At 55.6% G+C, this 115,343-nt stretch carries 103 protein-coding genes, 6 tRNA genes and 1 other RNA gene (1 of these 110 only partly in view); 71 read left to right on the forward strand and 39 right to left on the reverse strand.

The genetic code is table 11. From position 1 onward, the window contains the following. Positions 1-963: the 5' portion of a beta-barrel assembly-enhancing protease gene (bepA, locus tag PU624_RS08975; RefSeq protein WP_283547336.1), read on the reverse strand. Its footprint begins 501 nt before the window's first position; 963 of the gene's 1,464 nt are visible here — the first part of the coding sequence; its start codon is at positions 961-963; the stop codon falls past the left edge of the window. Between the two features lie 754 nt (positions 964-1,717). Here bepA and PU624_RS08980 point away from each other — a divergent pair. The 9 genes from PU624_RS08980 (at position 1,718) to PU624_RS09020 (ending at position 10,354) form a co-directional block, all read left to right on the forward strand. Continuing rightward, on the forward strand, positions 1,718-2,323 hold the full coding sequence (locus PU624_RS08980) for a DsrE family protein (RefSeq protein ID WP_283547337.1): 606 nt from the start codon (positions 1,718-1,720) through the stop codon (positions 2,321-2,323). A gap of 31 nt (positions 2,324-2,354) precedes the next feature. Further along, entirely contained in the window at positions 2,355-2,963 is a 609-nt protein-coding gene (locus PU624_RS08985; RefSeq protein ID WP_033733500.1) for a DsrE family protein, read from the forward strand. A 125-nt stretch (positions 2,964-3,088) separates the two neighbouring features. Continuing rightward, the gene (locus PU624_RS08990) at positions 3,089-4,111 is read left to right on the forward strand and encodes a LacI family DNA-binding transcriptional regulator (protein ID WP_283547338.1); all 1,023 of its coding nucleotides are present in this window, start codon (positions 3,089-3,091) and stop codon (positions 4,109-4,111) included. Next, positions 4,095-5,117, forward strand: coding sequence for an ABC transporter substrate-binding protein (locus PU624_RS08995; RefSeq protein ID WP_283547339.1), 1,023 nt, complete (start codon positions 4,095-4,097; stop codon positions 5,115-5,117). The genes PU624_RS08990 and PU624_RS08995 overlap by 17 nt, the downstream gene beginning before the upstream one ends. After that, positions 5,117-5,995 (forward strand): ABC transporter permease, encoded by an 879-nt coding sequence (locus PU624_RS09000; protein WP_283547340.1) that lies wholly within the window; start codon positions 5,117-5,119, stop codon positions 5,993-5,995. The genes PU624_RS08995 and PU624_RS09000 overlap by 1 nt, the downstream gene beginning before the upstream one ends. Next, positions 5,992-6,807, forward strand: a complete 816-nt coding sequence (locus PU624_RS09005) for an ABC transporter permease (RefSeq protein WP_266307848.1) — start codon at positions 5,992-5,994, stop codon at positions 6,805-6,807. The genes PU624_RS09000 and PU624_RS09005 overlap by 4 nt, the downstream gene beginning before the upstream one ends. Next, positions 6,804-7,787, forward strand: coding sequence for an ABC transporter ATP-binding protein (locus PU624_RS09010; RefSeq protein WP_283547341.1), 984 nt, complete (start codon positions 6,804-6,806; stop codon positions 7,785-7,787). Before PU624_RS09005 ends, PU624_RS09010 begins: the two co-directional genes overlap by 4 nt. 10 nt (positions 7,788-7,797) lie before the next feature. Beyond that, positions 7,798-8,628, forward strand: a complete 831-nt coding sequence (locus PU624_RS09015; RefSeq protein ID WP_283547342.1) for a phosphodiesterase — start codon at positions 7,798-7,800, stop codon at positions 8,626-8,628. A gap of 160 nt (positions 8,629-8,788) precedes the next feature. Then, on the forward strand, positions 8,789-10,354 hold the full coding sequence (locus tag PU624_RS09020; RefSeq protein ID WP_283547343.1) for a sensor domain-containing diguanylate cyclase: 1,566 nt from the start codon (positions 8,789-8,791) through the stop codon (positions 10,352-10,354). A gap of 97 nt (positions 10,355-10,451) precedes the next feature. On the opposite strand, the gene bcp is transcribed toward PU624_RS09020, so the two are convergent. Then, positions 10,452-10,919 carry a thioredoxin-dependent thiol peroxidase gene (gene bcp / locus PU624_RS09025; RefSeq protein ID WP_090958780.1) on the reverse strand — a complete coding sequence of 156 codons (468 nt, stop codon included), beginning with the start codon at positions 10,917-10,919 and terminating at the stop codon, positions 10,452-10,454. A gap of 151 nt (positions 10,920-11,070) precedes the next feature. Then, complete coding sequence (locus PU624_RS09030) at positions 11,071-11,652, reverse strand: glycine cleavage system transcriptional repressor (RefSeq protein WP_283547344.1); 582 nt, start codon at positions 11,650-11,652, stop codon at positions 11,071-11,073. 143 nt (positions 11,653-11,795) lie between these two features. Here PU624_RS09030 and dapA point away from each other — a divergent pair, with 143 nt between their 5' ends. From dapA to ypfH, 6 genes are all read left to right on the forward strand, one after another. Further along, positions 11,796-12,674 carry a 4-hydroxy-tetrahydrodipicolinate synthase gene (dapA, locus tag PU624_RS09035; protein WP_010260008.1) on the forward strand — a complete coding sequence of 293 codons (879 nt, stop codon included), beginning with the start codon at positions 11,796-11,798 and terminating at the stop codon, positions 12,672-12,674. 14 nt (positions 12,675-12,688) lie between these two features. Then, a complete protein-coding gene (bamC, locus tag PU624_RS09040; protein ID WP_283547345.1) occupies positions 12,689-13,720 on the forward strand; it encodes an outer membrane protein assembly factor BamC in 1,032 nt (343 codons plus the stop codon). A 145-nt stretch (positions 13,721-13,865) separates the two neighbouring features. Beyond that, positions 13,866-14,579, forward strand: a complete 714-nt coding sequence (purC, locus tag PU624_RS09045) for a phosphoribosylaminoimidazolesuccinocarboxamide synthase (RefSeq protein ID WP_283547346.1) — start codon at positions 13,866-13,868, stop codon at positions 14,577-14,579. A gap of 141 nt (positions 14,580-14,720) precedes the next feature. Beyond that, positions 14,721-15,587, forward strand: coding sequence for a KPN_02809 family neutral zinc metallopeptidase (ypfJ, locus tag PU624_RS09050; protein WP_283547347.1), 867 nt, complete (start codon positions 14,721-14,723; stop codon positions 15,585-15,587). A gap of 17 nt (positions 15,588-15,604) precedes the next feature. Beyond that, the gene (locus PU624_RS09055) at positions 15,605-17,560 is read left to right on the forward strand and encodes a tRNA(Met) cytidine acetyltransferase TmcA (protein ID WP_283547348.1); all 1,956 of its coding nucleotides are present in this window, start codon (positions 15,605-15,607) and stop codon (positions 17,558-17,560) included. Between the two features lie 73 nt (positions 17,561-17,633). After that, entirely contained in the window at positions 17,634-18,314 is a 681-nt protein-coding gene (gene ypfH, locus PU624_RS09060) for an esterase (RefSeq protein ID WP_283547349.1), read from the forward strand. Positions 18,315-18,345: 31 nt separating this feature from the next. Here ypfH and PU624_RS09065 read toward each other — a convergent pair whose 3' ends face one another. The 3 genes from PU624_RS09065 to PU624_RS09075 are packed head-to-tail and all read right to left on the reverse strand — an operon-like array spanning position 18,346 to position 20,054. Next, on the reverse strand, positions 18,346-18,534 hold the full coding sequence (locus PU624_RS09065) for a YpfN family protein (protein WP_003848800.1): 189 nt from the start codon (positions 18,532-18,534) through the stop codon (positions 18,346-18,348). Between the two features lie 22 nt (positions 18,535-18,556). Further along, positions 18,557-19,684, reverse strand: a complete 1,128-nt coding sequence (gene dapE / locus PU624_RS09070; protein WP_283547350.1) for a succinyl-diaminopimelate desuccinylase — start codon at positions 19,682-19,684, stop codon at positions 18,557-18,559. 1 nt (position 19,685) lies between these two features. Continuing rightward, positions 19,686-20,054: an ArsC family reductase gene (locus PU624_RS09075; RefSeq protein ID WP_283547351.1), complete on the reverse strand. Its 369-nt coding sequence runs from the start codon at positions 20,052-20,054 to the stop codon at positions 19,686-19,688. Positions 20,055-20,480: 426 nt separating this feature from the next. Here PU624_RS09075 and PU624_RS22305 point away from each other — a divergent pair, with 426 nt between their 5' ends. Beyond that, on the forward strand, positions 20,481-20,528 hold the full coding sequence (locus PU624_RS22305; RefSeq protein ID WP_488262409.1) for a hypothetical protein: 48 nt from the start codon (positions 20,481-20,483) through the stop codon (positions 20,526-20,528). A gap of 99 nt (positions 20,529-20,627) precedes the next feature. Here PU624_RS22305 and acrD read toward each other — a convergent pair whose 3' ends face one another. The 3 genes from acrD to narQ form a co-directional block, all read right to left on the reverse strand. Next, positions 20,628-23,744, reverse strand: coding sequence for a multidrug efflux RND transporter permease AcrD (gene acrD, locus PU624_RS09080; protein ID WP_283547352.1), 3,117 nt, complete (start codon positions 23,742-23,744; stop codon positions 20,628-20,630). A 168-nt stretch (positions 23,745-23,912) separates the two neighbouring features. After that, positions 23,913-24,542 carry a response regulator gene (locus PU624_RS09085; RefSeq protein WP_283547353.1) on the reverse strand — a complete coding sequence of 210 codons (630 nt, stop codon included), beginning with the start codon at positions 24,540-24,542 and terminating at the stop codon, positions 23,913-23,915. 124 nt (positions 24,543-24,666) lie between these two features. Next, complete coding sequence (gene narQ, locus PU624_RS09090; protein WP_283547354.1) at positions 24,667-26,355, reverse strand: nitrate/nitrite two-component system sensor histidine kinase NarQ; 1,689 nt, start codon at positions 26,353-26,355, stop codon at positions 24,667-24,669. Positions 26,356-26,607: 252 nt separating this feature from the next. Between narQ and PU624_RS09095 the strand changes: the two genes are divergently transcribed. The 4 genes from PU624_RS09095 (at position 26,608) to PU624_RS09110 (ending at position 30,637) form a co-directional block, all read left to right on the forward strand. After that, on the forward strand, positions 26,608-26,880 hold the full coding sequence (locus PU624_RS09095) for a YdgH/BhsA/McbA family protein (protein ID WP_136196800.1): 273 nt from the start codon (positions 26,608-26,610) through the stop codon (positions 26,878-26,880). Positions 26,881-27,160: 280 nt separating this feature from the next. Further along, entirely contained in the window at positions 27,161-28,657 is a 1,497-nt protein-coding gene (gene ansP, locus PU624_RS09100) for an L-asparagine permease (RefSeq protein WP_283547355.1), read from the forward strand. A 142-nt stretch (positions 28,658-28,799) separates the two neighbouring features. Beyond that, positions 28,800-29,378, forward strand: coding sequence for a GDP-mannose pyrophosphatase NudK (gene nudK / locus PU624_RS09105; RefSeq protein WP_283547356.1), 579 nt, complete (start codon positions 28,800-28,802; stop codon positions 29,376-29,378). Between the two features lie 185 nt (positions 29,379-29,563). Further along, a complete protein-coding gene (locus tag PU624_RS09110) occupies positions 29,564-30,637 on the forward strand; it encodes a DUF1176 domain-containing protein (protein ID WP_283547357.1) in 1,074 nt (357 codons plus the stop codon). Here PU624_RS09110 and ampH read toward each other — a convergent pair. The 5 genes from ampH to amiA all read right to left on the reverse strand — a co-directional run bounded on the left by ampH (position 30,634) and on the right by amiA (position 37,275). After that, on the reverse strand, positions 30,634-31,797 hold the full coding sequence (gene ampH / locus PU624_RS09115) for a D-alanyl-D-alanine-carboxypeptidase/endopeptidase AmpH (protein WP_283547358.1): 1,164 nt from the start codon (positions 31,795-31,797) through the stop codon (positions 30,634-30,636). The genes PU624_RS09110 and ampH overlap by 4 nt on opposite strands. 261 nt (positions 31,798-32,058) lie before the next feature. Beyond that, positions 32,059-34,059, reverse strand: coding sequence for a transketolase (gene tkt, locus PU624_RS09120; protein WP_283547359.1), 2,001 nt, complete (start codon positions 34,057-34,059; stop codon positions 32,059-32,061). 58 nt (positions 34,060-34,117) lie between these two features. Then, positions 34,118-35,068, reverse strand: a complete 951-nt coding sequence (tal, locus tag PU624_RS09125) for a transaldolase (protein ID WP_283547360.1) — start codon at positions 35,066-35,068, stop codon at positions 34,118-34,120. Between the two features lie 346 nt (positions 35,069-35,414). Then, positions 35,415-36,329, reverse strand: coding sequence for an oxygen-dependent coproporphyrinogen oxidase (hemF, locus tag PU624_RS09130; protein ID WP_283547361.1), 915 nt, complete (start codon positions 36,327-36,329; stop codon positions 35,415-35,417). Positions 36,330-36,429: 100 nt separating this feature from the next. Continuing rightward, entirely contained in the window at positions 36,430-37,275 is an 846-nt protein-coding gene (amiA, locus tag PU624_RS09135) for an N-acetylmuramoyl-L-alanine amidase AmiA (RefSeq protein WP_283547362.1), read from the reverse strand. Positions 37,276-37,482: 207 nt separating this feature from the next. On the opposite strand from amiA, the gene PU624_RS09140 reads away from it, so the two are divergent. From PU624_RS09140 to PU624_RS09185, 10 genes are all read left to right on the forward strand, one after another. After that, complete coding sequence (locus tag PU624_RS09140; protein ID WP_003848834.1) at positions 37,483-37,908, forward strand: GNAT family acetyltransferase; 426 nt, start codon at positions 37,483-37,485, stop codon at positions 37,906-37,908. Further along, entirely contained in the window at positions 37,898-38,365 is a 468-nt protein-coding gene (locus PU624_RS09145; protein ID WP_283547363.1) for a DUF2919 family protein, read from the forward strand. Before PU624_RS09140 ends, PU624_RS09145 begins: the two co-directional genes overlap by 11 nt. A gap of 65 nt (positions 38,366-38,430) precedes the next feature. Continuing rightward, complete coding sequence (locus PU624_RS09150) at positions 38,431-39,048, forward strand: RpoE-regulated lipoprotein (RefSeq protein ID WP_283547364.1); 618 nt, start codon at positions 38,431-38,433, stop codon at positions 39,046-39,048. Between the two features lie 268 nt (positions 39,049-39,316). Further along, a complete protein-coding gene (locus tag PU624_RS09155; RefSeq protein ID WP_502921584.1) occupies positions 39,317-40,318 on the forward strand; it encodes a sulfate ABC transporter substrate-binding protein in 1,002 nt (333 codons plus the stop codon). Continuing rightward, positions 40,318-41,151, forward strand: coding sequence for a sulfate/thiosulfate ABC transporter permease CysT (gene cysT / locus PU624_RS09160; protein WP_283547366.1), 834 nt, complete (start codon positions 40,318-40,320; stop codon positions 41,149-41,151). The genes PU624_RS09155 and cysT overlap by 1 nt, the downstream gene beginning before the upstream one ends. Further along, complete coding sequence (gene cysW / locus PU624_RS09165) at positions 41,151-42,026, forward strand: sulfate/thiosulfate ABC transporter permease CysW (RefSeq protein ID WP_283547367.1); 876 nt, start codon at positions 41,151-41,153, stop codon at positions 42,024-42,026. The genes cysT and cysW overlap by 1 nt, the downstream gene beginning before the upstream one ends. Next, entirely contained in the window at positions 42,016-43,104 is a 1,089-nt protein-coding gene (gene cysA / locus PU624_RS09170) for a sulfate/thiosulfate ABC transporter ATP-binding protein CysA (RefSeq protein WP_283547368.1), read from the forward strand. The genes cysW and cysA overlap by 11 nt, the downstream gene beginning before the upstream one ends. Positions 43,105-43,188: 84 nt before the next feature. After that, positions 43,189-44,073, forward strand: coding sequence for a cysteine synthase CysM (cysM, locus tag PU624_RS09175; RefSeq protein WP_283547369.1), 885 nt, complete (start codon positions 43,189-43,191; stop codon positions 44,071-44,073). Between the two features lie 169 nt (positions 44,074-44,242). After that, entirely contained in the window at positions 44,243-44,923 is a 681-nt protein-coding gene (locus tag PU624_RS09180) for a response regulator transcription factor (protein ID WP_283547370.1), read from the forward strand. Next, complete coding sequence (locus PU624_RS09185) at positions 44,920-46,260, forward strand: ATP-binding protein (RefSeq protein WP_283547371.1); 1,341 nt, start codon at positions 44,920-44,922, stop codon at positions 46,258-46,260. Before PU624_RS09180 ends, PU624_RS09185 begins: the two co-directional genes overlap by 4 nt. 61 nt (positions 46,261-46,321) lie before the next feature. On the opposite strand, the gene crr is transcribed toward PU624_RS09185, so the two are convergent. The 6 genes from crr to cysZ all read right to left on the reverse strand — a co-directional run bounded on the left by crr (position 46,322) and on the right by cysZ (position 51,276). Further along, the gene (gene crr, locus PU624_RS09190; protein WP_090958889.1) at positions 46,322-46,822 is read right to left on the reverse strand and encodes a PTS glucose transporter subunit IIA; all 501 of its coding nucleotides are present in this window, start codon (positions 46,820-46,822) and stop codon (positions 46,322-46,324) included. Between the two features lie 42 nt (positions 46,823-46,864). Then, a complete protein-coding gene (gene ptsI / locus PU624_RS09195) occupies positions 46,865-48,592 on the reverse strand; it encodes a phosphoenolpyruvate-protein phosphotransferase PtsI (RefSeq protein ID WP_283547372.1) in 1,728 nt (575 codons plus the stop codon). A gap of 161 nt (positions 48,593-48,753) precedes the next feature. After that, entirely contained in the window at positions 48,754-49,011 is a 258-nt protein-coding gene (gene ptsH / locus PU624_RS09200) for a phosphocarrier protein Hpr (protein WP_003848868.1), read from the reverse strand. A gap of 172 nt (positions 49,012-49,183) precedes the next feature. After that, complete coding sequence (locus tag PU624_RS09205) at positions 49,184-49,378, reverse strand: hypothetical protein (RefSeq protein WP_283547373.1); 195 nt, start codon at positions 49,376-49,378, stop codon at positions 49,184-49,186. Positions 49,379-49,398: 20 nt separating this feature from the next. Beyond that, on the reverse strand, positions 49,399-50,367 hold the full coding sequence (cysK, locus tag PU624_RS09210) for a cysteine synthase A (RefSeq protein ID WP_033733457.1): 969 nt from the start codon (positions 50,365-50,367) through the stop codon (positions 49,399-49,401). A 141-nt stretch (positions 50,368-50,508) separates the two neighbouring features. Continuing rightward, positions 50,509-51,276, reverse strand: coding sequence for a sulfate transporter CysZ (gene cysZ, locus PU624_RS09215; protein ID WP_283547374.1), 768 nt, complete (start codon positions 51,274-51,276; stop codon positions 50,509-50,511). 218 nt (positions 51,277-51,494) lie between these two features. Here cysZ and zipA point away from each other — a divergent pair, with 218 nt between their 5' ends. The 3 genes from zipA to PU624_RS09230 all read left to right on the forward strand — a co-directional run bounded on the left by zipA (position 51,495) and on the right by PU624_RS09230 (position 54,813). Then, positions 51,495-52,499, forward strand: a complete 1,005-nt coding sequence (gene zipA, locus PU624_RS09220; protein ID WP_283547375.1) for a cell division protein ZipA — start codon at positions 51,495-51,497, stop codon at positions 52,497-52,499. Positions 52,500-52,574: 75 nt separating this feature from the next. Beyond that, entirely contained in the window at positions 52,575-54,593 is a 2,019-nt protein-coding gene (gene ligA / locus PU624_RS09225) for an NAD-dependent DNA ligase LigA (RefSeq protein ID WP_283547376.1), read from the forward strand. Position 54,594: 1 nt separating this feature from the next. Continuing rightward, positions 54,595-54,813 carry a DUF3820 family protein gene (locus PU624_RS09230; protein ID WP_283547377.1) on the forward strand — a complete coding sequence of 73 codons (219 nt, stop codon included), beginning with the start codon at positions 54,595-54,597 and terminating at the stop codon, positions 54,811-54,813. A gap of 27 nt (positions 54,814-54,840) precedes the next feature. Here the strand turns inward: PU624_RS09230 and PU624_RS09235 are convergent, their stop codons facing one another. Next, complete coding sequence (locus PU624_RS09235; RefSeq protein WP_283547378.1) at positions 54,841-55,851, reverse strand: bile acid:sodium symporter family protein; 1,011 nt, start codon at positions 55,849-55,851, stop codon at positions 54,841-54,843. 95 nt (positions 55,852-55,946) lie between these two features. Between PU624_RS09235 and PU624_RS09240 the strand changes: the two genes are divergently transcribed. Further along, entirely contained in the window at positions 55,947-56,867 is a 921-nt protein-coding gene (locus PU624_RS09240) for a LysR family transcriptional regulator (protein ID WP_283547379.1), read from the forward strand. Here the strand turns inward: PU624_RS09240 and PU624_RS09245 are convergent. From PU624_RS09245 to PU624_RS09270, 6 genes are all read right to left on the reverse strand, one after another. Further along, positions 56,864-57,205: a FlxA-like family protein gene (locus tag PU624_RS09245; RefSeq protein ID WP_283547960.1), complete on the reverse strand. Its 342-nt coding sequence runs from the start codon at positions 57,203-57,205 to the stop codon at positions 56,864-56,866. The two genes, PU624_RS09240 and PU624_RS09245, sit on opposite strands and share 4 nt — an antisense overlap. A gap of 448 nt (positions 57,206-57,653) precedes the next feature. After that, positions 57,654-57,787, reverse strand: a non-coding RNA gene (locus PU624_RS09250) — RtT sRNA. 43 nt (positions 57,788-57,830) lie between these two features. Next, a tRNA-Lys gene (locus PU624_RS09255) sits at positions 57,831-57,906 on the reverse strand. A 4-nt stretch (positions 57,907-57,910) separates the two neighbouring features. Continuing rightward, positions 57,911-57,986, reverse strand: a tRNA-Val gene (locus PU624_RS09260). A 36-nt stretch (positions 57,987-58,022) separates the two neighbouring features. Beyond that, positions 58,023-58,098, reverse strand: a tRNA-Val gene (locus PU624_RS09265). Positions 58,099-58,139: 41 nt separating this feature from the next. Continuing rightward, positions 58,140-58,215, reverse strand: a tRNA-Val gene (locus tag PU624_RS09270). Between the two features lie 272 nt (positions 58,216-58,487). On the opposite strand from PU624_RS09270, the gene gltX reads away from it, so the two are divergent. Further along, a complete protein-coding gene (gene gltX / locus PU624_RS09275) occupies positions 58,488-59,903 on the forward strand; it encodes a glutamate--tRNA ligase (RefSeq protein ID WP_283547380.1) in 1,416 nt (471 codons plus the stop codon). Between the two features lie 35 nt (positions 59,904-59,938). Here the strand turns inward: gltX and PU624_RS09280 are convergent, their stop codons facing one another. Beyond that, positions 59,939-60,292, reverse strand: coding sequence for a YfeC-like transcriptional regulator (locus PU624_RS09280; protein ID WP_283547381.1), 354 nt, complete (start codon positions 60,290-60,292; stop codon positions 59,939-59,941). Between the two features lie 111 nt (positions 60,293-60,403). Continuing rightward, a complete protein-coding gene (locus tag PU624_RS09285; protein ID WP_283547382.1) occupies positions 60,404-61,192 on the reverse strand; it encodes a formate/nitrite transporter family protein in 789 nt (262 codons plus the stop codon). 361 nt (positions 61,193-61,553) lie between these two features. On the opposite strand from PU624_RS09285, the gene PU624_RS09290 reads away from it, so the two are divergent. Both PU624_RS09290 and PU624_RS09295 read left to right on the forward strand, forming a co-directional pair. After that, a tRNA-Ala gene (locus PU624_RS09290) sits at positions 61,554-61,629 on the forward strand. A gap of 44 nt (positions 61,630-61,673) precedes the next feature. Then, positions 61,674-61,749: transfer RNA gene (locus PU624_RS09295), tRNA-Ala, on the forward strand. 329 nt (positions 61,750-62,078) lie between these two features. Here PU624_RS09295 and PU624_RS09300 read toward each other — a convergent pair. Then, entirely contained in the window at positions 62,079-63,269 is a 1,191-nt protein-coding gene (locus PU624_RS09300) for a NupC/NupG family nucleoside CNT transporter (RefSeq protein WP_283547383.1), read from the reverse strand. 369 nt (positions 63,270-63,638) lie between these two features. On the opposite strand from PU624_RS09300, the gene PU624_RS09305 reads away from it, so the two are divergent. Then, a complete protein-coding gene (locus PU624_RS09305) occupies positions 63,639-64,880 on the forward strand; it encodes an Nramp family divalent metal transporter (protein WP_090958949.1) in 1,242 nt (413 codons plus the stop codon). Between the two features lie 139 nt (positions 64,881-65,019). Here PU624_RS09305 and PU624_RS09310 read toward each other — a convergent pair whose 3' ends face one another. Both PU624_RS09310 and mgrA read right to left on the reverse strand, forming a co-directional pair. Continuing rightward, complete coding sequence (locus PU624_RS09310) at positions 65,020-65,445, reverse strand: DUF2502 domain-containing protein (RefSeq protein WP_283547384.1); 426 nt, start codon at positions 65,443-65,445, stop codon at positions 65,020-65,022. A 172-nt stretch (positions 65,446-65,617) separates the two neighbouring features. Beyond that, positions 65,618-66,607, reverse strand: a complete 990-nt coding sequence (gene mgrA, locus PU624_RS09315; RefSeq protein WP_283547385.1) for an L-glyceraldehyde 3-phosphate reductase — start codon at positions 66,605-66,607, stop codon at positions 65,618-65,620. A gap of 219 nt (positions 66,608-66,826) precedes the next feature. Between mgrA and ipdC the strand changes: the two genes are divergently transcribed. Both ipdC and glk read left to right on the forward strand, forming a co-directional pair. Beyond that, on the forward strand, positions 66,827-68,479 hold the full coding sequence (gene ipdC / locus PU624_RS09320; protein ID WP_283547386.1) for an indolepyruvate decarboxylase: 1,653 nt from the start codon (positions 66,827-66,829) through the stop codon (positions 68,477-68,479). 160 nt (positions 68,480-68,639) lie between these two features. After that, positions 68,640-69,605 carry a glucokinase gene (gene glk / locus PU624_RS09325; RefSeq protein ID WP_283547387.1) on the forward strand — a complete coding sequence of 322 codons (966 nt, stop codon included), beginning with the start codon at positions 68,640-68,642 and terminating at the stop codon, positions 69,603-69,605. 154 nt (positions 69,606-69,759) lie between these two features. Here the strand turns inward: glk and PU624_RS09330 are convergent, their stop codons facing one another. Both PU624_RS09330 and PU624_RS09335 read right to left on the reverse strand, forming a co-directional pair. Then, positions 69,760-70,488: a LytR/AlgR family response regulator transcription factor gene (locus PU624_RS09330; RefSeq protein ID WP_283547388.1), complete on the reverse strand. Its 729-nt coding sequence runs from the start codon at positions 70,486-70,488 to the stop codon at positions 69,760-69,762. Then, on the reverse strand, positions 70,485-72,155 hold the full coding sequence (locus PU624_RS09335; protein WP_283547961.1) for a sensor histidine kinase: 1,671 nt from the start codon (positions 72,153-72,155) through the stop codon (positions 70,485-70,487). Before PU624_RS09335 ends, PU624_RS09330 begins: the two co-directional genes overlap by 4 nt. Positions 72,156-72,432: 277 nt before the next feature. Between PU624_RS09335 and PU624_RS09340 the strand changes: the two genes are divergently transcribed. Continuing rightward, a complete protein-coding gene (locus tag PU624_RS09340) occupies positions 72,433-72,957 on the forward strand; it encodes a GNAT family N-acetyltransferase (protein ID WP_283547962.1) in 525 nt (174 codons plus the stop codon). Between the two features lie 117 nt (positions 72,958-73,074). Next, on the forward strand, positions 73,075-74,304 hold the full coding sequence (alaC, locus tag PU624_RS09345; RefSeq protein WP_283547389.1) for an alanine transaminase: 1,230 nt from the start codon (positions 73,075-73,077) through the stop codon (positions 74,302-74,304). 51 nt (positions 74,305-74,355) lie between these two features. Here the strand turns inward: alaC and ypdK are convergent, their stop codons facing one another. The 3 genes from ypdK to PU624_RS09360 form a co-directional block, all read right to left on the reverse strand. Beyond that, a complete protein-coding gene (gene ypdK, locus PU624_RS09350) occupies positions 74,356-74,430 on the reverse strand; it encodes a membrane protein YpdK (RefSeq protein WP_099257831.1) in 75 nt (24 codons plus the stop codon). Positions 74,431-74,633: 203 nt separating this feature from the next. Then, positions 74,634-75,662: an HlyD family secretion protein gene (locus tag PU624_RS09355; RefSeq protein WP_283547390.1), complete on the reverse strand. Its 1,029-nt coding sequence runs from the start codon at positions 75,660-75,662 to the stop codon at positions 74,634-74,636. A gap of 2 nt (positions 75,663-75,664) precedes the next feature. Then, positions 75,665-77,263, reverse strand: a complete 1,599-nt coding sequence (locus PU624_RS09360; protein WP_283547391.1) for an MFS transporter — start codon at positions 77,261-77,263, stop codon at positions 75,665-75,667. 149 nt (positions 77,264-77,412) lie between these two features. On the opposite strand from PU624_RS09360, the gene PU624_RS09365 reads away from it, so the two are divergent. The 5 genes from PU624_RS09365 to PU624_RS09385 all read left to right on the forward strand — a co-directional run bounded on the left by PU624_RS09365 (position 77,413) and on the right by PU624_RS09385 (position 81,415). After that, positions 77,413-78,198: an IclR family transcriptional regulator gene (locus PU624_RS09365; RefSeq protein ID WP_283547392.1), complete on the forward strand. Its 786-nt coding sequence runs from the start codon at positions 77,413-77,415 to the stop codon at positions 78,196-78,198. Positions 78,199-78,205: 7 nt separating this feature from the next. Further along, positions 78,206-78,658: a universal stress protein gene (locus PU624_RS09370; protein WP_013358635.1), complete on the forward strand. Its 453-nt coding sequence runs from the start codon at positions 78,206-78,208 to the stop codon at positions 78,656-78,658. A 9-nt stretch (positions 78,659-78,667) separates the two neighbouring features. Further along, a complete protein-coding gene (locus tag PU624_RS09375; protein ID WP_283547393.1) occupies positions 78,668-79,474 on the forward strand; it encodes a hypothetical protein in 807 nt (268 codons plus the stop codon). A gap of 271 nt (positions 79,475-79,745) precedes the next feature. Continuing rightward, positions 79,746-80,027: a lipoprotein gene (locus PU624_RS09380; protein WP_283547394.1), complete on the forward strand. Its 282-nt coding sequence runs from the start codon at positions 79,746-79,748 to the stop codon at positions 80,025-80,027. Positions 80,028-80,539: 512 nt separating this feature from the next. After that, a complete protein-coding gene (locus tag PU624_RS09385) occupies positions 80,540-81,415 on the forward strand; it encodes an SMP-30/gluconolactonase/LRE family protein (RefSeq protein WP_283547395.1) in 876 nt (291 codons plus the stop codon). A 48-nt stretch (positions 81,416-81,463) separates the two neighbouring features. On the opposite strand, the gene PU624_RS09390 is transcribed toward PU624_RS09385, so the two are convergent. Next, a complete protein-coding gene (locus tag PU624_RS09390; protein WP_283547396.1) occupies positions 81,464-82,690 on the reverse strand; it encodes an L-lactate MFS transporter in 1,227 nt (408 codons plus the stop codon). Between the two features lie 286 nt (positions 82,691-82,976). On the opposite strand from PU624_RS09390, the gene PU624_RS09395 reads away from it, so the two are divergent. Beyond that, positions 82,977-83,210, forward strand: coding sequence for a hypothetical protein (locus tag PU624_RS09395; protein WP_090958994.1), 234 nt, complete (start codon positions 82,977-82,979; stop codon positions 83,208-83,210). Positions 83,211-83,245: 35 nt separating this feature from the next. Here the strand turns inward: PU624_RS09395 and PU624_RS09400 are convergent, their stop codons facing one another. Continuing rightward, the gene (locus tag PU624_RS09400; protein ID WP_283547397.1) at positions 83,246-84,145 is read right to left on the reverse strand and encodes a DMT family transporter; all 900 of its coding nucleotides are present in this window, start codon (positions 84,143-84,145) and stop codon (positions 83,246-83,248) included. A gap of 177 nt (positions 84,146-84,322) precedes the next feature. Here PU624_RS09400 and PU624_RS09405 point away from each other — a divergent pair, with 177 nt between their 5' ends. The 23 genes from PU624_RS09405 to tssE all read left to right on the forward strand — a co-directional run bounded on the left by PU624_RS09405 (position 84,323) and on the right by tssE (position 114,906). After that, entirely contained in the window at positions 84,323-85,192 is an 870-nt protein-coding gene (locus PU624_RS09405; protein ID WP_283547398.1) for a helix-turn-helix domain-containing protein, read from the forward strand. 566 nt (positions 85,193-85,758) lie between these two features. Further along, positions 85,759-86,259 carry a type VI secretion system contractile sheath small subunit gene (gene tssB, locus PU624_RS09410; protein WP_283547399.1) on the forward strand — a complete coding sequence of 167 codons (501 nt, stop codon included), beginning with the start codon at positions 85,759-85,761 and terminating at the stop codon, positions 86,257-86,259. 33 nt (positions 86,260-86,292) lie between these two features. Continuing rightward, positions 86,293-87,840 carry a type VI secretion system contractile sheath large subunit gene (tssC, locus tag PU624_RS09415; protein WP_283547400.1) on the forward strand — a complete coding sequence of 516 codons (1,548 nt, stop codon included), beginning with the start codon at positions 86,293-86,295 and terminating at the stop codon, positions 87,838-87,840. Between the two features lie 18 nt (positions 87,841-87,858). Continuing rightward, positions 87,859-89,196, forward strand: coding sequence for a type VI secretion system baseplate subunit TssK (gene tssK, locus PU624_RS09420; protein ID WP_283547401.1), 1,338 nt, complete (start codon positions 87,859-87,861; stop codon positions 89,194-89,196). After that, on the forward strand, positions 89,193-89,846 hold the full coding sequence (tssL, locus tag PU624_RS09425; protein WP_283547402.1) for a type VI secretion system protein TssL, short form: 654 nt from the start codon (positions 89,193-89,195) through the stop codon (positions 89,844-89,846). The genes tssK and tssL overlap by 4 nt, the downstream gene beginning before the upstream one ends. A 3-nt stretch (positions 89,847-89,849) precedes the next feature. Beyond that, positions 89,850-91,562, forward strand: a complete 1,713-nt coding sequence (locus PU624_RS09430; RefSeq protein ID WP_283547403.1) for an OmpA family protein — start codon at positions 89,850-89,852, stop codon at positions 91,560-91,562. Between the two features lie 17 nt (positions 91,563-91,579). Further along, positions 91,580-92,071, forward strand: coding sequence for a type VI secretion system effector Hcp (gene hcp, locus PU624_RS09435; RefSeq protein ID WP_050862713.1), 492 nt, complete (start codon positions 91,580-91,582; stop codon positions 92,069-92,071). Positions 92,072-92,240: 169 nt separating this feature from the next. After that, positions 92,241-94,880 carry a type VI secretion system ATPase TssH gene (tssH, locus tag PU624_RS09440; protein ID WP_283547404.1) on the forward strand — a complete coding sequence of 880 codons (2,640 nt, stop codon included), beginning with the start codon at positions 92,241-92,243 and terminating at the stop codon, positions 94,878-94,880. Continuing rightward, entirely contained in the window at positions 94,873-95,427 is a 555-nt protein-coding gene (locus PU624_RS09445) for a type IV secretion protein Rhs (RefSeq protein WP_283547405.1), read from the forward strand. The genes tssH and PU624_RS09445 overlap by 8 nt, the downstream gene beginning before the upstream one ends. Further along, positions 95,421-95,888, forward strand: coding sequence for a putative T6SS immunity periplasmic lipoprotein (locus PU624_RS09450; protein ID WP_283547406.1), 468 nt, complete (start codon positions 95,421-95,423; stop codon positions 95,886-95,888). The genes PU624_RS09445 and PU624_RS09450 overlap by 7 nt, the downstream gene beginning before the upstream one ends. A gap of 371 nt (positions 95,889-96,259) precedes the next feature. Next, positions 96,260-98,773 (forward strand): type VI secretion system Vgr family protein, encoded by a 2,514-nt coding sequence (locus tag PU624_RS09455; protein WP_283547407.1) that lies wholly within the window; start codon positions 96,260-96,262, stop codon positions 98,771-98,773. Between the two features lie 43 nt (positions 98,774-98,816). Continuing rightward, a complete protein-coding gene (locus tag PU624_RS09460; protein ID WP_283547408.1) occupies positions 98,817-101,036 on the forward strand; it encodes a hypothetical protein in 2,220 nt (739 codons plus the stop codon). Between the two features lie 2 nt (positions 101,037-101,038). Then, positions 101,039-101,887, forward strand: coding sequence for a formylglycine-generating enzyme family protein (locus PU624_RS09465; protein WP_283547409.1), 849 nt, complete (start codon positions 101,039-101,041; stop codon positions 101,885-101,887). Between the two features lie 208 nt (positions 101,888-102,095). Beyond that, positions 102,096-103,079, forward strand: coding sequence for a hypothetical protein (locus tag PU624_RS09470; protein WP_283547410.1), 984 nt, complete (start codon positions 102,096-102,098; stop codon positions 103,077-103,079). A 281-nt stretch (positions 103,080-103,360) separates the two neighbouring features. Continuing rightward, complete coding sequence (locus PU624_RS09475) at positions 103,361-104,212, forward strand: formylglycine-generating enzyme family protein (protein ID WP_283547411.1); 852 nt, start codon at positions 103,361-103,363, stop codon at positions 104,210-104,212. Between the two features lie 458 nt (positions 104,213-104,670). Beyond that, positions 104,671-104,937, forward strand: a complete 267-nt coding sequence (locus PU624_RS09480) for a PAAR domain-containing protein (protein ID WP_283547412.1) — start codon at positions 104,671-104,673, stop codon at positions 104,935-104,937. 3 nt (positions 104,938-104,940) lie between these two features. Continuing rightward, the gene (locus PU624_RS09485; RefSeq protein WP_283547413.1) at positions 104,941-106,101 is read left to right on the forward strand and encodes a KPHS_23130 family T6SS system protein; all 1,161 of its coding nucleotides are present in this window, start codon (positions 104,941-104,943) and stop codon (positions 106,099-106,101) included. Next, the gene (locus PU624_RS09490) at positions 106,088-109,507 is read left to right on the forward strand and encodes an ImcF-related family protein (protein ID WP_283547414.1); all 3,420 of its coding nucleotides are present in this window, start codon (positions 106,088-106,090) and stop codon (positions 109,505-109,507) included. Before PU624_RS09485 ends, PU624_RS09490 begins: the two co-directional genes overlap by 14 nt. Continuing rightward, the gene (tssA, locus tag PU624_RS09495; RefSeq protein ID WP_283547415.1) at positions 109,507-111,102 is read left to right on the forward strand and encodes a type VI secretion system protein TssA; all 1,596 of its coding nucleotides are present in this window, start codon (positions 109,507-109,509) and stop codon (positions 111,100-111,102) included. Before PU624_RS09490 ends, tssA begins: the two co-directional genes overlap by 1 nt. A 20-nt stretch (positions 111,103-111,122) precedes the next feature. Then, on the forward strand, positions 111,123-112,886 hold the full coding sequence (gene tssF / locus PU624_RS09500) for a type VI secretion system baseplate subunit TssF (protein ID WP_283547416.1): 1,764 nt from the start codon (positions 111,123-111,125) through the stop codon (positions 112,884-112,886). Further along, entirely contained in the window at positions 112,841-113,944 is a 1,104-nt protein-coding gene (gene tssG / locus PU624_RS09505; protein WP_283547417.1) for a type VI secretion system baseplate subunit TssG, read from the forward strand. The genes tssF and tssG overlap by 46 nt, the downstream gene beginning before the upstream one ends. Continuing rightward, entirely contained in the window at positions 113,925-114,461 is a 537-nt protein-coding gene (tssJ, locus tag PU624_RS09510; protein ID WP_283547418.1) for a type VI secretion system lipoprotein TssJ, read from the forward strand. The genes tssG and tssJ overlap by 20 nt, the downstream gene beginning before the upstream one ends. A 1-nt stretch (position 114,462) precedes the next feature. Then, complete coding sequence (tssE, locus tag PU624_RS09515) at positions 114,463-114,906, forward strand: type VI secretion system baseplate subunit TssE (RefSeq protein ID WP_502921579.1); 444 nt, start codon at positions 114,463-114,465, stop codon at positions 114,904-114,906. The last annotated feature ends 437 nt before the right edge of the window (positions 114,907-115,343 follow it).

Here is a 115,343-nt window from a genome sequence, read left to right on the forward strand (position 1 = left end):
CTGCAAAAACTGTATGGCTTTGCCATATTGTGACGCCAGCTGCTCACGGGAATTGCCGCTGGCATACTGACTCAGCAGTTCATCGGTAAGCTGATTACGCCCGGTGGAGTACATACCCAGCGATCGGACTTTGGCGAAATAGAAGTCCTGAGTGGATTGCACCACCACCGGCCGCATCTGGTTGGCGCGGTTGCGGGCATCCGCCAGACGGCTGTCGGGCAGGGGATGCGTCAGCAGGATTTCAGGCGGTTTCGAGAAGAAGCGGCTCTGATCGGCCAGCTTCTGCAGAAAGTTTGGCATCGCCTGAGGGTCGAACCCTGAGCGCTGCAGCACCTGAATCCCGATGCGGTCGGCTTCCTGCTCATTGCCCTGGGTAAAGCTGATAATCCCCTGCTGCGTACCGGCCAGGGTGCCAGTCAGTGCGGCCATGCCGGCCTGCGGACTCGCCATCGCCAGCAGAATAGAGCCGAGCGCACCGACCCAGGTCAGCGGCGCATTGCGCTTCTGATCTTCCATGGCGCGCGCCAGATGGCGCTGGGTGACGTGTGAGATTTCATGCGCCATGACGGAGGCCAGCTGGCTTTCATTATCCGTAAAGCGGAACAGCGCCGAGTGCAGCACCACGTTGCCACCAAAAAAGGCAAAAGCGTTAAGCTCATCGTTCTGGATCAGATAGAAGTGGAAGGGTGTTTTCACCGAGTCGGCGTGCGACACCAGCCGCTGTCCCAGCTGATTAATGTACTGATTGAGCAGCGGATCGTTGATCAGCGGCGCACTGGCGCGCAGCTGGCGCACATAGAAGTCGCCCATCTGCAGTTCCTGATTAATCGACAGCGTCGAACCGGCCGTGGTGCCAATATCGGGAAGTGAATCACTGACATCAGCCCTGGCAGGTGTCAGCGTGGTGAAAATGAGCGTCGGAAGGAGCGCGGCGATCAGCGTTTTCTTTAACCGGTTCAACATGCCTTAATCCTGTAGAGAGGCCCTGAAAATGGACAGGTGCGCAGCGGGAATGTTCCATTTTTCGCAGATAACGACGGTTCGTGACTATCTTAACCAGAGCACCAAAAGAAAGAAATGTCGTTTTCTGCCAGACGCCCGGCGCGATTTGTGCAAGATTGCCGATTATGAAGAAAAAAATTGAACATCCTGCCAGCTTAAACGGCGGTTAAACGACTGAAGGCTGGCGCGTTGTCGCCGGGGTCGCAGGCACTTAAGTTGCCGCTTAGCTCTCTATTGCGGTAGTGCTCCAGCGGTTTAAAGCAGAATATGCTGTCTGACACCCGACGCAGTTCACGTTATTTTTATAAAGTTATGTAAATTCACTCAAAAAAACTGAATATGGCATGACTTTTTCCAGGTCTACTCTGAAAAAACTCCGCGCGCTAAGCCGTGAAACGTCTCTCCGTCATCGATAATGTAAATCGTCCCTGCTGCTTTACGCTTCCTGATTCCAGATTAGCCTGGCTGCTATTTATTCCGGTTACGTTCATACCCAAAGCCAGCAGGCGAAATAGCCAGGTCCATTCCCGGTAAGACTCTTTTTACCGCATGATGAAAATTTTCGATTAATTCCTGACATGAATAATTTCAGCGGTTATCAGCCGTGCGTTGACCCGGATTTACAGAAGCGAGAATTATACCGGCCCTGTGGTATAGATAGCCGACCTGATTCAGTCCTGAATCTGCCAGACATTATTTGCCGGAGAGAAGTGTTATGCGTTCAGTTGTTTCATACGCGTTAATCGCCATTATTGGCGGCGTCGTTGGCGCGGCTGTCACACAGAGTGGCGATATTTACGACAAAGTGACACGTCATTTTGCCACCGAGCCACAGGAAGCCCCAGGATTCTGGAGTACACCGGCGATTGAAGGGTACGGAAAAATTCATTACGAGCCTGATGCCGCGTTTAAACCGGTCGCGGGCCTGAGCAACAAAATTGTTTTCCAGATCACCCGAAGCGATGGCGCGATGACCGCACCGAATCTGGGACTGGAGCGTGTGGCACGCGTGGTGAATTTATATATCGCCTCTGGCGTTCCGGCCGACCAGCTGAAGTTTGTGGTGTCAGTCACCGGTGACGCGACCCCAGCCATGCTGGATAACGCCCATTTTAAAAAGTTTTATGGCATCGAAAATCCAAACCTGAAGCTGATTAATGAGCTGAATCAGGCGGGAGTGAAAGTCTCGGTCTGCGATCAGTCTGTGGCATTCCATCACTATCCAAATAACTGGATTGATAAATCCGTTATCCATGCGCTTTCAAGTCCGACCACCGTATCCACCCTGCAAAATCAGGGCTACGCGTGGCTGGCAATGTAATTGATGTTTTAAACGACCGGGAGAAGAATTAATGCGTCCAGCAGCTTTAGTAGTGATGGCAGCCGTAGCCGGCTTTATCGGGGGCAATGTTTTACAGTTGCCGGAATTATTCGATAAGGTCAGCGGCAAAATGGCAGATAATAAATCCGAGCCTGCTGATTTCTGGAGTACACCAGCAATCGAAGGCTACGGCAAAATACATTATGTCGATACGCCTGCATTTAAACCCGGCACGACAGCGGGTCTGAGTAATAAAATTGTTTTCCAGATTAACCACAATGACGGCGATATTCGTAAGCCGAATCTGGGTCTGGAGCGCGTAGCGCGTGTCACCAACCTCTATTATGCGGCGGGTGTGCCACTCGACCAGCTGAAATTTGTGGTGTCAATTAACGGCGACGCCGTTTCATCCGCCCTGAATAATGACCAGTTCAGCAAAGCCTACGGCGTCGATAACCCGAACCTGAAGCTGATCAGCGAGCTGAAAAAAGCGGGCGTTCAGGTCACTATCTGCGATCAGTCTGTGGCGTTTCATCAGCTCGATCGCAACTGGATCGACCCGATGGTTACCCACACCATCTCCAGCGGCACCACCGTTGCCACCCTGGAAAACAGCGGTTACGCCTTCCTGATGCTTTAATTCCCCCACAGCGGCGTCACTGCCGCTGTCACCTGCCCGTCAAATTGCTGTGATACGCCTGTCATATAACGTCGCTAGTTTACGTCGCAATGAGATCGATCTCATTCACGATAAACGAGGCTGTCATGACCGATTTAATCAGCGTAGCCAGACTGGCAGGGGTCTCCCGCGCAACCGCTGCGCGCGCCTTTTCTGATCCTCACCTGCTGAAACCTGGCACGCTGCAGAAGGTGCTTGCCGCCTCTGAACAGATGGGCTTTCGCCCGAATCATATTGCCCGTCAGCTTCGCACCCAACACTCCACGACGCTTGGCGTTCTGCTGCCTTCACTGCTTAATCCGGTTTTTGCCCTGCAGCTGCAGGCGATGGAGCAGCAGGCCCGGCAGGCAGGCTATGCGCTGCTGGTCGCGACCAGCGATTATCAGCCTGAGCGGGAAGCGGCCATCGTCGAACATATGCTGCTTCAGCGTGTCGCCGGTCTGGTTCTGACGGTAGCAGACGCCGACAGCAGTGCGCTGCTGCCGACGCTGGCAGCGGCGAAGATGCCTTTTGTGCTGACCCACAACGTGCCGCAAGAGCATGAATGGCCCGCGCTGTGCGTGGACAATCGCAAAGCGATGGCGGAAGCGACCGCCCATCTCATCGCTCTCGGCCACCGCCACATTGTTATGGCCGCTGGCCCGATGCAGCAATCTGACCGTGCGCGTCTGCGCTATCTCGGCTACTGCCAGGCCATGCAACAGGCGGGTCTCCAGCCGCAGGCGATGATTGAGATGCCCAGCCATATCCACTCCGATTTCAGACCGCTGCTGCCGCTGATGAATGCCCCTTCGCCGCTGACGGCGGTGATTTGCAGTAACGATCTGCTGGCTATCAGCCTGCTGGGTGCCGCTGCGCGCGCTGGGATCAGCGTGCCGCATCAGCTCTCCGTGATCGGTTTCGACGGCATCGAACTGGGCGAACAGCTTTCACCGTCACTGGCGAGCGTGGTGCAGCCGATTGCGCTGATGGGCACGCGCGCCATTGATCTGCTTCTGAATCCGGGCGGCAAAACCCATTTGCTGGCCCATCACTTACGGCTCGGGGAGAGTATCGCCCCGGCATTTCATGGTTCTATTTCAGGGAAACATCATGTCACTCACCGTTAATCTCAAACAGATCGCCAGCGCTGCACTGCTGGCCGGATGCACGCTCACCAGTTCGTGGGCGCAGGCGGCGGAAAATGCGATCTGCTACAACTGTCCGCCAGAGTGGGCCGACTGGGCCACGCAGCTCCAGGCGATCGAAAAAGCCACCGGCATTCATGTGCCGCAGGACAATAAAAATTCCGGACAGGCGCTGGCGCAGCTGGTCGCCGAAAAAAACAATCCGGTCGCCGACGTGGTCTATTACGGCGTCAGCTTCGGCATTCAGGCCGTCAGCGCCGACGTGGTCAGCGCTTACAAACCGGCTAACTGGGATCAGATCCCGGCAGGCATGAAGGATCCAGCGGGCAAGTGGGTGGCACTGCACTCCGGCACCACGGGCTTTATGGTCAATGTGGATGCACTGGGTGGCGCACCGGTGCCGCGATCCTGGGATGATCTGCTGAAGCCGGAATATAAAGGCATGGTGGGCTATCTCGATCCGGCCAGCGCCTTTGTGGGCTATGTCGCGGCGGTCGCGGTGAATCAGGCCAAAGGCGGCAGCCTGCATGACTTCACCCCGGCGATTAACTGGTTCAAAGCGCTGCAACGTAACCAGCCGATTGTGCCTAAGCAGACCGCCTATGCGCGGCTGATTTCCGGCGAGATCCCGATTCTGATCGACTACGACTTCAACGCCTATCGTGCCCGCTACAAAGATCACGCCAACGTCGAGTTTGTGATCCCGAGCGAGGGAACGGTCACGGTGCCGTACGTCATCAGCCTGGTGAAGAACGCGCCGCATCCGGCCAACGGTAAGAAAGTGATTGATTTCGTGCTGTCAGATGCCGGTCAGGCGATCTGGGCCAATGCCTGGCTGCGTCCGGTCCGGGCTGGCGCGATGTCAGCCGAAGCGAAAAAATATTTCCTGCCTGACAGCGATTATGCACGCGCCCACACGGTCGATTATCAGCAGATGGCCGATGCGCAGAAGGGCTTCTCCGCGCGTTATCTGAGTGAGATTCGCTGATGTCGATCTCAGCCATCACTCCCTCTGCCGCTGGCGGGCCGGTTCGCCACCGGCTCCGGCCGCTGGGGGCAAACTGGCCGTGGATGCTGCTGCCTGCGCTGCTCTTCTTCGCGGCCTTCTGGCTGCTGCCATTTGCCCGCCTGTTGCAGATGGGGATGACAGAGGATCGCACCACGCACCACAGCGGCTACTGGACGGTGATCAGCCAGCCACAGTATCTGCAAAGCCTGCTGAATACCGTGCTGCTCTCGGCGGCGGTGACGCTGGTGACGCTGCTGATTGCTGCGGTAGTGGGCTGCTTTCTGGCGCGGAAGCGCTTTCCCGGACGAGGCACGCTGCTGGCGCTGCTGACCTTTCCGCTGGCCTTTCCGGGTGTGGTGGTGGGATTTCTGATGGTGATGCTGGCGGGGCGTCAGGGGGTGCTGGCACAACTCAGCCTCAGCCTGTTTCATGAGCGCTGGGTCTTCGCCTATTCACTCAGCGGCTTATTTATTGGCTATCTCTACTTTTCGCTGCCGCGGGCTATCGTGACGCTGGTGGCGGCCAGTGAGAAGCTCGATCGATCGCTGGAAGAGGCGGCCCGTTCACTGGGGGCCAGCCAGTGGCGCATCATCATGGACGTCATCATACCGGGGCTGAAACCGGCGCTGCTCTCCTGCGGCGCGCTCTGTTTCGCCACCAGCATGGGCGCGTTTGGCACCGCCTTTACGCTTGGCACCGAACTCGCCGTGTTGCCGCTGACCATTTACGGCGAGTTCACCAATTACGCCAACTTTGCCACCGCGGCGGCACTCTCGGTGGTGATGGGGGCGGTGGCCTGGCTGGCGCTGATGCTGGCTAACGGGCTTGCTGCACGCCGGAAGGAGCGATCATCATGAAGCGCCGGGGTCTGTTCTGGCTGCAGGTGGCGATCACCAGCCTCACTGCACTGTTTATGATCGTGCCGGTTGTGCTCTCAATGCTGGCGGGCGTGACGCAGAACTACTTCGCGGGCCTGCGCAGCGGGCTGACGCTGAAGTGGGTGGAGCAGGTGTGGCAGATGTATGCCGACACCTTCTGGCTGTCGCTGCTGATCGCCCTGAGTTGTCTGGCGGTCACGGTCATCGCTGGTGTGCCCGCCGCCTGGGGCTTACTGAAGTCACCGTCACGCTGGGCCTCACGCATTGAAGAGTGCCTGATGCTGCCGGTGGCGTTGCCGGGCCTCGCCACCGCGCTGGGTATCATTCTGCTTTATGGTCAGTTCAGCGCGTTGCGCGACAGCTGGCTCTTCATCCTGATCGGTCATGTGCTCTTTACGCTGCCGTTTATGATCCGGCCGGTGCTGTCGGTGATGCAGGCGATAGATCTGCCGCGTCTTGAAGAGGCCGCCGCCAGCCTGGGCGCGGGCTTCTGGCGTCGCTTCTTTACGGTGGTCGTCCCGAACTGCCGCAACGGTATTCTGGCAGGCGCATTTATGGTCATCACCCTGTCGGTGGGGGAATTCAACATTACCTGGATGCTGCACACGCCACTGACCAAAACCCTGCCGGTCGGGCTGGCCGACAGCTACACCTCGATGCGGCTGGAAGTCGGATCCGCCTACACCCTGATTTTTATCATGATGATTTTACCGCTGCTGCTGTTGCTCAACGCCTGTAATCACTGGCTGGAACGGCAAACGTCGCGGCAGCAGAAAGAGGAAACCGTATGAAAGAGGCCGTCAATGTGACGCTGCGCCAATGCTCGCGTCGCTTCAATCAGCAGGTCGCGCTGCATCCGCTCGATCTGCGGGTTCACGCCGGAGAAACGCTGGTGCTGCTGGGACCGTCGGGCTGCGGCAAAACCACGCTGCTGCGCATCATCAGCGGTCTGGAAAGCAGTGATGCGCCAGGTGAGATCTGGTTTGATCAGCGGAACGTCACCGCGCTGCCGATTGAGAAACGTAATGTCGGCATGGTGTTCCAGAACTACGCCTTGTTCCCGACGCTCAACGTGGCGCAGAACGTCGCCTATGGCCTGAAGGTGCAGGGCGTGCCGCGTGCCGAGCGTGAGGCGCGGGTCGCAGAGATGCTGGCGCTGGTGGATCTGACCCATCTGGCACATCGCGCGATTGATAAGTTGTCCGGCGGGCAGAAGCAGCGGGTGGCGCTGGCTCGTGCGCTGGCCGCCCGGCCTAAAGTGCTGCTGTTTGATGAGCCGCTGGCGGCGCTTGATGCCAGACTACGCGATCGACTGCGACTGGAGATCGGCGCGCTGCTCAAGCGGCTGGCGATCACCGCCGTTTACGTCACGCACGATCAACAGGAGGCGATGGCGCTGGGCGATCGCATCGCGGTGATGGAGCAGGGCCGTCTGGTGCAGCTCGATACGCCGCAGGGCATCTATCAGCGGCCGGCTTCGCGTTTTGTGGCTGATTTTGTCGGCGCTATTAACTGCATCGCGCACGATCCCACGGGTCAGCCCCTGCGTTTTTGCCGCCCGGAAGATGTGCTGCTCGCCGACGACACGCGCTATCCGCAGCGCGGCGTGGTGGTCGGCAGCACGTTTCTCGGCGCCTCACAGCGCTTACTGATCGATATCGGGCTGGATAGCCCCATTCAGGTCGAGCGTCATGCGCGCGAAATCTGGCAGGCGGGGCAGCGCATCAGCTGGTCGCTGACCAGTCAGGCCGCGCTGGAATTCAGTTGCTAAGGAGTCTGTTGTGTCAGTTCAACCCACAGTGATCGCCCAAATCAGCGATCTGCATATCAAGGCCAATGGCCGCCTCTCGTACAAACAGGTCGATACCCATGCGGCGTTGCTGCAGGTAATCGACACGCTTAACACGCTGCAGCCACGACCCGATGCGGTGGTGATTACCGGCGACCTGGTCGATTTTGGCAGGCCGGAAGAGTATCAGACGCTGCGCGAAGCCCTGCAGCACCTGGAGCTGCCGTTTTATCTGATGGCTGGCAATCACGACGACCGCGAGGCGCTGCGTGCGGCCTTCCCGGATCACGCCTATCTGCAGTCGGGACCGACCCTGAACTGGCCGCTGAGCGTGGGCGGCGTCAGGCTGCTGGCGCTGGACTCCAGCGTGCCGCAACAGCCGTGGGGCGAGCTGGACGAGCACCAGCTGCAATGGCTGGATCAGGCACTGAGCGCGGCTGCCGAAGTGCCCACGCTGGTGATGCTGCATCATCCTCCTTTTGCCTGTGGCATTGCGCATATGGATCGGCAACGGCTGCGTCAGCCGGAGGCCCTTGAGGCGATCGTTGCCCGCCATCCGCAGGTCGAGCGGGTGTTGTGTGGTCATCTGCATCGCAGCCTGCAGACCCGCTTTGCCGGAACCCTGGCCTGCGTCGCACCGGGCGTGTCACATCAGGTGGCGCTGGATCTGGATCCCGAGGGACCGGCTCACTTTATTCTGGAACCGCCCGGCTTTCTGCTGCACTGCTGGCAACCGGGGCAGGGAATGGTCACGCATCAGTGTGCGATTGGTCATTTTTCTGGCCCCTGGCCCTTTTACGACAGCCAGGGATTAATCGATTAGTGCCAGCCAAATCTGTATTAAACGGGGTGAAATTTGTCTTAATGCTGCTCAAAAATGCTGACACAGTGTAGACTTAAGCCCGGATATCAGGGCCTCTGGCACACATAAAAATATAATCAGGCATTTACGACATGACATTCATCTCCGGGGCGGCGACGCCATGCTAAAGCTCTTTCGGCCCAAGGCCGATTTGCGCAATCTGATCGCCCTGCTGGTGATTGTCAGCATTGTTATCACGCTCGCGAATACGCTCTATGCCACCTGGCGGGTTCAGCGCCAGGTGCTGATCGATTCCACACTGGAGGCGAACCGGGCCTATGCCGCCAAGCTCGCCTCAACCAGTGAAATTTTCTTCCAGCTGGCGCAGTCGCAACTGCACTACAGCGCGAATCAGCTCAGCCGTGACTTTGGTAATGCGGGGCTGCTGGAAAGCGAAGTTAATCGCCTGCGCGAGCAGACCACCAGTTTCAACTCAGTCGCAATAGTGGATGCGCAGGGCGTGATCAAAGCGATCTCGCCTGAATCCCTGACGCTGAAAGGGATGCACCTCACCAGCGACGCCTCGCGGGAGGCGCTGACGCTACGACAGCCCATCATCAGTAAACCCACGCTTTCTGCCGCCAATAATCTGCTGGTGTTTGTCTCCTGGCCAGTCTGGAACCCCGAGGGGGATTACCTGGGCTACATCGGCGGCACGATCTATCTGAAGAAAAAAAGCATTCTGAATGCGCTGCTGGGTGAGCAGTTCTACCGGGATGGCACCACGATCTATGTGCTCGACAGCAATAATGAGGTGCTATATCACCAGAATCGTCAGCTGATTGGCAAAACGCTGCCTGCCATCGTCAGTCCGCGTGATGACCAGACCAATGGCTCGCTGATGATGGCCGGTCCGGGTAACACGACACAGCTGGCAGGCTTTGCGGTGGTGCCGACCACCGGCTGGACGGTAGTGGCGCTGAAGCCGATTAAAATCACGCTGGATCCGCTGTCGGGTCTGTTAATGAAGGTCCTGAAAAACTCGGTGCCGTTCGCGCTGCTGACCCTGCTGGTTGCTGTGGTACTGGCGCGGCTGATTGCCCGGCCACTCTTCCAGCTGGCCCGTAAAGCCAGCCGGATGGATGCGCAGGGCGTTTCAAAAGAGATCGGTGGCATCACCGCCTGGTATTTTGAGGCGGCGCAGGTTAAGCGCGCGCTGCTCACCGGGATTGGTCTGGTGCAGGACAAAATCGGCCGCCTTAGCTCGGAGGCGCAGACCGATCCGCTGACCCAGTTACTGAATCGCCGCGGGCTTAATGCCGTGCTGGAGTACTACCGCACGGTGCGCCAGCCTTTCTCGGTGCTGGCACTGGATATCGATCACTTCAAAAACGTTAACGACAGCTGGGGCCACGACGTGGGCGACCGGGTGATTCAGCAGGTGGCGAGCACGCTGCGTGCCAGCGCCCGTCAGTCTGACGTCGTCTGTCGCAATGGCGGAGAGGAATTTCTGATGCTGTTGCCGGGAACGCCACTGGATGAGGCGCAGATTATTGCGGAGCGCGTGCGGCTTGGCATTGCCGAAGCCTGGCTCACCGACGTGGGGCGAATCACCCTCTCTATCGGCGTCGCGGCCTGGAACGGGTCACAGGATGCCGGACTGGAAAGCAGCTTAAAACAGGCAGATGCGGCGCTTTATGAGGCGAAAAATGCCGGACGTAACTGCGTTATCGTGGCTGCACCTTAATCGCATAAACCTGGAAGGTTTTGCAACGGCAGGGTGAAACGGGCGGGGAAGGGAAAGTAAGCAGGGCGCGGCGATCGGGCTACCGCGCCCTTCAACATCAGGCTGACTTAATGTAATCCAGCACCATGTCGTGGTGATTCGAGGTCTTAAAGTTATCAAACACTTTTTCGATCTTGCCCTCAGCATCCACCAGGAAGCTGATGCGATGAATGCCGTCATAGGTTTTCCCCATAAACGTTTTTTCACCCCAGACGCCAAACGCCTGGCAGACTTCATGATTTTCATCTGACAGCAGCGTAAAGTTCAGCAGCTCTTTTTCGACAAACTTTGACAGCTTTTCCGGTTTGTCGGTGCTGATACCCAGCACTTCCACACCCGCTTTCTTCAACTCATCCATGTTGTCACGCAGACCGCACGCCTGCACGGTGCAGCCTGGTGTCATCGCCTTCGGGTAGAAGTACACCAGAACGCGCTGTCCCTGGAAGTCGGTCAGATTCACGTGTTCGCCGTCCTGGTCTGGCAGGCTAAATGCGGGTGCAGTATCTCCGGCTTTCAGTGGATTCATCACATCTCTCCATTTTCTTATTCAGGCTGTGGGTAATACACCATCCGGCCAGAAACGGCCAGAGGCAGGATTACCATCAGGGGGTATTTCACCACATAGCCGCGCACTCGCCAGTTATGTGGAGAAATAACTCCGGTTTATGGACCAAAGCTTAGCGTACTGCGCTGACAGATTCGCTGCTGTCGGCATCTGACACACTGTAGAGACGCAGCGTCCCCTGGGCATTCAGCTCCTGACACAGCGTATTAAACGCCTGCTCAAACGTGGTGCCACTGGTTCGCGTCGGACTGTGGGCCGTCATTTGAATATAGAGCGTTGGCGGCAAATCGTGTTGCGCAGGTGTGATGCGCGACACCAGTTCGGCCACATTCATCTGATGCTTATCAATCAGATCGGTGAAGCGCTCAATAATATGGGGCGAATCGGCGACTTCAACCTGAATGAACGCCGTGTCCGGCATGGGCGGACGGAGCCGGGCGTTGGTGCGCTTCATCACGATCAGCAGTTCCAGCTCTGCGCCTTTCAGCGGCAGGGTGGATTCAATCAGTGTAATCGCGTTCCAGCTGCCCGACAGCAGCATGATAAAGGTGAACTCATCCCCGAGCATGGCAAGACGGCTATCTTCAATATTGCAACCGCAGCTGCTGACGTGTCGGGTAATGGTGTTGACGATACCCGGACGGTCAACACCGAGCGCGGTGATCACCAGATGATGGGGCTGAGATTGCGGCAAAATGGCTTTTCCTCTGCTTTCGCTAATAACCATAAGGTAAACATAAAAAAAACTGCTGACAAGCGCGGGAATGGCGTGGCTTGCTTGCTTTTCCCTAAGTGTAAAACGTACCATGAAGCACTTGTTTGTCGAGGGGATCGCCAATGTTTACGGGAAGTATTGTTGCACTCGTTACGCCAATGGATGACAGCGGTAATGTCTGCCGGTCGAGTCTGAAAAAACTGATTGATTATCACGTCGCCAGCGGCACCGCGGCGATCGTTTCCGTCGGCACCACAGGCGAATCTGCAACCCTGAGCCATGAAGAACATGGTGATGTGGTGATGCTGACCCTGGAACTGGCCGATGGCCGTATTCCGGTGATTGCCGGAACCGGTGCAAATGCCACCGCTGAAGGCATCTCTCTGACGAAGCGTTTTGAAAATTCCGGCGTGGTCGGTTGCCTGACCGTGACGCCTTATTACAATCGTCCGACGCAGGAAGGGCTGTTCCAGCACTTTAAAGCGATTGCGAATAGCACCAGCCTGCCACAGATGCTGTATAACGTTCCCTCGCGTACCGGTTGTGACATGCTGCCGGAAACCGTTGCCCGCCTGGCCGAAATCAAAAATATTATCGGAATCAAAGAGGCAACCGGGAACTTATCGCGGGTTAGTCAGATCCAAGAGCTGGTTAATGAAGATTTCATTCTGGTGAGTGGCGATGACGCGACTGCGCTGGACTTTATGCAACTGGGCGGTAAAGGCGTCATTTCGGTGACCGCAAACGTCGCTGCGCGCGAAATGGTCGAACTGTGTCAACTTGCACAGCAGGGCAATTTCGTCGAGGCACGCCGCCTGAATCAGCGTCTGATGCACCTGCACCAGACGCTTTTCTGTGAACCCAATCCTATCCCGGTGAAATGGGCTGCGAAACAGCTAGGATTAATCGCTAACGACACGCTGCGTCTGCCAATGACGCCACTGACTGCAGCCGGCCAGCCGAAAGTGGAGCAGGCGCTGGTGAAAGCGGGTTTGCGATAATTTAGGGAGTTTGAATGAATTACTCAGTAAAGCGGTCAACAGTAGCCACAGTGGTGGGGCTTTCTACCCTGATGCTGTTGTCGGCCTGTTCAAGCGATCAGCGTTACAAGCGCCAGGTCAGCGGTGATGAATCTTATCTTGAAGCCAGTCAGTTAAGTGAACTGAAAGCGCCTGCCGGAATGATCCTGCCGGTACAGCGTGGTGATTACGACGTGCCGCGCATCACCAGCCAGGCACCGACCGGCAAGCAGCTCGACATCCGTCCGCCAGCCCAGCCGCTGGCGCTGATGAACGGCACCCGCGCACAGTTCAGCAACAACACTGGCGCACTGATGATTGACAGCAACCGCGGTTCAGTCTGGCCACGCGTCGTCAGCGTCGTGCAGGCCAACAAATTCCCGATTGCTTCACGTAATGACGCCGGCCAGCAGCTGACAACCGACTGGGTGCAGTGGAACCGTGCTGATGAAGATCAGCAGTATCGTGGCCGCTACCAGATCAGCGTGCAGTCGCAGAGCTATCAGCAGCAGCTCACCGTGCGTCTGCTGGAGCTGCAGCAGGATGGTAAAACCATTACCTCACCTGTACAGATCCAGCGTTATACCGCGCAGATGCTGAATGAACTCAGCACCGGTCTGGACAAGATTGATACCGCCAGTGAAAACGCGGCGGCGGGTCGTGTGAGTGGAGCCATTGATGTGCAGAGCGGTGCAGATGACACCGGCCTGCCCATGCTGATCCTGCGCACGCCATACAACGTGGCATGGCAGCGTCTGCCTGATGCGATGAAACGCGTCGGGATGGACGTGACCGATACCACCCGCTCTACCGGCAGCATGAAGGTGACCTACAAGTCACTGAGCAGCAGCGACTGGGATTCAGTGGGTGCGAAAGATCCGGAATTAGAAAACGGTGATTACAAAGTGCAGGTCGGTGATCTCGACAACCGCACCAGTCTGCAGTTCATCGACCCGAAAGGGCATGTGCTGACCCAGTCGCAGAACGATGCGCTGGTGGCCGTGTTCCAGGCGGCGCTGAACAAATAAAGTTGCCTCAGGCCGGAGATTCTCCGGCCTTTTTATTTTGTTTTTGGCATAATAGCGCGCGGCGAAGTAAACGATTGCGTCAAGGCAATCGCCGCAGCGGCACTGGCCGCTGAACACCCGTTATTTCAAGTCTGGAGTGAACAAGATGCAAAAGCGAGCTGAGTTGTATCGCGGTAAAGCGAAAACCGTATACAGCACCGATAACCCGGAGCTGCTGATACTCGAATTCCGCAACGATACGTCAGCAGGTGATGGCGCCCGAATCGAGCAGTTTGATCGCAAGGGAATGGTTAACAACAAGTTCAACCACTTCATCATGACCAAATTGCAGGAAGCGGGTATCCCGACCCAGATGGAAGCGCTGCTGTCCGATACCGAAGCGCTGGTGAAGAAGCTGGAGATGGTGCCGGTAGAGTGCGTGGTTCGTAACCGCGCCGCAGGCTCGCTGGTAAAACGTCTGGGTGTGGAAGAGGGCATGGTGCTTAATCCACCGCTGTTTGATCTTTTCCTGAAAGATGATGCAAAGCATGACCCGATGGTCAACGAATCCTACTGCGAAACCTTTGGCTGGGTCAGCAAGCAGAACCTGGCGCGGATGCAGGAACTGACCTTTAAAGCCAACGACGTGCTGAGCAAACTGTTCGACGATGCCGGGCTGATTCTGGTCGACTTCAAACTGGAGTTTGGTCTGTTTAACGGTGAAGTCACGCTGGGCGATGAGTTTTCGCCAGACGGTGCGCGCCTGTGGGACAAAGAGACGATGGATAAAATGGACAAAGACCGTTTCCGTCAGAGCCTTGGCGGCGTGGTCGAAGCCTATGAAGCCGTAGCACAGCGACTGGGCGTGAAACTCGACTGAGTTTGCCTTTAGCGCACAAAGAACGCAGAAAGAAAGAGGAGAGCCCCGGCTCTCCTTTTTTCATTTTGGTCTAAAGCTGGTGATTGCTCCCTCACACAACTAAAATCATGCCATCTGAAAAAATGACTGAGGGAATACAGCATGCGCTGGCAAGGGCGTCGCGAAAGCGACAATGTAGAGGACCGTCGCGACCAGTCGTCCGGTTTAGGTGGCGGAGGCCGTCAGATTCGTCTGCCGCGCGGTAAAGGCGGTATCGTTCTGCTGATCGTGGTCGCTGTCGCAGGTTATTACGGTTACGACCTGACCGCACTGCTGACGGGGGGCGAAGTTGCACCGACCAGCCAGCAGCAACAGCGTAGTGTCAGCGTTAATGATGACGAGGCCGCCAAATTCACGAAGGTGATCCTGGCGACTACGGAAGATACCTGGGGCAAACTGTTCAAGCAGATGAACAAGCAGTATGTTGCGCCGAAGCTGGTGATGTATCGCGGCGCAACCCGCACCGGCTGCGGGACCGGACAGTCTGTGATGGGGCCGTTCTACTGTCCTGCCGACCAGACCGTTTATATCGACCTCTCTTTCTATGACGAGATGAAAACCAAACTCGGCGCAGGCGGTGACTTCGCCCAGGGCTATGTCGTCGCGCATGAAGTGGGCCACCATGTTCAGAAACTGCTGGGCATTGAGCCGAAAGTGCGTGAAATGCAGCAGGGCGCCAGCCAGACGCAGGTCAACCAGCTTTCCGTGAAAATGGAACTGCAGGCGGACTGTTTTGCTGGTGTATGGGGACACTACATGCAGCAGGAGAACATCCTCGAAGCGGGCGATCTGCAGGAAGCGCTGAATGCCGCTGAGGCCATTGGTGATGACCGCCTGCAGCAGAAAGGTCAGGGCCGCGTGGTGCCGGACAGCTTTACCCACGGGACTTCTGAGCAGCGCTACACCTGGTTCAAGCGCGGATTTGATGGTGGCGATCCAGGACAGTGCAACACCTTCGCCAGCAACTGATGATCCCGGAGCCGTTTATGCAACAGGCCGGTGTGCGTCGTCTGGCAGTCATCAGCGGCGACCCGGCCTGGTGCTTAGATCGGGCTGCGGAGTGGCGTGAAACGTTCATCGGCGACTGGATTGAACTGAGTCCGGCGCCGTTCTTCTCTGCATCCGCTGAAAAGTCAGTTCTGCACAAACAGCCAGGCGCGGTTCGCACGCTGCTTGGCCGTGAATTTCGTCATGCGCTATTCGATGCCCGTCAGGGTTTTCATGCCGAAGCTTTCGCGGCGCTGGCCGGTACGCTGACCGCCGGTAGCTGGCTGTTGCTGCTGGTGCCGCCCTGGGAACAGTGGTCGCAACAGCCTGACACCGACAGCCTGCGCTGGGCGGACGTCGCGGAACCCATCCCAACCCCGCATTTTGTTCGCCACCTGCAACAGCTGATTCTGGCAGATGACCAGGTGCTGCTGGCGCGGCAGCATCAGCCATGCCGTTTGCCGGCGCAGCCGGACTGGCCGCAGTGGCACTGTCAGGCACCGCAACAGCAACAGGCAATTCTTGATCAGCTGATGACGCTGCCATCGGGTGTCGCCGTGCTGACCGCCGCCCGTGGACGGGGTAAATCGGCGCTGGCGGGGATGCTGGCCCGGCAGCATGGCCATTGTCTGGTCACCGCGCCAGCCAAAGCCTCAACAGAGGTGCTGGCCACCTTTGCCGGGGAGCACTTTCACTTTATGGCACCCGATGCGCTGCTGGCGCTGGAGACGCCGCCACCGGCGGACTGGCTGATTGTGGATGAAGCCGCGGCGATCCCGGCTCCGCTGCTGCAGGCGCTGGTCAGCCGGTATCCCCGCGTGCTGCTCACCACCACCGTGCAGGGCTACGAAGGCAGCGGGCGCGGGTTTATCCTTAAATTCTGCGCCGGGCTTACCGGGGTTCACTATTTCACGCTGGATGAGCCGCTGCGCTGGTCGCGTTTCGATCCGCTGGAGCAGTGGCTGAATCAGGCGCTATTGTTTGACGATGCCACCGCTGCTGCACCTGACGCCCCGGTGATGCCACAGCGGGTTGAACGTCACGATTTCAGCACGCTTGAGGCCGCTTACCGTCTGCTCACCAGCGCGCACTACCGCACTTCGCCGCTTGACCTGCGCCGCCTGCTGGATGCGCCGGGTATGGAACTGTGGCGGGCGGGCGAGGCGCCTGCGTTACAGGGCGCGCTCTGGCTGGTGGAGGAGGGCGGACTTGAACCTGACCTGGCGCAGGCGGTCTGGGCGGGCACCCGACGACCGCGCGGGAATCTGGTGGCACAGTCACTGGCAGCCCATGCCGGTCTGGCTGAGGCGGCAACCCTGCGCTCGCTGCGGATCAGCCGCATTGCCGTGGCGGCTGAGAGCCGTCGCCGGGGAACCGGCCAGCAGCTTGTGGCCGCGGCGGCCAGGGCGGCAGCCGATCACGACTATCTCTCTGTCAGCTTCGGCTACACTGAATCACTCTGGTCGTTCTGGCGCGCCTGTGGTTTTACCCTGGTGCGGATGGGTAGTCAGCGCGAAGCCAGCAGCGGCTGTTATGCGGCGATGGCTATCCTGCCCTGTTCTGCTGCGGGCAGGGCACTGGCGCGCCGGGCGGCAGACCAGCTGGCGCGCGACTGGCCGCGGTTGCGCCAGCACATTGCTCTGGACCTGCAGTTTGAAGAGGCCATGGATGACGGACTGACCGCGCAGGATCGCCATCTGGCGGCTGGTTTTGCCTGGGCGCAGCGCCCACTGGAGGCGAGCCTGCCGGTGCTGCAGCGTCTGGTTGAGGCCAGCGTCACGCCCGACCCGTTACTGGCCGCTGCGGTTGCCGCACCCGATGCGCTAAGCGAGCTGGCCCGGCAGGCGGGTGTGAGCGGACGCAAAGCGCTAATCGCTAAGCTGCGTCAGCAGGCGGCTTCACTCCTCGAAAGCCTGGGTGTGACGGCGGAGTCGCTGCACTGGCCATTGAAATAATTCGACCATCTGGCTCAAATTATCCTCATATCATTTTGTTCCACGCAGCGTAGAGTGAACACAGGAGGTCAACATGACACTGAAATATGTAATCGTTCAACAGCCTGCTACCACAGCACAGCTGTTTCTGCTCTACCACGGCGTTGGCGATAACCCGGATTCAATGGGTGAGATTGGCAACTGGTTTGCGAAAACGTTTCCCGACGCACTGGTCGTGTCCGTCGGCTCGCCTGGCGCGGTTCGTCAGTGGTTTGGCGAAACCGACCTTCACGATCAGACTATCCAGCAGCGGGTTGATGCGGCGATGCCGCAGTTTGTTGAGTCTGTGCGTCACTGGCAAAAAAAGAGCGGCGTGCGCCCGGAAGCGACAGCCCTGGTCGGCTTTTCGCAGGGCGGCAGTATGGTGCTGGAAGCGGTCAAAGCGTACCCGAATCTGGCGGGCCGTGCGGTGGTGTTTAATGGCCGGTTTATTACCCTGCCTGAGCACGCCAGTACCCGCACCACGATTCACCTGATCCACGGTGATTATGATGAGCAGATCCCGCTGCATCATGCGCAGCAGGCGGAGCAGCGGCTGACTGCCTGTGGTGGCGACGTCACGCTGGATATCGTTGACGATCTGGCGCATGCCATCGATCACCGCAGCATGGAACTGGCGCTGAATCATCTGCGTTATACGGTGCCAAAACGCTACTTTGATGAGGCGTTAAGCGGCGCAAAACCCGGTGACGATGACGTTATCGCGATGATGTAAAAAAGCCCCTGCATTGCAGGGGCTTTTTCGTTTACTTCTTCTTCGGCCAGTTGTCGTCGTCATCCCATTTATCGTTGAAATCACGATGCGGCGGCAGGTCAGGTTTGTTATCCATAAATTTTTTGTGATCGATGCGTTTCAGATCTTTATAAACGTTCATCAGCACGCCAACCATCAGCAGGATCACCAGGATCCACCAGTAATCTTTAATAAATTCCATTTGCTGCTCCTTAAAACCGCCGTCAGGCGATCAGTTGTTCCATGATGCGTTGGTACATCCGGCTCAGCATCTGCAGGTCGGAGGCTTTCACACACTCATTGATTTTATGAATGGTGGCATTCACCGGCCCCAGTTCCACCACCTGCGCGCCCATCCGGGCAATAAAGCGGCCATCGGAGGTTCCGCCGGTGGTCAGCAGCTGCGGCTTAATTTCATTATAGTGCGCCACAGCTTTCACGACGGCATCAACCAGCTTACCGCGCGTGGTCAGGAAGGGCTGACCCGAAAGTTTCCACTCGATGGTGTAACGCAGCTGGTGACGCTCCAGCAGCTCTGCGACTCGCTGGCGAATCATCTCATCGGTCAGTTCGGTGCTGAAGCGGAAGTTAAACTGCACAAACAGCTCGCCGGGGATCACGTTGTTGCTGCCGGTGCCCGCCTGAACGTTGGCAATCTGCATACTGGTAGCCGGGAAGAACTCATTTCCCTGATCCCACTCGGTCGCGACCAGCTCAGTCAGCGCAGGCATCGCCCGGTGAACCGGGTTATCTGCCAGATGCGGATAGGCAACGTGGCCCTGCACACCATACACCGTCAGATTGGCGGTGATTGAGCCACGGCGGCCATTCTTCACCACGTCACCCACCACTTCGGTGCTGGACGGCTCGCCAACCAGGCAATAGTCGAGCCGTTCGCGGCGCGCCATCAGCCGTTCAACCACTTTTACCGTACCGTTGGCCCCGCTGGCCTCTTCATCAGAGGTAATCATAAAGGCGAGGCGGCCTCTGTGATTGGGACGCACCGCCACAAAACGTTCAGCAGCCACGACCATGGCCGCCAGCGAGCCTTTCATATCGGCCGCACCGCGGCCAAACAGCATGCCATCGCGGATCGTCGGTTCAAATGGCGGATTAATCCAGCGACTGGCATCGCCAGGCGGCACCACATCGGTGTGACCGGCAAACGCCAGCGTTTCACCTTCGCCACGGGTGGCCCAGAAATTCAGGGTGTCGTCGATGTTCATCGTTTCAATCTTAAAGCCAATGGCTTCAAGACGGGCGATCAGCAGAGCCTGACATCCGGCATCATCGGGGCTGAGAGAGGGGCGACGAATAAGCTGCTGCGTCAGCTCAATGACCGGGCAAAACATATTATGACTTCTCCTGGATAGCATTCTGATAGGTGGCTTCGCTGAAACCGGCGAGCAGGGCGCCATCCGGGGCGCGCAACAGCGGACGCTTAATCATAGCGGGATGCGCCAGCATCAGCGCTTTAGCGCTGCTGGCATCGGTCACCGCTTCACGGTCAGCTTCGGGCAGTTTACGCCAGGTGGTGCCGCGGGTGTTAAGCAGGGCTTCGTAGCCCAGCGCATCGATAAATGACTGCAGCAGGGCATCGCTCAGGCCATCCGCACGGTAGTCGTGAAAGTGATACTCAACACCTGCGTCTGTTAAAAAGCGCCGGGCTTTTTTTAAGGTGTCGCAATTTTTAATCCCGAACATCACCCACTGCGTGCTCATTGCCCGATCCTTATTGTCCTGTGAGAAGAAAGCTGAAAAAAGCAGCCAAAGCGCGAGTTTACCATAGTGTGATCCGTTGCGGCATCTGCACGGGCGCGGTTATCGGCCCGGATAGCCTGCACGCCGTGCCGTTATGTCGCCCCGGGTAAACGCTATCAATTTCGCAGGTAATTATTACCCTGCTTATCGATGCGTGCTTAAGAATTTCGCCATGTTGATAAAATAGTCTACCGCTGGGCTTAAAATAAATTATCTTCAATGCGCTTAAGGGGTTGCTGAAATGTGCGTCAGCTTCCAGAATCAGCAACATTCATGTTTTTATGCGGCTTGCCGATAGATATAACAGGTGTAAACGTATTCACCTGATTAAAAAAAGAGCGTAATATTGCCAGCACAATAAGAGAGGGCATTATGATTGACACCGAAATGGGAACCTGGAAAGAATTTATCGAAGCGATGTTACGCAACAAGTAATACGCTAAGAGAAAAGCAGGACTATCCCACTTGCTGGAATTCTTAACACACACATAAATAAGGCGGTCACTGACATCAGTGACCGCTTTTTATTTGGCGCTAGTCGTGTGGCTTCTCTTTTAGCGGGAAGCGACGGCGCACCAGCACAAAGAACAGCGGCACAAAAAAGATCGCCAGCAGCGTGGCGGAGATCATTCCGCCCATCACACCGGTGCCCACCGCGTGCTGACTGCCGGAGCCTGCGCCGCTGCTGATTGCCATCGGCAGCACCCCGAAGATAAAGGCCAGTGAGGTCATCAGAATCGGCCGCAGACGCTGCCGCGACGCCTCCAGCGTGGACTCCACCAGCTCACGTCCCCGGCTGTTAATCTCGTTGGCAAATTCCACAATCAGGATGGCGTTTTTGGCGGATAGCCCGACCACCGTCAACAGGCCAACCTGGAAGTAGACATCATTCTCCAGCCCGCGCATCCAGGTGGCGATCAGCGCGCCCACCACGCCCAGTGGCACCACCAGCATCACCGAGAACGGGATCGACCAGCTCTCATACAGCGCGGCCAGGCAGAGGAACACCACCAGCAGCGAAATCGCATAGAGCGCCGGTGCCTGCGAACCGGAGAGCCGCTCCTGATAAGAAGCCCCGGTCCACTGAAACCCGACGCCCAGCGGCAGGGCATTGACCAGCTTTTCCATCTCATCCATCGCCGTACCGCTGCTGACGCCATTGGCCGCTTCGCCGACAATCTCCAGCGATGAATAGCCGTTGTAGCGTTCAAGACGGGGGGAACCGGTTTCCCAGCGGCTGGTGGCAAACGCGGAGAAGGGCACCATTTTGCCGCTGCTGTTGCGCACATACCATTTGTTGACGTCATCCGGTAGCATGCGGAATTCGGCGGCGGCCTGCACATAGACCTTTTTCACCCGGCCCCGATCCAGGAAGTCGTTCACATAGGTGGAGCCCCAGGCCGTGGTCAGCGTGTCATTGATGGTGTCCAGCGAGACGCCCAGCGCCTGCGCTTTGCGGGCATCCACGTCGATCTGCAGCTGCGGGCTGTCATCCAGTCCATTGTGCCGGACCCGTGACAGCGACTTGTCGTTGCCCGCCATCTCCAGTAGTTTGTCGCGCATCGCCATCAGTTGGGTATGACCGATACCGGCATGATCCTGCAGTTCCATATCAAAGCCGGAGCTGCTGCCCATGCCGGTGATCGCCGGCGGACTGCTGGCAATCACGCGGCCCTCTTTAATCTTCTGAAACGCCTTCGTTGCGCGATCGATAATGGCGAACGAGGTGCGATCGGCTCCGGGCCGCGCTTCCCAGTCTTTCAGTCGCACAAACAGACGTGCCACGTTCTGGCCATTGCCGCCCGGCCCTGCGCCGATGGTGGAGAAGACCGACAGCACGTTCGCCTTCTCCTCGGTGAGATAATAGTTTTCGACTCTGGCAACCACGCTGGCCGTCTGCTCAAGCGTCGCGCCTGCCGGAAGCTGAACCTGAGTCAGGAAAACACCGCGATCTTCCAGCGGCAGAAACGACGTCGGCAGCCGCAGAAACAGAAACGCCATCAGGCCGATAATGCCCAGATAGAGCAGCAGCCAGCGACTGCCCGTGCGCAGGATACCCGCTACGCCGCGCTCGTAGCGGTCCGCGTTGTGATTAAAGTGACGATTGAACCAGCCGAAGAAGCCGCGACGCTCATGCGGTTCGCCTGTTTTCGCCGGTTTTAACAGCGTGGCACACAGCGCGGGTGTCAGGATCATCGCCACCAGCACCGACAGCACCATCGCCGAGACAATGGTGATCGAGAACTGGCGGTAGATGGCGCCGACGGTGCCGCCGAAAAACGCCATCGGCACAAACACCGCAGAGAGCACCAGCGCGATACCGACCAGCGCGCCCTGAATCTGGCCCATCGATTTTCGCGTGGCGGCACGCGGCGAGAGCCCTTCTTCATGCATGATACGTTCGACGTTTTCCACCACCACGATGGCATCATCCACCAGCAGCCCGATCGCCAGCACCATGGCAAACATGGTCAGCGTATTGATGCTGAATCCAAAGGCATAGAGCACGCTGAAGGTGCCGAACAGCACCACCGGTACCGCAATGGTCGGAATTAAGGTGGCGCGGAAGTTCTGCATAAACAGATACATCACGCCGAACACCAGCACGATCGCCTCCAGCAGCGTCTTCACCACGTCGGTGATCGACGCTTTGACGAACGGTGAGGTTTCATAGGCGATTTTCGCTTCCAGACCGTGCGGGAAGTAGTGCGACAGCTCCTCAATGCGCGCCCGCACCAGCTTATCGGTGTTCATCTCGTTAGCACCGGACGCAAGCTTCACGCCCAGGCCTGACGCGGGCTGGCCGTTGTAGCGGCTCAGATAATCATACTTTTCCGCGCCCAGCGCGACGGTGGCGACATCGCCCAGCGTCACGACAGAACCGTCAGGATTGTTCTTCAGCGTGATGGCCCGGAACTGCTCGGGGGTCTGCAGCATCGACTGGGCGTTGACCGTGGCGTTCAGCGCCTGCTTCTGCACCGATGGCAGGCCACCGACCTGACCCACGGCAACCTGGGTGTTCTGCGACTGGATCGCACTGACCACGTCGTCGGTGGTCAGCGCGTAGGCAATCAGTTTGTTGGGATCGAGCCAGATGCGCATCGCATACTGCGAGCCGTAAGCGTCAACCTGGCCGACGCCATCAATACGGCTCAGCGGGTCCTGAATATTACTGGCGACATAGTCTGAAATATCCTGCTTATCCATGCTGCCGTCGGTGGAGACGAACGCCACCATCAGAATATTGCTGTCACCGGTTTTATTGACCGTCACGCCCTGAGACTGCACCGCCTGCGGCAACTTGCGCAGCGCGGACTGCAACTGGTTCTGAACCTGCTGACGGGCTTCGTCGGGATTGGTCCCGGCGGTAAAGGTGAGGGTGATTTGCGCCTGGCCGGTGTTGCTGCTGTTCGAGGACATGTACATCAGATTATCGATGCCGGTCATGTTCTGCTCGATCACCTGGGTGACGGTATTTTCCAGCGTCTCGGCGGATGCGCCGGGATAGTTAGCGGTGATACGCACATTGGGCGGTGCCAGATCGGGATACTGTTCAACAGGCAGTGAAATAATCGAAAGCGTGCCACACAGACACAGCAGAATCGCCAGCACCCAGGCAAAGATGGGGCGGTCGATAAAGAAATTCGACATTAAATCGACACTCCTCAGGACTTATTATTATCGGTCAGGCCCACCGGCAAGGGGCGCACAGGCAGAGAAATCGGAGGGTCTTTGCCACGATTCTCCGCCGCCTTTCACTTTACGTGCGGCAGCGGGGGAAATCGTGGAGAAAATGAGGAGAAAATGTAAATTCGTTGGCTATTTGCGGCTTTCAAGCCACATCACCGTCGCGGCAACGCGCGAGCGCACATCCAGCTTGCGCAGCAGGTTGCGGATGTGCACTTTCACTGTCTCTTCAGAGATATGCAGAATGGTGGCGATCTCTTTGTTCGACAGGCCGCGCGCCACCTCCTGCAGCACATCCCGCTCGCGCTCGGTGAGCTGACGCAGAGGATCGGCACTGTGCTGACGATTATCCAGATAGCTGGCAACGCCTTCACTGAAGACTTTCTCGCCCCGCGATGCCTGCAGGATATGTCCCAGCAGAATCTCCGGCTCGCTGTCTTTGAGCAGATAGCCGTCGGCACCGGCATCCACCATGGCGAAAATATCACTGCGGGCGTCGGAGACGGTCAGCACCAGAATGCGCGAGCTGATCCCTTCGTGGCGCAGCGCCTTGAGCGTATCCAGCCCGGACATGCCTTTCATATTCAGGTCGAGCAGAATGATGTCAGGTTCCTGACGGCGGGCCTCCGCCAGCGCTTCGGTGCCGTTGTTGGCCTCAGCGATGACGGCCAGCCGGGGATCCAGCGCCAGCAGCTGACGCACGCCGCGCCGCATCAGCGGGTGATCATCCACAATCATCAAGGTTAATGCCGACTGTTGCATAGTTTCTCCGTTTTATCGGTTCAGACCGCGGCGGGGTTGAGCCTGCGCTCGCTGGCCCGTCCTGGTGCCTGAAATCGCCTGCTGCCTGTAGCCGACAGATTGTTTTAATTCATTGAAAGATATATTACGCCAGCTGCCGTGCCGGTTGCGGTGGAAAACGCAACTCCACCCGCGTACCCCGTGGCTGTGCGTGAAGGGTCAGATTGCCACTCAGGCGCTGGGCACGTTCGGCCATAATGGTCAGGCCGTAATGGCCCGGCGGTTCATCCGTGCTGTTCATCCCCACGCCGTCATCTGTAATGGTCAGTAAGTGCTCACCCTGTTCACTGTGCTGATAGTCCACGCGGATAACCTGCGCGCTGGCGTGACGAATCGCATTCAGCAGCGCTTCACGGGCGATCTGCAACACGTGCACCTGCTGTTGCGCCTCCAGACTCTGCAGACCGGTCTGATAACTGAACTGGATCTCTGCGCCGCTCTTTTCCTGCAGCGAGGCGATCATCGCCTGCATCGCCGCCACCAGATCCGCCTTCTCGATGGTCAGACGGAAGGTGGTCAGCAGCTCGCGCAGCTGTCGATAGGCATCAGCCAGCGCCTGATCGAAGTCAGCGATAATGGTGTGGGCGGCGCTGTCCTCTTTATCGACGGTTCGGCGCAACAGGGTCAGCTGTATGCGTAAAAAGGAGAGCGACTGCGCCAGCGAGTCATGCAATTCCCGCGCAATGGTGGCGCGCTCTTCAATGACCAGCATCTGTTGATACTGCTGCTGCACCTGCCAGATCCAGATCGCGCGTCCCAGCATCGCCGCCAGGCTGCGCATCATCTCCTCTGGCGGAGAGGCGCCCGTTTTCAGCCAGCGCAGTTCGCCAATCTGCTGTTCATCCTGCTGTAACGGCTGGCGTTGCCACTCACCGGCCGCCTTATCATCACCGGCGCGGAAGCGGAACTGGTCGCTGTCGAGCTGGATCGCCGTCAGCTTTTCGCGCGTCAGTACATTGGTCAGCACCGCTTCAAACAGGGCAGGATGCAGCGGGCTGGCGGTCAGCATCTGTGAGCTGTCATAGAGCAGCGACAGTGTGCGATTTGCCTGGGTTAAATCTTCTGTTTTCTCGCGAACCGTGCTTTCCAGCAGCTGATAGTGGGAATGCAGACGGGCCGCCATGCCGCTAAAGGCGTGCGACAGCACCTGCAGCTCATTCTGCTGCTCCACGTGCAGCGGCGGAAACGCAAAATTGCCATTCTCGACGTAGCGGCTGGCTGTGACCAGCGCATTCAGGGGCCGCACGACCTTCAGTCGGGTAAAGCGAATTGTCATCAGGGCCAGCGCCACAATCGCAATGACACCCACCAGGCTGCTGGCGGCGACCAGATGCATTTTCAGTTCGGTATAGCGTTGCAGGCCCAGCACAAAGCGATCGATTTCACCGACGTAAATCGGCACCTGCTGCTGATATGCCAGAGTATCGCCCTGTTGCAACTGCTGCTGCAGGCCAGGCCAGGCGGCGCGCAGACGCTGGTAGCGAACGCTTACTTCACGCGGTACCCAGGGATGATCCAGCTTCTGCAGCACCGGGGCATCCAGCGTTTGCTGATAGACCGCGAAATGATGCGCCAGGTTTTGCGGCTGACGGCTGGCATCCCAGGCCATGCGATAGCTCTGCATGCGCAGTGAACCCGCCAGGTTGATCGCCTCGGCGTCGCGCTGACTGCTGAGGAGCGTGACTAAGGCCAGGCCGGTCGTAAGGAGCGACAGCAGGACAATGGCGCTGAGCGCCTGAGCGATGCTTTGAGTAACGGAACGTTTTACGATCACATGAATGGCCCTGTTCAGAGTGCGGGAATTATAAGCGTGGCGTTACGTTACGCAAATGATCCATCTCCTGTTTATCGCACAGGACGTAACACATCGCACACAAAATGACCGCGACTGACAGTTCCCAGGATGCGCTACGGTTTTACGGGTAAAAAGGGGACAGTTTTACATCGTCCCGATGTTGCTTTTCATTGCAGCGTTAATAATCCATCCATTCATCAGTTCAACCCCTCTCAGATTAAGGAGCATCCAATGAAAAAGCTGAATGCTGTACTGGCGGGTGCATTACTGGCTACCGCCTCCTTTGCCACTTTCGCCGCTGCGCCGGTCGATCAGTCGCAGGCGCAGGGTATGCAGAGCATCGGCAGCGTGTCGGTCTCCGGCGTTCGCGGCTCACTGGACGATGCCAATCGCCAGCTGTCGCAAAAAGCGGAAGAGATGGGCGCCAGCCATTACCGTGTTATCGGTGTCGATAACCCAGGCGATTCCAGCCTGTGGAGCGGCACCGCAGAGATTTATCGCTAGCCCAACCCTCCTGTTTCTATCCCTGTAGCTTTTACCGGCCTGAAAATGGCCGGTTTTTTTGTTTTTGTGCATCAGGATGGATTCTTACAAATCAGCCTGTGCATCTGCCCGGTATATTTTGCTTCGTTCTTGCAGAACGGGTAGGATTCATCGCCGTAAATTCCCGCGTTGCCCGGCACTCACTCACGGGCAAAGGCACAGAGGAAAATCCCCCATTTTGCAGGACGTTACGTCCGCACTGGGGAGACGACGACTGATGGTCCGGACAAACAGGAATGCTATGAAATCTAAAAAGAAAACCCCAAGTGAGATGCGTGCTGCAAAACGTCGCTGGCTGAACTCTCACGATGCTGGTTACCAGAAAGCGATGGGTAACCGTCATGTACAGATGATTGCGATCGGCGGTGCTATCGGCACCGGTTTGTTCCTGGGTGCAGGTGGCCGTCTTCAGGCTGCTGGCCCTGCCTTAGCCATCATCTATCTGGTGTGTGGCATCTTCTCCTTCTTCATTCTGCGTGCACTGGGCGAACTGGTTTTACACCGTCCCAGCAGCGGCAGTTTCGTCTCCTACGCCCGCGAGTTCCTGGGTGAGAAAGCCTCCTACGTGGCGGGCTGGATGTATTTCGTTAACTGGGCAATGACCGGTATCGTCGATATCACCGCCGTCGCGCTCTACATGCACTACTGGGGCGCGTTTGGTGATGTGCCACAGTGGGTGTTCGCCCTGGGCGCGCTGGCGATTGTCGGCACCATGAACATGATCGGCGTGAAGTGGTTTGCCGAGATGGAGTTCTGGTTCGCGCTGGTGAAAGTGCTGGCGATTGTGATCTTCCTGGTGGTGGGTGTGGTGTTCCTGGGCACCGGCAAACCGCTGGATGGCAACAGCACCGGCTTCCATCTGATCACCGATAACGGTGGCATGTTCCCGCACGGCTTACTGCCTGCGCTGGTGCTGATTCAGGGCGTGGTGTTCGCCTTTGCCTCTATCGAACTGGTGGGAACAGCGGCCGGCGAATGTAAAGACCCGAAAACCATGCTGCCGAAAGCGATCAACAGCGTGATCTGGCGTATCGGCCTGTTCTACGTCGGTTCTGTGGTGCTGCTTGTGCTGCTGCTGCCGTGGAACGCCTATCAGGCGGGTCAGAGTCCCTTCGTGACCTTCTTCTCGAAGCTGGGCGTGCCTTACGTTGGCAGCATCATGAACATCGTGGTGCTGAGTGCGGCGCTCTCCAGCCTGAACTCCGGCCTCTACTCGACCGGACGTATTCTGCGTTCCATGTCGATGGGTGGCTCTGCACCAAAATTCATGTCGAAGATGAACAGTCAGCAGGTGCCTTATGCCGGTATTCTGGTGACCATCGCCGTCTATGTGATTGGCGTAGTCCTTAACTACTACGTGCCTTCTCAGGTGTTCGAGATCGTCCTGAACGTCGCCTCGCTGGGCATCATCTCTTCCTGGGCCTTTATCGTGGTTTGCCAGCTGCGTCTGCGCAAAGCGATTAAAGAAGGCAAGGCGGATGATGTCAGCTTCAAGCTGCCAGGCGCACCGTTTACCTCATGGCTGACGCTGCTGTTCCTGTTCAGCGTGCTGGTGCTGATGGCGTTTGACTATCCGAACGGGACTTACACCATCGCCTCTATTCCGCTGATTGCGGTGTTGCTGGTGCTGGGATGGTTTGGTGTGCGTAAGCGTGTTAACGCCGTAGCGCAGACCGAACAGGATCATCACGAAGAGGAACCTCAGCCGACCCGACTGGCTGACGACACCTCTCGCTGACAGGCTCTGCAACATGAAGGCCAGCCTCCGGGCTGGCTTTTTTTTGCCCGGAAACCGACGCGTGGAGACGCGAATTAGGATAGTTTTCCCGCCGGCTTGCCCCTATGATGAACGACTCCCTTTATGCGGTAGCGGAGTCTCCATGTCGTTTAAGATCAACATCATCAAAGATAAGCTCCTGTCTGAAAACTGGTTTGTGCTGCGTAACTACACCTATGACATCACCGATCGCCGTGGCGAGGTTATCCGCCATAAACGCGAAGTCTACGATCGCGGAAACGGGGCGACCATCCTGCTTTATAACCGTGAAAAGAACAGCGTGGTTCTGACGCGCCAGTTCCGTATCGCCACTTACGTCAACGGTAACGACAGCGGCCTGTTAATCGAAGCCTGCGCGGGCTTGCTGGACGACGACTCCCCGGAAGATTGCATCCGTAAAGAGGCGATTGAAGAGACCGGTTATGCGGTGGGCGAGGTGGAGAAACTTTATGCCTGCTATATGTCGCCGGGCGGCGTGACCGAACTCATCCACTTTTTCGCAGCGGAATACAATGAATCGCTGCGTGACAACGCAGGCGGTGGCGTCGAAGATGAGTCAATCGATGTGCTGGAACTGAGTTTCCCGGATGCGCTGGCGATGGTCGCCGATGGCCGCATTCGCGACGGCAAAACCATTATGCTGTTACAGCATGCACAGATTGCGGGCTGGCTGAAGCCATAGATAACTGTGCCGTGAAGCCCGTTGCCGCGCGACAGCGTTGAAAGTGGAAGGGCGAGTTTTCAGTTTATGCACGCTTTTTAAGCAGTTAACTGCGCTTTTTGCACAGGTTCACAGAATGCGAACCCTGCCAGGCCCGTTGATGCGCTATCCTCTCCACTCTGGGTATTCGGGGATCGATCTTCTTAATGTCGTATTGGATGAAATCGCTGTGGCTGTTGCCGTCTCTGTGGGTTGCCTGTGTTCAGGCGGAACCGTTGCAAAAGTCATTCAACGACTGGCAAATCACCTGCAACAACGAAGCCTTTTGCGTGGCGCGCAATATTCCGGGCGACAAAGGGCTGGTGATGACGATTTCGCGTCATGCGGGCGTCAACGATCGCCCCTTGCTGCGAATCGACTACGGCAGTGCCTACAGCGGCGCGCTGCCTGGCGGTCCGCTTCAGGATAATTTGCTGCTCGACCAGCGCCGCCTGAAACCCGACCTCAAACACTGGACGGTCGAACCCCATCATCTTGCTACCAGCAATGCCATTGCCATTGATGAGTTCCTGGATCTGGTGATGGAGGCCAAAACCCTGCAGCTGACTTTTGATCCCAATGCGCTGATCTCCCTGCGTGGCATGAAAGCCGCGCTGCTGCTGATGGATGACACCCAGGGTCGCGTCAACAGCATGAGCGCGTGGATCAAGCGTGGCAACCGCGCCAGCTGGGACGTTCCGCCGCCGCCAGCGCTGCCGCCATTGCCGCCCGCTGTCCAGCCGCCTGCAGCACTGACGCGCGATGAGACCAGCGGCTTAATTGATTATGGCACCTGGCGGGTCAATACCGACTCCTGCTCACTCGATCCGCTGCGTCGTGAAGTCAGCGTGGCGCCCCTTACCGACCAGCGCGCGTTGCTGCTGGTGAGTTGTGAAATGGGGGCGTATAACGTCATCGATCTGGCGTTTGAAGTGACGCGCAGCCCGCCTTATGTGGCGCGCGGCATCACCTTAACGCTGCCGTTTACGCCACCGGGTGCCAGCGATCGACAGCTTGAGCTGATTAACGCGGAATATGATGCGGCCAGCGGTCAGCTCTACACCTTTGGGAAAGGACGTGGATTAGGGGATTGTGGCAGGGCCACTCGCTGGCAGTTTGATGGCACGCGTTTTGTGTTAGCGGAGTATGCGGAAGAGTCGACCTGTGACGCCTGGCACAGCAGTGATGACTGGCCAACCCTGTGGGTCAGCCAGTCTGACGGTGGCGTACAGCAGCGTTAAGGAATAGCCTGCACCATCATCGGCGAGCCAAGCTGGTTACCGACCAGTTCGGCCAGCATATTGTTCACGCCGTCGCTCATTGGCGTAAAGCGGGTCAGCGGCGAGCGCGTCACCACCACAAAAACCCCCACGTTATGCTGCGGCACCATCGCCATATAGGTGATGAATCCACCGCCGCCGCCGGTTTTCTGAATGATGCCTGGGCGACCATTTTTCGGGCCCATAAAGACCCAGCCCATGCCCAGCGCATCCGCTTTACCCGGGACATCCATCCCTTCGACTTTGTTCAGCTGATCGCGACGATAAATCAGCGTCTGGAGCCGATCGATCTGCGGCGTGCGATGGTTAACCGAAGAGTTCAGGAACTGCTGCATCCAGCGGCCCATATCATCCGGCGTGGAGTACACGCCGCCGCTGCCAATCGCCGCCAGCGTGTTATTGCACGGACTGGCGCCTTTTTCCGCCACCATCAGGCGTCCGCACTGCTCAGGTGACGGCGTAAAGGTGGTGTCTTTCATGCCGAGCGGTCGGGTAATCAGCTGCTGAAACAACGCCGGGTAGGGCGTACCGGCGGCGCGTGACAGCGCATCGCTCAGCAGATCGTAGCCCAGGTTGGAGTAGGCGGCGCTGCTGCCCGGCGCCGCTTTCAGGTTTGCCCGCGCCAGCCACGCCCAGCGTTCGCTTTTGGTTGGCCAGACAAACACCGGACGCTGTGCTTTGCCGCCTGGCTGTTCACGCGGCAGTCCGCTGGTGTGGGTCGAGAGATTAATCAGTCGAATCGGCTGACCATTGTAAGTCGGCACGCGTGCTCCCGGCGGCGCATATTTACTCAGGGGATCGTCAAGGCGAAGCTGTCCGCGCTCAGCCATCTTCACCATCACTTCACTGGTCATCAGCTTACTCAGCGAGGCGATGCGAATCAGCGAATCTTTCTGCGGACGGACATTGTTGCCGGGACGGGTTTCACCGAAGCTGGCGAACACCCGCTGGTTACCATCAATCGCCACCAGCGCCATGCCGGTTGCACCGCTGCCATAAAAGATATGTTCCGCATAGCGATCAACAATCTGTGAGGCCAGCAGGGGATCGGGCGCGACCTGCGCCATGCTTTTTAAAGGAAGCAGTGAAACCATCAGGGCCAGTAAATAGGGTGTGCGCATGTTCAACGGAAGTGGCTTCGCTATAAATATCGGAGGAAAATCTGCCTTCACTCATCAGGATGCACCCGGTCGCTGAGCCGCGTTATCCCGCCCGGAACAACAGCAGGAACAGACGGACAGCCCGTGCACAGGCAGCATTATGTATGACGGCTCTATAGTAATCAGTTTGCGCAGGGCGGGAAGAGGGGAATAGAGATATTTTTCTGTTTCAGGCTATAAGATGAAATGGCCCTTCCCGGTGCGCCGGGAAGGGCAGAGACATTAAACGGGCTTGAGTAATGCTTCAGCGTGGCTGACGATATTTTCTACCGTGAAGCCAAACTCGGCGAACAGCTGACTGGCCGGGGCTGACTCACCAAAGGTGGTCATACCGACAATCGCGCCATCCAGACCGACATACTTGAACCAGTAGTCAGCGATACCCGCTTCTACCGCCACACGCGCTTTCACGCCACTTGGCAGCACAGATTCGCGGTAAGCCGCATCCTGCGCATCGAACAGGTCAGTTGAAGGCAGTGAAACCACCCGCACTTTGTGACCGCCTGAGGTCAGCTTTTCGGCTGCACCCAGGGTGATCTCAATCTCTGAACCGGTCGCGATCAGAATCACTTCTGGTGTGCCGTCGCAATCCTTCAGCACGTAGCCGCCGCGCTTGATGTTTTCGATCTGCTCCGGGCTACGCTCCGGCTGCAGCAGATTCTGACGGGAGAGGATCAGCGCAGTCGGGCCGTGATGACGTTCGACAGCGGCTTTCCACGCTACAGCCGTTTCCACCTGATCGCAGGGACGCCATACGCTCATGTTTGGCGTCAGACGCAGGCTGGCGATCTGCTCAACCGGCTGATGCGTCGGGCCATCTTCGCCCAGACCGATGGAGTCATGGGTGTAGACCAGAATCTGACGTGCCTTCATCAGCGCCGCCATACGCGCAGCGTTACGCGCATATTCCACAAACATCAGGAAGGTCGCGGTGTAAGGAACGAAACCGCCATGGTGCGCGATACCGTTACCAATCGCCGTCATACCAAATTCACGTACGCCGTAATGAATGTAGTTACCGGCCGGATCCTCTTTAATCGATTTGGAGCCTGACCAGATCGTGAGGTTACTCGGTGCCAGGTCAGCTGAACCGCCAAGGAATTCCGGCAGCATTTTGCCGTAGGCTTCCAGTGAGTTCTGTGACGCTTTACGGCTGGCGATTTTCTGCGGGTTAGCCTGAAGCTCCTGAATGAAACGGGTCGCTTCGGTTTCCCATGCGGCAGGCATTTCGCCATTCATGCGACGTTCATACTCTTTGGCCAGCTCAGGATAGGCCTCTTTGTAAGCCGCAAATTTCGCATCCCACGCTTTTTCGCGTTCGGCACCCGCCGCTTTGGCATCCCACTGCTGATAAATTTCAGCCGGGATCTCAAACGCCGGATAGTTCCAGCCGAGCTGCTTACGGGTCAGGGCAACTTCGGCCTCACCCAGTGCCGCGCCGTGCGACTCTTCTTTGCCCGCTTTGTTCGGTGAACCGAAACCGATAATGGTGCGGCAGATAATCAGTGAAGGCTTATCGGTGACGCTCTGCGCCTCTTTGATCGCTTCACGAATGGCATCAGCGTCATGGCCGTCGATGTCGCCAATCACATGCCAGTTGTAGGACTCAAAGCGTTTGTGAGTGTCGTCGGTAAACCAGCCTTCGGTCTCGCCATCGATAGAGATGCCGTTATGGTCGTAGAAGCCGATCAGTTTGCCGAGACCCAGGGTGCCCGCCAGTGAACAGACTTCGTGCGAGATCCCTTCCATCAGACAGCCATCGCCCATAAACACATAGGTGTGGTGATCGACAATGTCATGATCCGGACGGTTAAACTGTGCGGCCAGCGTGCGCTCTGCAATCGCTAAACCCACGGCGTTTGCCAGTCCCTGACCCAGCGGGCCGGTGGTGGTTTCTACGCCAGGCGTGTAGCCGATTTCCGGGTGACCCGGCGTTTTAGAGTGCAGCTGACGGAAATTTTTCAGCTCTTCAATCGGCAGGTCATAACCGCTGAGATGCAGCAGGCTATAAAGCAGCATCGAGCCGTGGCCGTTGGAGAGGATAAAGCGGTCGCGATCAAGCCAGGCGGGATTGGTCGGATTGTGCTGGAGGAAGTCGCGCCACAACACTTCGGCGATATCGGCCATACCCATCGGCGCACCGGGGTGGCCTGAGTTTGCCTTCTGGACCGCATCCATGCTCAGTGCACGAATCGCGTTTGCCAACTCTCTGCGTGAGGACATAAAGTTCTCCCTTAGTTATGCATCAGGGCGGGAAAGTCCCGCCCGACTAAAATGAAGACTACAGGCGTGCGGCGAGCACATCTTCCAGCTTCTGCTGGTCAACCGCGAACTGGCGGATGCCGTCTGAGAGTTTTTCAACTGCCATCGGATCCTGGTTATGTTCCCAGCGGAATTCCGCTTCAGAAAGCGGTGACGGCTGATGGAAGCCTTCGGTTGATGGCTCCAGCTTGCGCTCCAGCGGCGCATCACTGTTCTGCAACTCTTCCAGCAGGTTTGGCGACAGCGTCAGGCGATCGCAGCCGGCCAGCGCCACAATCTGCTCCACTTTACGGAAGCTGGCGCCCATGATGACGGTGCTGTAACGGTGCTTTTTGTAGTAATCGTAGATGCGACGCACAGATTTCACGCCCGGATCTTCATCCGCCACATAGGGTTCCAGTGGCTTGCGTGAGTTGTACCAGTCGTAGATGCGGCCCACGAACGGGGAGATCAGGAACACGCCCGCTTCGGCACAGGCACGCGCCTGGGCAAAGGAGAACAGCAGTGTCAGGTTGCACTTAATGCCGTTTTTCTCCAGCTCTTCCGCTGCGCGGATGCCTTCCCAGGTTGAGGCCAGCTTGATCAGCACACGTGAGCGATCGATGCCATGCTCTTCGTACATACGAATCAGTTTTTCTGCTTTGGTGACACACATGCCACGATCGAAGGAGAGGCGCGCATCCACTTCGGTCGAAACACGGCCCGGTATGCTCTTCAGGATTTCCATACCGAGGTTGATCGCCACTTTGTCGCTGGCATTAATAATCTGGGTCTCTTTGCTGCCGCCCTGTTTTTTGGCGTACTCAATCGCGTCATCCATCAGGTGTTTATACCCTTCGAGACCGGACGCTTTCAGAATGAGTGAGGGGTTGGTGGTGGCGTCTTCCGGGTGGTAATTACGAATCGATTCGATATCGCCACTGTCCGCCACCACGGTGGTGAACTGTTTTAGGGCTTCTAGCTGGTTCATCTCTAAACTCCTTGAAAAGAAAAATGAAAGCGAACAGGGAGCACCTCAGGCCTCGCAGCCGGTCTGTGGCATGTTCTGCTACCGGTAACGCGAACCCATAACATTGCAACAGAGACTTTATGATGGAAATGCGGTTTCTCTGATTGTTGCGCTGCGAGGCGGTGCGAAGGAGCCGTCATGCGGTATTTACCGTGGGGTGCGCCATATTCCATCCATAAGCATAGCAGTCAGGAGGAATGACGCAGGCCACACTGTAGCAATCCGTGCCCTGTTGAAAAGAAGAGGCCGATCAGGCGAGAGGTAAGCGCAGCGCGGGTTGCGGCCCGCGCTGCAACGGCAGAAACAATCAGACGGGCAGGTTGAGCCAGTTCTTCACCGGCAGGAAATCGCGGTAGAGGGCCGCTTCAGGCGAGTCAGGTTCAGGCTGATAATCATATTCCCAGCGCACGAGCGGCGGCATCGACATCAGGATCGATTCCGTGCGGCCACCGGTCTGCAGGCCAAACAGGGTGCCGCGGTCCCACACCAGATTAAACTCCACATAGCGACCACGGCGGTAGAGCTGGAACTGGCGCTCACGTTCGCCCCACGGATGATCTTTCCGGCGCGCCACAATCGGCCGATAGGCGTCGATAAAGCCACGACCCACCGCCTGCATAAAGCTGAAGCTCTGCTCAAAGTCGGGCGTGTTGAGATCGTCAAAAAACAGGCCGCCAATGCCGCGCTGCTCATCACGATGCTTCAGATAGAAGTAGTCATCACACCACTTTTTATAGCGCGGATAGACCTCCTCGCCAAAGGGCTGACAGATATTCGCTGCGGTCTGATGCCAGTGCAGCGCATCTTCTTCGAAGCCATAAAACGGCGTCAGGTCAAACCCGCCGCCAAACCACCACACCGGATCGGCACCGGGTTTCTCGGCGATAAAAAAGCGCACGTTGGCGTGGCTGGTGGGCACATAGGGGTTGTTCGGGTGGATGACCAGCGACACGCCCATCGCTTCAAAGCTGCGACCCGCCAGCTCTGGCCGGTGCGCGGTAGCCGATGCCGGCATCTGATCGCCATGCACATGCGAAAAGTTGACGCCCGCCTGCTCAAACACCGCGCCGTTGCGCAGGACGCGGCTCTGCCCGCCGCCGCCGCCAGGGCGCTGCCAGCTATCTTCGGCAAACTGGGCGCCGCCATCTTCAGCTGCCAGCTGGTTACAAATCTCATCCTGCAGGGCGAGCAGGAATGCTTTTACGCGTGAAATATCAGCCATCTTTTCGCTTATCATTTGTCAAAGTCTGACGCGATTATACGCAAAACCGCGCCGCTTGCATGAGTGCGGCACGTCGCCCGGCGCAAACCGGCTTCCCGCATCAGGCGTTGCGGCGGTCAAACTCATCAAAGTAATTGACGATGCCACTGGCAATCGCAGAGGCAATTTTCTGGCGAAATGCGGTCGTGCCAAGCAGCTGCTCTTCGCGCGGATTGGTAATAAAGGAGGTCTCAACCAGCACTGAGGGAATCGACGGTGACTTGAGCACCGCGAAGGCCGCCTGTTCGGTGTGCTGGCTGTGCAGATGATGCACCGGGCGAATCTGGTCCAGCACGTGCTTGCCCAGCGTCAGGCTGTTTTTGATGGTGTCGGTCTGCACCAGGTCAAACAGGATCTGCTGCAGATAGTGATCCTGCTGCTGTGCTTTCACGCCGCCCAGTTTGTCTGCATCGTTCTCGCGCTGTGACAGGTAACGCGCCATCGAGCTGCTGGCTCCCCGGTTAGAGAGTGCAAACACCGAGGCTCCGCTGGCATCAGGGCTGGTAAAGCCATCGGCATGAATCGACATAAAGAGATCGGCGCCGTGCTGATGGGCGATCTCGACACGCTGATAGAGCGGAATAAAGTGATCGCTGTCGCGCGTCAGGCGCACTTCAATACGCGGATGGCTCTGCAACTGGCGCTGCACGTTGCCAGCAATCTCCAGCACGATGTGTTTCTCTTCAGAACCCTCTTCGCCAACGGCTCCGGAGTCGATGCCACCATGGCCGGGATCGATCATCACGATACGTTTGCCGTTTTTCGCCGGTGGGGCAGGGTGCGTATGAGGATTTGCCCCGGTAAGGGCCTTTTCTTTAGCCTGAACCGCGCGCGGCGATAAAATGGCCAGCGCCAGCCCGGAAAGCAGTAACTGGCGACGATGAATCAAACGTTTAAGCAGGTGCATGTGCGGGTCCGGTAACAGGAATCTTGCCGGTGTTATAGCCTAAGCCTCTGCCGCCTGCGATCACAGAAACATTTCAGGGCATTACTTTGTATTGCAGGTCGCGAACAGAAAATTTGCGCTTTTTTATTTGTCGTCCGTGATGGAGGGTTGCGTGCAGCAGAGAATGCGTGATAATCAGCAAATTGTGCTTATCTGCAGGTAAAGAAGATGGAAATCCGCGCCTTCCGCCAGGAAGATTTTGAAGAAGTGATTACCCTATGGGAACGTTGCGATTTGTTACGGCCGTGGAACGATCCGGAGCTGGATATCGAACGCAAAATGAATCACGACCCCGATCTCTTTCTGGTCGCTGAAGTGGGTGGCGTGGTCGTCGGTACGCTGATGGGCGGTTACGATGGTCATCGCGGCGCGGCGTATTATCTGGCGGTGCATCCTGACTATCAGGGACGCGGTTTTGCGAATGCGCTGATGAACCGTCTGGAGAAGAAGCTGATCGCGCGCGGCTGTCCGAAACTGCATCTGATGATCCGCGAAGAGAACGATCAGGTGGTGGCCTTCTATGAGAAGCTCGATTATGAGCCAGTCGATGCGCTGCTGTTCGGTAAACGTCTGATCGAAGATCGTGAATATTAATCCGTTGTCCGGCTATCAGCCGGATGAGTATGACGCCAGAGGGCAGCTGCGGCTGCCGTTTCTTTTTTGGCTGATCCTGTTACTTCAGGCGCGCACCTGGCTGTTACTGGTGATGGCCGGAGCGTCACGGCAGCAGGGCAACGATCTGCTGGCGCTGTTCTATCCGGACCGGCAGGCGTTCTGGGTCGGTCTGGCGCTGGGATTACCGGCGCTGGCGGGCCTGCTGCTGACAGGGTATCGCACGCGCCTGCCGCGACTCTGGCATGCCTGGCGCAGCGTACTGGCGCTGTCGCTGCTGATCAACCTGCTCTGGCAGGGCTGGCAATTTACGCAGGGCGATCTGCTCAGCTCACCGCTGCCTCTGCTGCTGACGCTGTTCGACCTGCTGGCGCTGCTCTGGCTGCAGTTCAATCGCCGTTGCCGTGACTGCTTTCTGCCTGAACATCATCTCAACTAAACTTTTTGTCGCTTTGCGACTCCAATCAGTTCCGCCTTTCCGGCATCGCATTTACAGGAGTTCTCATGAAAGCTGTTCGTTCCATGCTACTGATCGCCGCCGTTGCACTGAGCGGCTGTGCCAGTTCGGGTTCCGGCGCTGACAGCAGCCAGCAGGCAAGCTGGTGGAATCCGCTGACGTATCACTGGTCTTCGGCGCTGCCATGGAACTGGTTCGGTTCCACGCTGACCGCGACTGAACAGGGTGTGGGTGGGCTAACCGCCTCGACCGCCATGAAAGAGGACGCAATTAAGGACGGACTGAAGGGTGACTATACCCTGCGTCAGGGCATGCGCAGCCAGAACGGCCAGGTGATCGCTTTCTGGCAGGCACTGGATGACGGCAAGGTTAAGCTGGTGATTTACGGACAGTCGCAGGTCGAGCGTATTGAGGTCATGGACAGCGCGATTGCCAGCAGCGACGGCAGCAAAGTCGGGGATGCCTTCAGCAATAAGTTCAGCAAAGCCTTCGACAACTGCACTTTAGCCAGCGGCACCGATGCGCGTGACGTGGCGTGTCGTGCGCCAGGCAGTCAGCATCTGACCTATGTCTATCATGGCGACTGGCACGGGCCGGAAGGATTGATGCCTTCTGACGATACCCTGAAAAACTGGAAAATCAGCAAGATTGTCTGGCAGCGTTAAGCCTGCCTTATCAGCGCGCCGCCCGTCTGGCGGCCGCTGATCCGCCCAAAATCCCTGCCAGCCCACGCGGCACGCGGTTCTCTCTCCACATCGGCTTTTGCTGATTTCTGCATAAACTCTGCTGCCGTCTTATGCTTTTTTCGACTTTGAAATCATCAAACGATATATAAAACCGTTACTGGTTTTCACTGAGTTATAAATAAACTGGTGCCTCAGCGGGTGAGATCCGCATCAAACTTTTTCAGGGTGCCAAATGACATTACAAGCGATGAAAAAAATCGTGAGCGGTATCGCGTTGTCGCTGAGCCTGGCCGGCGCAGCCAATGCCACTGAACTTCTTAACAGCTCTTACGATGTGTCGCGGGAGTTGTTTGTTGCCCTGAATGCCCCGTTTGTTAAACAGTGGGATGCCAGCCATCCCGGCGATCCCCTGACCATCAAGATGTCGCACGCTGGCTCATCGAAGCAGGCGCTGGCTATCCTGCAGGGTCTGCGCGCAGATGTGGTCACGTACAACCAGGTAACAGATGTGCAGGTGTTGCACGATAAAGGCAACCTGATTGCCGCAGACTGGAAAAGCCGTCTGCCGAATAACAGCTCACCTTTCTACTCCACCATGGCGTTTCTGGTGCGTAAAGGAAATCCAAAGCAGATTCACGACTGGTCAGATTTGACCCGCAGCGATGTGAAGCTGATTTTCCCGAACCCGAAAACCTCCGGTAATGGCCGCTATACCTATCTGGCTGCCTGGGGCGCAGCGGATAAAGCGGACGGCGGCGATCAGGCCAAAACGCAGGCCTTTATGACGCAGTTCCTGAAAAATGTGGAAGTGTTCGACACCGGCGGTCGCGGTGCCACGACGACCTTTGCCGAGCGCGGCCTGGGTGACGTGCTGATTAGCTTTGAGTCGGAAGTGAATAACATCCGCAATCAGTACGGCAAAGATGAGTATGAAGTGGTGGTGCCGAAAACCAACATTCTGGCGGAGTTTCCGGTGGCGTGGGTGGATAAGAATGTCGCCACCAACAAAACTGCGGATGCGGCCAGCGCCTACCTGAACTATCTCTACACGCCTGAAGCGCAGAATATTATTACGCACTATTACTATCGCGTGAACAATCCACAGCTGATGGCCGCGCAGAAAGATCGCTTCCCGCAGACCAGTCTGTTCCGGGTGGAAGATGCCTTTGGCGGCTGGGACAAGGTGATGAAGACGCATTTCGCCAGCGGCGGTGAGCTCGATAAATTGTTAGCGGCGGGGCGCGGATAATGTTTGCAGCCAGCCAGAAACGTGTGTTGCCCGGCTTTGGTATCAGCCTCGGCACCAGCCTGCTCTTTACCTGCCTGATTCTGCTGCTGCCGATTAGCGCGGTGATCATGCAGCTGTCGCAGATGACGCTGCAACAGTACTGGGATGTGGTGACCAACCCGCAGCTGGTTGCCGCCTATAAGGTGACGCTGCTCTCTGCCGGTGTCGCCTCCCTGTTTAATGCGGTGTTCGGCATGCTGATGGCATGGATCCTGACCCGTTATCGTTTTCCAGGCCGGACACTGCTGGATGGCCTGATGGATCTGCCGTTTGCACTGCCCACGGCGGTAGCCGGTCTGACCCTGGCCGGACTCTTTTCGGTTAACGGCTGGTACGGTCAGTGGTTCGCCCATTTCGACATCAAAATTTCCTACACCTGGATTGGTATTGCCATCGCCATGGCCTTCACCAGCATTCCTTTTGTGGTGCGTACCGTGCAGCCGGTGCTGGAAGAGTTAGGCCCGGAGTATGAAGAGGCGGCCGAAACCCTGGGTGCCACGCCGTGGCAGAGCTTCCGTCGCGTGGTACTGCCGGAAGTGGCGCCTGCGCTGCTGGCCGGTACGGCGCTCTCGTTTACCCGCAGCCTGGGTGAGTTTGGTGCGGTGATCTTTATTGCCGGTAACATCGCCTGGAAAACCGAAGTCACCTCGCTGATGATTTTTATCCGGCTGCAGGAGTTTGACTATCCGGCGGCCAGCGCTATCGCCTCGGTGATCCTGGCGGCCTCGCTGATTCTGTTATTCGCGATTAACACATTACAGAGCCGCTTTGGCCGTCGTCTGGGAGGTCACTAATGGCTGAGGTTTCACAGCTTAATCACGCGGCGCGTCAGCCGGTGAACTGGGGCAAGTGGCTGCTGATTGGTATCGGCGTACTGATCTCGATGCTGCTGCTGGTGGTGCCGATGGCCTCCATCTTCTGGGAAGCGCTGAATCAGGGGCTGATTGTCGCCCTCAGCAATCTGGCCGATCCGGACATGCTGCACGCCATCTGGCTGACTGTGCTGGTGGCGCTGATTACCGTTCCGGTGAACCTGGTGTTCGGCACGCTGCTCGCCTGGCTGGTGACGCGCTTTACCTTTCCGGGCCGTCAGCTGCTGCTGACCCTGTTCGATATTCCTTTTGCCGTGTCGCCCGTCGTGGCCGGTCTGATGTATCTGCTGTTCTGGGGCGTGAATGGTCCGGCAGGCGGCTGGCTGGATGCGCATAATATTCAGATTATGTTTGCCTGGCCTGGCATGGTGCTGGCGACGGTGTTTGTGACCTGTCCGTTTGTGGTGCGCGAACTGGTCCCGGTCATGCTGAGTCAGGGCAGTCATGAAGATGAAGCGGCGGTGCTGTTGGGCGCGTCCGGCTGGCAGATGTTCCGTCGTGTGACGCTGCCGAACATTCGCTGGGCGCTGCTGTATGGCATCGTCCTGACCAACGCCCGTGCGATTGGTGAATTTGGTGCGGTCTCGGTGGTCTCGGGATCGATTCGCGGTGAGACCTATACGCTCCCGCTTCAGGTTGAATTATTGCATCAGGACTACAACACCGTTGGCGCGTTTACTGCCGCCGCCCTGTTAACCCTGATGGCAATTGTGACGCTGTTTCTGAAAAGCATTGTGCAGTGGCGTTTAGAGCAACAGCACAAACGCCTGCAACAGGAGGGAAATCATGAGCATTGAGATTAACAAGATCAACAAGTCCTTTGGTCGCACCTCGGTGCTGAACGATATCTCTCTGGATATTGCCTCGGGTGAAATGGTGGCGCTGCTTGGCCCATCAGGCTCGGGTAAAACCACGCTGCTGCGCATTATTGCCGGGCTGGAGCATCAGAACAGCGGTCAGATCCGTTTTCATGGCAACGATGTCAGCCGCCTGCATGCGCGCGATCGTCAGGTTGGTTTCGTCTTCCAGCACTATGCGCTGTTCCGTCACATGACGGTGTTCGACAACATCGCCTTCGGCCTGACCGTGCTGCCGCGTCGTGAACGTCCTTCAGCGGCGGAGATCAAACAGCGTGTGACCCGTCTGCTGGAAATGGTACAGCTGGCGCATCTGGCGAACCGCTTCCCGGCCCAGCTGTCAGGCGGCCAGAAGCAGCGTGTAGCGCTGGCGCGTGCGTTAGCGGTTGAGCCGCAGATTCTGCTGCTGGATGAACCCTTTGGCGCGCTGGATGCTCAGGTACGTAAAGAGCTGCGCCGCTGGCTGCGTCAGCTGCATGAAGAGATTAAATTCACCAGCGTGTTCGTGACCCACGACCAGGAAGAGGCGATGGAAGTCGCGGATCGCGTGGTGGTGATGAGTCAGGGCAATATCGAACAGGTCGGCACGCCGGATGATGTATGGCGCGATCCGGCAACCCGCTTTGTGCTGGAGTTCCTGGGTGAAGTGAATCGCTTTGATGGCGAAATCCAGGGATCGCAGTTCCACGTTGGTGCGCATCACTGGCCGCTGGGCTATACCTCAGCACATCAGGGCGCGGTAGAGCTGTTCCTGCGTCCGTGGGAAATCGACGTGTCACGCCGCAGCAGTCTGGAAACTCCGCTGCCGGTGCAGGTGCTGGAAGTCAGCCCCCGTGGCCACTTCTGGCAGCTGGTGGTTCAGCCTGCTGGCTGGCAGAGTGAGCCGTTCTCGCTGGTGTTTGAAGGCGAGCAGACGGCCCCGATTCGCGGCGAACGCCTGTTCGTTGGCCTGCAGCAGGCGCGCCTCTATAAGGGCGATACGCCGCTGCGCGCTGTTGCCTTTGCACAAAGCGCCTGATATTTTCTCAACAACAACAGCGGGCGGGAGTGTGACTCCCGCCTTTTTTTCGCCTCCAGTGTGTAAGATGCCAGGAACCGCACCGTGACGACTCTTGAAAATACCATCGGCAATACCCCGCTGATTAAGTTGCAGCGCCTGACGCCTGCCAACGGCAGTGAGGTCTGGCTCAAGCTGGAAGGCAATAATCCGGCGGGCTCGGTAAAAGATCGCGCGGCCTGGTCGATGATCAATCAGGCGGAGCTGCGGGGTGAGATTTCACCTGGCGATCAGCTGATTGAAGCGACCAGTGGCAATACCGGCATTGCGCTGGCGATGATCGCGGCGATGAAAGGCTATCGTCTTCGCCTGCTGATGCCAGACAACATGAGTCAGGAACGGCAGGACGCGATGCGGGCCTACGGCGCGGAGCTGATTCTGGTGCCGCGAGAGCAGGGTATGGAAGGCGCACGCGATCTGGCGCAGGCGATGGCGGCGCGGGGTGAAGGCCGGGTGCTGGATCAGTTTAATAATCCCGATAACCCGCTGGGCCACTATCAGACCACCGGGCCGGAGCTGTGGCAGCAGTCGAACCAGCGCATGACCCATTTTGTCTCCAGCATGGGCACGACCGGCACCATTACCGGTGTGGGGCGTTACCTGAAAGAGCACAACACCGGCGTGAAGGTAATCGGTTTGCAGCCCAGTGAAGGCAGCAGCATTCCCGGCATCCGCCGCTGGCCGCTGGCCTATCTGCCGGGGATCTACCGGCCCGATCTGGTGGATGATGTGATGGATATGACGCAGAAAGAAGCGGAAGAGACCATGCGGGCGCTGGCACGCCGTGAAGGCATTTTCTGTGGCGTCAGCTCAGGCGGCGCGGTGGCGGGTGCGCTGCGCATTGCACAGGCGAATCCGGGCAGCGTGGTGGTGGCGATCGCCTGCGATCGCGGCGATCGTTATCTCTCGACCGGACTCTATCATCAGTAACCTCTGCTGATAAAAAATCAGGCCTGTGCGCGCGATTTCTGCCCACAGGCCTTTTTTTCAGCCAGAATTTACCTTACCGGACAGGCTGAATCTGTAAGGATCGCGTAAATCAGGCTGCGCGAATGCCCGGCTCAGGACAAAATAGCGCCAATTCTGTTGAGAGATAACCATGAAAATTCTGCTTGTTGATGATGATGTCGAATTAGGCACGATGTTAAGCCAGTACCTGATCGCCGAAGGGTTTGATGCTCAGCTGGTTCTGACCGGCAGCGCCGGGATTCAGGGCGCGCTGTCCGGAGAGTTTACCGCCATGATTCTGGATATCATGCTGCCCGACATGAGCGGTATTGATGTGTTGCGTCAGGTGCGCCAGAACAGCCGGATACCGGTCATCATGCTGACTGCCAAAGGCGACAATATTGATCGCGTGATCGGTCTGGAGATGGGTGCGGATGACTATATGCCTAAGCCCTGTTATCCCCGCGAGCTGGTGGCCCGTCTGCGCGCGGTATTGCGTCGTTTCGAAGAGCAGGTGCCGCAGCCAGATGCTAAAGAGCCGCTGCGCTGGGGCGAGCTGACGCTGAATCCCGCCACCCGCATGAGCGAATGGCAGGGCCGGACCTTCGATCTGACTGCGTCGGAATTTAATCTGCTGGATTTGCTGCTGCGCGCGCCGGACAGAGTGGTTTCGAAAGATGAGCTCTCTGAAAAGGGGCTGGGGCGTCCGCGCGAAGCCTATGATCGCAGTGTCGATGTCCATATCAGCAACATCCGTCAGAAGCTCAGCGCATTAACCGCTGACAGCATCAACATCGAAACCGTTCGCAGCATCGGTTACCGCATTCGATGAGGCAGAGTTACCGTGGGCGCATGTTCTGGAAGATCTTCATCGGCTTCTGGATCGTTTTTGTCATCATGAGCCAGCTCATCTGGCTCGGCTTCACGCTCTCCGGTAAACGGCACGAACCGCCTGAAATCCTCGCTATCCGTCGCATTGTGGATCTGCAGATGACCTCTGCCGCGTCGGTGCTGGAGCGTGCCGGGCCTGAGGCACTCAATGCGATGCTGTCGGACTGGGATAGCAGCGACCGGCAGTTTTTCCACGTGACGCAGCAGGCAAAATCGCCACAGTCACAAAACAGCGGCAACCTGGATTACGTAGGGCGTCTTCCTGAAGAGGTAGTGCGCTGGGTTCGCGGTGCCGATGGCAAAGAGTATCAGCTGCGCTACGACCTGGATGGCATGCGTAAAGACAGCACGCATAACATGATGCCGCGAAAATTCCTGAATATCCCTGAGCCGATGTTTATCTTCGCCGGTTCGGTGGGGTTACTGTTCAGCCTGCTGCTGGCCTGGAATCTGACGCGCCCCATGCGTCAACTGCGGGAAGGATTTTCCCGCGTGGCTGAAGGTGATTTAAGCGTGCGGCTGTTCCCGGTCATGCGTAAGCGCCATGACGAAATCTCAAACGTCGCAGAAGCCTTTGATGCCATGGTTGAGCGGCTGGATACACTGGTACGCGCCCGTGAAGAGCTGCTGCACGATATCTCGCATGAGCTTCGTTCACCGCTGGCACGACTGCAGCTGGCGACCGGACTGGCGAGACAGACGCCAGAAAGCGTGAACTGTTCGCTTGATCGCATCGATGAAGAGGCGCGCCGGCTGGATAAGATGATCGGCGAACTGCTGACGCTGTCGCGGGCCGAGCACGAAAGCATTCCGGATGAGCAATATTTTGACCTGATCGGTTTGCTGCAGGCGGTGATCACTGATGTCCGTTATGAAGCGCAGATCCCTGGCGTGCAGGTAGAATTCCAGGTCGGGAATCAGGCCGATTATACCGTGCGGGGCAACGCAGAGCTGATACGTCGCGGCATCGAGAACGTGCTACGTAACGCGCTGCGTTACTCCCTGCCAGGCCAGCGGATTGAGGTTGATTTGCGTGCAGAGCAGCAGTGGCTGGCGATTCAGGTGCGCGATCAGGGGCCAGGCGTCGATGAGGAGAAACTCTCCAGCATCTTCGATCCATTTGTGCGGGTGAATTCGCCGCTGATGGGCAAAGGTTATGGTCTGGGACTGGCGATCGTGCGCAAGGTGGTGCTGGCACATCATGGTGAAGTTGAGGCCCGGAACCGGCCGGAAGGCGGACTGGAACTGACGCTGCGTCTGCCACACTGGCAGCCCTGAAAACGTATACCGCAGAAACGATAACGGCACCCGAGGGTGCCGTTAAGTTATAAACGAATGCTTACTTTCTGATGCGAATCACCGGCGTTTCGCCGACGGTGACCTGGCCAGACAGCTTAACCAATTCCTTGATCTCATCCATGTTGGAGATGACAACCGGTGTCAGGGTTGATTTCGCTTTCTCTTCCAGCAACGGCAGATCGAACTCGATAACCACGTCGCCTTTTTTGACCTTCTGGCCTTCTTCAGCGATGCGTTTGAAGCCTTCACCTTTCAGTTCAACCGTATCGATACCGAAGTGGACGAACAGCTCAATGCCGTTGTCTGATTCGATCGAAAAAGCGTGATTGGTTTCAAAAATCTTACCGATAGTGCCATCCACAGGCGCAACCATTTTGTTGCCGCTGGGTTTGATCGCAATACCGTCGCCCACGATTTTCTCTGCAAACACCACATCTGGTACGTCTTCAATGTTCACGATTTCGCCTGACAGAGGCGCTACGATGTCGATTGTCCCAGCGCTATCCGTTTTTTCGCCAAAAAGTTTAGAAAACAAACCCATGATCTTCTCCTAAGCAGTAATTTGGGGCCAGCATCATGCAGATTAGCAGAGCGTCTTTTCCTTAATGAACTTGTTGACCAGGTTCATTAAGTCTTCCGCCGTCGGTTGAGCCAGTGCCTGCTCTGCCAATGCCTTCGCATCTTCAAAATTAGTATTACGAATGATTTTCTTGATGCCAGGGATAGAAATGGCACTCATGCTGAACTCGTCCAGCCCCATTCCCAGTAACAGTAGTGTAGCACGTTCATCACCTGCCAGCTCACCACACATGCCGGTCCATTTACCTTCAGCGTGAGATGCATCAATGACTTGCTTGATTAAGTTAAGCACAGACGGCGTCATTGGGTTGTACAGGTGTGAGATCAAATCATTACCACGATCGACCGCCAGAGTATACTGCGTCAGATCGTTTGTCCCAATACTGAAGAAGTCGACTTCCTTCGCAAGATGATGCGCAATCACGGCTGAAGCCGGGGTTTCCACCATGATGCCCACTTCGATGCTCTCATCGAAGGCTTTACCTTCTTCACGCAACTGCGTTTTCAGCAGTTCCAGTTCCGCTTTCAGGCTGCGCACTTCTTCAACCGAAATGATCATCGGGAACATGATGCGCAGTTTACCGAAGGAGGAGGCGCGCAGGATGGCACGCAGCTGTGCATGCAGAATCTCTTTGCGGTCCATGGCGATACGAATCGCGCGCCAGCCGAGGAACGGGTTCTCTTCTTTCGGCAGGTTCATGTACGGCAGATCTTTGTCGCCACCGATATCCATGGTACGTACGATAACGGCCTGTGAACCCATCGCTTCAGCGACGGCTTTATACGCCTGGAACTGCTCTTCTTCGCTTGGCAGAGAGTCACGGTCCATGAACAGGAATTCGGTACGGTAGAGGCCTACACCTTCAGCACCGTTACGCTCAGCACCGGCGATATCGCGCACGGTACCGATGTTGGCGCAGACTTCAACCTGATGACCATCCAGCGTGACGGCTGGCAGATCTTTCAGCTTGGCTAATTCGTGTTTTTCCGACAGATACTGGTTCTGTACGGCTTTCAGCTCTTCCTGAATCGCTTCTGAAGGATTGACGTGAATCGCGTTGTTAACGCCATCCAGGATCAGGAAATCGCCGTTTTTAACCGTGACGGTCACATTGCCGGTTCCGACAATTGCTGGGATTTCCAGCGAGCGCGCCATGATTGAGGTATGTGAGGTACGGCCACCCAGATCGGTGATAAAGCCCAGCACCTTTTTCAGGTTCAGCTGTGCAGTTTCTGACGGCGTTAAATCTTTGGCCACCAGAATGGATTCGTCCGGAATCGCGCTCAGGTCAACGATGTGCAGACCGAGGATGTTTTGCAGCAGACGCTTACCGATGTCACGTACGTCAGCCGCACGCTCTTTCAGGTATTCGTCATCTAACTCTTCCAGCGCTTTCGCCTGGCCATCAATGACAGAGTTGGCAGCAGCATCGGCAGAAGCGTGATCTTTTTTGATCAGATCGATGATTTCCTGCTCCAGCTCTTCATCTTCCAGCAACATAATGTGGCCTTCGAAGATTGATGCTTTCTCTTCACCGAGGGTTTCAGCTGCTTTGACGCGAATCGCTCCCAGTTGTAATGCCGCTTTGCTACGGCCATCGAGGAAGCGCTGGACTTCCTGCTCAACCTGGTCATCAGAAATTTTCTTACGGTTGATGACGATCTCGTCTTCTTTCAGCAGCAGAGCTTTGCCGAAAGCGATACCTGGTGATGCTAAAATGCCTGAAATCATAACGCTACCTTTTAATCACGATGGCTGATGGGACTCTATGCGGTGCCATTGTCGCGGGACACGTACTCTACGAAAGCAATAACGCGGACAGATTGTCCGCGATCAAGATGTTTGCACTCAATGGCGCAGAGGAGTCGATTGGCTGGCGAGCTGAGCGGAGATTACTCCAGTTCAGCCATCAGTTTGACCAGATGCTCAACTGCTTTCTGCTCGTCTTCACCTTCCGCGGAAAGGGTCACAACCGTTCCCTGGGTTAAGCCCAGTGTCTGCAGCTTGAACAGGCTTTTCGCGCTCGCTGATTTACCGTTAGAGGTCACGGTAATTTCTGACTGGAAAGCTTTGGCTTCTTTTACGAATTGCGCAGCTGGGCGAGTATGCAGACCGTTTGGTGCAGTAATGGTAACTTCTTGCTGGAACATTCTATTTCCCCAACGTTATCAGGATGAGTGTTATGGATCTAAAGTCTAGCCTGGAGCCTTCACTTTAGCCTGTGTAGGTGCGCGGGTATAGCTTCATGCTGACCAAAGACGCGCATGCGTCAAATCTACAATCCGTTGCGTCTCAAAACCGATTCTACACGTCACCGGTTAATTATGCCGTGATTCGCCGTTTCACTGAATCCGTAAATCGATTCAGCTTGATCCACTTCAAGCGCGGATTAATTTCAGGCATCGAAATAATTGGCAGTCTGAATACCAGATCGGCGTCACTGAAATCAATCTGCCGGGTGATGAAAGTGAGATCTGCACCACAAAAAAGCACCCGACCGGGTGCTTTTTTCTCCATTTTCAGACTATCCGCCTCTGCTACTGAAGCTCTTTTTCAGTGAAGAGATCGGCGAACAGCGCGGTACTCAGATAGCGTTCACCAGAGGAGGGGAGAATCACCACAATGTTCTTGTTCGCGAAGGTTTCATCTTCCTGCAGCTTCAGCGCCGCAGCGACGGCTGCACCGGATGAGATACCGGCCAGAATACCTTCCTCTTCCATCAGCCTGCGCGCCGTGCTGATCGCTTCTTCGTTGGTGATGGCTACCACGCGGTCAACCAGATTCAGCTCCAGGTTGCCCGGAATAAAGCCTGCGCCGATACCCTGAATTTTGTGTGGGCCGGGTTTGATCTCTTCACCCGCCAGCGCCTGAGCAATCACCGGTGAATCGGTTGGCTCAACCGCGACCGTAATCAGATCTTTCTTGCCTTTGGTGTTCTTGATGTAGCGGCTCACGCCAGTCAGTGTTCCGCCGGTGCCCACACCCGCAATGAACACATCTACTTCACCATCGGTGTCTTCCCAGATTTCCGGGCCGGTGGTCTTTTCATGGATTTCCGGGTTAGCCGGGTTGCTGAACTGCTGCAACAGCACATATTTGTCCGGATCGCTGGCGACAATCTCTTCCGCTTTGCCGATAGCGCCTTTCATGCCTTTGGCGCCTTCAGTCAGCACCAGCTTCGCGCCCAGTGCTTTCAGCAATTTACGGCGTTCCACTGACATGGTTTCAGGCATGGTCAGCGTGAGTTTATAACCGCGCGCAGCGGCAACGTAGGCCAGGGCGATACCGGTGTTACCGCTGGTCGGTTCAACCAGCTCAATGCCGGGTTTCAGAATACCGCGCTTCTCTGCGTCCCAAATCATATTGGCACCGATACGGCATTTAATGCTGAAGCTCGGGTTACGGGATTCAACTTTCGCAAGAATGCGGCCGTTACCGATGCGGTTCAGTCGAACCAGCGGCGTATGACCAATTGTCAAAGAGTTGTCTTCATAGATCTTACTCATAGCCTGCCCTTAACTGTATGAATTATTGGGAACCCTATGAGCATACCTGTTCTGCCTGGGGGCGGAAGGAAAGAAATCGTATATCTATATGTCCCCCGGCAATAAGCCCTGCAAAAAAGAGCATAAGGCGCGCTGAACAGTCTACCGCACCTCACTGCGGGCCAGCTGTGGCCGGTAGCGATCGACCCACATGGCGGTGGCACCGCAGACAGCAACCGGCATGATGACCAGGTTCAGAATCGGAATCATGGTGAACAGGCTGGTGAGCGCGCCAAACTGCATATTGGCCGTTTTATGCCGACGCAGGGCGTTACGCATCTGCTGAAAGGGCACTTTATGGTTGTCGAACGGATAGTCGCAATACTGAATGGATAACATCCAGGCGCTGAACAGGAACCACAGGACCGGCGCAACCGTCTGACCAAAACCCGGGATGAAGTAGAGCAGCAGCAGTCCCAGCGCGCGGGGCAGGTAATAGCCCAGTTTTTGCATCTCGCGCTTCATGATGCGCGGCACATCTTTAATCATCCCGGCCCAGCCGCTGTCGGGCAGCGGTTTACCGGTCAGGCGGCCTTCAAGCTGCTCGGCCAGCAGGCCGCAAAAAGGGGCGGCAATCAGGTTTGCCAGCGTCGAAAAGAAGTAGCTAAACACCAGCACAATCGCAATCACCGACAGCGGCCACAACAGATAGCTCAGCCACTGCAGCCAGTCAGGAATATGGGCCATCAGGCGCGGGATCCAGTCACCGAGCCGATAGAACAGCCAGACGAATGCGCCGCCCAGCATGATGATGTTGATCAGCAGCGGCATCACCACAAAGCGGCGAATGCCAGGGAGACGGACCAGTTTCCAGCCCTTGCTAAAGTAGTGCACGCCGTTAAAATTTGAGACGGAATTCTCAAGGGCCATAAAGCCAATTCTCCTGAAGGTGTTAAGGCGCGCTCACTATAACCTGGCTTTTTCTCCAGGCCAGGTGCCGTTTGGGTAAAAAAACAGCGAAAAAGCGTGGGTTGCCTATCTTATTTGTCAGAAAATACTGCACAGACTTGCACTTGTGTAGCAGGGCAAATACAGTTAGAGGATAAAGTTTGCCGCGGTGGCAAGGTATTGGAACAACAGAGAATACAATGATGCAGGATTTGCGTCTGATATTAATCGTTGTTGGCGCGATCGCCATTATAGCGCTCCTTCTTCACGGGCTGTGGACCAGCCGTAAAGAGCGTTCGTCAGTGTTCCGCGATCGCCCGCACAAACGTCTAAAACAACGTGATGAACATGATGAGCCGGACCTGATTGACGACGAAGATGACGGCGTCGGCGAGGTTCGTGTTCGTTCTGAGCGCAACGTCCATCAGGAACCGCGTTTCGATGAGATCCGCGAGCCACAGCCAGAAGCGCCGCGTAAGCAAGCGCCAACTGAGCCTGTGCGTCAGCCTGCGCCACGACCCGCACCGCAGCCCGAAACTGAAAGCGATCCGCTTTTCAATTCGGCACCGAAGTCTGCTCCACAGCCGCGCCCTGAACCGGTTCGTCAGCAGCCCGCACCGACTTTCGTCGCACCACCCGTTCAGGCCGACCCGCTGCTGGATCTCGATCCACTTGAGTCAGCACAGCCTGCACCGCAGTACCAGGCCGAACCTGAGCCACAGCCGCAGCCAGAAGTCACACAGGCTCCCGCGCCGGTACCGCCTGCTGCTAAAGCGCCCGCGGAAAAACCGAAAGAAGCAGTCCTCGTGCTGCATGTTGCTGCACATTCGGGCGGTGAACTCAACGGTGAGGCCCTGCTGCAGGGTATTCTGCAGGCGGGCTTCCAGTTTGGTGAAATGAACATTTTTCATCGTCACCTCAGTCCGGCAGGCAGTGGTCCGGTGCTGTTCAGTCTGGCTAACATGGTTAAGCCTGGCTCGTTCAACCCTGACCTGATGACTGATTTCAGCACGCCTGGCATCTCTATCTTTATGATGGTGCCTTCATATGGTGATGCGAATCAGAACTTCAAGCTGATGCTGCAGTCGGCACAGCGTATCGCTGACGATGTTGGCGGCGTGGTGCTGGATGATGAGCGTCGCATGATGACGCCACAGAAGCTGGAAACATACAAAGCGCGTATCCGCGATGTGGTTGGCGTCTGAGACCTGAGCTAACCGCTATCTGAATTGTTAAAACAAACCCCCGCCTGTCGGGGGTTTTTTATCTGATGGGGCTTTATGAAATCCGTCCAGGATCACATCACCGAACTGCGCACCACGTTGCGCCATCACGAATATCTCTATCACGTCATGGATGCGCCGGAAGTGCCGGATGCTGAATACGATCGCCTGATGCGTGAACTGCGCCAGCTGGAAGAGGAACATCCCGATCTCATTACGCCGGACTCGCCGACACAACGCGTGGGTGCTGCGCCGCTGACGGTGTTTGAGCAGGTGCGCCATGAAGTCCCGATGCTGTCGCTGGATAACGCCTTTGATGAAGCCACGTTTCTTGCTTTCAACAAGCGGGTACAGGATCGACTGAAAAGCAGTGATGACATTACCTACTGCTGTGAACTCAAGCTCGATGGCGCTGCGGTCAGCCTGATGTATGAAAATGGCCTGCTGGTTCAGGCGGCAACGCGCGGCGACGGCACGACCGGCGAGAATATTACCGCCAACGTCCGCACCATTCGCGCTATCCCGCTGCGGCTTAAAGGCGACAACATTCCGGCCCGACTGGAAGTGCGCGGCGAAGTGTTTATGACGCAGCGCGGCTTCGAAAAGCTGAATGAAGAAGCGCGCCGCACTGACGGCAAAGTCTTTGCTAACCCGCGTAATGCAGCGGCAGGCTCTCTGCGTCAGCTTGATCCGCGCATCACCGCCAAACGCCCGCTGACCTTCTTCTGCTACGGATTTGGCCTGCTGGAAGGCGGTGAGATGCCGCACAGCCATATGGGGCGTCTGCAACAGTTCAAAGCCTGGGGCCTGCCGGTCAGCGACCGCATCAAGCTGGTGCACAACGCGGAAGAAGCACTGGCCTTCTACCGGGATATTGAGCAACAGCGTCCGAAACTGGGTTTTGATATTGATGGCGTTGTGATCAAAGTCGATTCACAGGCTCTGCAGGAGCAGCTGGGCTTTGTGGCACGCGCGCCGCGCTGGGCGATTGCCTTTAAATTCCCGGCACAGGAACAGCTGACCTGGGTGCGGGACGTCGAATTTCAGGTTGGCCGCACGGGCGCGATCACGCCGGTAGCGCGCCTTGAGCCGGTGCAGGTCGCAGGCGTAATTGTCAGCAATGCCACGCTGCATAATGCGGATGAAATCGAGCGGCTGGGATTACGCATCGGGGATCGGGTCGTCATCCGTCGCGCCGGTGATGTCATCCCGCAGGTGGTCAATGTGGTGATCGCTGAGCGCCCTGAAGAGACGCGTGAAGTCCTGTTCCCCGCTCATTGTCCGGTCTGCGGTTCCGAGGTGGAACGGGTCGAGGGCGAATCGGTCACGCGCTGTACCGGCGGCCTGATCTGCGGCGCGCAGCGTAAAGAGGCTCTGAAGCATTTTGTCTCGCGTCGGGCGCTGGATGTTGATGGCATGGGCGATAAGATCATCGACCAGCTGGTAGAGAAAGAGTACGTCAATACGCCCGCCGATCTGTTCCGTCTCACGGCCGGCAAGCTGACCGGGCTGGATCGCATGGGGCCGAAGTCGGCGCAAAATGTGGTTGATGCGCTGGAGAAAGCGAAGTCGACCACGCTGGCGCGCTTCCTCTATGCGCTGGGCATTCGCGAAGTGGGTGAAGCCACCGCCGCCAACCTGGCTAACCATTTTGGTGAGCTGCAGAAGGTGATGGATGCCGATCTTGACGCGCTGATTGCGGTGCCGGATGTCGGCAAAGTCGTTGCCGCACACGTTCGCAACTTCATGGAGGAGGAGAGCAACCGTGAGGTTATCCGTCAGCTGACCGAAGAGATTGGTATTCACTGGCCGCAGGTGGTGGTGGTGAAAGCCGAAGAGATCGACAGTCCGTTCGCCGGTAAAACCGTGGTGCTGACCGGTTCGCTATCACAGATGAACCGCGATGATGCCAAAGCGCAGCTGATTGCGCTGGGTGCAAAAGTCAGCGGCAGCGTCTCGAAGAAAACCGATCTGCTGATTGCCGGTGAAGCGGCCGGTTCAAAGCTGGCGAAAGCTCAGGAGCTGGGCATTGAAGTGATTGATGAAGCGGAAATGATCCGTCTGTTGGGTGCCTGAGATGGATGAACATCAGCTGGTAGCGATAGCCAATACGCCGATGCCATTTGGCAAATATAAAGGGCGGATGCTGATCGATCTGCCTGAGCCTTACCTGCTGTGGTTTGCCCGCAGTGGCGACTTCCCGTCCGGGTTGCTGGGGGTTTTGATGCAGCTGACCCTGACGATAAAAATAGAGGGTCTGGAAGGATTAGTTAAACCGCTCCAGACCCGCAAGTAAACCTGCCCGCGCAGGCGGGCAGCTGGTTTACTTCTGTGACTCCATTACCGAATCTTTAACTTTCAGAACCTGCTGTTTCTCATTGGTCCGCTTGTAACGTCCGGCGATAAACGAGCAGACCATCAACTGGACCTGATGGAAAATCATCAGTGGCAGCACAATGATCCCCACGGTGCTGGCCGGGAACAGAATGTTCGCCATCGGCACGCCATTCGCCAGACTCTTCTTCGAGCCACAGAACAGCACCACAATCTCATCGGCACGTTTAAAGCGAAACAGGCGCGAGGCCAGCAGGTTGATAATCAGCACAGCGGTCAGCAGGATGATGGAACCCGCCACAATCCACAGCAGCGTAATCAGGCCAACGCGATGCCAGATGCCGTTGACCACCGCTTCGCTGAAGGCGGAATAGACCACCAGCAGAATCGAGGTCTGGTCAGTTTTGCCAATCAGGCTGCGGTGTTTCTCTACCCAGCCACCGATCCAGCGGCGTGACAGGTGACCCAGAATGAAAGGCACCATCAGTTGCAGCATAATCTTACCGATCTGCTCCAGACCATCGCTCGGCGCGCTGCTGTGAATATCCATCACCAGGTTCACCAGCAACGGCGAGATAAACACACCCAGCAGGCTCGACGCCGAGGCGCTGCACACTGCGGCTGCGACGTTACCGCCCGCCATGGAGGTAAAGGCGATGGCGGACTGCACGGTGGCAGGCAGAATACAGAGGTAGATAAAGCCGGTATAAATTTCCGGTCCGACATTCACCGGATGCCACCAGACCAGCAACAGACCCAGCGCCGGAAACAGCACGAAGGTGCTGAACATAATCCACAGATGCAGTTGCCAGTGACTGCTGCCCGCGATGATCTTTTCACGCGACAGTTTGGCACCGTGCATAAAGAACAACAGCGCAATCGCAGCCGTTGCGAGGTAGCTGAAGATATCGACGAAGATCCCTTTCGCTGGCAGGAAAGTGGCCAGCAGCACGGTGATGATGAGTTTAACCATCATCGGATCGAGTTTTAAAAAGCCCATTGTTAAGATCCGGTAAATTTTTCAATGGCGCGATTGTGCGACAGGTAGTTTTAGAAATAAAATTGATTTATTGAATTAATCTATGAGCGAAATCGATGAATTACACGCTGCGTCAGCTTCGGACTTTTATTGCAGTGGCACACTACGGTGGTTTCAGTCAGGCGGGGCAGGCGATAGGGCTGAGTCAGTCGGCGGTCAGCCACAGTATTAAAGAACTGGAAGCGGAAACCGGCGTGCGGTTACTGGATCGCACCACCCGAGAGGTCATGCTGACAGAGGCAGGCAAACAGCTGGCGTCACGCATGGAGCGCCTGCTGGAGGAAATTCATACCACGCTGCTGGATATCCGCAGTTTTGGCGAGCAGCGTAGTGGCACCGTCAGAGTGGCCGCCAGCCAGACCATTTCCGCGCATCTGATGCCGCAATGTCTGGCCGCCAGTCAGCACCATTTTCCCGATATCAAAGTGATACTCCACGATCGCGCCCAGCAGTGGGTGCTGCAAAGTGTGCGTAACGCCGAAGTCGATTTCGGGATTGTGATTGGGCCGCTCAGCGACAGCGATTTCGACAGCATCGCGATTCTTGATGAGCCTTTCCTGCTGCTATGTCGCGATGACGATCCGCTGGCGCAGGTGGACAGGGCTGAATGGTCGATGCTGGATGGCCGCACGATGGTATTGCAGGATTACGCGTCCGGCAGTCGGTTACTGATAGATGCGGCGATGCAGCAGCAGAATATCAGGGCTGAGGTGGTGCAGGAGATTGGTCATCCGGCCACGCTGTTTCCCATGGTACAGGTAGGGATTGGCATCAGTATTCTGCCCGCGCTGGCGTTACCGCTACCGGCAGACAGCGTCCTCACCGTGCGGCGTCTCTATCCGGAAATCAATCGCAGCCTGACGCTAATTAAACGCAAAAACCGCTCCCTGACGCCGGCTGCCGAAGCCATCTGGCAGGAGGTGCGCCAGCAGGCGGCGCTGCTGGCGCAACAACGCGAAGCCAGACCCGCGTTTTAGATATAGACGTCAACTTTGTTGGTGTCGGTAGGGCGGTTAATACCGTCCGCTTTGTTCGTACTGACAGGTGTGCTGTCACTTTTTGGCTGATCCTGCTCCGCCTGCTTCTGTTCCAGCTGAGCAATCTGCGCCTGCAACATGGTGATTTGTAACTGATACATCTGCTGCATTTCAGCTTTCTGTTCGTCAGTCATTTCTTTGTCGTCAGCCAGCTCTTTGACCTGGGTTAAGACATTCTGAATCTGTTTATTCAGCGCAGCGACCTGCGAGGCCACACTGCCGCCGCCGCTATCACCGCCACTGACCGCACTGCTTAAAATTCCGGAAATTGAAGACATCATTTTCTCCCTGTAAGTCGTCACATACGTTATCGGCACGCTGCGAAATGACTTGAGAGCGGAGACTGTTAAGGTTTCGAAAAGGCGTGACAGATTAGATCCGCGCAGCAGAAACAAGCAGGCACCAAAAAAGCTAACAGACAGCTAATACGTTCAAAGCGATGGGAGCACAGGCCTGTAGCAAAGCATCGCGGGACAGGGACAAAAACGCCGGGAGCGTTTTTGAACAACGCAAAGCGTTGGCCCGTTTACGGGCGCACCTCAGGGATGAGGTGCGTAATTTTCCGCGCTGAGCCTGCCATGGATGGCGATTTTGCGTCTTTGCGAAAGGCCTGTGCTCCCTGAGCCAGCGCGCTCTTTAAAGCCTGAGGTCACAGGAAAGACGGGAAGCCAGCCTGGGGTAACGGCAGAAACGAAAAAAGCGCCCAAAAGGCGCTTTATTCTGAATGGGTGGGTCGTGCAGGATAGCCTCGGCCCATTGTGGGCCTCGCCCTCCGGGTGATGCTGACGCATCAGCCTGAATCGCCTGGCGATTCAGTCGAACCTGCAGCAGGTTCTCATCCTGCACGGTTAAGTCCGTGCCCCGGAAACGAAAAAAGCGCCTGAAAGGCGCTTTATTCTGAATTGGTGGGTCGTGCAGGATTCGAACCTGCGACCAATTGATTAAAAGTCAACTGCTCTACCAACTGAGCTAACGACCCGAAGTGGTGGGTGATGACGGGTTCGAACCGCCGACCCCCTCCTTGTAAGGGAGATGCTCTACCAACTGAGCTAATCACCCACTTCGTACTTCAGTACTACTTTAACAGGCTGGATATGGTGGGTGATGACGGGTTCGAACCGCCGACCCCCTCCTTGTAAGGGAGATGCTCTACCAACTGAGCTAATCACCCATATCTTCATACCTGTTCACTGCGGGCAACACTCTTAAGAGTGGTGGGTGATGACGGGTTCGAACCGCCGACCCCCTCCTTGTAAGGGAGATGCTCTACCAACTGAGCTAATCACCCCCGCTGTGTGGAGTCGCATTATAGGGATAGTTGATTTTGAGTCAACGCTTTTTAAAACATAAATGCGCGTTCGGTTTATTTTTAAACATCCTGTCGCGCTTTTAGCCAATGTGCTGGTTTTACTGGCAGAAAAGCCGCTTTTCCCGGAGGGCAACCGCCGGGCATGCATTGAGGATTCACCGTCAGATGCTAGAATGTGCCCACTGTTTTTTCGCGTCTAACCTGTTTTTTGTCATCCAGACAGAGAACCCGCGCATCTAAGGCAATACTCAATGAAAATCAAAACACGCTTCGCGCCCAGCCCGACCGGCTATCTGCATGTCGGTGGCGCCCGTACCGCACTTTACTCCTGGCTCTTTGCCCGTCACAACCAGGGCGAGTTCGTGCTGCGTATTGAAGATACCGATCTGGAACGCTCCACGCCGGAAGCTATCGAAGCCATCATGGATGGCATGAACTGGCTGAGCCTCGACTGGAACGAAGGCCCTTACTACCAGACTAAACGTTTTGATCGCTACAACGCGGTCATTGATGAAATGCTGGAAGCGGGCACCGCGTATAAATGCTACTGCTCTAAAGAGCGTCTGGAAGCCCTGCGTGAAGCGCAGATGGCCAACAACGAAAAGCCGCGTTATGACGGACGCTGCCGTGACAGCCATGAACATCACGCCGATGATGAGCCGTGTGTAGTGCGCTTCCGCAATCCGCAGGAAGGATCGGTCATCTTCGACGACCAGATTCGTGGCCCGATTGAGTTCAGCAACCAGGAACTGGATGATCTGATCATCCGCCGTACCGATGGTTCGCCAACCTACAACTTCTGCGTCGTTGTGGATGACTGGGATATGGGTATCACCCATGTTATTCGCGGTGAAGACCACATCAACAACACACCCCGTCAGATCAACATCCTCAAAGCGATTGGCGCGGAAGTGCCGGTTTATGCCCACGTTTCAATGATCCTGGGCGATGACGGCAAAAAGCTCTCCAAGCGCCATGGCGCGGTAGGGGTAATGCAGTATCGTGACGATGGCTACCTGCCGGAAGCGCTGCTCAACTACCTGGTTCGCCTGGGCTGGTCACATGGCGATCAGGAAATCTTCAGCGTGCCGGAAATGGCTGAGCTGTTTACTCTGGATGCCGTCAGTAAGTCTGCCAGTGCGTTCAACACCGAGAAACTGCAGTGGCTGAACCATCACTACATCACCACGCTGCCGCCAGAATATGTGGCGACACACCTGCAGTGGCATATTGAAGAGCAGAAAATTGATACCCGCACCGGTCCGGAACTGGCGAAGCTGGTAGGGCTGCTGGGCGATCGCTGCAAGACGCTGAAAGAGATGGCGGCATCCTGCCGCTACTTCTATGAAGACTTTGCTGAGTTTGATGCGGATGCGGCGAAGAAACATCTTCGTCCGGTTGCGCGTCAGCCGCTGGAAGTGGTGCGCGATAAGCTGGCCGCGATCACTGAGTGGACCGCTGAAAACGTGCATCAGGCGATTCAGAGCACCGCAGATGAGCTGGAAGTCGGAATGGGCAAAGTGGGCATGCCGCTGCGTGTGGCCGTGACCGGTGCCGGTCAGTCACCGGGTCTGGATGTCACCGTGGAAGCGATTGGCCGCAGCCGCAGTGTGGCGCGTATCGAAAAGGCGCTGGCCTTTATCAGTGAGCGCGAAGCACAGGCATAATAAACACAGCCGGAAGCGTCATGCTTCCGGTTTCTTTACTCTTCACCAATTCCCAGCCGCTCCAGCACGCCTTTAATCCCTTCACGTAAGATTAATGCGGTGAACTGTTCCTGTTCATCCTGACTCATTTGCTGGACGGAACTTATCAATAACGCAGGTAATGAATTTGCCACTGCGCCATAGGTTGCTGCGGGTTCATTGAGATTGCGGGTCGACTGAATAAAGCTCTTTACGCGCTCATCAATATGAATCAGACGCGCCTTACCGCCCTGTACACCGGGCTTTGGTGTCGTTGTCCAGTTCTCGCGCTTGATCCATTTATTCACCGTTTGCCGACTGTAACCCGTTTCTGCAGCCAGTTCTTCGGGGGTAAGCCATTCCTTTTTCACGATGCTGTCCCTGTTAAATACATTAGCGGTACATATTACAGCAAAACGTAACGGTGAAAAGTAACTGAGGCTGAAATTGCCTTTTGTCTGATGACAAAAGGCAAAACAGAATTACTGCGGATTACTGGCGGGTTCAGCGGCAGGGCGGTAGGCCAGGAAGTAAGCGAGGCCGACAAAGACAGCGCCACCTACGGCATTGCCCAGGAAGACGGCTACGAAGTTAGGGAAGTACTCTGCCCAGGTCATCTGACCGGCAAAAATGGCGGCCGGGATAATAAACATGTTGGCGACGACGTGCTGGAAGCCGATAGCTACAAACGCCATCACCGGGAACCACATGCCGAAGATCTTGCCGACCATATCTTTACTGGCAAATGCCAGCCAGACCGCCAGACAAACCAGCCAGTTACAGCCCACGCCTGAAATAAAGGCGTGCAGGAAATCGGCGTGGACTTTTGCAGAGGCGATAGCCACGGTCTTCTTCAGGTAATCGCCTTCGGTCATGCCCAGCATATGGCCAAAGAACCACGCGACAGCCACGCTGCCCAGGAAGTTAGCCAGAGTCACCCAGAACCAGTTACGCGCTACGCTCATAAAGCTGATGCGACGGGCGAACCAGGCCACCGGTAAGGTCATCATATTGCCGGTCAGCAGCTCGCCACCCGCCAGCACGGTCATGATGATACCCACCGGGAAGACGGCGGCACCTAACAGGCCAGAAAATGAGCCCCACTCAGCGGGCAGGGAGTTAATAACATGCAGATCCAGCAGGAAGCCGGTCGCAATAAATGCGCCCGCCATAAAGCCAAGAATCAGGAGGATGCTGACGGGCGAACGGCTTTTAGCCACGCCTGACTGGATCGCCAGTTGTGCGATTTCTTTAGGTGTATGCAGCGACATAGTATCTCAATAGTTTTTTTATGATTAATGGGGACGATTACGCCTGGTGGACGCGCGGCGCGCGGGAAGAGGGTTCCGGCGGCCACTAAATTAGCGGGCTAAGTTTTGCATGCGAAAAAGACGAAGACAAGAAAATTCCTATAACATATTTAACCGTGAATTAACCTGACTGCAGCCTGAATAACAGTTAAAAAACGGTCCTGCCTGACCAGACACGATTTTCACCTGCAGCATGCTGCTGAAACTTCGCAGGTTGCCGCCTTTTTCAGCGATCAAACAGAGAATGTCATTTTGCCGTTGACACCCTGGAGGGGGTTTCATATTATGCCGTCCGTCGCTTAACGCGACAGTTTTTCGGTTCGGGGCTATAGCTCAGCTGGGAGAGCGCCTGCATGGCATGCAGGAGGTCAGCGGTTCGATCCCGCTTAGCTCCACCAAACTTCCTCCCAGAAGTTTGGCACTGAAAAATGATTCCAGATGTGGGGGTATAGCTCAGCTGGGAGAGCGCTTGCATGGCATGCAAGAGGTCAGCGGTTCGATCCCGCTTATCTCCACCATTTTCTGACACGTCGTTGTCAAAATCCTTTCTGATTTATCTTTCATTCGCCTGTTCGAGCGGATAAAAACGCTACTGCTTTACTCTTCCCGTCACGCTGCTAATCACATTATTTACCAACAAAACCTTATGATGCTTCCAGCGCCCCTGGCGTGACCTTGTGCTGCCTGTCGCACACGGTTTAATTGCAGACGTAACCGGGGCAGGCAATGTAAGCAGAGAGGGAAAAGAAGCGCTAAAGCGGAAAAGGCAAATCAGCGGGAAGAAGAGCAGGGATGGCGCAAAAAGAAAAGGGCGAGCCAGGCTCGCCCTTTAATGCTTAAAAGCGTATCAGAACGCCAGAACCAGACCGGCGATAGCGGCAGAGAGCACGCTGACCAGCGTTGAGCCGTACAGCAGCTTCAGGCCAAAGCGGGAAACGACGTTGCCCTGTTCTTCGTTCAGACCTTTTATCGCACCGGCTACGATGCCGATAGAAGAGAAGTTAGCGAACGACACGAGGAACACGGACAGAATACCTTCTGAGTTTGGCGACAACTGACCCGCGATTTTCTGCAGATCCATCATGGCAACAAACTCATTCGATACCAGCTTCGTCGCCATAATACTGCCGACCTGCAATGCTTCGCCAGAAGGGACACCCATCACCCAGGCAAACGGATAGAAGACAAAGCCGAGAACACCCTGGAAGCTGATACCGAAGATCAGATCAAACAGCGCATTCAGACCTGAAATCAGCGCGATAAAACCAATCAGCATGGCGGCTACGATAATCGCGACGCGGAAGCCTGCCAGAATATATTCGCCCAGCATCTCGAAGAAGCTCTGACCTTTATGCAGATCCTGCAGCTGCAGGTCGTCTTCGTTCTCAACGCGGTAAGGGTTAATCAGCGACAGCACGATAAAGGTACTGAACATGTTGAGCACCAGCGCAGCAACCACATACTTCGGCTGCAGCATGGTCATGTATGCACCGACGATAGACATCGAAACGGTCGACATCGCCGTCGCGGCCATGGTGTACATGCGGCGCTGTGACATCTTGCCCAGGATATCTTTATAGGCGATGAAGTTTTCTGACTGTCCCAGTATCAGAGAACTCACGGCGTTGAAAGATTCCAGTTTTCCCATGCCATTGACTTTCGACAGCACGGTACCGATACCGCGGATCACCCACGGCAGGATACGGAAGTGCTGCAGAATACCGATCAGGGCAGAGATAAATACGATTGGGCACAACACGTTAAGGAAGAAGAAGGCCAGACCTTTGTCGTTCATGTTGCCGAAGACAAAGTTGGTGCCCTGGGCCGCATACTTCAGCAGATGATCAAAGAAGCCTGCGAATCCTTTGACGAAACCGAGTCCCGCTTCTGAGTTCAGGAAGAACCAGGCGAGCACAATTTCAATCACCAATAGCTGTATAATGTAGCGAATGCGAATGCTTTTACGATCGTGACTCACCAGTAAGGAAAGTATCCCGACCACCACCAGTGCTAAAAGAAATTGCAAAATATGGGACATGGTTGCTCCAAATTTGAGGAGGGTTGTATTTTGTTGCGTATTCTATGTAACGCGTTACTTAAAAACGAGATCTGAACCACAATATAAGTATTCGCTATCGCTATATTTTCCAGAAAAGTTCCAGCGATCACGTCCTGTTTACAAATCGTTCACTCCGGATAACCACATAATTATTGTCTGAATTTTACACTGAGCGTAGAGTGACACCGTTGCTCACATTTTTAGCAATCACTTCCTTTACTGTAATGTATAGCAATGGCTATACTTTATAGCAGCATCTATTACACCGATAACAATAAACGAATTTCACTTGCACATGCCATCCCCTAAGCTGCCGGGGCAGGCAAATGTTCAGACAGGGTACCGGATATGTTTGAAAGTCGTACCGCCGAGCGCGCCGCTCGCGGAGTCAGAAAAGTCAAACTCGCACTGCTGGGGCCCGCCTTTATCGCCGCTATCGGCTATATCGATCCGGGCAACTTTGCGACCAACATTCAGGCGGGCGCTGCTTACGGCTACAAATTGCTGTGGGTGGTGGTCTGGGCCAACATCATGGCGATGCTGATCCAACTGATGTCCGCCAAGCTCGGTATCGCTACCGGCAAGAATCTCGCCGAACACATCCGCGATCGCTTTCCACGGCCCGCCGTCTGGTTTTACTGGGTGCAGGCGGAAATTATTGCGATGGCTACCGACCTGGCGGAGTTTATCGGTGCCGCACTGGGGTTCAAGCTGCTGCTTGGCATTTCCCTGATGCAGGGCGCGGTGCTGACCGGTATCGCCACCTTCCTGATACTGATGTTACAGAGCCGCGGACAAAAGCCGCTGGAGCTGGTGATTGGCGGACTGCTGCTGTTTGTCGCGGCGGCCTACATCGTCGAACTCTTCTTCTCCCAGCCCAATATTAAAGAGCTGGTGGTTGGCATGGCGCTGCCCGCGTTACCGACGTCGGATGCCGTATTCCTGGCCGCCGGTGTGCTGGGTGCGACCATCATGCCGCACGTGATTTATCTGCACTCTGCGCTGACGCAGGGCAAGAGTGAGGACAGCAAAGGTCAGCGTTACTCCTCAACCAAACTGGATGTCGCCATTGCGATGACCATCGCCGGATTCGTTAACCTGGCGATGATGGCGACTGCGGCAGCGGCCTTCCATTTCAGCGGCCACAGTAAAATTGCTGAACTCGATCAGGCCTATCTGACGCTGCAACCGCTGTTAGGCCAGGCCGCGGCGACGGTGTTTGGTCTGAGTCTGGTGGCGGCCGGATTATCCTCAACGGTGGTGGGTACGCTGGCGGGGCAGGTAGTGATGCAGGGCTTTATCCGTTTTCATATTCCGCTCTGGGTACGTCGTACGGTCACCATGCTGCCCTCCTTTATTGTTATCTGGGCAGGCTGGGATCCGACAAAGGTGCTGGTGATGAGTCAGGTGCTGCTGAGTTTCGGTATCGCGCTGGCGCTGATTCCGCTGCTCTCTTTTACCGGCAACCGCGAGCTGATGGGCGATGATATGGTGAACTCACGTCTGATGCAGAACACCGGACGACTGATCGTGCTGCTGGTCATTGCGCTGAACCTTTATCTGCTGGTAGGTGAAGCGCTGGGGCTGTAAGGATTTCTGGAAACAAAAAAACGCCCGGCTTTATGCCGGGCGTTTTTTGTTCAGGAGGTCTGGCCTGCATGGCGTTAAGAGATTACCTGCGCGTTAAGTTTATCCGTTGCGGTCAGATTCATCCTGCTGAGCGTTTCTCTTAGTGGCGATCGTGGCCATGCGGTCCGGGTCCACCGGGTCCGTGAGGCCCAAAACCACGCGGGCCAGGACCTGGACCACGGCGGTCATGATGATCCCAGTCACGATCGCGATCGCGGCGATACTGATGATCCCAGCGACGCTCACGGTCACGCTCCTGCCAGCGGCGTTCACGCTCCCACTGCTGCTGACGACGCCACTCTTCGTGTCGCCACCAGCGGCGTTCGTTGTAGGTGTAGCGGTCATTCCACCAGCGGGGTTCACGCCAGCGACCACCATCCCAGTAGTTACCACGATTATCGCGATCGCCCAGATTCAGGGTCACGCCGGGGGCCAGAGAAATTGAGGCGCTGGACGCCTCGGCTGTGTGATATGCCAGCGGCGAAAACAGAGCCAGCAGGGCAGCAAAAATAAGAGCTCTTTTCATTATATTCTCCTCATCAACAGGCTGATGCTGTTGCGGCGCAGTGATTATGCCTGCGTATTGCTGTTGTTACCGTATCATTGTGTCGGAAGATTGTGAGGAAATTGGGGAGAAAGAGGGGATTGAGACTATTCTGGCGAAAAAAACGCCCGACCAGCGCCGGGCGGTAAAAACGTTACATCAGAGCCGCGTCAATCGCCGCTAACTCGGCGTCGCTGAACTGACGACGGGCAAGCATCGCCACGGCATCATCTATCTGGGCCGTTTTACTGGCACCAATCAGCACCGAGGTGACACGATCGTCACGCAGCACCCACGCCAGCGCCATCTGCGCCAGCTTCTGTTCGCGCTGCTGCGCAATCACATTCAGCCTGCGGACCTTCTCCATCTTCTCTTCGGTCAGCTGGCTCCCGCTCAGGAACTTGCTGCCGCTGGCTGCACGCGAATCTTCCGGGATGCCCTGCAGATAGCGATCGGTGAGCACACCGCCCGCCAGCGGAGAGAAGGCGATACAGCCGACGCCCGCATCGCCCAGCGTCTGAATTAATCCCTGCTCTGGCGTGCGTTCAAACATCGAATAGCGCGGCTGGTGGATCAGACAAGGCGTGCCGAGATCGCGCAGAATCGCGATCGCCTGCGCAGCAAGGTCAGCCGGATAGTTTGAAAGGGCCACGTAAAGCGCTTTGCCCTGGCGCACCACATGATCCAGCGCACGCATCGTCTCTTCCAGCGGGGTTTCCGGATCGGGACGGTGATGATAGAAAATATCCACATACTCCAGTCCCATGCGCTTCAGGCTCTGATCCAGGCTGGCGATCAGATACTTTCGCGACCCCCAATCCCCATAAGGTCCCTGCCACATGGTGTAGCCCGCCTTGGTGGAGATAATCAGCTCATCACGATGGGCACGAAAATCTTCACGCAGAATACGGCCAAAATTCTCTTCTGCGGAGCCAGGAGGCGGGCCGTAGTTGTTCGCTAAGTCGAAATGGGTAATGCCAAGGTCAAACGCATGACGCAGCAGCTCACGGCTGTTATCAACCCGGGTGCTGTCACCAAAGTTGTGCCACAGTCCCAGCGAAATGGCGGGCAGTTTAATGCCGCTGCGGCCGCTGCGACGATATTCCATCTGTTGATAGCGATCGGGATGGGGGAAAGAGGACATTCAGCGCTCCTGAGTAAAAACGGGGATATGTGCCAAAAGTCTATCAGTGTATACGGTTACACTCAGTGACAGCGCGCAGCAGATCGCGTTTTTACAGAATAATCCGCCAGCGTAACGCCGACTTTCCAGGCATTGCGGCTGGCGAAAACAGGGACTCGCCTCGCTAATTTCACTCTCTGTCAGATACTTAACCCGACTCTTCCCTGAAAGGAATGCGCAATGTCCACATTCACCGTTGGAGATTACCTGCTGACCCGTCTGCAGGAGATGGGAGTAAAGCATCTGTTCGGCGTGCCGGGCGACTATAACCTGCAGTTTCTTGACCGCGTTATCGCCCATCCTGAAATCAGCTGGGTTGGCTGCGCCAATGAGCTTAACGCAGCCTATGCGGCGGACGGTTATGCGCGCTGCAACGGCGCGGGAGCGTTACTCACCACGTTTGGCGTGGGCGAGCTTAGCGCAATTAATGGCATCGCGGGCAGTTATGCCGAATATCTGCCGGTGATTCACATCGTCGGGGCACCCGCGATGCAGGCCCAGCAACAGGGTGACTGCGTGCATCATTCGCTGGGCGATGGCGATTTCCAGCATTTCATTCGCATGGCCGCAGAGGTCAGTGCCGCAACGGCACAGCTGACTGCCGACAATGCCACGGCTGAGATTGATCGGGTGATTATCGCTGCGCTGCAGGCCCGTCGTCCCGGCTATCTCTCGCTGGCCGTCGACGTGGCGGCGTTAGAGGTGCCGCCACCCGCGCAGCCCCTCAGCAGTCATCAACCCTCTTCGGCTGACGCACGGCGCGCTTTCCGTGCCGCGGCAGAACGTTTACTGGCACCGGCACAACGCGTTTCACTGCTGGCCGATTTTCTGGCGCTGCGCTGGCAGCAGCAGGCCGCCCTGGCTGCGCTGCGGGAAATGAGTGCGATTCCCTGTGCCAGTCTGCTGATGGGCAAAGGGGTGCTGGATGAGCAGCAGCCGGGTTATGTCGGAACCTATGCCGGTGAGGCCAGTGCAGGGCAGGTGTGCGAACAGATCGAGCAGGTGGATGTGGCGATCTGCGTCGGCGTGCGTTTTACTGACACGATTACCGCAGGCTTCACGCAGCAGTTCAATCCTGAACGACTGATCGATCTGCAGCCCTTCAGTGCCAGCGTCGGCGGTGAAAATTTTGCGCCGTTGTCGATGGCAGATGCGCTCAGTGAACTGCAGCCGCTGTTTGAACGCTATGGCCGGCAGTGGCAGCCCGCCGCCACGCTGTCCGTTTCACAACCGGCAGAACCTGCGGCGGTGATAAGTCAGCACGCTTTCTGGCAGGCGATGCAGAAATTTGTGCAGCCCGGCGACCTGATTCTGGCCGAGCAGGGGACGGCCGCCTTTGGTGCCGCCGCGTTGCGATTGCCCTCGCGGGCGCAGCTGGTGGTTCAGCCATTATGGGGATCAATCGGCTATACTCTTCCGGCAGCGTTTGGCGCGCAGACCGCCGACCCCGGTCGCCGGGTTATCCTGATTATCGGTGACGGTTCGGCGCAGCTGACGATTCAGGAACTGGGTTCCATGCTGCGCGACCAGCAGCGAGTGATACTCTTTTTGCTGAATAATGAAGGCTATACCGTCGAACGGGCGATTCATGGCGCAACACAACGTTACAATGAGATCGCCCCGTGGAACTGGACGGCTCTGCCACACGCCCTTAGCCTTCAGGGCCAGGCGCAGAGCTGGCGCATCAGTGAAACCGTGCAGTTAGACGAGGTGATGGCGCGACTTTCAGCGCCTCAATGGCTGTCGCTGGTTGAGGTGGTTATGCCGAAAGACGATTTGCCGCCACTGCTAAGAAAAGTCACCGCCTGCCTGAATCAACGCAACGGCGGCTAAGATTCAGATAGTTGCCGCTGTGCAGGGTGGACTAACGCGGTTAGGCTGTAGCACAACTGAGTAAGACGCTCACCAATCGCACCGGTGAGCGTTGTTGTTTTATGGGCAGAAATTTATAGTGTCCTCCAACTCTTAAGACCCCAAGCGGAGCAACAGAAGAATGACAACCTATGCCTTGGTCGGCGATGTCGGCGGTACTAACGCGCGCCTCGCCCTGTGTGAGGTGGAAAGCGGCAGCATCACCCAGGCCAAAACATTCTCAACATCAGAATACGACAGCCTCGAAGCCGTCATCCGCCACTATCTTGATGAACAACAGCAGGACGTTAAAGATGGCTGTATTGCTATCGCCTGCCCGATTACCGATGACTGGGTTGAAATGACCAACCATGACTGGGCGTTTTCAACGCGCAAGCTCAAAGAGAACATCGGTTTTGAACACCTGGAAATCATTAACGACTTCACCGCGGTCTCCATGGCGATCCCGATGCTGACCGCCGAAAACGTGATTCAGTTTGGCGGCACAGAACCGGTTAAAGATAAGCCTATCGCGATTTATGGTGCCGGTACCGGCTTAGGCGTCAGCCATCTGGTGCATGTGGACAAGCGCTGGGTCAGCCTGCCGGGCGAGGGTGGCCATGTCGATTTCGCGGCCAACAGCGAAGAAGAAGATCAGATCCTGGAAGTACTGCGCGAAGAGCTGGGCCATGTTTCAGCTGAACGTGTGCTGTCGGGTGCCGGTCTGGTTAACCTCTATCGTGCGATTGTGAAAGTGGATCATCGCGTGCCGGAAAACCTGAAGCCGAAAGATGTCAGCCAGCGTGCGCTGGATGACAGCTGCACCGACTGCCGTCGTGCGCTGTCGATGTTCTGCGTCATCATGGGGCGTTTCGGCGGCAACCTGGCGCTGAATCTCGGCACCTTTGGTGGCGTCTACATTGCGGGTGGCATCGTGCCACGCTTCCTGGAGTTCTTTAAGTCGTCGGGCTTCCGTGCGGCATTTGAAGATAAAGGCCGCTTCCGCGACTACGTTGCCAGCATCCCGGTCTATATGATTACGCACGATCAGCCTGGCCTGCTGGGCGCGGGCGCGCATCTGCGTCAGACCCTGGGTCGCGAAATCTGATTCTGCTTTACCCCGCGCGCAGTGCCATTCTGCGCGCGATCGATTTTCCCGACCTGGCGGCTCTAGCCGGTCAGGATCGGGAAATCACCACCTGACTTATCCTGCTTCCCTGCACGCCACTTCCTTGCCTGAATGGTTTCGTCACCGTCTGAAGCTAAAGACGCATCAGCTGTCTGAACTGCTTCACCTTACTGCGGCTGACCGGCACCTGAAACTCCAGATCGCGTAGCTTCAGCAGATAGGTGTTGTTAAACCACGGCTCGATTTCGCGGATTTTGCTAAGGCTGACGCAGTAAGAGCGATGGCAGCGGAAGAACTGCTGCTCCGGCAGGCGTGAACAGAACTCGCTGATATTCATCGACATCACGTAGGACTCGCGTCGGGTATAGACAAACGTCAGCTTCTCATGCGCCTCGACGTAGTAAATATCATTCACGTCTGTGACGATAATGCGTTCATCTTTGATCAGATTGACCGTCTGCGGCGCGGGTGTGGCGCTGAGATGACTCACCGCCTGCAGCGCCTGTGCGGTGGCTTCCAGCTTGTTCAGCATGGTGACAATCCGCGACTCCTGATAGGGCTTCAGAATGTAGTCAAACGCCTCCAGCTCAAACGCTTCTACCGCATGCTCTTTCCACGCGGTGATAAAGACAATCAGCGGCTTGTGCGCAAACTGATGGATATTCTTTGCCAGCAGCATGCCATCCAGCGAGGGGATATTGATGTCCAGGAAAATCACATCCACCCGATGCTGTTGCAGATACTTCAGCACGTCGAGACCGTCATCAAAGCAGGCTTCAATTTCGATTTTGCTGTGATGCTGAATCATCCAGCTCAGCTCCTGCTGCGCCAGAAATTCATCTTCCACGATAATGGCTTTCATAACAGATTCTCCGCCAGGCGCTGTCCGTTCTTACTCAGCGTAAAGGAAATTTCAGTACCCGGCTGATGCCGCACGATGTTCAGTCCCTGACCCGACAGGAGTTTGACCCGATGATGCACATTGAGCAGGCCGATTTTATTGCCGGGCATCTCATTACGTGCCACCCGTTCCATCACTTCGTCACTGATCCCCTGGCCGGTGTCCCGCACGGCGATCCGCACCCGATCGCCCAGATCCCGCACGCTCAGCGTCACCACGCCTTTGCCTTTACAGGGCTGGATGCCATGCACAATGGCGTTCTCTACCAGCGGCTGGATCAGCAGACTCGGCAGCAGAAAATGCAGATCTTCATCGACGTCATAAATCATCGTCAGCTTATCGCCAAACCGCGCCTGCTCGATGGCGATGTAATCTTTCACCTGCCACAGCTCCTTGCGGATATCGATCAGCTCATCATCGTTCAGTTCCAGGTTATAACGCAGGTAGCGTGACAGGTTGATCACCAGCTGGCGGGCGGTATCGGGATTGAGCCGGATAGAGGAGGAGATAGCATTCAGCGCGTTGAACAGGAAATGGGGATTTATTTTACTTTGCAGCGCGCGCAGTTCCGCTTTATTGGCCATCTCACGCAGCTGCTCGGCGCGCGACACTTCAAGCTGGGTTGAGATGATTTGTGACAGGCCAATCGCCATCTCCTTCAGCGAGCCGGTAATACGGTGCGCGCGGCGATAGTAGATTTTCAGCGTGCCGGTGACGTTGCCTTTTTCCCACAGCGGGATGACGATCATCGAATGGATATCTTTAGTGCGGTGCGCTTCATCATTGTTCTTAATGATAATTTTACCGCTGTTGATCGACTGCGCCGTCGTCGGGCTGATGCCATCATCCCCATGCTGATAATTATGTTCGCCATAGCCGACGTAGGCCAGGATCTGCTTTTTATCCGTCATCGCCACCGCATCGGCTTTGATCTCTCTGCGGATAATGTCACAGATATTGCGCAGCGAGTCGCTGTTCACCTGCCGAAACAGCGGCAGGGTTTTGTTAGCAATTTCCAGCGCCAGCTTAGCCTGGCGGGCGGCAATCGCCTCTTTCTCGCCCTCGACACTCTGCACCAGCAACACAATGATACCGATGCTGGACGCGCCAAGAATCATCGGCAGGGCAATTTCCGACACAATCGCCAGTCCGAGTGAGGCAGGGCGCGCCCACATGACGATCAGCAGCATCGTCAGGGCTTCGCACAGCATGCCACCGACGATACCGGCGCGCCAGCGATGCTCCTTCAGTACACGGCGGTTAATACCGCCCGCCACAATACCGGCAATGATGCTGGTGATAAGACAGGGCACCGAGGTCACGCCGTGAATATCAATGAGAAAACGGTGCAGACCCGCAATGATGCCGGTGGCGATACCGACCCAGGGACCAAACAAAATGCCGCCCGCCATTACGGCAATCACCCGCACATTCAGCAGCGAGCCGTCGACATTGACGCCCGACCAGGTACTGAACAGCGCGAACAGGGAGAAGATGGCCGTCACTGCCACTTTTTCTGCGCGGGTATGTTCATCTTTTTGCAGCAGCTGACGAAACGGACGGGTGCGCGTCAGGAAGAACAGGCAGATCAACATCAGGGCGGCGCGGTCAAATACGGCCAGTAACATCGTGAAGTGGGAGGACACAGGCGCCTCGTCGGCAAGGGAAAGTGCCTTATGATAAAAAATGTGATCGCGAACCGCTAGCGTCCCGATCAATCACGCCGGGAGATCGTGTTTCAGATCAATTTTTACGGCCAATCTGTAAAAAGAGGAAAAGTTGAGTGCAATAAAGGGGAACGTTTTTTCAGCTCGCTAAGGCTGGTTGCTGTGATGCCATTTTGCTATGTTGCGCGATGACGTGCGCCAGCGACCGCTGGAAAACCGCGCCCATCGGGAGCAGCAGATGCAACTTGTCACCGCCAGATTAACCCTCAGTAAATTACAGCCAGAAGACTGGCAACTTTTTCGTGCCGTCCATGAAGACCGAGACACCATGAAATGGGTCAGCGAAATCCCCGATGAAGCGGATATCCGTCAGCGCTTCACCACGCGTCTGGCACCCTGGCAGCCGGGCAGTTTTCACATGCTCTGCCTGGTGGCACGACGCCGTGACAGCGGTGAGCCGATTGGCCTGTTTGGCTGCAGCCCCGAATGGGAGCCACATCGTCAGGCGGAAGTGGGCTACATGCTGCTGCATCGCTACTGTGGTCAGGGCTATGGCAGCGAAGCGCTGGCGGCGCTGTGCCAGTTTTTGCTGGAAGCGGATTTCCACAAACTTAAGGCGATGGTGATTGAAGGAAACTGGGCCTCACGCCGTATTCTGGAGAAAAACGGCTTTCAGCTGGAGGGCACGCTGCGGGATAATTATCTGCTGGACGGCCACTGGGTGAACGATTGGCTGCTGGGACGGCTGAATCCGCAACAATAAAAAAATTTTCCGCCACCCTCGACAAAATGATCCTCGCCACGTTATGTTCGTAACGGGTCACCGCAGTGACCCGCGTCGCTCGGACGGTCCGGGCGCTTACGTAATCCAGAGGACATCATGGCTGATAACAGCACACCCCGTCGTTTCTCGCGTATTGAACGTTTACCCCCTTACGTTTTCAACATCACCGCTGAACTGAAGATGGCTGCGCGTCGGCGCGGCGAAGATATCATCGACTTTTCAATGGGCAATCCTGATGGCCCGACGCCGCCACACATCGTCGAAAAGTTATGCCAGGTGGCGCAGCGTGACGATACCCACGGTTATTCCACCTCGCGCGGCATTCCGCGACTGCGCAGAGCGATCTCGCGCTGGTACGCCGATCGCTATCAGGTGGAAATCGATCCCGAATCTGAGGCGATTGTCACCATCGGTTCCAAAGAGGGGCTGGCGCACCTGATGCTGGCAACGCTGGATCATGGGGATACCGTGCTGGTGCCCAATCCCAGCTATCCGATTCATATCTACGGAGCGGTGATTGCCGGTGCGCAGGTGCGATCGGTGCCGCTGGTCGCGGGGGTCGATTTCTTCAATGAGCTGGAACGCGCCATCCGCGAGAGCTACCCCAAGCCAAAAATGATGATCCTCGGTTTCCCGTCTAACCCCACCGCACAGTGTGTGGAGCTCGACTTTTTCGAGCGGGTCATTGCGCTGGCGAAGCAGTACAACGTGCTGGTGATCCACGATCTGGCCTATGCCGACATCGTTTACGATGGCTGGAAAGCGCCGTCGATTATGCAGGTGCCCGGCGCGCGTGATGTCGCCGTGGAATTCTTTACCCTGTCGAAAAGCTACAACATGGCGGGCTGGCGCATCGGTTTCATGGTGGGCAATAAAGAGCTGGTCGCCGCGCTGGCACGAATCAAAAGTTACCATGACTACGGCACCTTTACGCCGCTGCAGGTGGCAGCGATTGCGGCGCTGGAAGGGGATCAGCAGTGTGTGCGTGACATCGCTGAGCAGTACAAACGCCGCCGTGATGTGCTGGTCAAAGGTTTGCATGAAGCGGGCTGGATGGTGGATAACCCCAAAGCCTCGATGTACGTCTGGGCAAAAATTCCCGACCATTATGCGCATCTGGGTTCGCTGGAGTTTGCCAAACATATGCTGCAGGAGGCGAAGGTCTGTGTCTCACCCGGCATCGGGTTTGGCGACTATGGGGACACGCACGTGCGATTTGCGCTGATTGAAAACAGCGATCGTATTCGTCAGGCGGTACGGGGAATTAAAGCGATGTTTCGTGCCGATGGCGTCTTGCCGGGCAGCATGAAAACGGAAGAGAGCTGACAGCCAGCAGGGGCGACGCAATGGTCGCCCCGTGGCGGCACTGTCACGCCATTACTTCAGCAGCAGAACAAAAGTGCCGAACCAAAGTAACGCGAAAAAAGATATTCCCATCAAGGCATATTTCACAAAGCAACTCCTCTGAGCGGTTACGATGATGGCGATCCCAAACCAGTGCAACGCGAACAGATGTGGAAAAGAGATCGCCATTTCAGTAATGGTCTGCTCTTTTCCGGGTCGATCTGAATAACTCTCAGAACAGGATCAGGCGCTAATTTACGCGTAATCCCGACCAAATGAAATAGGTCCGTTCTGAGATATTGCTCACAATTTTACGGCACCTGAATGTCGGGGATCGCCGACATGCCGACACGTAACTGAGCCAGATGCTGTTGGTCACCATCCAGCACAATTTTTACCGGCAGACGCTGAACGACTTTAGTGTAGTTGCCGGTGGCGTTGTCGGGAGCAATCGCCGAAAAAGTTGCGCCGGTGGCCGGTGCGATGCTGTCCACATGGCCGGTAAAGGTCTCGCCCGGCAGGGCATCCACACTGATTCGCACCCGCTGACCCGGACGCACATCGCTTAACTGCGTCTCAAGGTAGTTAGCCGTGATGTAGGTTTGCTGCAGCGGCACCACCGCCAGCAGACGGGTTCCGGCTGAAACATATGCGCCAATCCGCACCGAACGCTGACCGACCATGCCGTCAACGGGAGCCGTAATGCGCGTGTAGGAGAGATTCAGCCTTGCCTGATCGACGCTGGCTTTAGCCGCGGCGACATCCGCCTCAGCTGAACGCACCGCGGCCTGTAACACACCCACCTGTTTCATGGCCGACGCCAGCGCGGCCTGACTCTGATGCACGGCTGCCAGCGCGGAGCGTTGATTCGAGCTCGCTTTCTGCTGATCGTCGGCGGCTACGGTGCCGCTTTTATAGAGGCGGTTATAGCGATCGGCGCTCTGACCGGCATACTGCGCGGAAGCCTGGCTGGCCGCGACGCTGGCTTTCTGCTGATCAATCACCGACTGCTGCTGTTCAAGCTGGGCCTGGCTGCTCAGCAGTTTCGCCTGACTCACCTGCAGGTCAGCCTCGGCACTCTCCAGCGCAACACGGTAGTCACGGTCGTCCAGCGTTGCCAACAGCTGGCCCGCTTTGACCTGCTGATTATCCTGCACCTGCACGTTGCTGATGTAACCGGAGACTTTCGGCGCCACCAGGGTGTAATCCGCGTTAACGTAAGCATCGTTGGTACGGTGATCGTTGCCGGTCATCATTGACCAGACTGCAAAGGCGATGGCCAGTAACACCAGCAGCAGCACACTCAGCAGCAGGGTTCTTCTCATTTCGAAAGCACGCATATTCAGTTATTCCGGGAAGGGTTTTGAATCAAAGTTTGAGGCGGCCAGACCCGTTTGGGCAGGATGGCGGTAAGCAATAACAGGCAGGCGGCAAAGCCGGTCAGCATCAGCCAGCTGTCACTCAGACTCAGCACCGTGGCCTGATGCCGCACCAGCGTGGCGAATCCGCTGAGATTATCGCTGGCGCTGATGCTGCCATCCGGCAACAGCGGCAAACTGCGGCTGGCCTGATCGGCCGTCGGCGCGGTCATCAGCCAGCTGCGACTGGCGGCCTGATTAATCAGGATACTGGAGTGAAACTGCTCGCGATGGGAGAGGAAAACCTCAACCAGCGTGGAGGCGGCGATGCTGGAGAAGCCGCGTACCGTATTAAACATCGCCGAGGCAAACGGGCCTTCTGGCGGGGCGACAACGCTGGTGGCACTCATCAGGATCGGCAGAATAATCATCGGCTGGCCGAACGCCTGCAGGATCTGCAGCAGCCAGAAATTCTGTCGTGCCCAGTCACTGGTGATCTGCGTGCCCAGCAGACAGGAGGTCACCAGCAGGCCGACGCCCGCCGTGAGCATCCAGCGGCAGTCAATCCAGCGAATATTCAGCAGAGCTGCAATTAGCGGCGCAATCAGCAGTTGCGGCAGGCCCACCGCCAGCGCCAGCGGGGCAAACTCAAGGGTGCGAAAGCCGCTGACCTGCGCAAAATAGGCCGACGGCAGCGCGGAACCCGAAAGCCCCAGGATAAGCACACAGGCCAGCCCGAGCAGACCGTGCGCCAGATTTGGTCGCCGGAGCATCTGCAATTTAAACAGCGGCAGCGGGTGAAACCACTCATTGATCAGGAACACCAGCAGCAGCGGCAGCGCGGCCAGCAGCATACCGGCGATCAGTGGGGAGTTCAGCCAGTCCAGGCGCTCACCCTGGGTCAATACCAGAACCAGCAGTGCGACAGCACTGCAGCCGGTCACCATGCCGAACAGATCGATCTGCTGAAAGCGTTCCGGACGCAGCGGGTCCTGCGGTATCCCCCAGCTAATCAGCACCATTGCAATCAGCATGCCGGGCACTACCTGCCAGAACACCATCATCCAGCTGACATGGTCTGTCCACAGTGAGGCCAGCGAGGCCGCCATGTTGGGGCCAAACGTCGCGGTCAGGGCATAGCCCGCCAGGCCAAACAGCTTAAAGGGCGGGGGCAGAAAGCGCAGGGCGACGGTCATCAGCATCGGCGGCAGTGCGCCACCAAACAGGCCCTGCAGCACGCGCAGGCTGATAAACAGCGTTGGGTCCGGCACCAGCGGCAGCAGAATGCCGGTCAGCATAAATCCCGCCGACACGCCGAGCGTAAAACGCCGCAGCGACAGGGTGACGGCGAACCAGGGCGCGATCATCATAGCGGCGACTTCGGCCGCCTGATAACCGGAGATAATCCAGCTACCCTGATCGAAACCGATGCCGATCGCGGCACGGATATCGGCCAGTGCGATATCACTGACGCGATCGTTCAGCCCGGAGGTCAGCGCAGCAATGAGCACGCCGACCAGGCCCAGGGCCAGTCGCAATGTAAAAGGATGAGGGGCCGGCGCGGCGGCTGGCTTGGCGTTCATTGCAGGCGATCTCGTTATTATGATGCAGTGTACTGCGATGTGATACAGGACGTAATATTACATCCCGGTATGCTGTATTGCAATGTGGTACAGGCTGTAAAAAGTGCGGCATTCGCGCTACAGTAAGGCAGCTCAAACAGGACGACGCTATGGCACATCAACCCTCCAGCCGCGAGGAGGAAAAAACGGGCGGCATTCAGGTCATCGCCCGTGCGGCAAAAATTCTTAATGCGCTGGGCGAACAGCCGGGCGGCATGAGCCTCGGCGAGATTGCTCAGGCGGTGGAACTGCCCCGTTCAACGGTGCAGCGCATTGTCGCCGCACTCGACAGCGCTGAACTGGTGCGCAGCAGCGGGGCGGGTGGACTGCGACTGGGGCCGGCCCTGTTAAAGCTGATCTCCAGCGTCCACACCGACGTGGTCGATCTGGTCAGTCCGCTGCTGGAAAAACTCTCTTCCGACACTAATGAAACGGTCTCGCTGGCGCGCGCCAGCGGCAGCCAACTGGCGATTATTCACCACGTTGTGGCGTCGCGGGAGCTTCGTGTGGTTCCGCATATGGGACTCAATCTGCCGCTCTACAGCACCTCCGGTGGACGGGCGTTGCTGGCGCTGGAGTGTGAAAAAGATGTGCGAACCATCGTCGGCGACGCCTGGCAGGAGTTAACCGATATGACGGTGAAAACGCTGCCGCAGTTGCTGCAACTTATCAGGGAAGTGCGCGAAACCGGTATCGCCGTGGATCGCGGTGAAACGCTGGAAGGTATCTCTACCATGGCGTTTGCGCTGGATACGCTGTTTGGTCGCTTTTCTGTCTCTTTGCTGGTGCCCTCTGCACGTTTTCTTCGACACGAAGCCCGTTTTCGTGACGAGATGCTGAAGTGCAAAGAGGCGCTGGTGCGTGAAATCGGCAAAGTCGCCGCGATTGAAGGATAAGCATCTGATGAAAACCCTGCTGATGGCCATTGACCACTCTCCGGTCGCGGAGAAAGTGGTTGCCTTAACGATTGAAGAAGCGCTGGCGCATCGCGCCGATGTCGTCGTGCTCTGCTGTGTCGATCCTGCCTACTCGTCCTGTAATCAGCCGATGGAAATCGATGCGGGTGAAGACCCGGCCGATTTTGTGGCGGCGCAGGATGAGCAGAATACGGCGGAAATGGTGGTGCGCCATGCACTGGCCCCGTTACTGCGCGCGGGCATTAATGCGCGCGGCATGATTCTGGCGGGTGACGCCGCAGATACCATCGTTGCCCAGTCGCAACAGCTTAAGGCCAGCATGATTATCATGGGACGCCGACATCTCTCTTCGTTTAATCGGCTGTTAAAAGGCTCGGTCAGCGCGTCGGTTATCGAGCGTGCTCACTGTCCTGTGCTGATCGATGTGCGTAAGGATTAACCCCGCAGCATGAATTCTCTGCTTTTTATTACGCTGGCCGCCTTTGCGCTGCTGGCGCTCATCGTCATTGTGCTGATCAAAACGACCCGGCTGCGTTTATGGCAGGGGCTGATCCTCTTTCTGCTGCCACTGATACTGGCGAATCTGCTCTGGTTCAGCTGGGTCGCGCCGCATCAGTTGCAGGCCACGCAGCGTGAGCAGGCGGTGAATCAACTGGCAAAGATGCCGGGCTATCGGGTGCTGCAGACTCAGGAACCGGCGTTATGGCTGTTGCTGACCCAGGAGCTGACCCGTCGAATCCGCGAAGGGGAACCCGCAGATAAAGCGACGGGTGAACTGCGTGGCTGGCTGATTGAGGTCATTAACCAACGGCTGATGCGTGGAACGGATGCGGCGGTGGTTAACTATATCGGCGTCTCGGTGGAAGAGATGCGCGCGCTGAACCAGATCGATCCGGGTCTCTGCTTTCGATATCTCTATCCGCAGGTGAGTGGTGGCATCAATCTGCTGACCACACTCCCTGCGTCGCTGAATCATAAAGAGGCAGAGGCCATGGAGCAGCTGCTGCTCAACAGTCCTCCGCCCGAACAGCCACTCGATAAGACGCAGGCGCAGGATGATCTGCAGGAGATCGTCGGCCGACTCTATCTCAGGTGGGGCGATAAGCTGCAGCAGCTGAATATGCCTGCCGATACGGCGGTTGATCGCTCTTCGCTGTGTGCCATGTCGATCGATCTCTATAGTGCCATTCTGGCATTACCTGACAAGCGCGCCGCTAACCTCTTACGTAGAATGGTCGCAATGACAGGCCAGTAAGTCAGCGCTCAGCGGGCGAAAAAAAGCCCGCTAAGCGCGGGCAGGGAAGAGAGAGGAACAGATTTCTTATTTTTGGCATTTCCTGGTGTGGTGCAGTCTTCATTTCGTTCGGTCTGAATACATCCTGTCATCTCTGGCACGATAGTGATAGCCGTTTAATCGTATTACATTAATCGGTGAAAGCTTCTCAAGTTTTGATTTTTCGCGCATTAATCCTATGGATGCGTGACTGGCTGCGTCATAAACTGCGCGGCAACGTGAGGATAACTAAATGAAAAAACTAATTACCGGCGCAGTGGCGCTGATCCTGCTGAGTGGATGTACTGCCAGCAAACCCGGGGCATTTGAACGCGTTGATGAAGATCCAGACTCAAATACTGTGCAGTACCGTTTTGACCCGCAAAAGGTCAATCGTGATGCAATGGATATTGATCTGGCGAATTACTGCAGCAGTAAAGGATTTGATAAAGTCGAGGCGTTGCCTGCGCAGGAGAGTCATATTCCGGGACTGAAGAAAGCCTGGTTCCAGTGTAATTACGCGCTGAAAAGCTAAATAAAACGGGCGGGATAATTATCCCGCCCTTAAAGTTTACTGCTTTTATTTTATGCTGTGTGACATCTTTGCCCGTCAGTGGCGATGGTGACCGCCATGATACCCACCGTGATAACCTCCATAGTAGTCTCCATGATATCCGCCGCCACCTCCGCGGTGCCAGCCATTGTCGTGTCTGGGGCTGATGATACAACCGCTTAATAACGTCATCAGCGCAACCACCGAAGCGACTTTAATTAATCTCTTCATCGGAAGCTTCTCCTCTTTTCCAATGACTACGACGTTACGCTGGAAAAGTGGAGTGAAGATGCAGGCTTTGTAGAGTTATTTAGGAAGATATGACGGAATATTTCAGGATGCTGAATTTTACAGCAGAGGGAATTAAATAAATCGGAATGAACTGAATATTAAATACTATCGAAGAGAATAGTCTCAAAATCAAGCGAAAATAATTCTCATTTGAAAGTTTTTACCACTACATTATTAGCATGTCAGTTCAATGGGAGAAAAACATGGCGCATGACGTGAAAAATATTCTGGCTTTACAGGCTGAACTGGGCGAATGCCCGCTCTGGTCTGTCGAAGAGCAGGTGCTCTACTGTGTCGATATCCTGGCACCGGCGATTCACCGTTTTGATCCGGTCAGCGGCGAACTGCAGACCTTCCCGCAGGCGGAAGAGGTGGGATGCATCGGTCTGCGTGAGCAGGGCGGGCTGATCGCCGCATTACGTGGCGGTGTCTGGCTGCTGGATGCACAGGGTAAACCTGAGAAGAAAATCGCAGAGAATCCGGGAGTAGCCGCGCAAAGCCGCTTTAATGATGGCCGCGTCGATCCCTGGGGTAACTTCTGGTGCGGCAGCCTGTGGGAACCGCAGGACAAAAATGGCGGGCTGCTGTGCCGCGTGACGCCGGACCTGAAACTGGAGGTGAAAGCGCGCGACATTAAAATTTCCAACGGACTGGCATTCTCTCCCGACCGGCGCTGGATGTATCACAGCGACACGCCGAATGAGGCGCTCTATCGTTATCCGTTAAATGAGCAGGGTGAACCGGGCGAACGCACCCTGTTCCGCCGCTTCGACGCGAAAGGGGGATTACCGGATGGTGCCGCAGTGGATAGTGAAGGCTTTTACTGGTCAGCACAGTTTGATGGCGGACGCGTGGTGCGTATCGATCCGCAGAGCAGCGAAATCGTGGATGAGATCCTGCTGCCGGTGAAGTGGCCAACCATGGTGGCCTTTGGCGGTGCCGATCTTAAAACGCTGTTCATCACCAGTTCACGCGAAGATCGTACCGAAGAGGAGCTGGCGCGCTATCCACAATCTGGCGATATCTTTGCCGTGGATGTCGCGGTAGCGGGAATGGCCGAGCCGCGATTCCGCGGCTAAACGTAAACGGGCCGCTTAATCGCGGCCCGTTGTATTTGTCGGTCAGTATTAATGGCGTTGCAACACCGGTTCTGCCGTGACGGAGCTCTGCGGCAGGCGGATGGTGAGTGACAGGAACAGGGAAAGTACCAGCAGTGTCATAATCAGGCTGAAGGTGACGGTGAAGCCCCCAAACAGCGAGGCGACCAGCGAGCCCAGCACGCTACCGATACCAAAGCCGAGATAAAGCAGGCCATAGTTTTTTGTCAGGTTGTTGAGGCCAAAGAAGTCACTGACCAGCGACGGGAATACTGTGATGGTGCCGCCAAAGCTGAAGGCGACACAGGCGAGTGACAGGAAGAAGGTCATCTCATTCATCCGGGTAAACAGCAGCACGCTCATTCCGATCAGCGACACGATTTGCGCCAGTGAAATGACTCTGATGCGCATCATTTTGTCAGAGAGCACGCCCAGCACCAGCCGACCGCTCAGATTGGCAATCGCGATGACCGTTACCGCGCTGGCAGCAGTCTGCGTGGAGAGGTGCACCAGCCCTTCGCCGATATCTTTCGCAACGCCTATCACATAGAGGCCGCTCATGCAGGCGGTCAGGAACATCAGCGCCAGCATCCAGTACTGCGGCAGTCGCACCGACTGTGCCAGCGTGTAATCCCGCGCATTCTGCTGGCCCTGCGTAGCAGCTCCGTTCTGCTGCAGTGGCGTTTCACGCATCAGCAGCGCACCGAGGATGATCATCGACATCGCCAGCACGCCCCAGATCATAAAGGTCTGCTCCAGACCGACCGTCGCCAGCAGCGCCCCGCAGATAAATTTGAACCCCAGGCTGCCCAGACCGTATGCGCCAATCGCACAGGCAGAGATCATCCCTTTGCGCTCCGGGAACCACTTCACGCAGTTTGACAGCGTCATCAGGTAACCCGCGCCATCGGCCAGACCCACCAGCAGGCCGGCACTGAAATAAAGCATCATCAGGTTATTCGCATGGGCGGTGAGCCAGAAACCCAGCGCCATCAACACACCCGCACCGATAGTGACGCGGCGTACTCCAAAACGTTCCTGTAATTTCCCGGCCAGCGAAGAGGCGATAGCCAGACCTAAACTCAGCAGGCCAAAAGAAAAAGCGACCTGACTGACGGGGGCATCCAGCTTCTGCGACAGCTGGCCGTTAAACAAACTCCATGTGTAGACTGACCCCAGCGCGAACTGAGTGATTACCGTGCCGAACAATGTAAGCCAGCGGGAACGCTGGTAAGAAGCCTGTTGAGTCTGGTTCATGATTTTTCTCTCCCGTCAGGGGAATCTGGAAACTGCAGTCAGAATAAAACAGTGATTCGCGCGCGTGAGCAGTAAAGGCATGAACGGAACGGATCAGGGAATGAAATGCCATTCAGGCGGTATGAATGGCATCGGAAAGGATTTGCGACGCCGCGTGAAGAGTAAGCAAAGCGGCAACTTAATGAATAAGCGTAATTAGCCGTAAGATAATGTTTCAGGCAGCTGTTTCTGTGAGCAGGTTTCCAGATTTTTTGCCAGGCTTACAGCTCACTTAACAGGAGGAAATATGAAAGACCGGACATATGAATCCAGCACCAGTGAGGATGACGTTTGCTGCATCATCGGTCAGGCGGTGATTGAACTCAGTACAGAACAACAGCCTGTGACCAAATCGACGCTGGCACTGAAACTCCTGTCGATGGCCGATCGTGACAGTGACGATGAGCGTGTTCTGCTCTACTGGATCGCGCGTAAAGCGATCAATCAACCACAGAAACTTCTTCAGCAGCAGTGGGCGTAATGCCTGTGCGGACGCGGGCCTGAGCCCGCTCCGTGTCAGATAGTGATCCGGCGACGGCTTGCCGGCCAGCGGGCAAACATCACGATATTGCCCAGCAAAATCATGACAAGGCCAGGGATGGCGCTGACATGCCACTCATACCCCTCAAAGCGGGTAGAAAGCGCCAGCGCAACCAGTGGAAATAACACGGTTGTATAAGCCGCCCGACTGGCGCCGATACGCCCCACCAGTGTGAAGTAAGCGCCGAAACCTATCACCGATCCCACAATGGCCAGATAGGTTAAGGCTCCAAGCCACTGCGTGTTCCAGGTTGGCTGCAGCGAAACACCCTGTAGCAGTGAGATCAAAGCCATCATCAGCGCACCGTATAACATGCCGTAACTGTTGGTTGTCAGCACGTCGCGTTGCAGACGCTGATGCCGCTGGCTGATCATATTGCCAAATGAAAATCCCAGCGTGCCCAGCGCACTCAAGCCAATTCCCCACATCAATCCGGCAGAAGCCTGCGTACTACGCAAATCGTGCCAGAACAACGCAACAATGCCCGCCATGCCCAGCACTATCGCCGGAATCAGACGCGCGGAAGGGCGCTGACGGAAAAATATCCAGCTGTTAATGGCGTTATACATCACGGCCATCGAGAAAATGACCGACTCCAGTCCGCTGCTGATATAGCCGGACGCGTAATAGAAGCAGACAAAGTTGAAGCCAAAGACGCAGCAGCCCTGCAGCATACAGAAGACATGGTCCTGCAGCGTCAGGCTGTGCAGCCGTTTTATCAGCTTAAGCAGTAATAACATGACCAGTGAAGCGAGCAAAAAGCGCCAGAAGACAGCGACGGTAACGGCACTGATGCCCGCAGACTGTTGCGCATAGATAGCAATCCATGTCGTGCCCCAGATGAGAACGACTGAGAGATATAAAAACAGGTTCATTGCCAGATTCTCCACTGCAAAACGCCGAGTCTGCGCCGGTAATGCGTTCGGTTCTTGCAGCGGCTTGCGCAGAGTTTGCAAAATCTTGCGCATTTTTGACATCCGTCCCAATGTGTCCTGTTCTCTGTCCCGCGCAATCCGTAAACTGGCACTCTGTTTACCTGAACTGATACCCCGATGAGTCGTTACCAGACCTTTGACATGCTGCAACGCCACAAAGCACAACTGCGCGATCAGGTGCAACTTAACAACGGCATTCAGCTGGCGGCCTGGTTTAACAGTGGCGATCGCGTCACCAACCTCAGCGATCATCACACCCTGAGTCTTTATGTCGCGGGCGGCTACGATACCTGGCATAAAACCGCACACGGCTGGCGTAACGGGGGCGCACCGGATCGTTTTTGTCTGATGCCGGCAGGCACGGAATCGACATGGGATCTGCGTGCCGATCTCGCTTTTGTTCATCTCTATTGCAGCGAGAACCAGCTGCGACAGCTGGCCGAACAGGTCTGGGACCGCAGCCCGGCGCAGTTAAATCTGCATGAGAAAGTTTTTTCCACTGATGACCGCATCACCCAACTCTATCGGCACTTCCTGCTGAGCAGCGACTGGCAACAGCCCGCCAGCCAGCTGACGTTGAGCAGCGCATCAACACTGCTGCTCACCCATCTGCTGCAGCACTACAGTGAAGTAAAGTGGCAACTGCCCCAGGTGCGGGGTGGACTGGCTCCAGCGGTATTGCGGCGGGTTCTGGAATTTATTGAAACGCATCTCGACCAGCCTTTAACTCTGGCGGTGCTGGCGCAGGAAGCGGCATTAAGTGAGTTTCACTTTGCCCGCATGTTCCGTCACACCACGGGCGAAGCGCCGCACCAGTTTGTGATGCGCCGTCGTATGGATCGTGCACGGATGTTGCTTGCGCGGCCCGATCTGATGCTGACCGATATTGCCCTTCAGTGTGGTTTCCACTCTTCAGCGCACTTCAGCCACCGTTTCCGGCAGGTGTATAGCATGACGCCGTCGGCGTGTCGGCGGGGGAAGGGATGACCTTCTTAGCGACAACAGGCGCTATAAGCAGCGCATAAAGCGCCACAAATTATTAACATATCTTATGATTGTAAATAACCTGTTTGGGTTGAGTGTCGTCATCAATTACTGACCCAATTCTATTAAATGATCATCTACCGCACTTTTTAGCCGTCAGGCATTTTTCTGCTCCTTTCTGAACTGAACAGCTGGCTGAAACATCTGGCAATCTCAGCTGTCATGCGCCCGTGAGCGATTAGCTTAAGAAAAGTCTTATATATCAGATTGCTATCTTTTCACTCCCGCCAGCCCTTCACTGTTACCTTTTGTTACATCTTATCATTTCCTTTATCTGACCCACTATTTCTAAACTCGCGCCATGGGGTTTTGTCTGAAAAATAAACTTTCAGATTCACGCTTCTATACCGCGTCATATCGCCAGTAAATGGAATGTACTCGCTTCTGACCGCCGGTTCTGCTTTGTAGTTAATGTTTAAAAGCAGGAATGTTTTCTGGCAGGGTAAGCCGTTCTTAATATCTGACACTGGCTGTGACGGTTTCGATCACGCAATAGAGCAGGGACAGCCATGTCTGATTCATCCTTTCAGTCCGAAATACCCAAGGCACGTATTAATTTAAAACTGGATTTGCATACGGGGGGCGTGAGCAAGAAAACAGAGCTCCCCCTGAAATTACTGGTGGCGGGCGACTTCAGTAATGGTCAGGAATCTGCATCACTGTCTGAGCGCCAAAAAGTTAATCTGAACAAAAATAATTTTGATTCTGTTCTTTCCGAATATTCCCCAAAAGTCAATCTGACCGTTAAAAACACGCTTGCTGATGACGGCAGTGAAAATAGTGTTTCACTGATATTCCGGAGCATGAAGGATTTCACTCCGGAGCAGGTCTCCCGTCAAATACCTCAGCTGAAAGCGATGCTTTCCATGCGCAACCTGCTTCGCGATTTAAAAGCGAACCTGCTGGACAATCAGGCTTTCCGAAAGGAGCTGGAAAAAATTCTGCTCGACCCGGCATTAAGTGCAGAACTCAGAGCCGAACTTTCAGCCCTGGCCCCAAAACAGCCATAACCGTCACGATGATTTAACGGATTAATAAGGAAGATGTTGATGTCTGTAAAAAATGAGAATGCCGCGGGTGGCGAAAGCGTGGTGCTGGAACGTCCTGCTGCGGGTGGGGTTTATGCGTCCCTGTTTGAAAAAATCAATCTGAACCCTGTGTCCGAGCTGAGTGCGCTGGATATCTGGCAGGACGCACAGGCGATGTCGGATGCCACTGCGGACGAACGTTTAACAGCGGGCATGCAGGTTTTCCTGGAGTGTCTGACTAAATCGGGCTCAAAAGTTGAAAAGCTGGACAAAAATCTGATTGACCATCATATCGCTGAGCTCGACTACCAGATTAGCCGTCAGCTGGATGCGGTAATGCATAGCGAAGAATTTCAGGCGGTGGAGAGCCTGTGGTGCGGCGTGAAATCGCTGGTCGACAAAACCGATTTCCGTCAGAACGTGAAGATTGAACTGCTGGATATGTCCAAAGAAGATCTGCGTCAGGACTTCGAAGACAGCCCGGAAATCATCCAGAGCGGACTGTATAAACATACATATATCGATGAGTATGACACCCCGGGTGGAGAGCCTATCGCTGCGCTGATTTCTGCCTACGAATTTGATGCGTCTGCACAGGATGTCGCTCTGCTGCGCAACATTTCAAAAGTGTCTGCCGCCGCGCATATGCCGTTTATCGGCTCTGCCGGTCCGAAATTCTTCCTGAAAAACAGCATGGAGGAAGTGGCGGCCATCAAGGATATCGGTAACTACTTTGACCGCGCTGAATACATTAAGTGGAAATCCTTCCGTGATACGGACGATTCCCGCTATATCGGCCTGGTCATGCCGCGCGTGCTGGGTCGCCTGCCGTATGGCCCGGACACTGTGCCGGTTCGTAGCTTCAACTACATGGAAGAAGTCAAAGGCCCGGATCACGACAAATACCTGTGGACCAACGCCTCGTTTGCCTTTGCATCCAACATGGTACGCAGCTTCATCAACAACGGCTGGTGTGTACAAATTCGTGGCCCGCAGGCCGGTGGCGCCGTCCAGGATCTGCCTATTCATCTGTACGATCTGGGCACCGGCAATCAGGTCAAGATCCCGTCTGAAGTGATGATCCCGGAAACCCGCGAGTTTGAGTTCGCCAATCTGGGCTTCATTCCACTGTCCTACTACAAAAATCGCGATTACAGCTGCTTCTTCAGCGCTAACTCCACCCAGAAGCCGGCCCTGTATGACACCGCTGATGCCACGGCCAACAGCCGTATCAATGCCCGTTTGCCGTACATCTTCCTGCTGTCGCGTATTGCGCATTACCTCAAGCTTATCCAGCGCGAAAATATCGGTACCACCAAGGATCGGCGTTTGCTGGAGCTTGAGCTCAATACCTGGGTGCGTGGACTGGTCACTGAAATGACCGATCCGGGCGATGAACTGCAGGCCTCTCACCCGCTGCGTGACGCGAAAGTGGTAGTGGAAGACATCGAAGACAACCCGGGTTTTTTCCGTGTCCGACTGTTTGCTATTCCGCACTTCCAGGTGGAAGGGATGGACGTCAACCTGTCACTGGTTTCCCAGATGCCGAAGGCCAAATCGTAAGGCGAGAGGAAATCAGGGATGAAAATTTACCGCCCACTTTGGGAGGATGGGGCCGCTCTGGCCCCGCAACAGTTCCAGCAGCAGGCGCGATGGAGTGAACACGTTGCCGACATGGTCGCCCGGATGGGGTTTTCTTATCCCTGGGGCGTGGTGGCGGCAGAATTTGATGATGCTGCACTGGCGCTCTCGCGCCTGAACGCCACCCGTCTAGTGGTGCGTTTTCAGGACGGTACTCTTGTAGATACTGACCTGGCTGACACGCTTCCTCCGGTCTGTGATTTGTCTGTTGCCGCCGGCAGTGACGCTGTTGATGTGGTTATCGCACTGCCGTTGCTGAGCGCCAGTGGCGGCAATCTCGATAACGGTCAGGACAGTGAGCGGCCGCGCCGCTGGAAAGCGGAGCGTGTGGTGGTGCAGGAACTGGCCGGGCATGAAAGCGGGGAACTTGCGATCCTGCGTCATGCGCTGACTCTGCGTCTGTCCAGCCAGGAAAACACGGCATACCTGACCTGTCCGGTGGCCCGTCTGGTGCGTAATGCGCAGGGGCAGTGGAGCCGTGACCCGGCTTTTATCCCGCCGATGCTGTCTGTTTCTGCCAGCCCGTTGCTTGTCACCGAACTGGGTGACCTGCTGGTGCGTCTGCAGGCCCGCCGTCGTCGCCTGATGGCCATGCGCCGTGAAAGCAACGAGCGGATGGCCGACTTTGCAGTCGCGGATGTCTCCCTGTTCTGGCTGCTCAATGCCCTGAACAGCGCCGAGCCGGTGCTGACGGAACTGCTGCAGACACCGGAGCGTCACCCGGAACTGCTGTACCGCGAACTGACCCGTCTGGCCGGCAGCCTGCTGACCTTCTCACTGGAGCATGACGCCGGGGACATTCCGGCTTATCAGCACGATGCCCCTGAACGGGTATTCCCGCCGTTGCTGGCACTGCTAGACAAACTACTGGAAGCGAGCCTGCCATCGCGCGTGGTCAGCATTCACCTGGAGCACCAGGATCAGATCTGGAAAGGTGCCCTGCATGATGCGCGCCTGCGCGAAGGGGCGGACCTCTACCTTTCCGTACGCTCCTCCATGCCGAATCATGAGCTTCAGACGAAATTCCCGCAGCTGTGTAAAGCGGGCAGCTTTGATGATGTGTCCGATGTGGTGAATGTGGCCCTGAGCGGGATGACCCTCAAACCTGTCAGTCATGTTCCGGCAGCCATTCCGCTACGTCTTGAGAACCAGTATTTCTCGCTGGATCTGAGTACGGAGGCGGCTCGCGCAATGCTGGAGATGGGCAGTTGCACCTTCTATACCCCGCGCTCACTGGGGGAGGTGAAACTTGAACTCTTTGCGGTGCTGCGCACATGAATACATCAGAAATGAGTCAAATTGAGCGTATTTTCTACCCGGGCTGGCTGATGGCCAGCCAGCTACGTGGCGGCCAGGAAGTCCGGGACGGGGAAGGGCTTTATCGCCGGGCCTGCCGTCTGGTACAGGAGGTGAAAGCGGCGCTCACTGAGGCAGGTTACAGCGACATCAGCCGTGACCATATGGTGTATGCCCTGTGTGCACTGCTTGATGAGAGCGTGATGAATCGGGGAACCACCGATGATGGTTACCTGACATGGCGCCGGGACCCGCTGCAGGCACACTTCTTTGGCACCCTCAATGCCGGTGAGGAGCTGTGGGAGCGGATCCGCAACCTGCTGAAAGAAACCGCCCCTGACGCCGCCGTTCTGACCTGCATGTACCGGACCCTGCAACTGGGGTTCGTCGGTCAGTATCGCGCCCAGGATGATGAGCGTCGGGAAGATATCGTTCGTGCGCTCGCGGAACGGGTGCCGGCCTTCATGCTGGCACAGGACGCTCCCATTGTTACCCGGGCGTCACGCCTGCGTAGCGGCCGTCGCGGGTACTGGCTGACCTGGATTGTGGCCGCCGTTGCCCTGGTGGTGCTCTGGTTCTTCCTTTCGTCTTCGCTTACTGACCTGGTAAGCCAGATTGTCAGGCCGGGGTAAGCGATGCGGGATGCGTACCGAAGTGTGTTAACTGCCCTGGGTGCCGTGCTGGCGCTGTGGCTCATCCTGGGATTCTGGCCACTGTCCACGGACAGCCGTGTGGCACTCAGCCTGCTGGTTGTTCTGGTGTCCGGGGTGATGTTCTGGCGTCAGCGTCGGGCATCTCAGGCGCAGACGACCGCTGCCCGTGAGATCGTGGATGAAAACCTGCCGCCGGAAGATTTTCAGGGGGCGGTCATCCTCGTTTGTGGCGACAACGCCCCGCTGTTTGTGTCCGGTTCCCGCCACCGGGAAACCCGGCAGGGCTGGTATCTGTGGGTAAGGGATGCAGAACAGTTGCCAATACTGACCCAGCACCTGAGCCTGATGCGCCCGGCCCTGGTGTCGCAAATCTCCGTCATGCTGGCGGTGGTACCTGAACAGCATACCTCAGGCGATGATTTTGCCCAGTCCCTGCGGGGCTGGCAGCGTGCTGTCGTCCGGTGCCGTGCGGCATTTGGCACTCTCCTCCCATTGTGGACAGTTACCTGGGTATCGCCTCCTGTGGCCTGCGCGGAAGCACAGCCTGTCTGGTTTACCAGGGTAAGCCAGCGAAGCGGTGTTCAGGTCTATCAGCCCGGTCAGGGCAATGTGTCACTAACAGAGTGGACCCGGGAGAGTGGATCTGACGGGCGACTTTCCCGACTGAGTCAGGGCCTGTGGCTGGACAGCCTGCTTGCCTGGCAGAGCATCGCGGTGAATGACCTTCTGTCGGTGCGGCAGGGCGAACTGCCGGTGATGAAGCCCTGCGTGCAGGGTATATGCATGGTGCCGGTGAGTGGTATCGCGGGCAATCTCTGGCAACAGCACATGACTTCCGTGACGGCGCTGCCACCGGATGCCGTTGTGACGACAGAACCACTGCCGCTGCCTGAACTGCTGCTGCCGGCGTTACCGCGCCGACGGGGTGTCAGCCAAAGAATGGAGTTCTGGCGTTACGCCGGATTTCTGGGCGGGATTTTCCTGGCACTCGCCATGCTGGCGTCCTGGATGAACAACCAGCGCCTCATTCGTAATGTTGGCGATCGCCTTGCGTTATATCACCAGCTGCCGGGTCAGCCTGTTGCCCCGAAACTGCGGGCGCAGCAGCGCCTGAGGGCCGATGGCGCATTGCTGGACGACTGGCAGCGTCGCGGGGAGCCACTGCGTTATCGCCTGGGTCTGTATCAGGGGCTGCGCCTGGTTCCGCCCGTTGACGCCGCCGTCAGTGACTGGGCACTTTCGCCACCGCCTCCACCGGTCATTAAGAAAATCACTCAGGGTCCGAAACCCCTTCGTCTTGACAGCATGTCGCTGTTCGATTCGGGCAAATCGGCGCTGAAAGCCGGGTCCACCAAAATGCTCGTGAACGCTCTGGTCGGCGTTAAGGCGAAGCCGGGCTGGCTGATTGTCGTGTCCGGCCATACCGATATCACCGGTAACCCGAAACTCAATCAGACGCTGTCCCTGAAACGTGCCGAAGCGGTGCGTGACTGGATGCGTGACACCGGCGACGTGCCGGAAAGCTGTTTTGCGGTGCAGGGCTATGGCGACAGCCGTCCGCTCGCAACCAACGACACCCCGGATGGGCGTGCGCTCAACCGCCGTGTCGAAATCAGTCTGGTACCGCAGGCTGATGCCTGCCTGATACCGGGCAAACCCTCAGCGTCATCGCAGGATGATGACGTATCACAATGAAATGGAGAGTAATTCTCATGGCAATTCCTGTTTATCTTTGGCTGAAAGACGACGGTGGCGCAGACATCAAGGGTTCTGTTGACGTGCAGGACCGTGAAGGCAGTATCGAAGTGGTGGCTCAGGAGCACAACCTGTACATCCCGACCGATAACAACACCGGCAAGCTGACCGGCACCCGTATCCACACCCCGTTCCTGTTCACCAAGGAAATCGATTCGTCCAGTCCGTACCTGTACAAGGCGGTGACCACCGGTCAGACCCTCAAGTCTGCGGAATTCAGGTGGTACAAAATCAACGACGCGGGCCAGGAAGTGGAGTACTTCAACACCAGACTCGAAAACGTGAAAGTGGTGAAAGTGAATCCTGAAATGTATGACATCAAGGATCCTTCTAAAGAGAAGCACAACCACCTTGAGCGCATTGAACTGCGTTACGAAAAAATCACCTGGACCTACAAAGACGGCAACATCATTCATTCCGATTCCTGGAACGAACGCGCCACCGCGTAAGTCACGAGCGGGCAGAGCTTCTCTGTCCGCTTTTTTTGTTTTTGCTGAACGTCTGCGTGTGTGGGCGTTGAGCAAAAAACATCACATCCCGGAAACAGACCTTATGGACCTCGGTAACGGCCAGGGGCGGTAGCGTGCCTGAAAGGTCCTCAACAGTGAGCAAGCAAACATGGAAAACCCGGCAATCCTTCTTCGACGTTTGAACCCTTACTGCGCCCGCGCGATGGAAGGGGCAGCCTCGCTGTGTCAGACCCGCGCACATGCAGAAATTCTGCCTGAGCACTGGCTGCTGAAACTGCTGGAGCAGGGAGAGGGTGACCTGACCGTACTGGCCCGCCGCTACGAGTGGGATATGGACGCCATCTGGCAGGATTTGCTCGGCTGGCTCGATAAGCAGCCGCGCTCGGTACGCCATCGCCCGCAACTGTCTGATGCCATTCAGACCCTGGTGCAGGAGGCCTGGCTGATTGCTTCTCTTAACAGTGAGGAGCAAATCCGCAGCATCCATCTGCTGATGGCGCTGATTGATAAACAGAAACTGGTTCGCTGTGACGGGCTGTGGCCACTGCTGACGCTGGGCAAGAGCCAGCTGGAGCGCCTGCGCCCGTTGCTCGATGCACAGTCGGATGAACGTCCGGACGTGCAGCAGGAAGCCGGACTGGCGCAGAGTCACGGTAGTGAGGTGGAGTTTGTTGGTCGCCCGGTCGGCGCGGATGTGAAGGAAGGCGAACTCAATCCGGCACTGCAGAACGCACTCGACAAATTTACGCTCGACGTCACCGCCAAAGCGAAAGAAGGCAGGATTGACCCGGTCTTTGGTCGCGATACGGAAATCCGCCAGATGGTCGATATCCTCTCGCGTCGTCGTAAAAACAACCCGATTCTGGTGGGTGAACCGGGCGTGGGTAAAACCGCACTGGTGGAAGGCCTGGCGCTACGTATTGCTGAGGGCAACGTCCCGGAATCCCTCAAACCGGTGATCCTGCGCACCCTTGACCTCGGCCTGCTGCAGGCGAGTGCAGGCGTAAAAGGCGAGTTCGAACAGCGTCTGAAAAACGTCATCGATGCGGTTCAGCAGTCGCCGGTGCCTGTTCTGCTGTTTATCGACGAAGCCCACACCATTATTGGTGCCGGTAACCAGGCCGGTGGCGCGGATGCGGCCAATCTGCTGAAACCGGCACTCGCCCGTGGCGAACTGCGCACCATTGCCGCGACAACCTGGTCCGAATACAAACAGTATTTTGAGCGTGATGCCGCGCTGGAGCGCCGCTTCCAGCGGGTATTAGTCGACGAGCCGGACGACGAGACCGCCTGCCTGATGCTGCGTGGCCTGAAATCCCGTTACGCCGAACATCACAACGTGCATATCACCGATGACGCGGTGCGTGCCGCAGTCATGCTTTCCCGCCGTTACCTGACCGGCCGTCAGCTGCCGGACAAGGCGGTTGATCTGCTGGATACAGCCGCCGCGCGCGTCCGAATGAGCCTCGATACGGTGCCAGAACAAATTGTGCGCCTGAAAGCACAGCTGACCGCTCTGGCGCTGGAAAAGCAGGCGCTGCTGGAAGATATTGCCGCCGGCAGCAACCGTCATGGTGACCGCCTGGGTGTTATTGAGCAGCAGCGGGCTGAACTGGACTCGCAAATTCAGGAGCACGAAGCGCGCTTCAGCAATGAAAAGGCGCTGGCACAGCAGCTGATGGCCAGCCGTCAGGACATCAGCCAGCAGGCTAAAATTTCCGGCCTGCAACAGCAGCTGGAGCAGGCGCAGCAGGGCGATGTGCTGGTTCAGGTGGATGTGGACACCCGCACGGTCGCCAATGTGATTGCCGACTGGACCGGCGTACCGCTGTCTTCTCTGATGAAAGACGAGCAGACCGAACTGCTGACGCTTGAAAATGAAATCGGCCAGCGTGTTGTCGGTCAGGATACTTCCCTCAAGGCTATCGCTCAGCGCCTGCGCGCCGCGAAGACCGGTCTGACGTCAGAGAACGGCCCGCAGGGCGTGTTCCTGCTGGTCGGCCCGAGCGGCACAGGTAAAACGGAAACCGCGCTGGCGCTGGTGGATGTGCTGTACGGCGGTGAAAAATCGCTGATTACCATTAACCTGTCCGAGTACCAGGAGCCGCACACGGTATCGCAGTTGAAAGGCTCTCCTCCGGGTTACGTGGGTTATGGCCAGGGCGGCATTCTCACTGAGGCGGTGCGTAAGCATCCGTACAGCGTGGTGCTGCTCGATGAAGTGGAAAAGGCGCACCGCGACGTGATGAACCTGTTCTATCAGGTGTTTGATCGCGGCTTTATGCGCGACGGCGAAGGGCGTGAAATCGACTTCCGTAATACCGTCATCCTGATGACCTCCAACCTCGGCAGCGATCACCTGATGCAGTTGCTCGATGAGCAGCCGGAAGCTACTGAAGGCGACCTGCACGAACTCCTGCGCCCGATACTGCGCGACCACTTCCAGCCGGCGCTGCTGGCCCGTTTCCAGACCGTGATTTACCGCCCACTGGCGGAAGCGGCGATGCGTACCATCGTCGAAATGAAGCTCGCCCAGGTGAGCAAGCGGCTGAGCCGACACTACGGTTTGACCACCAAAATTGACGAAAGCCTGTATGACGCGCTGACCACCGCCTGCCTGCTGCCGGACACCGGCGCGCGTAATGTCGACAGTCTGCTCAACCAGCAAATCCTGCCGGTGCTGAGTCAGCAGTTGCTGACCTATATGGCGGCGAAGCAAAAGCCGCAGTCTCTGACGCTGGGATGGAATGATGAAGAAGGGATTGTGCTGGAGTTTGCCAATGTCTGAAGAAGCTCAGGATCAATTCAATATAAAAGAAGGTGGTATCAGACTACTCACTCCTGGTGAGATAAAGTTGGCTCAATCTGTTTTTCTATCCACTATTGATTATTCGAAAGTATGGATACACAGAGTGAGTTATCTTCCTTTCAATTTACAGGATAAGAATACGGCGATGACCCCAAATGGGGAGATCTATTTTCGTGATCTATATTTTGATGATTTTTCACAGACAACCGACAGTTTTCAGCATCTGTTCATCCATGAAATGAGTCATGTCTGGCAGTGTGAAAAAGGAATGAAAGTGATCTTCAGAGGACTGGTGAGCTGGATGGTGAGTTACCGTTATACCCTTGATGGTCGTCTCTTAAGCGAATATCCGATGGAGCAGCAGGCGCAGATTATTGCAGATAATTTTGTTTTACAGATATTTGGGTATGAGATCTGGAGTCACCTTGAAAATAAAAGATATCCCGATATTACGCTCGATGGGGATACTTCTGAGTCGGTGATATGTGAGGGATATAAAAATGTTTTGAGGGGTTTTCCATGGTGAGAAGTAACTATTTTATTAAGCTTACCTCTTTGTTGTTAGTGTTTTTTTGTCTTCCAATCCTGACGGGATGCCCTGGGCCAGGTGACAGATTTCGTTTTGATGAAACTGCACAGGTGAGTAAAAAGGGTGATAATGTTTGCGTGAATATTGATAATGCACAAGATTATCAGCCAGTAGATATGGGTATCAATCTGCGAGGGACGCCTTCAAAGGAGAAAGATTTTAATTTTTCTCCCGGCCTTAAGATTATTGAAGGTGAATTGTGTATTCCTCCATCTTATTTTCATTTTAAAAATGGTAGCAAGTATATTGTTGAGTTTGTACTTCATCCAACACTTGATAACAAAGAAGCGAGAAGCTTTGTCGTTGGTGTCGGTATTAATAATAATCAAGTGTATAATTTGCCTTTGACAGATCGCGAATTCGCAAGGCCTTATGGTTCAATTAAGGTGCCAGAATAGCAAGTGTAATGAGTGTGCGTATTTAAAGTTTTTTATAAATATATAGATTAATCTTCTGTTTCCTGACGTTGGGGTGGCTAATAGATTGAAATTTTTCATCTTATTTCTGTTTGTTATCGTTGGTGTTCTATTTCTACTTGAAGATTTTATTTGCACGTTATTAAGCCTTTTATTCCTGTCAGTGGTGATGGGGAATATGCGATGGACAACTTTGAAATGACCGTGTTGCTGGTTAAAGCCCTCATGTGTGCTGTTGGGGCTGGAGTCGCAATCACTCTTTTTCGTACGCGCTGAGTACCCCTGATTAAACCTGTTACTTACCTGTCGGCAAGAAAGTCATGGACAGCAGGTTATCCCATGGAGTCAATATCATGAGTCTGACAGATACACTGAAGTACACCCTGGCTGCACTAACTGAAGGCGGGCTAAACCGCTACCGCCTGGATATTCCGTCCTGCACGGCAGATATTGATGTGGAGAATTTCAGCGGTAAGGAGTTCATGAGTGAGCTTTATTACTACCAGATTATCTTTACCAGCAGCGATCAGAATATTAGTTCAGCACAACTGTTGACCAGGCCTGCCACGCTGACCATGGGAACAGGGCCACTGATGGGGCTGACCGGGCAGAAAGTGGTGCATGGCGTGGTGACGCATTTTAAGCGTATCAGCGGCTCACGTGATCAGGCGACGTACCAGATTATTATTGAGCCTTTTCTGTCTCTGCTGCGCAAGCAATTCCGTACCCACCGCTTTTTTGTCAATAAGTCGGTGCCGGAAGTGGTTGCAGAGGTGCTCACGGAGCATGGCCTGAAAGGCTGGGAGTATGAGTTCACGCTCAAAGCCGATTATCCGAAGCGTGAACAGATTAACCAGTACAGGGAAAACGACCTCGCGTTCATTGAGCGTCTTCTTGCCGAAGTGGGGATTTTCTATTTCTTTACCCTGCAGCCTGACACCCAGACTGAAGTGGTGCATTTCGCAGACAAGCAGAGCGCATGGACGTTCGGTAAGTCTCTGCCGCTCAGCAGCCCGTCAGGGATGAGTGATAATGCTGCTGACTCGGTATGGGGGGTTAACGTCCGACAGAACGTGGTAGAACGTAATGTTATCGCCAGTGATTACAATCACCGTGAAGCTCAGAATATCCTGACCTCTGTCCCGGCGGACATGACCCGTGGCGACGGTGATGGTGTTACCTATGGTGAGGTTTATCACTACCTGCCGCGTCATCTTGAACGTGGCGACAAAATCACACCGTCAGCGGAAACCGGTAACTTCTGGGCTCGCCTTGAGCACGAGCGTTTTCTGTCAGGACAGACCACTATCAGCGGCTGCAGCAATGATGCCCTGCTTTCTCCGGCCCAGGTGCTGACCATCAGTGAACGTGTCGTACCACCGACACTGCCATCAGAAACGGACAACGGCATTATCATTACCCGCACGGGCTATATAGCCAGTCGTAAAGATGCCCTGATCGTGATGTGGGAGGGGATGCCGTACTACGAAAACCGATGCTGGCGTCCTGCTGCCAAAAAACGCCCGGTGGTCAGCGGCACCCTGACAGCCCGTGTAACCAGCGCCAGGGATAACGACATTTACGCCTGGCAGGATGCATCCGGCATGTATCGGGTGAAGTTCGATGCTGACCGCGACGATAAACGCCAGGGCATGGAAAGTATGCCTGTGCGTTTTGCCAAACCTTACGGTGGTGACAAATACGGCTTCCACTTCCCGCTAATACAGGGCACTGAAGTTGCCATTGCATTCCATGAAGGCGATCCGGATCGCCCGTATATCGCCCATGCTATGCACGACTCCCGCCACGTTGACCACGTTACTGAAGCTAACAGCACGCGCAATGTTATCCGCACAGCTGGCCTGAACAAGCTGCGAATGGAGGACAAGCGCGGCGAAGAGCATGTCAAGCTCAGTACGGAGTATGGCGGAAAGACCCAACTCAACTTAGGCCATAATGTAGACGCTTCTCGCGCTCTTCGTGGCGAAGGTGCTGAGCTGCGTACTGACCGACATGTTTCCATCCGGGGAGGTGCTGGAGTGTTTATCACCGCAGATAAACAGCCGTTTGCCGGGGACAAGATGCTTTCCATGCGGGAGGCGATTGCCCAGCTCGAGAATGCACTGAGTATTGCCCGAAGCATGTCAGATGCAGCTGAAACCGCGCAGGCGCTACCCGCGGATATTCAGAGTCAGGTGAGGTTGACTAATGCCCTCAAAGATCTCGTGCAGCCAGGGATGGTGTTGAATGCACCTGAAGGCGTGAGCATCACCAGCCCACAGGCAGTGCGTATGGCCTCGGGAAGCGCCAGCGTCGGGATTATGTCCCAACAGAATACTGACATCAGCGCACTTAAGCGCTTTACCGTGGCGGCGGGTGAAGCCGTGAGCATGCTCGCTCGTAAAGCTGGGATGAAACTCTTTGCGGCTAGGGGAAAGGTAGAAATTCAGGCTCAGGATGATGCGCTTGATGCGATAGCCAAAAAGGATGTGACCGTAACCAGTACGGAAGGGCGGGTTGAAATCACGGCAGCGAAAGATGTCGTGCTGAAAAATCTGGATGGGTCGTTCATCCAGTTGCAGGGTAAGAATATTATTCTGGGCTGTGAAGGCAATATCCTGTGGAAATGTGCTAATGCGCAGAAAATGAGTGCCGCCAGCTCTACATCCTCCGTACCTGAATTTCCTGTTGGTTACAGTGAGTATTTCGTGGCGCACGATGATAAAACCGGGCAGATCACACCTAACACTCGCTATCGGATTACGACTGGTAAGGGGGTTATTTATTCGGGGGTAACAGATTCTGAGGGCAAAACCGCTGAAATCTTCACTGCATTATCAGACAAGATAAAAGTTGAACTCGGATAATTAGCCCGGACACATCAGAACAAATTTAACAGGAGTTGCCTCCATGGGTAATGCGACAGATACCTTTCATGGTAGTGGTAAAACAGGGATGCGGGCAAATGGCATCAAAGCTAATCATTCTACTGGCACCCGACTATATTTCCATGCAGACAGCGAAACATTTCTTGCTGTTGATGGTGATGAACTTGAACAGGAAAGTAATGCCCTAAACATGTTGTTAGGTGATCAGGTTGATACGCAAATACGCATCGATGATTTAACAACTCAGTGCACAAAATTGAACTGGGGGCAGGTTGGGGAAAAACAGGCCCTCCAAACTCAGATACAACAAGAAGCCCAGAGGCTTGATGATGTTAATAAAAAGCTGAAAGCAAAGCTGACGACTCTTTCACCCACAGAAGAACTTCCAAAGGCCACACTTCTTGACAGCAGTAGCAAGAGTGCTGTCGGGCTAATGGAATTAATTGAAGTTCGCGGAAATATGAAAGGCGTTCGTTATATCTATTCCCGCTCAGATCAAATTGACAGTAAATGGCGACGTTATCCGCTTGAGGAGGGAGATAAAAAATCCGGAAGCAAAAGTTTTGTTGTCACTGAGTCATATACTGATAGTGAAGGAAAGGTCAAAACACGGGAAAGGATTGATTATGACAAGCTTAAATCCCAGGCAGGTAAGATAAAGCCAAAAATGCTGAAGGCTGAACAGGAATTATTAGAACAGCATACGGGTGTTCTTGGGCAATGGGCCAGAGATATGAATGAGAGCCTTAAACATTCTCCATACCAGGGGAGTAAATTTGGTTTTGATTCTCAATCTCAGCTCATGCGCTGGACTTATGGCGCGGGGCTGACAGAGGAACTAAACCCGTTTGAAGTAGATTTTCGTAATCAAGGTAAAAAACTAAAAAGAGAAGCTGTTACTAGCGGAAAAACAAGTGCCTATGCAGGCCTCGCTCTTGCTGAGTCCAGGAGTAAATTTACGCTCTCACTCCCTGATATACACGGTATTACCATGACTTATCCCCTGAAGCCTGAAATGGGTGGGGGAATGGGAAGTCTGGGCGTATTGCGTTTTGATTTTGAACTGGTTCTTACAGGTAGTGCTGGGGCAAGTCTGGGGGTTGAGTTAGGTGTATCGGTAAAAAGTAATTGGGCGAAGGGAGTTCCTGGTGCTTCAGGTGATAATACCCCTCCAGGGCAAAGAAAAATAGATATCAGCCAGGCAGTGAAGGATTCAGAAGCGACAGGGGAGCTCACCGTTTTTGCTGGTGCTCAGGCTTCAGCTAACCTGGCAGGTTCTATTCAGTGGTTAAATCCGGATAGCAAAAATAAAGAATCGAAATACACGCAACTGGCTAAGGTTGCTGTAGGCGCAACCGCTCAAATGGGCGTGGGATGGAGTGGTTCTTTCCGATTCAGTTATGAAAATGGAAGAGTTAAGGTTTTGGCAAGAGGTGGCATGTGTTGGGGAGGCGGAGGCAAAGGAACCGTTGCTTTTGATATAGATGGAGAAGCAATTATTACCGATTTCATGCCTTGCTTAACCTACATGCTTCGGAATGCTGATTACATAAAGCTATCAGAGAATGTAATCAGAGAAGGTGATTTTTATGCATTCTGCGCACTTCCTTTACTAATTACAATGTATGGCGTTGATAACTTAGCCACGGCAACCTGGAGTCAAACAAATAGATTATTAGTTGAACTCGAGAAAAGCTGGAGTGATAAAGAAAACAGAGTGAAAATAATGAATAAAATTTTGGCTACTCAAGGTGAGTGTATGAAATATAGCCCACCAGAAAGCAAGGGGGCTGCAATTGCGTCTTTAATTGAACATAACGTTTGGGATGAAGTCGCCAGCCCTGCATCTAATGCGCAAACAGTATGTGAAGGACTAGTTATGTTCAGCGCCAGAAAACGTGCTGTGCTCTTATGTTTACGATGGATTCAGTCTAAGCGTGAATATGAAAATGTAATGCAGCACCTTTCTAAAGACTTCAACGCCGTAGGTTCCTGGCGAGGAAATCAGCAAGATGTTGCTGATTTCCTCGCGCTAGGAGAGGATGAGCGTGAATACGGTGGTATTATCTCGCTTAGAGTTAAAATATCACCCAGCCATTATGCAAAAAATCTAATGGATATCTGGTCTGGCTTGCCAGACACTCTGGAGGTCAAAGGTAATGAGACACATAGGTTAAAAGAAATTTCTCCTGCACTCATGCATAGTTGTACCCGTGTAATTGTAGGAGAACAGGAGTTATGATTATGGTAAGCCGCTATAAATTAATTATTATTGCATCAATATCAGGAATTTTTCTTGCTGGATGTGATAATGCGAAAGTTAATGCAGGTAGTGAGAAGCAATTCGCGGATGAGATTGTTAATACCATGATTTCTGTTAAGGGAGGGCGTTTCCAGATGGGAGACTTTGGACCTCTTGTCGGTGAGAGATTACCTTTCAGCCCAGAACAAAACAATAAACCATTGCATTGGATTGAACTCTCCAGTTTTAAAATGACGAAATATAAAGTCACCTGGGATGATTTTAATAAATGGAACCATTTAACTGGGAGAAGTGAAAACCAGTATTACCAATGGGCTACAAAAAAAGACACAAGTGAGCGATTTAGAAAACCAACAGGAGATAATTATCCTGCCTCAGTAAACTGGAATGATGCGAAAGCCTTCTGTCAATGGGTTGGAAAAATATCGGGGAAATCTGTTACTCTACCCACGGAGGCTCAATGGGAATACGCTGCGCGTAGTCGCGGTCAATTTTTTCAATTTGCAAACAGTGACAACCAGCATAACCTCGACGACCCGGGTAATAAACTTAACTTTACTCATGATATGGCACCTGTAGGTTCTTACCCTCCAAATCCTTTAGGTTTATATGACATGATGGGAAATGGAAATGAATGGATGAGTGATTGGTATTCTGACGATTATTATAAAAATTCGCCAGAGAAAAACCCGCAAGGTCCAGAAAAAGGCGATAAGAAAGTGATTCGAGGCTATTTGGGCTCCATGTTTGGATTGTATGACATTACACGAGGAAAAAGTGAGCCTGACTATGAAGGTCCAGGTGATGGTTTTCGCTGTGTAGAAAACTGAGATTCTCAATCTCAGCTCATGCGCTGGACTTATGGCGCGGGGCTGACAGAGGAGCTAAACCCGTTTGAAGTAGATTTTCGTAATCAGGGTAAAAAACTAAAAAAGAGAAGCTGTTACTAGCGGAAAAACAAGTGCCTATGCAGGCCTCGCTCTTGCTGAGTCCAGGAGTAAATTTACGCTCTCACTCCCTGATATACACGGTATTACCATGACCTATCCCCTGAAGCCTGAAATGGGTGGGGGAATGGGAAGTCTGGGCGTATTGCGTTTTGATTTTGAACTGGTTCTTACAGGTAGTGCTGGGGCAAGCCTGGGAGTTGACTTAGGTGTATCGGTAAAAAATAATTGGGCGAAGGGAGTTCCTGGTGCTTCAGATGATAATACCCCTCCAGGGCAACGAAAAATAGATATCAGCCAGGCAGTGAAGGATTCAGAAGCGACAGGGGAGCTCACCGTTTTTGCTGGTGCTCAGGCTTCAGTTAACCTGGCAGGGTCTATTCAGTGGTTAAATCCGGATAGTAAAAATAAAGAATCGAAATACACGCAACTGGCTAAGGTTGCTGTAGGCGCAACCGCTCAAATGGGAGTGGGATGGAGTGGTTCTTTCCGATTCAGTTATGAAAATGGAAGAGTTAAGGTTGTGGCAAGGGGTGGCATGTGTTGGGGAGGCGGAGGCAAAGGAAGCGTTGCTTTTGATATAGATGGAGAAGCAATTATTACCGATTTCATGCCTTGCTTAACCTACATGCTCCGGAATGCTGATTACATAAAGCTATCAGAGAATGTAATCAGAGAAGGTGATTTTTATGCATTCTGCGCTTTGCCGTTACTTATGGGAATGCACGGCGCTAATCAGTTGGTTGATAATTTAGGTAAAGAAACAGCACTATTATTAGATAATTTAAGAGACAGCTGGGATGAAAAGGACCGGCGTGTACAATTAATGCAGCATATTTTAGATACGCATGGGGAATGTTTAAGGTATTCACCTCCCGAAAGTAAAGGTGCAGCAATCGCTTCATTGATCGAGCGTAATTTCTGGGATGATATAGCCAGCCCCGCAAGCCACGCTCAAACGAAGTGTGAAGGTCTGGTGATATATAGTGCAAGAAAACGGGCCGTGCTGCTGTCATTACGTTGGATTCAGTCAAAAAGAGATTATGAAAACGTCATGCAGCATCTATCTAAATAATTCCTGGTTTCAGACTCATGGCAATCAAACCAACAGAAGGTTGCTGATTTCCTTGCATTGGGTGAGGAAGTTCAAACATATGGGCTTGGGAATGTTGTCCCAAACGTATCCACGGTTAGTATCTATTCCAGTTATTACGCTAAAAACTTAATATCAATATATGATAGCTTACCTGAGTCAACAGAGATTCGGGGTGATGAATTAAAAGCATTAATGGAAGTTTCTCCATTCTTGATGGAAAGTTGCACTCGAGTTGTTGTTAATGGAATGGAGATTGGGTAATGAAAACACATAATGCTTCTATCTTTGTGGCTATTATTATCGCGATTACTGGTTGCGATGATGAGAGGAATCAAAAAGAAAAAAACAAATTAGCTTCTCTGATTGTTGACTCAATGAAAACAGTAGATGGCGGGCGTTATCAAATGGGGGATTTTGGACCTCTAGTTGGAGAAAAATTACCGTTCAGTCCTGATAAGGATAATAAGCCGCTGCATTGGGTTGATTTGGCTAGTTTTAAAATGACAAAAAATAGAATAACGTGGAGGGAGTTTAATTTATGGTTGTCTATAACCGGGCAGGATAGCAATAAATATTACAAGAAAATTTCGAATAGAAAAGTTGAAGGTAAGTATGATGAACGTATGTTTAAGTACATTGGCGATGCCTATCCAGCAGTTGCTAATTGGTCGGATGCATCTTTATTTTGCAGTTGGGTAGGTGGTGTTTTAGGGCGGAAAGTATCATTGCCCACTGAGGCCCAATGGGAATATGCTGCACGTAGTCGTGGGCAATTTAGACAGTTTGCAAATAGCGACAATGTTTATGATTTAAGCGTCCCGGATTCAAAACTTAATTTTACCCATGACCATGCTCCGGTTGGCACTTTCCCGCCAAATCCACTTGGACTCTATGACATGATGGGTAATGGTCACGACTGGGTTAGTGACTGGTATGCAGAGGATTATTACCAGCATTCGCCTGAAAAAGATCCTCATGGACCAGTTAGTGGTTCAGAAAAAGTGGTAAGGGGTTACTTAGGATCGATGTTTGGTCTGTATAATATAACGCGAGGAAGTAATAAGCCGGAGACAGAATCTCCAGGCTATGGTTTTCGCTGTGTAGAAAACTGACAATATTTTCAAGGTGAACGTAACGTCAAGGGTGTGTTAACACACAACCAGAGCTTGCTGGTTTTCATAATAATGCATTTGCCTGTACTTATACTATTAGTGAAAGTGCCGATGTTGCAAATTATTATGCCTTTTTTGTGTTCTCTGAGGCCACAAAAAGCGGGGATGCATATTCTGAGTTTATGTTAGCAAGGATGTATATTGACTGTAACCACCCTGTAATTAGTGATGCTCCTCGTCAATGTAAGAAAATGAAGTTACCTGAGGATAATTTTAGCATGGTGATGAAACTCTATCTGTCAGTGGCCGAGAAAAATAACAGAAATTCAATTTTTGAATTGATGAGTTTTTATAAATATGGCCTGTGTAGCATTCAAAAAAATTAAAGTGAATATTTCACATGGCGTAAAAAGCTGAGTGAGTCTGCAAACTAACAATGTAGCGATTCAGGAGACTATATGTCTAAAGGATTTGTATTGCTCGGAGATAAAACTACTCACGGCGGTGAGGTTATATCTGCATCTTCGACCATAATTGTGAACGGAAATAAAGTGGCTCTTGTTGGCGATGAAATTAATTGCCCTGTCGATGGGCATGGTGTCAATGCCATTATTCAAGGATCACCGGAATGGATCTCTGATGGGAAGTCTGTTGTTGTGGATGGCTGTGAATGTGAATGTGGCTGCCATGTTATCTCAAGTGCGCCGGATTGTTCAGTAGGATAAGTTATGAGCTGGGAGCGTCAGAAAGCCACAATTACTGCAGAGCCACAAGAGCCTTCTCTGATTTTGTGGTTGATTGCAGGCCTTATTGCTTTTATTGCCGGAGTTCTGCTCTTTGTTCTCCACGCCAATCAGTTTCTGGGTAAATTGCAAAAATTTAATCTCTGGATTGTTGCCGGAAGCCCTCTTTTTATCTGGTTCGTGACGATTTGTATTCGCGGCTGGATGTATAACCACGTAATGGATCGTCACCTGTTTGAATCTGATGAAGCAGATTATGCACAGCAGCAATGGGGTTCCTGGGCAGGACGTTATCTGGCGGTCCTGTATAGCCGGGTTATCCTGCCTGATGAGTTGACGCCATCCACCTTTCTTAAGGCTCCTAAAGATCTCGAGCAGGGTGGCTCTCTTTGCCGGCGAATAACGCTTCCTGCTGGTGACGATGCTTTTTCAGCATTGATTGGGGGTCTGGACATATCAGAAGTACAGCGCTTATCTGACCTCCCTTTCCACGCAACCTTACTGACTGATTCACACGATTCTGATGAGACATTGCAGAGAGAATTTTCAACTTGCTGGCTCCAGTTAGTTGGACAGGCGTTTCCCTTACCGTTACTGACGATTCTTAAAGACCGAACCTTAGACTGGGTGGGCGAACGTCTTAAATCCCCGATTCTGGATGTTGAGCTTCTGTTGGTTCACCAGACTCAGGGAAGAAATGAGTACAGTGATTCGCTCTCGGCTTTAATGCTGACCTCTGATGATGTGGCAACAAAATATCAGCTTAACCATCCTGCCCGCCTGCTTCGGCCTATGTCGCTTGAATCAACCCAAATATTGAGTGAAGAGCTCAATACCTTTTTCTCGACCCAGTCACAGGCTATTGCTGCGTGTGCAATTGTGGGCGACAGCATGGAGTGGGGGGATGATTTTTCCACTCTTCTGGCCAGTGCAAAAAAATATGAAGGCAGCTGGAAACCCCAGCAGTGCCACTGGTTAGAGAAATATGCCGGACTCAGCGGTCCCTTCTCACCGTGGATTATGGCCGCCGTCGTCAGTGATATAGCCGTGCTCACAAAAGAAAACTGCCTGATGCTTTCGGGTGACAAAGAGCAGCGATTTGTAAATACCGTAACGACAGGGAATCGGATGAATGGCAAAGGATAACTCAGTGTGGCGAGGCAACTGGGGACGAATCAGTATTACCGCGTTGATTACAGTTGCGGTAGCTTTGGTTATCTGGAAAAAGGGTGATGTGTTCGGACTGACCAGTCATGGCCTTAAGTTTCTGATATTTGTGGCGGTGATAATCCTTCTGCTGCTTGTCCGCCATGGCAAAACTATTAGCCTCTCGATTAAACAGCAGTGGTCACGTTTTCAGGCAAAGCGTCAATGTGTTCTGCCCGTCGATGAGGGGCGTGTTGAGCAGACTGCCCCCCGTAACGTTACCGTCGACACCATCCGTGACGCCATGCATAACCTCTACGGTCGACGCTGGGGCCGTAAAACACGCATCCTGCTGATAACCGGCAAAGTCGCTGAGGTGGAGCAGCTGACCCCAGGTCTTACAGTTCAGCTCTGGCAGGAAGATCGCGGCACATTGTTGCTGTGGGGCGGTGACCTTAATACGCCAGCAGACAGTGCCTGGCTGACCGCGCTGCGAAAACTGCGCCGCCGTCCGGTGGATGGTCTGGTGTGGGTCACTTCAGCCCTTGATCAGCTCTCAGCACCCGGGCTGGAACAGCCGCTCCCGGTACCGTCTGAAAGCACCATGGATTCCCTGTCTCACGCCATCAGCGCGCGTATGGAAACGCTTGGCTGGAAACTCCCGCTGTATGTCTGGTCCCTGCACCCGCGCGCCGGTAAGCCGGAAGGGCGCATTACGCAGGCGACCGGCTGTCTGTTACCTGCCGGCTGTCGTACCGAAGGGCTGGCAGAGCAACTCTCCGCCCTGACGCCGGATTTGACTTCACAGGGCCTGCAGCAGACCTGTGGTGAAGTGAAACATAACTTCCTGCTGATGCTGGCTCACCAGCTCATTCGTGAGCCACAAAGCGTGACCGCGCCGCTGTCGCTGATGCTCAATCCGTACCGCCCGCTGCCGCTGGCCGGGGTGGTGTTCAGTCAGCCCTCTGCCGGTGCCGAACGTGCCGTGCCGCACCACTGGGGCATGGACAGGCGCTGGGATGTCCTGCCTGAGTCTGTCCGGGCGCTGCCTGCCGGACTGCGTCCACGCAAGCCGGGCATTCCCTGGCGTAAAGTGTTTGCGTCGGTTATCGCTGTGGCGATGGTGGGCTGGGCTGCGTGGATGGGCATCGCGTATGTCGCCAACCGCAGCCAGGTTAACGGCGCGAATGCCCAGGCCGCACTTGCCGCCCGGCATAATCAGCCGCTGGAGCAGCGCCTGCACGCGCTGTCTGAACTGCAGAAAACGCTGGCCCGTCTGCAGTACCGTTCTGAGCATGGTGTGCCGTGGTACGAACAAGCCGGGCTGAGTCAGAACAATGCGCTGCTGGCGGCACTCTGGCCACGCTATCAGGAGAGCGCGCTGCCGCTGCTGCGGGATGCGGCCGCAGACCACCTGCAGAAGCAGCTCAGTGCCTTTAATGCGCTGCCGCCGGGCAGTCTGTTGCGTGAGCAGATGGCAAAAACCACCTATGCCCAGCTCAGGCTCTACCTGATGCTGGCCCGTCCGGAACACATGGACGCCGCCTGGTTCAGTTCGGCGCTGCTGCACAACTGGCCGAAGCGTGACGGTGTGAAAGATGGCGTCTGGCAGAGCATGGCTCCGTCACTGCTGTCGTTCTATGGCGCGCAGCTGGTTGCGCATCCTGAGTGGAAACTCCGTGCTGATGAAAACATGGTCAGCCAGGCGCGTTCCCTGCTGGTTCGCCTGATAGGCGTACGTAACAGTGAATCGACCCTCTATCAGAAGATGCTCTCCCAGGTGGCACATCTTTACGCCGATATGCGCCTTGAAGACATGACCGGTGATACCGATGCATCCCGCCTGTTCAGCACCACCGAAATTGTACCAGGCATGTTTACCCGTCAGGCCTGGGAGCAGGCCGTTCAGCCCGCCATCGAGAAGGTGGTGAAGGCCCGCCGGGACGAGCTCGACTGGGTACTCACGGATAGCAAGCGTCAGGTGAATAAACAGGACGAGACCTCGCCAGAAGCGCTGAAAAAACGCCTGACGGAGCGTTACTTCGCCGATTTTAGCAGCGCCTGGCTGGCGTTCCTCAACAGCCTGCGCTGGAACCAGGCCACCACGCTGTCGGATTCCATTGACCAGCTGACCCTGATGGCCGACGTGCGCCAGTCACCGCTAGTGGCGCTGATGAATACCCTGAACGTACAAGGGCGTACCGGACAGACCGGGGAGGCGATTTCAGACTCCCTTGTGAAATCGGCGAAAAACCTGCTCGGGGGTGACAACAAGGATGCCATTGACCAGAGTGCCGGCGTTCACGGTCCGCTGGATGCAACCTTCGGTCCGGTGCTGACGCTGATGGACAGGAACCGTACGGGTGCACAGGAGTTGAGCCTGCAGTCGTACCTGACCCGGGTGACGCAGGTGCGTCTGCGTCTGCAGCAGGTGACCAATGCTGCCGATCCGCAGGCCATGACCCAGACCATTGCTCAGACGGTATTCCAGGGCAAGGCCGTGGACCTCACGGAAACCCGCGACTACGGCAGTCTGATTGCCGCAGGGCTCGGTCAGGAGTGGAGCGGCTTTGGCCGGACGGTGTTTGTGAACCCGATGGAGCAGGCCTGGCAGCAAGTGCTGACCCCGGCAGCCGACAGCCTCAATGCCCAGTGGCAGCAGGCGGTGGTGGCTGAGTGGAACAGTGCCTTTGGTGGGCGTTATCCTTTTAACAACTCTGGTAGCGATGTCTCCCTGCCGCTGCTGGCCAAATACCTCAACGCGGATGCCGGGCGTATCGCTCAGTTCCTGCAGACCCGCCTCAAAGGCGTGCTGCATAAAGAGGGCAACCACTGGGTACCGGACAGTATCAACTCGCAGGGACTGGTCTTTAACCCCGCGTTCCTTGATGCCATCAACACGCTGGGCCATATCTCGGATGTTGCGTTCATCGAAGGTAATGCCGGGCTGAACTTCGAACTGCGACCGGGTACGGCCGCAGGCGTAATGCAGACTGACATGATTATCGACAGCCAGAAGCTGACCTATGTGAACCAGCTGCCGGCGTGGAAGAGCTTTACCTGGCCTGCAGACACGGAAGCGCCGGGTGCCAGCTTAAGCTGGATAAGTACGCAGGCAGGCACCCGTCAGTACGCCGATATTCCGGGGGCCTGGGGCTGGATTCGCCTGCTCGATAAGGTGGCGGTCAGTGCTTACCCGGGGGTGGGCAGCAGTTACAGACTGAGCTGGAAAGCCCCGGACGGCCGCTTGCTCAATTACACCCTGCGTACCGAAGCGGGTGAGGGTCCGCTTGCGCTACTGAAACTGCGCAATTTCCGTCTGCCGGAGACCATCTTCAGCACCACCGGTGTTGCACCGTCAGACCCGGCAGCCGATACAGCCAGTGACGACGGGGAGGTGTACTGATGAGCAAGCTCAATGCCTTACTTAGTGCCTGCCAGACAGAACAGGCACCTCTGCTTGCTGCCACCCGTGAGCGTATGGCGCAGTGGGACAGCTGGTTGCAGCCGCTGCCCGATTCATCGCCCGTTGGCGAAGACCCCGGTTATGACGATGACTTCCAGCAGATGCGCGAGGAAGTCAACAAACTTTCCGGCGCGGATACCGAACTCATCTGCCGGCTGGCAGAGAAGCTGTTGACCACGACCGCCAAAGATATCCGTGTAGCGACCTACTATTGCTGGGCGAAGCTGCACCGCGAAGGTGAGCAGGGGCTGGCAGAGGGACTCGAACTGCTGGCCGGCCTGCTGGAACGCTTTGATACGCAGCTGCATCCACAACGTGACCGCAGCCGTAAGGCGGCCCTGGAATGGCTGGCAGGATCACGAATGACCGACTCGCTTTCCCTCTACCCGGAAGTGGTCAGGAACGATGCGATGCGAACCACCGGTGCGCTGCTGCTGATATCACATCTTATTGAGAATGAGCCGGATGAAACCCGTCCTGAACTTAATGCGCTTTACGGCGCGCTGGAAAGTCGTCTGCAGAAAGCGGGGGGCGTGGATGCGGTGGTACCGCAGAACGCCAGTAGCAGCGAATCACCCTCGTCTGCCAGTCACAACGATGCCCCGGCCATCGGGCGGATCACGTCCGGTCAGGATTTGCTGGCCCAGGCCCGCACCCTCACCGGATACCTGCGCGAGCAGCCGGACGGCTGGCTGTCAGCACATCATCTGATGAAGAGCCTGCGTCACGACACCCTGCGGGCCATCCCGGCCCCGGATGCGCAGGGGCGTACACGCATCGAGCCGCCAAAGGCGGATCAACGTGCGTTACTCAAACGCCTCTACCTGCAACAGAACTGGGCTGAAATGCTGGAAACGGCCGACAGCACATTTTCCCGCGGTGCCAATCACCTGTGGCTGGATTTGCAGTGGTATATCCACCAGGCACTGATGAAATCCGGCCAGGAGACGCTGGCCGACATTGTCGCGGCTGATCTGAAAGGACTGTTGTCTCGCTTGTCGGGTCTCGAAACGCTGGCGTTCAGTGACGGCACGCCGTTTGCGGATGAAGTGACGCTGAACTGGATCCAGCAGAGCGTGCTGGACACCGTCGGCGGTTGGGCTAATGACACGCCAGCCGCTCCGATCACCGCCGGTAACGATGACATTCTGGTGCTGGAGCCGGAAGCGTTGGCGCTGGCGGACAGTGAAGGTCCGGATGCCGCGCTGAGCTGGTTACAGACCCGGCCGGGTATGACCACCGCTCGTCAGAAGTGGCTGCTGCGTCTGCTGATGGGGCGCATTGCCGAGCAGTACGGCAAAAATGAGCTGGCGGCGCACCTGTTTGCCGAACTGGGTGAGCGTGCCAGAGAAGTGACCCTCAGCAACTGGGAGCCTGAACTGCTGTTTGAGGTTCAGGCCCGCCATCTGAAACTCCTGCGCCTGAAAGCTGGTCGCAGCGAGGCTGATAAGGCCCGTCTTACACCGGTAATGGACCAGTTACTTGCCGGACTGATCGCTGTCGATCCTGCCCGTGCCGCCGTGCTTTGCGGTTAAATCCACAGGAACAGAAAGAAATGGAAGATTTGACCCTGCGTTATTTCGACGCGGAAATGCGCTACCTGCGCGAAGCCGCGAAAGAGTTCGCACAAACCCATCCCGATCGCGCAGCGATGCTCGATCTGGATAAGGCCGGTACACCCGATCCCTATGTTGAACGCCTGCTTGAAGGGTTTGCCTTCTCAATGGGACGGCTTCGGGAGAAGATTGACGACGACCTGCCGGAACTGACTGAAGGGCTGGTCAGCATGCTCTGGCCACACTACCTGCGTACCATTCCGTCTCTCTCGGTAGTGGTGTTCGAGCCCGCGCTTCAGGCCGTGAAGATGGCGGAAGTGATGCCCGCGGGTCTGGAAGTCTACTCCCGCCCGGTGGGGCCGAAAAACACGGTCTGCCGCTACCGTACCACGCAGGATGTGATGCTCAACCCGCTGAATATCTCAGGGGTGGCCATGACTACTGAGCCTGACGGGCGCTCGATGCTGCGGATGCGTTTTGCCTGCAGCACCCAGGCGGACTGGTCTCATGCTGACCTCAGCCACCTGAGCCTCTATCTCGGGGCGGATGTATCCGTCAGCAGCCAGCTGCACCTGATGCTGACCAGACGGCAGGCTGCTCTGTATATGCGTCTGCCCGGGCAAATCGACCGTATTCGCCTTGACGGCTACTTCTCGCCAGGAGGATTTGCGGAGGTAGACGGGCTGTGGCCGAAGGGCGATACCGCCTTCAGTGGTTACCAGCTGCTGCTGGAGTATTTCACCTTCCGCGACAAGTTTATGTTTGTCCACCTCAATGGCCTGGACGATATCAGACCGCCTGCCGGGGCAGAGTACTTCGACATCGAAGTCGTGTTCAGCACGCCGTGGGCATCAGACCTGCCGGTTACCGATGACGCGGTTCGTCTGCACTGTGTGCCGGTGATTAACCTGTTCACGCTGGAAGCCGACCCGCTCACTATTACCGGGCTTGAAAGCGAGTACCTGCTGCGTCCTAAGCGACTGCACGACGGACACACCGAGATTTATGCCGTTGATTCGGTCACCGGCTCAAACCGCACCAGTGATGCCGAATACGTGCCGTTCAGCAGTTTCCGCCACAAGGGCGGGATGATGCGCCGTCACGCACCTCCTCGCTATTACCATACTCGTGTAAAGCGCGGTGTCACCGGGCTGTATGACACCTGGCTGATTCTGGGGGGCCACCAGTGGGAAGATGACCGTTTATTTGAGCGTGAAGCCGTGTCGCTGCAAATCACCGGCACTAACGGCCAGTTGCCGCGTCGTGCGCTGCAGAGCACGCTGCTGGACCGCTGTGAACAGGTGGTCAGTACACCGCTTTCAGTACGCAACCTCTGCAAACCGACGCTGCCGGTTTATCCGCCAGCGGAAGACCGTTTCCACTGGCGGGTACTGAGTCATCTGGGTTCCGGATTCCTGAACATGATGAGCTCCGCTGAAGTGCTGCGCGGGACTCTGGCACTCTATAACTGGCAGGAAGATGAGCTGAACACCCGGCGTCTGGAGGCGATTCAGCAGGTGGAGCACCACCGCCTGCAACGTTTTGAGCAGGGCTACCTGCTGCGGGGGCTGGATATCGAAGTGACCCTCGACAGCAACGGCTTCACCGGCGAGGGCGATATTCACCTGTTCGGTGAAATGCTCAACCGCTTCTTTGCGCTGTATGCGGACATGAACCAGTTCAACCAGCTCACCCTCATTATTCAGCCAGAAGGAAAATGCATCCGGTGGAAAGAGAATCACAGTCCACGCCTGCCCGGCTGATAACACAGCTGGGTGACCGGCTGCCGTATATCAACTTTTACCGCTTCTGCCAGTTGCTGGAGCAGAGCCAGCCGGATAAACCGGTCACCGGCAGTACCTGGCAGGTACGTCATGAACCGGTGCGTTTTCGGCCACATCCGGGGATGGGCTTTCCGGCATCTGAAATCAAAGAGATTGAGCAGTCTGAGCATTCGCATCTGCCGCCGACGGTGCGCATCACCTTTATGGGACTTTACGGCGTGGAGTCCCCGCTGCCGACGCACTATATCGATGACATCACCCAGCACCGCGAAGGCTATGACGCCACGGCGGATTTCCTCGATATCTTCAACCACCGGCTGATTGCCCAGTACTACCGCATATGGCGCAAATACTCTTATCCGGCGAGCTTCGAAGCCGGCGGTAAGGACAACATCTCGCAGTATCTGCTGGGCCTGGCAGGCCTTGGTATTGACGGCTGCACGGACAGCATCGCCGCCCCGGCTTCGCGCTTTCTGGCGCTGCTGCCGGTCATGTTGCTGCCGGGGCGTACCGCAGAAGGCATGGCCTCGCTGGTGCGCCTGCTGGCACCCAATACGCAGGTAAAAATCTGGCACCACGATAAGCGCCGTGTGCCGCTGAAGAAGCCCCTGACCATGAGCGTCAGCCAGTCCGTCACGCTGACAAACCGTCCGGTGATGGGCAGCTATGCCTCCGACGTGAACAGCCAGGTGCTGATGCGCCTGACGACCAGGGCCCCGGCTGAAGTACAGGGCTGGCTACCGGGCGGGGAGCTTCACACGGATTTAATGGCGTTGCTGCATGTGTACCTTGGGTCACGGCTCGATGTCCGCCTGCAGTTGTGTGTTGACCGCAGCCTGCTGCCGGACGCGACCATGAGCACTCAACCCAAAGCGGGTGCAGTGCAACTGGGCCGCACCGCCGTGATGCGGCCGTTGAATGCGGCGAACACAGTCACGCACCCCAAAACTATAACCATCAGTCTGGGCCGCTATGAGCGGGTACAGGAAAATATTCACCACAGGGAGACCGATGAAGATGGCGATTATCGCTGGTAAATTTCCTCAGATTGCGCTGGCCGCCGGTATCACACTGATACTGGCGGGCTGTGGTCTGACGCAAAAAGTGACAGACGGCACCGTTGCCGTGACCAAATCGATTTTTTTTAAGCAGATAAAGACCCTGCATCTGGATATTCGCGCCCGCGAGGCCGTCAACAGCAATGCCGGCGGCGTGGCATTGTCCACGGTGGTGCGTATTTATCAGCTTAAAGACCGTAAGACCTTCGACAGCACCGACTATCCGTCACTGTTTAAGGCTGACAGCCAGGCGATTAAAGCAGATCTGGTGGCGGAGAGAGATATTCGCCTGCAGCCGGGCGGGGCGGTAACGGTCGATATGTCGATGGAGGAAAGCGCCCAATATGTGGCAGTGGCCGGGATGTTTATGTCACCGGACCAGGCAAACAACACCTGGCGCCTGGTGCTGAGTCGTGATGATCTCGATCCGGATAAAGCTCGCGTCATAGAGGCAGGTGATAACCGGTTAACGCTGATGCCGATTAAGGATCAATGAGATGTCGCGTCCTTCATTATATGAAACGCTCTACGGCAACTTTACCGGAGGTCTCGATCTCCACCAGGTAAGCGAGCAGAACCAGGTGATTTTATCGGTGCTCGACAACATGCAGCGCATCCTCAACTGCCGTGCCGGCACGCTGGCGCATCTGCCGGACTATGGCCTACCCGATATGACCAAAATATTGCAGGGCATGCCGGGTAGCGCGCATCAGTTGCTGAAGACGTTCTCCGACGTGTTGCTCAAATATGAGCCGCGCCTGAAAAATATCAACGTCATCCTGCTCGAACAGCATATCCCCGGCGAGTTGCGCTATGCCATTGATGCTGAGCTCAGGGGTATTGGCCTGGTGCGCTATGGCACTGAGTTTATGCCCGAGGGACGGGTCCTGCTGAAGCATCTGAAGCAGCAGCAGTATATCGAGACCACAACCCGTCTGTAAGGCCAGATAAAAGCATGTCAGTAAAATCACGGTTTCTCGAAAAATTGCAGACCAGCCAGTCTGCTACGGCTTCATCTGTCAGCAAGACTCAGGCTGATATTGCAGAGTTTCGCCTGTGAATGGGGCAGCTTCAGGAGCAGATGGACACGTGGCTGGAGGGACTGCACTGACCGTGGAACCGTTCACAATATCCGTCACAGACCGGCTGGTGGAGAGCGGGACTTTTGATATTGCCGGTACCGTTCTGCGTTACCACGACCGATGCGTAAAATTTATACCGGTATTTTTGTATGGGGGAGTCTGAGTCAGTCTGAACGATTCTGTTCCGGATAGGGTTCTTCATCTTCAGAAGTCAGCAATCAGTTAAAGTCTTCCACTTCCAGCCGAAAAACGCAGACGGAAAAGATAACTACGGCAATTAAACAGAAAAGGCAAAG

The organism is Pantoea sp. Lij88 (genome assembly GCF_030062155.1).
GTDB lineage: Bacteria > Pseudomonadota > Gammaproteobacteria > Enterobacterales > Enterobacteriaceae > Pantoea.

Bases quoted from the DNA above. Each gene is read 5' to 3' on its own strand.
- ptsH (WP_003848868.1), bottom strand. From the start codon at position 49,011: ATGTTCCAGCAAGAAGTTACCATTACTGCACCAAACGGTCTGCATACT.
- bamC (WP_283547345.1), top strand. From the start codon at position 12,689: ATGAATTACTCAGTAAAGCGGTCAACAGTAGCCACAGTGGTGGGGCTT.
- bcp (WP_090958780.1), bottom strand. From the start codon at position 10,919: ATGAATCCACTGAAAGCCGGAGATACTGCACCCGCATTTAGCCTGCCA.
- PU624_RS09450 (WP_283547406.1), top strand. From the start codon at position 95,421: ATGGTGAGAAGTAACTATTTTATTAAGCTTACCTCTTTGTTGTTAGTG.
- PU624_RS09340 (WP_283547962.1), top strand. From the start codon at position 72,433: ATGCAACTTGTCACCGCCAGATTAACCCTCAGTAAATTACAGCCAGAA.
- PU624_RS09155 (WP_502921584.1), top strand. From the start codon at position 39,317: ATGAAAAAAATCGTGAGCGGTATCGCGTTGTCGCTGAGCCTGGCCGGC.
- PU624_RS09300 (WP_283547383.1), bottom strand. From the start codon at position 63,269: ATGTCCCATATTTTGCAATTTCTTTTAGCACTGGTGGTGGTCGGGATA.
- PU624_RS09285 (WP_283547382.1), bottom strand. From the start codon at position 61,192: ATGTCGCTGCATACACCTAAAGAAATCGCACAACTGGCGATCCAGTCA.
- PU624_RS09355 (WP_283547390.1), bottom strand. From the start codon at position 75,662: ATGCGTGCTTTCGAAATGAGAAGAACCCTGCTGCTGAGTGTGCTGCTG.
- PU624_RS09110 (WP_283547357.1), top strand. From the start codon at position 29,564: ATGTCGTATTGGATGAAATCGCTGTGGCTGTTGCCGTCTCTGTGGGTT.
- PU624_RS09485 (WP_283547413.1), top strand. From the start codon at position 104,941: ATGAGCTGGGAGCGTCAGAAAGCCACAATTACTGCAGAGCCACAAGAG.
- tssB (WP_283547399.1), top strand. From the start codon at position 85,759: ATGTCTGATTCATCCTTTCAGTCCGAAATACCCAAGGCACGTATTAAT.
- PU624_RS09230 (WP_283547377.1), top strand. From the start codon at position 54,595: ATGGATGAACATCAGCTGGTAGCGATAGCCAATACGCCGATGCCATTT.
- PU624_RS09185 (WP_283547371.1), top strand. From the start codon at position 44,920: ATGAGGCAGAGTTACCGTGGGCGCATGTTCTGGAAGATCTTCATCGGC.
- cysA (WP_283547368.1), top strand. From the start codon at position 42,016: ATGAGCATTGAGATTAACAAGATCAACAAGTCCTTTGGTCGCACCTCG.
- ampH (WP_283547358.1), bottom strand. From the start codon at position 31,797: ATGCGCACACCCTATTTACTGGCCCTGATGGTTTCACTGCTTCCTTTA.
- PU624_RS09085 (WP_283547353.1), bottom strand. From the start codon at position 24,542: ATGCAACAGTCGGCATTAACCTTGATGATTGTGGATGATCACCCGCTG.
- PU624_RS09475 (WP_283547411.1), top strand. From the start codon at position 103,361: ATGAAAACACATAATGCTTCTATCTTTGTGGCTATTATTATCGCGATT.
- PU624_RS08990 (WP_283547338.1), top strand. From the start codon at position 3,089: ATGACCGATTTAATCAGCGTAGCCAGACTGGCAGGGGTCTCCCGCGCA.
- hemF (WP_283547361.1), bottom strand. From the start codon at position 36,329: ATGGCTGATATTTCACGCGTAAAAGCATTCCTGCTCGCCCTGCAGGAT.
- mgrA (WP_283547385.1), bottom strand. From the start codon at position 66,607: ATGTCCTCTTTCCCCCATCCCGATCGCTATCAACAGATGGAATATCGT.
- ptsI (WP_283547372.1), bottom strand. From the start codon at position 48,592: ATGATTTCAGGCATTTTAGCATCACCAGGTATCGCTTTCGGCAAAGCT.
- PU624_RS09150 (WP_283547364.1), top strand. From the start codon at position 38,431: ATGAAAGCTGTTCGTTCCATGCTACTGATCGCCGCCGTTGCACTGAGC.
- PU624_RS09395 (WP_090958994.1), top strand. From the start codon at position 82,977: ATGAAAGACCGGACATATGAATCCAGCACCAGTGAGGATGACGTTTGC.
- PU624_RS09055 (WP_283547348.1), top strand. From the start codon at position 15,605: ATGCAACAGGCCGGTGTGCGTCGTCTGGCAGTCATCAGCGGCGACCCG.
- crr (WP_090958889.1), bottom strand. From the start codon at position 46,822: ATGGGTTTGTTTTCTAAACTTTTTGGCGAAAAAACGGATAGCGCTGGG.
- PU624_RS09245 (WP_283547960.1), bottom strand. From the start codon at position 57,205: ATGTCTTCAATTTCCGGAATTTTAAGCAGTGCGGTCAGTGGCGGTGAT.
- zipA (WP_283547375.1), top strand. From the start codon at position 51,495: ATGATGCAGGATTTGCGTCTGATATTAATCGTTGTTGGCGCGATCGCC.
- PU624_RS09305 (WP_090958949.1), top strand. From the start codon at position 63,639: ATGTTTGAAAGTCGTACCGCCGAGCGCGCCGCTCGCGGAGTCAGAAAA.
- PU624_RS09400 (WP_283547397.1), bottom strand. From the start codon at position 84,145: ATGAACCTGTTTTTATATCTCTCAGTCGTTCTCATCTGGGGCACGACA.
- PU624_RS09480 (WP_283547412.1), top strand. From the start codon at position 104,671: ATGTCTAAAGGATTTGTATTGCTCGGAGATAAAACTACTCACGGCGGT.
- tssE (WP_502921579.1), top strand. From the start codon at position 114,463: ATGTCGCGTCCTTCATTATATGAAACGCTCTACGGCAACTTTACCGGA.
- ipdC (WP_283547386.1), top strand. From the start codon at position 66,827: ATGTCCACATTCACCGTTGGAGATTACCTGCTGACCCGTCTGCAGGAG.
- PU624_RS08985 (WP_033733500.1), top strand. From the start codon at position 2,355: ATGCGTCCAGCAGCTTTAGTAGTGATGGCAGCCGTAGCCGGCTTTATC.
- PU624_RS09180 (WP_283547370.1), top strand. From the start codon at position 44,243: ATGAAAATTCTGCTTGTTGATGATGATGTCGAATTAGGCACGATGTTA.
- tssG (WP_283547417.1), top strand. From the start codon at position 112,841: ATGCATCCGGTGGAAAGAGAATCACAGTCCACGCCTGCCCGGCTGATA.
- PU624_RS09390 (WP_283547396.1), bottom strand. From the start codon at position 82,690: ATGAACCAGACTCAACAGGCTTCTTACCAGCGTTCCCGCTGGCTTACA.
- PU624_RS09405 (WP_283547398.1), top strand. From the start codon at position 84,323: ATGAGTCGTTACCAGACCTTTGACATGCTGCAACGCCACAAAGCACAA.
- PU624_RS09335 (WP_283547961.1), bottom strand. From the start codon at position 72,155: ATGTTACTGGCCGTATTTGACCGCGCCGCCCTGATGTTGATCTGCCTG.
- acrD (WP_283547352.1), bottom strand. From the start codon at position 23,744: ATGTCGAATTTCTTTATCGACCGCCCCATCTTTGCCTGGGTGCTGGCG.
- PU624_RS09330 (WP_283547388.1), bottom strand. From the start codon at position 70,488: ATGAAAGCCATTATCGTGGAAGATGAATTTCTGGCGCAGCAGGAGCTG.
- ansP (WP_283547355.1), top strand. From the start codon at position 27,161: ATGAAATCTAAAAAGAAAACCCCAAGTGAGATGCGTGCTGCAAAACGT.
- PU624_RS09470 (WP_283547410.1), top strand. From the start codon at position 102,096: ATGACCTATCCCCTGAAGCCTGAAATGGGTGGGGGAATGGGAAGTCTG.
- PU624_RS09455 (WP_283547407.1), top strand. From the start codon at position 96,260: ATGAGTCTGACAGATACACTGAAGTACACCCTGGCTGCACTAACTGAA.
- tssC (WP_283547400.1), top strand. From the start codon at position 86,293: ATGTTGATGTCTGTAAAAAATGAGAATGCCGCGGGTGGCGAAAGCGTG.
- PU624_RS09205 (WP_283547373.1), bottom strand. From the start codon at position 49,378: ATGGAGAAAAAAGCACCCGGTCGGGTGCTTTTTTGTGGTGCAGATCTC.
- amiA (WP_283547362.1), bottom strand. From the start codon at position 37,275: ATGCACCTGCTTAAACGTTTGATTCATCGTCGCCAGTTACTGCTTTCC.
- PU624_RS09370 (WP_013358635.1), top strand. From the start codon at position 78,206: ATGAAAACCCTGCTGATGGCCATTGACCACTCTCCGGTCGCGGAGAAA.
- PU624_RS09075 (WP_283547351.1), bottom strand. From the start codon at position 20,054: ATGAGCACGCAGTGGGTGATGTTCGGGATTAAAAATTGCGACACCTTA.
- PU624_RS09095 (WP_136196800.1), top strand. From the start codon at position 26,608: ATGAAAAAGCTGAATGCTGTACTGGCGGGTGCATTACTGGCTACCGCC.
- tal (WP_283547360.1), bottom strand. From the start codon at position 35,068: ATGAACCAGCTAGAAGCCCTAAAACAGTTCACCACCGTGGTGGCGGAC.
- PU624_RS09490 (WP_283547414.1), top strand. From the start codon at position 106,088: ATGGCAAAGGATAACTCAGTGTGGCGAGGCAACTGGGGACGAATCAGT.
- PU624_RS09005 (WP_266307848.1), top strand. From the start codon at position 5,992: ATGAAGCGCCGGGGTCTGTTCTGGCTGCAGGTGGCGATCACCAGCCTC.
- glk (WP_283547387.1), top strand. From the start codon at position 68,640: ATGACAACCTATGCCTTGGTCGGCGATGTCGGCGGTACTAACGCGCGC.
- alaC (WP_283547389.1), top strand. From the start codon at position 73,075: ATGGCTGATAACAGCACACCCCGTCGTTTCTCGCGTATTGAACGTTTA.
- PU624_RS09365 (WP_283547392.1), top strand. From the start codon at position 77,413: ATGGCACATCAACCCTCCAGCCGCGAGGAGGAAAAAACGGGCGGCATT.
- tssA (WP_283547415.1), top strand. From the start codon at position 109,507: ATGAGCAAGCTCAATGCCTTACTTAGTGCCTGCCAGACAGAACAGGCA.
- PU624_RS08980 (WP_283547337.1), top strand. From the start codon at position 1,718: ATGCGTTCAGTTGTTTCATACGCGTTAATCGCCATTATTGGCGGCGTC.
- cysT (WP_283547366.1), top strand. From the start codon at position 40,318: ATGTTTGCAGCCAGCCAGAAACGTGTGTTGCCCGGCTTTGGTATCAGC.
- tssH (WP_283547404.1), top strand. From the start codon at position 92,241: ATGGAAAACCCGGCAATCCTTCTTCGACGTTTGAACCCTTACTGCGCC.
- gltX (WP_283547380.1), top strand. From the start codon at position 58,488: ATGAAAATCAAAACACGCTTCGCGCCCAGCCCGACCGGCTATCTGCAT.
- PU624_RS09375 (WP_283547393.1), top strand. From the start codon at position 78,668: ATGAATTCTCTGCTTTTTATTACGCTGGCCGCCTTTGCGCTGCTGGCG.
- tssK (WP_283547401.1), top strand. From the start codon at position 87,859: ATGAAAATTTACCGCCCACTTTGGGAGGATGGGGCCGCTCTGGCCCCG.
- PU624_RS09430 (WP_283547403.1), top strand. From the start codon at position 89,850: ATGCGGGATGCGTACCGAAGTGTGTTAACTGCCCTGGGTGCCGTGCTG.
- PU624_RS09310 (WP_283547384.1), bottom strand. From the start codon at position 65,445: ATGAAAAGAGCTCTTATTTTTGCTGCCCTGCTGGCTCTGTTTTCGCCG.
- PU624_RS09380 (WP_283547394.1), top strand. From the start codon at position 79,746: ATGAAAAAACTAATTACCGGCGCAGTGGCGCTGATCCTGCTGAGTGGA.
- tssJ (WP_283547418.1), top strand. From the start codon at position 113,925: ATGGCGATTATCGCTGGTAAATTTCCTCAGATTGCGCTGGCCGCCGGT.
- PU624_RS09000 (WP_283547340.1), top strand. From the start codon at position 5,117: ATGTCGATCTCAGCCATCACTCCCTCTGCCGCTGGCGGGCCGGTTCGC.
- purC (WP_283547346.1), top strand. From the start codon at position 13,866: ATGCAAAAGCGAGCTGAGTTGTATCGCGGTAAAGCGAAAACCGTATAC.
- PU624_RS09065 (WP_003848800.1), bottom strand. From the start codon at position 18,534: ATGGAATTTATTAAAGATTACTGGTGGATCCTGGTGATCCTGCTGATG.
- PU624_RS08995 (WP_283547339.1), top strand. From the start codon at position 4,095: ATGTCACTCACCGTTAATCTCAAACAGATCGCCAGCGCTGCACTGCTG.
- nudK (WP_283547356.1), top strand. From the start codon at position 28,800: ATGTCGTTTAAGATCAACATCATCAAAGATAAGCTCCTGTCTGAAAAC.
- tssL (WP_283547402.1), top strand. From the start codon at position 89,193: ATGAATACATCAGAAATGAGTCAAATTGAGCGTATTTTCTACCCGGGC.
- tkt (WP_283547359.1), bottom strand. From the start codon at position 34,059: ATGTCCTCACGCAGAGAGTTGGCAAACGCGATTCGTGCACTGAGCATG.
- PU624_RS09140 (WP_003848834.1), top strand. From the start codon at position 37,483: ATGGAAATCCGCGCCTTCCGCCAGGAAGATTTTGAAGAAGTGATTACC.
- cysK (WP_033733457.1), bottom strand. From the start codon at position 50,367: ATGAGTAAGATCTATGAAGACAACTCTTTGACAATTGGTCATACGCCG.
- ligA (WP_283547376.1), top strand. From the start codon at position 52,575: ATGAAATCCGTCCAGGATCACATCACCGAACTGCGCACCACGTTGCGC.
- PU624_RS09360 (WP_283547391.1), bottom strand. From the start codon at position 77,263: ATGAACGCCAAGCCAGCCGCCGCGCCGGCCCCTCATCCTTTTACATTG.
- dapE (WP_283547350.1), bottom strand. From the start codon at position 19,684: ATGTTTTGCCCGGTCATTGAGCTGACGCAGCAGCTTATTCGTCGCCCC.
- PU624_RS09460 (WP_283547408.1), top strand. From the start codon at position 98,817: ATGGGTAATGCGACAGATACCTTTCATGGTAGTGGTAAAACAGGGATG.
- tssF (WP_283547416.1), top strand. From the start codon at position 111,123: ATGGAAGATTTGACCCTGCGTTATTTCGACGCGGAAATGCGCTACCTG.
- PU624_RS09020 (WP_283547343.1), top strand. From the start codon at position 8,789: ATGCTAAAGCTCTTTCGGCCCAAGGCCGATTTGCGCAATCTGATCGCC.
- ypfH (WP_283547349.1), top strand. From the start codon at position 17,634: ATGACACTGAAATATGTAATCGTTCAACAGCCTGCTACCACAGCACAG.
- PU624_RS09465 (WP_283547409.1), top strand. From the start codon at position 101,039: ATGGTAAGCCGCTATAAATTAATTATTATTGCATCAATATCAGGAATT.
- dapA (WP_010260008.1), top strand. From the start codon at position 11,796: ATGTTTACGGGAAGTATTGTTGCACTCGTTACGCCAATGGATGACAGC.
- PU624_RS09240 (WP_283547379.1), top strand. From the start codon at position 55,947: ATGAATTACACGCTGCGTCAGCTTCGGACTTTTATTGCAGTGGCACAC.
- cysZ (WP_283547374.1), bottom strand. From the start codon at position 51,276: ATGGCCCTTGAGAATTCCGTCTCAAATTTTAACGGCGTGCACTACTTT.
- ypfJ (WP_283547347.1), top strand. From the start codon at position 14,721: ATGCGCTGGCAAGGGCGTCGCGAAAGCGACAATGTAGAGGACCGTCGC.
- PU624_RS09445 (WP_283547405.1), top strand. From the start codon at position 94,873: ATGTCTGAAGAAGCTCAGGATCAATTCAATATAAAAGAAGGTGGTATC.
- PU624_RS09010 (WP_283547341.1), top strand. From the start codon at position 6,804: ATGAAAGAGGCCGTCAATGTGACGCTGCGCCAATGCTCGCGTCGCTTC.
- PU624_RS09385 (WP_283547395.1), top strand. From the start codon at position 80,540: ATGGCGCATGACGTGAAAAATATTCTGGCTTTACAGGCTGAACTGGGC.
- PU624_RS09235 (WP_283547378.1), bottom strand. From the start codon at position 55,851: ATGGGCTTTTTAAAACTCGATCCGATGATGGTTAAACTCATCATCACC.
- hcp (WP_050862713.1), top strand. From the start codon at position 91,580: ATGGCAATTCCTGTTTATCTTTGGCTGAAAGACGACGGTGGCGCAGAC.
- cysW (WP_283547367.1), top strand. From the start codon at position 41,151: ATGGCTGAGGTTTCACAGCTTAATCACGCGGCGCGTCAGCCGGTGAAC.